Annotated in this window: 95 protein-coding genes and 5 pseudogenes (1 of these 100 running past the window's edge); 52 read left to right on the top strand and 48 right to left on the bottom strand. The window is 63.4% G+C overall.

The features are described from left to right. The 3 genes in view from G6N82_RS08005 to G6N82_RS07995 are tightly spaced (at most 57 nt apart) and all read left to right on the top strand, a layout consistent with a single transcriptional unit that may run on beyond the window. Window positions 1-692, top strand: partial view of a DUF4019 domain-containing protein gene (locus G6N82_RS08005; RefSeq protein WP_241255037.1) — the 3' portion only. Its footprint begins 58 nt before the window's first position; the window shows 692 of its 750 coding nt (coding positions 59-750); the start codon falls outside the window, past its left edge; it ends in the stop codon at window positions 690-692. A gap of 5 nt (window positions 693-697) precedes the next feature. Continuing rightward, a complete protein-coding gene (locus G6N82_RS08000; RefSeq protein WP_165195414.1) occupies window positions 698-1843 on the top strand; it encodes a serine hydrolase domain-containing protein in 1146 nt (381 codons plus the stop codon). A 57-nt stretch (window positions 1844-1900) separates the two neighbouring features. Further along, window positions 1901-2953: a TIGR00341 family protein gene (locus G6N82_RS07995; RefSeq protein WP_165195412.1), complete on the top strand. Its 1053-nt coding sequence runs from the start codon at window positions 1901-1903 to the stop codon at window positions 2951-2953. 44 nt (window positions 2954-2997) lie between these two features. Here G6N82_RS07995 and phbB read toward each other — a convergent pair whose 3' ends face one another. After that, complete coding sequence (phbB, locus tag G6N82_RS07990; protein WP_165195410.1) at window positions 2998-3720, bottom strand: acetoacetyl-CoA reductase; 723 nt, start codon at window positions 3718-3720, stop codon at window positions 2998-3000. 126 nt (window positions 3721-3846) lie between these two features. After that, window positions 3847-4599, bottom strand: coding sequence for a hypothetical protein (locus G6N82_RS07985; RefSeq protein ID WP_165195408.1), 753 nt, complete (start codon window positions 4597-4599; stop codon window positions 3847-3849). A 427-nt stretch (window positions 4600-5026) separates the two neighbouring features. Here G6N82_RS07985 and G6N82_RS07980 point away from each other — a divergent pair, with 427 nt between their 5' ends. The 4 genes and pseudogenes from G6N82_RS07980 (at window position 5027) to holA (ending at window position 9566) form a co-directional block, all read left to right on the top strand. Beyond that, window positions 5027-5479, top strand: a complete 453-nt coding sequence (locus G6N82_RS07980; RefSeq protein ID WP_165195406.1) for a DUF3576 domain-containing protein — start codon at window positions 5027-5029, stop codon at window positions 5477-5479. Between the two features lie 25 nt (window positions 5480-5504). Then, window positions 5505-8029, top strand: a pseudogene (leuS, locus tag G6N82_RS07975) (leucine--tRNA ligase). Next, entirely contained in the window at window positions 8029-8529 is a 501-nt protein-coding gene (lptE, locus tag G6N82_RS07970; protein WP_165195404.1) for an LPS assembly lipoprotein LptE, read from the top strand. Before leuS ends, lptE begins: the two are co-directional and overlap by 1 nt. Further along, window positions 8526-9566, top strand: coding sequence for a DNA polymerase III subunit delta (gene holA / locus G6N82_RS07965; RefSeq protein ID WP_165195402.1), 1041 nt, complete (start codon window positions 8526-8528; stop codon window positions 9564-9566). Before lptE ends, holA begins: the two co-directional genes overlap by 4 nt. 8 nt (window positions 9567-9574) lie before the next feature. Here holA and G6N82_RS07960 read toward each other — a convergent pair whose 3' ends face one another. Genes G6N82_RS07960 through G6N82_RS07950 form a run of 3 tightly spaced genes read right to left on the bottom strand, consistent with a single transcriptional unit; the run spans window position 9575 to window position 11443 of the window. Beyond that, window positions 9575-10132, bottom strand: coding sequence for an LptA/OstA family protein (locus G6N82_RS07960; RefSeq protein ID WP_165195400.1), 558 nt, complete (start codon window positions 10130-10132; stop codon window positions 9575-9577). Further along, window positions 10132-10797 (bottom strand): LPS export ABC transporter periplasmic protein LptC, encoded by a 666-nt coding sequence (locus G6N82_RS07955; protein ID WP_165195398.1) that lies wholly within the window; start codon window positions 10795-10797, stop codon window positions 10132-10134. Before G6N82_RS07955 ends, G6N82_RS07960 begins: the two co-directional genes overlap by 1 nt. 25 nt (window positions 10798-10822) lie before the next feature. Then, window positions 10823-11443, bottom strand: a complete 621-nt coding sequence (locus G6N82_RS07950; protein WP_165195396.1) for a ribonuclease D — start codon at window positions 11441-11443, stop codon at window positions 10823-10825. Between the two features lie 79 nt (window positions 11444-11522). On the opposite strand from G6N82_RS07950, the gene ung reads away from it, so the two are divergent. Next, window positions 11523-12203 (top strand): uracil-DNA glycosylase, encoded by a 681-nt coding sequence (gene ung / locus G6N82_RS07945; RefSeq protein WP_165195376.1) that lies wholly within the window; start codon window positions 11523-11525, stop codon window positions 12201-12203. 16 nt (window positions 12204-12219) lie between these two features. Further along, window positions 12220-13005, top strand: coding sequence for an enoyl-CoA hydratase (locus G6N82_RS07940; protein ID WP_165195374.1), 786 nt, complete (start codon window positions 12220-12222; stop codon window positions 13003-13005). A gap of 15 nt (window positions 13006-13020) precedes the next feature. On the opposite strand, the pseudogene G6N82_RS07935 reads toward G6N82_RS07940, so the two are convergent. The 3 genes and pseudogenes from G6N82_RS07935 to G6N82_RS07925 form a co-directional block, all read right to left on the bottom strand. Further along, window positions 13021-14458: pseudogene (locus G6N82_RS07935) on the bottom strand (glutamate synthase subunit beta). A gap of 20 nt (window positions 14459-14478) precedes the next feature. Continuing rightward, window positions 14479-19118 (bottom strand): annotated as a pseudogene (gene gltB, locus G6N82_RS07930) (glutamate synthase large subunit). A 214-nt stretch (window positions 19119-19332) separates the two neighbouring features. Beyond that, the gene (locus G6N82_RS07925; protein WP_165195372.1) at window positions 19333-19935 is read right to left on the bottom strand and encodes a hypothetical protein; all 603 of its coding nucleotides are present in this window, start codon (window positions 19933-19935) and stop codon (window positions 19333-19335) included. A gap of 244 nt (window positions 19936-20179) precedes the next feature. Between G6N82_RS07925 and G6N82_RS07920 the strand changes: the two genes are divergently transcribed. From G6N82_RS07920 to G6N82_RS07910, 3 genes are all read left to right on the top strand, one after another. Beyond that, window positions 20180-20629 carry a MaoC family dehydratase gene (locus tag G6N82_RS07920; protein ID WP_165195370.1) on the top strand — a complete coding sequence of 150 codons (450 nt, stop codon included), beginning with the start codon at window positions 20180-20182 and terminating at the stop codon, window positions 20627-20629. Window positions 20630-20735: 106 nt separating this feature from the next. After that, entirely contained in the window at window positions 20736-21917 is a 1182-nt protein-coding gene (locus G6N82_RS07915) for an acetyl-CoA C-acyltransferase (protein ID WP_165195368.1), read from the top strand. 236 nt (window positions 21918-22153) lie between these two features. Next, a complete protein-coding gene (locus G6N82_RS07910) occupies window positions 22154-22768 on the top strand; it encodes a DUF4126 domain-containing protein (RefSeq protein ID WP_165195366.1) in 615 nt (204 codons plus the stop codon). Here the strand turns inward: G6N82_RS07910 and phaZ are convergent. Next, window positions 22765-24001, bottom strand: a pseudogene (phaZ, locus tag G6N82_RS07905) (polyhydroxyalkanoate depolymerase). The gene G6N82_RS07910 and the pseudogene phaZ sit on opposite strands and share 4 nt — an antisense overlap. A 314-nt stretch (window positions 24002-24315) precedes the next feature. Here phaZ and G6N82_RS07900 point away from each other — a divergent pair. From G6N82_RS07900 to G6N82_RS07890, 3 genes are all read left to right on the top strand, one after another. Continuing rightward, window positions 24316-26040 (top strand): ABC transporter transmembrane domain-containing protein, encoded by a 1725-nt coding sequence (locus G6N82_RS07900; RefSeq protein WP_165198069.1) that lies wholly within the window; start codon window positions 24316-24318, stop codon window positions 26038-26040. Between the two features lie 142 nt (window positions 26041-26182). After that, on the top strand, window positions 26183-28258 hold the full coding sequence (locus tag G6N82_RS07895) for a M13 family metallopeptidase (protein WP_346773723.1): 2076 nt from the start codon (window positions 26183-26185) through the stop codon (window positions 28256-28258). Window positions 28259-28416: 158 nt separating this feature from the next. Beyond that, window positions 28417-29211 carry an undecaprenyl-diphosphate phosphatase gene (locus G6N82_RS07890; protein WP_165195364.1) on the top strand — a complete coding sequence of 265 codons (795 nt, stop codon included), beginning with the start codon at window positions 28417-28419 and terminating at the stop codon, window positions 29209-29211. Between the two features lie 357 nt (window positions 29212-29568). Here G6N82_RS07890 and phhA read toward each other — a convergent pair whose 3' ends face one another. After that, a complete protein-coding gene (gene phhA / locus G6N82_RS07885) occupies window positions 29569-30510 on the bottom strand; it encodes a phenylalanine 4-monooxygenase (protein WP_241255036.1) in 942 nt (313 codons plus the stop codon). 56 nt (window positions 30511-30566) lie between these two features. Between phhA and ppk2 the strand changes: the two genes are divergently transcribed. Continuing rightward, window positions 30567-31355: a polyphosphate kinase 2 gene (gene ppk2, locus G6N82_RS07880; RefSeq protein ID WP_165195362.1), complete on the top strand. Its 789-nt coding sequence runs from the start codon at window positions 30567-30569 to the stop codon at window positions 31353-31355. On the opposite strand, the gene G6N82_RS07875 is transcribed toward ppk2, so the two are convergent. The 5 genes from G6N82_RS07875 to G6N82_RS07855 all read right to left on the bottom strand — a co-directional run bounded on the left by G6N82_RS07875 (window position 31352) and on the right by G6N82_RS07855 (window position 36365). Beyond that, entirely contained in the window at window positions 31352-32203 is an 852-nt protein-coding gene (locus G6N82_RS07875) for a MaoC family dehydratase N-terminal domain-containing protein (protein WP_165195360.1), read from the bottom strand. The genes ppk2 and G6N82_RS07875 overlap by 4 nt on opposite strands. Before the next feature lie 2 nt (window positions 32204-32205). Beyond that, the gene (locus G6N82_RS07870; protein WP_165195358.1) at window positions 32206-33432 is read right to left on the bottom strand and encodes an acetyl-CoA C-acetyltransferase; all 1227 of its coding nucleotides are present in this window, start codon (window positions 33430-33432) and stop codon (window positions 32206-32208) included. An 83-nt stretch (window positions 33433-33515) separates the two neighbouring features. After that, the gene (locus tag G6N82_RS07865) at window positions 33516-34745 is read right to left on the bottom strand and encodes a CoA transferase (protein WP_165198065.1); all 1230 of its coding nucleotides are present in this window, start codon (window positions 34743-34745) and stop codon (window positions 33516-33518) included. Beyond that, window positions 34745-35923: an acyl-CoA dehydrogenase family protein gene (locus tag G6N82_RS07860; RefSeq protein ID WP_165195356.1), complete on the bottom strand. Its 1179-nt coding sequence runs from the start codon at window positions 35921-35923 to the stop codon at window positions 34745-34747. The genes G6N82_RS07865 and G6N82_RS07860 overlap by 1 nt, the downstream gene beginning before the upstream one ends. A 169-nt stretch (window positions 35924-36092) precedes the next feature. After that, entirely contained in the window at window positions 36093-36365 is a 273-nt protein-coding gene (locus G6N82_RS07855) for a hypothetical protein (protein ID WP_165195354.1), read from the bottom strand. A gap of 156 nt (window positions 36366-36521) precedes the next feature. On the opposite strand from G6N82_RS07855, the gene G6N82_RS07850 reads away from it, so the two are divergent. Beyond that, complete coding sequence (locus tag G6N82_RS07850; RefSeq protein WP_241255035.1) at window positions 36522-37439, top strand: SPFH domain-containing protein; 918 nt, start codon at window positions 36522-36524, stop codon at window positions 37437-37439. Window positions 37440-37461: 22 nt separating this feature from the next. Next, on the top strand, window positions 37462-37668 hold the full coding sequence (locus tag G6N82_RS07845) for a toxin-antitoxin system HicB family antitoxin (RefSeq protein WP_165195352.1): 207 nt from the start codon (window positions 37462-37464) through the stop codon (window positions 37666-37668). Between the two features lie 14 nt (window positions 37669-37682). Here G6N82_RS07845 and G6N82_RS07840 read toward each other — a convergent pair whose 3' ends face one another. From G6N82_RS07840 to xth, 3 genes are all read right to left on the bottom strand, one after another. Continuing rightward, the gene (locus G6N82_RS07840) at window positions 37683-38393 is read right to left on the bottom strand and encodes a hypothetical protein (RefSeq protein WP_165195350.1); all 711 of its coding nucleotides are present in this window, start codon (window positions 38391-38393) and stop codon (window positions 37683-37685) included. 114 nt (window positions 38394-38507) lie between these two features. Continuing rightward, complete coding sequence (gene ribA, locus G6N82_RS07835) at window positions 38508-39566, bottom strand: GTP cyclohydrolase II (RefSeq protein WP_165195348.1); 1059 nt, start codon at window positions 39564-39566, stop codon at window positions 38508-38510. A gap of 2 nt (window positions 39567-39568) precedes the next feature. After that, complete coding sequence (gene xth, locus G6N82_RS07830) at window positions 39569-40363, bottom strand: exodeoxyribonuclease III (RefSeq protein ID WP_165195346.1); 795 nt, start codon at window positions 40361-40363, stop codon at window positions 39569-39571. 102 nt (window positions 40364-40465) lie between these two features. Here xth and G6N82_RS07825 point away from each other — a divergent pair, with 102 nt between their 5' ends. Then, a complete protein-coding gene (locus tag G6N82_RS07825) occupies window positions 40466-41890 on the top strand; it encodes an alkaline phosphatase (RefSeq protein WP_165195344.1) in 1425 nt (474 codons plus the stop codon). A gap of 360 nt (window positions 41891-42250) precedes the next feature. On the opposite strand, the gene G6N82_RS07820 is transcribed toward G6N82_RS07825, so the two are convergent. The 5 genes from G6N82_RS07820 to pabB all read right to left on the bottom strand — a co-directional run bounded on the left by G6N82_RS07820 (window position 42251) and on the right by pabB (window position 46136). Continuing rightward, window positions 42251-42916: an outer membrane lipoprotein carrier protein LolA gene (locus tag G6N82_RS07820; RefSeq protein ID WP_165195342.1), complete on the bottom strand. Its 666-nt coding sequence runs from the start codon at window positions 42914-42916 to the stop codon at window positions 42251-42253. Window positions 42917-42984: 68 nt separating this feature from the next. Then, entirely contained in the window at window positions 42985-43152 is a 168-nt protein-coding gene (gene rpmG, locus G6N82_RS07815) for a 50S ribosomal protein L33 (RefSeq protein WP_054945942.1), read from the bottom strand. A gap of 118 nt (window positions 43153-43270) precedes the next feature. Further along, on the bottom strand, window positions 43271-43684 hold the full coding sequence (gene arfB / locus G6N82_RS07810; RefSeq protein WP_165195340.1) for an alternative ribosome rescue aminoacyl-tRNA hydrolase ArfB: 414 nt from the start codon (window positions 43682-43684) through the stop codon (window positions 43271-43273). Further along, window positions 43684-44331 (bottom strand): RNA pseudouridine synthase, encoded by a 648-nt coding sequence (locus tag G6N82_RS07805; RefSeq protein ID WP_165195338.1) that lies wholly within the window; start codon window positions 44329-44331, stop codon window positions 43684-43686. Before G6N82_RS07805 ends, arfB begins: the two co-directional genes overlap by 1 nt. Beyond that, complete coding sequence (pabB, locus tag G6N82_RS07800; protein ID WP_165195336.1) at window positions 44328-46136, bottom strand: aminodeoxychorismate synthase component I; 1809 nt, start codon at window positions 46134-46136, stop codon at window positions 44328-44330. Before pabB ends, G6N82_RS07805 begins: the two co-directional genes overlap by 4 nt. Before the next feature lie 110 nt (window positions 46137-46246). Here pabB and G6N82_RS07795 point away from each other — a divergent pair, with 110 nt between their 5' ends. Next, window positions 46247-47773, top strand: coding sequence for a helicase HerA-like domain-containing protein (locus G6N82_RS07795; RefSeq protein WP_165195334.1), 1527 nt, complete (start codon window positions 46247-46249; stop codon window positions 47771-47773). Here G6N82_RS07795 and G6N82_RS07790 read toward each other — a convergent pair. The 5 genes from G6N82_RS07790 to G6N82_RS07770 form a co-directional block, all read right to left on the bottom strand. Continuing rightward, window positions 47770-49179: an ATP-binding protein gene (locus tag G6N82_RS07790; RefSeq protein WP_165195332.1), complete on the bottom strand. Its 1410-nt coding sequence runs from the start codon at window positions 49177-49179 to the stop codon at window positions 47770-47772. The genes G6N82_RS07795 and G6N82_RS07790 overlap by 4 nt on opposite strands. Further along, entirely contained in the window at window positions 49179-49919 is a 741-nt protein-coding gene (locus tag G6N82_RS07785; RefSeq protein WP_165195330.1) for a response regulator, read from the bottom strand. Before G6N82_RS07785 ends, G6N82_RS07790 begins: the two co-directional genes overlap by 1 nt. Window positions 49920-49974: 55 nt before the next feature. Beyond that, a complete protein-coding gene (locus tag G6N82_RS07780; protein ID WP_165195328.1) occupies window positions 49975-50580 on the bottom strand; it encodes a hypothetical protein in 606 nt (201 codons plus the stop codon). A 205-nt stretch (window positions 50581-50785) separates the two neighbouring features. Further along, a complete protein-coding gene (locus G6N82_RS07775) occupies window positions 50786-51178 on the bottom strand; it encodes a VOC family protein (protein ID WP_165195326.1) in 393 nt (130 codons plus the stop codon). A gap of 97 nt (window positions 51179-51275) precedes the next feature. Next, complete coding sequence (locus tag G6N82_RS07770) at window positions 51276-53081, bottom strand: aminopeptidase P family protein (protein ID WP_165195324.1); 1806 nt, start codon at window positions 53079-53081, stop codon at window positions 51276-51278. Window positions 53082-53260: 179 nt separating this feature from the next. On the opposite strand from G6N82_RS07770, the pseudogene G6N82_RS07765 reads away from it, so the two are divergent. Continuing rightward, window positions 53261-55391 (top strand): annotated as a pseudogene (locus G6N82_RS07765) (S9 family peptidase). Continuing rightward, the gene (locus G6N82_RS07760) at window positions 55388-55780 is read left to right on the top strand and encodes an acyl-CoA thioesterase (protein ID WP_165195322.1); all 393 of its coding nucleotides are present in this window, start codon (window positions 55388-55390) and stop codon (window positions 55778-55780) included. The pseudogene G6N82_RS07765 and the gene G6N82_RS07760 overlap by 4 nt, the downstream one beginning before the upstream one ends. A 43-nt stretch (window positions 55781-55823) precedes the next feature. Here G6N82_RS07760 and G6N82_RS07755 read toward each other — a convergent pair whose 3' ends face one another. Then, the gene (locus G6N82_RS07755) at window positions 55824-57653 is read right to left on the bottom strand and encodes a diguanylate cyclase (protein ID WP_165195320.1); all 1830 of its coding nucleotides are present in this window, start codon (window positions 57651-57653) and stop codon (window positions 55824-55826) included. Between the two features lie 201 nt (window positions 57654-57854). On the opposite strand from G6N82_RS07755, the gene G6N82_RS07750 reads away from it, so the two are divergent. Then, window positions 57855-59231, top strand: a complete 1377-nt coding sequence (locus G6N82_RS07750; RefSeq protein WP_165195318.1) for a porin — start codon at window positions 57855-57857, stop codon at window positions 59229-59231. 123 nt (window positions 59232-59354) lie between these two features. Continuing rightward, window positions 59355-60398, top strand: coding sequence for a substrate-binding domain-containing protein (locus tag G6N82_RS07745; protein ID WP_165195316.1), 1044 nt, complete (start codon window positions 59355-59357; stop codon window positions 60396-60398). Between the two features lie 153 nt (window positions 60399-60551). Here G6N82_RS07745 and G6N82_RS07740 read toward each other — a convergent pair whose 3' ends face one another. The 3 genes from G6N82_RS07740 to G6N82_RS07730 form a co-directional block, all read right to left on the bottom strand. Then, the gene (locus G6N82_RS07740) at window positions 60552-63206 is read right to left on the bottom strand and encodes a TonB-dependent receptor (RefSeq protein ID WP_165195314.1); all 2655 of its coding nucleotides are present in this window, start codon (window positions 63204-63206) and stop codon (window positions 60552-60554) included. Between the two features lie 147 nt (window positions 63207-63353). Beyond that, complete coding sequence (locus G6N82_RS07735) at window positions 63354-65702, bottom strand: DNA translocase FtsK (protein WP_165195312.1); 2349 nt, start codon at window positions 65700-65702, stop codon at window positions 63354-63356. Between the two features lie 186 nt (window positions 65703-65888). Next, entirely contained in the window at window positions 65889-66425 is a 537-nt protein-coding gene (locus G6N82_RS07730; RefSeq protein WP_241255034.1) for a thiamine phosphate synthase, read from the bottom strand. A gap of 22 nt (window positions 66426-66447) precedes the next feature. Here G6N82_RS07730 and G6N82_RS07725 point away from each other — a divergent pair, with 22 nt between their 5' ends. Further along, window positions 66448-67119: a YggS family pyridoxal phosphate-dependent enzyme gene (locus G6N82_RS07725; RefSeq protein WP_165195310.1), complete on the top strand. Its 672-nt coding sequence runs from the start codon at window positions 66448-66450 to the stop codon at window positions 67117-67119. Window positions 67120-67199: 80 nt separating this feature from the next. Here G6N82_RS07725 and G6N82_RS07720 read toward each other — a convergent pair whose 3' ends face one another. The 3 genes from G6N82_RS07720 to G6N82_RS07710 form a co-directional block, all read right to left on the bottom strand. Beyond that, window positions 67200-69521: a TonB-dependent receptor gene (locus tag G6N82_RS07720; RefSeq protein WP_241255033.1), complete on the bottom strand. Its 2322-nt coding sequence runs from the start codon at window positions 69519-69521 to the stop codon at window positions 67200-67202. Between the two features lie 78 nt (window positions 69522-69599). After that, a complete protein-coding gene (locus tag G6N82_RS07715) occupies window positions 69600-72359 on the bottom strand; it encodes a [protein-PII] uridylyltransferase (RefSeq protein ID WP_165195308.1) in 2760 nt (919 codons plus the stop codon). A gap of 9 nt (window positions 72360-72368) precedes the next feature. Then, window positions 72369-74075, bottom strand: coding sequence for a class I adenylate-forming enzyme family protein (locus G6N82_RS07710; protein ID WP_165195306.1), 1707 nt, complete (start codon window positions 74073-74075; stop codon window positions 72369-72371). A 140-nt stretch (window positions 74076-74215) separates the two neighbouring features. Between G6N82_RS07710 and lgt the strand changes: the two genes are divergently transcribed. Next, on the top strand, window positions 74216-75169 hold the full coding sequence (lgt, locus tag G6N82_RS07705; RefSeq protein WP_165195304.1) for a prolipoprotein diacylglyceryl transferase: 954 nt from the start codon (window positions 74216-74218) through the stop codon (window positions 75167-75169). Then, a complete protein-coding gene (locus tag G6N82_RS07700) occupies window positions 75166-76224 on the top strand; it encodes an SAM-dependent methyltransferase (protein WP_241255032.1) in 1059 nt (352 codons plus the stop codon). The genes lgt and G6N82_RS07700 overlap by 4 nt, the downstream gene beginning before the upstream one ends. Here the strand turns inward: G6N82_RS07700 and G6N82_RS07695 are convergent. The 3 genes from G6N82_RS07695 to G6N82_RS07685 are packed head-to-tail and all read right to left on the bottom strand — an operon-like array spanning window position 76221 to window position 79016. Then, window positions 76221-77756: a glycine betaine ABC transporter substrate-binding protein gene (locus G6N82_RS07695; RefSeq protein ID WP_165195302.1), complete on the bottom strand. Its 1536-nt coding sequence runs from the start codon at window positions 77754-77756 to the stop codon at window positions 76221-76223. The genes G6N82_RS07700 and G6N82_RS07695 overlap by 4 nt on opposite strands. Then, complete coding sequence (locus G6N82_RS07690) at window positions 77753-78514, bottom strand: ABC transporter ATP-binding protein (protein WP_165195300.1); 762 nt, start codon at window positions 78512-78514, stop codon at window positions 77753-77755. Before G6N82_RS07690 ends, G6N82_RS07695 begins: the two co-directional genes overlap by 4 nt. 34 nt (window positions 78515-78548) lie before the next feature. After that, window positions 78549-79016 (bottom strand): hypothetical protein, encoded by a 468-nt coding sequence (locus G6N82_RS07685; RefSeq protein ID WP_165195298.1) that lies wholly within the window; start codon window positions 79014-79016, stop codon window positions 78549-78551. 160 nt (window positions 79017-79176) lie between these two features. Between G6N82_RS07685 and G6N82_RS07680 the strand changes: the two genes are divergently transcribed. From G6N82_RS07680 to G6N82_RS07640, 9 genes are all read left to right on the top strand, one after another. Further along, on the top strand, window positions 79177-80343 hold the full coding sequence (locus G6N82_RS07680; protein ID WP_165198055.1) for an isovaleryl-CoA dehydrogenase: 1167 nt from the start codon (window positions 79177-79179) through the stop codon (window positions 80341-80343). Then, window positions 80340-80759, top strand: coding sequence for a hypothetical protein (locus G6N82_RS07675; protein ID WP_165195296.1), 420 nt, complete (start codon window positions 80340-80342; stop codon window positions 80757-80759). The genes G6N82_RS07680 and G6N82_RS07675 overlap by 4 nt, the downstream gene beginning before the upstream one ends. After that, entirely contained in the window at window positions 80756-82405 is a 1650-nt protein-coding gene (locus tag G6N82_RS07670; protein ID WP_165195294.1) for a carboxyl transferase domain-containing protein, read from the top strand. The genes G6N82_RS07675 and G6N82_RS07670 overlap by 4 nt, the downstream gene beginning before the upstream one ends. 3 nt (window positions 82406-82408) lie before the next feature. Continuing rightward, window positions 82409-82798, top strand: a complete 390-nt coding sequence (locus tag G6N82_RS07665) for a hypothetical protein (RefSeq protein WP_165195292.1) — start codon at window positions 82409-82411, stop codon at window positions 82796-82798. Window positions 82799-82927: 129 nt separating this feature from the next. After that, window positions 82928-83320, top strand: a complete 393-nt coding sequence (locus G6N82_RS07660; RefSeq protein ID WP_165195290.1) for a DUF559 domain-containing protein — start codon at window positions 82928-82930, stop codon at window positions 83318-83320. Window positions 83321-83766: 446 nt separating this feature from the next. Beyond that, window positions 83767-84084 carry a hypothetical protein gene (locus G6N82_RS07655; protein WP_206520136.1) on the top strand — a complete coding sequence of 106 codons (318 nt, stop codon included), beginning with the start codon at window positions 83767-83769 and terminating at the stop codon, window positions 84082-84084. Between the two features lie 76 nt (window positions 84085-84160). After that, window positions 84161-84790, top strand: coding sequence for a 1-acyl-sn-glycerol-3-phosphate acyltransferase (locus G6N82_RS07650; RefSeq protein WP_241255031.1), 630 nt, complete (start codon window positions 84161-84163; stop codon window positions 84788-84790). Next, window positions 84783-85583, top strand: a complete 801-nt coding sequence (locus G6N82_RS07645; protein WP_165195286.1) for a DUF1295 domain-containing protein — start codon at window positions 84783-84785, stop codon at window positions 85581-85583. Before G6N82_RS07650 ends, G6N82_RS07645 begins: the two co-directional genes overlap by 8 nt. 99 nt (window positions 85584-85682) lie before the next feature. After that, entirely contained in the window at window positions 85683-86315 is a 633-nt protein-coding gene (locus G6N82_RS07640) for a hypothetical protein (RefSeq protein WP_165195284.1), read from the top strand. Between the two features lie 9 nt (window positions 86316-86324). Here the strand turns inward: G6N82_RS07640 and G6N82_RS07635 are convergent, their stop codons facing one another. The 5 genes from G6N82_RS07635 to gyrB are packed head-to-tail and all read right to left on the bottom strand — an operon-like array spanning window position 86325 to window position 92830. Next, window positions 86325-88076, bottom strand: coding sequence for a bifunctional metallophosphatase/5'-nucleotidase (locus G6N82_RS07635; protein WP_165195282.1), 1752 nt, complete (start codon window positions 88074-88076; stop codon window positions 86325-86327). A gap of 31 nt (window positions 88077-88107) precedes the next feature. Beyond that, entirely contained in the window at window positions 88108-88842 is a 735-nt protein-coding gene (locus tag G6N82_RS07630) for a M50 family metallopeptidase (protein ID WP_165195280.1), read from the bottom strand. A gap of 10 nt (window positions 88843-88852) precedes the next feature. Then, window positions 88853-89938 carry an AI-2E family transporter gene (locus tag G6N82_RS07625; RefSeq protein ID WP_165195278.1) on the bottom strand — a complete coding sequence of 362 codons (1086 nt, stop codon included), beginning with the start codon at window positions 89936-89938 and terminating at the stop codon, window positions 88853-88855. A 19-nt stretch (window positions 89939-89957) separates the two neighbouring features. Beyond that, a complete protein-coding gene (locus G6N82_RS07620) occupies window positions 89958-90347 on the bottom strand; it encodes a hypothetical protein (RefSeq protein ID WP_165195276.1) in 390 nt (129 codons plus the stop codon). Continuing rightward, window positions 90344-92830, bottom strand: a complete 2487-nt coding sequence (gyrB, locus tag G6N82_RS07615) for a DNA topoisomerase (ATP-hydrolyzing) subunit B (protein WP_165195274.1) — start codon at window positions 92828-92830, stop codon at window positions 90344-90346. Before gyrB ends, G6N82_RS07620 begins: the two co-directional genes overlap by 4 nt. A 149-nt stretch (window positions 92831-92979) precedes the next feature. Here gyrB and G6N82_RS07610 point away from each other — a divergent pair, with 149 nt between their 5' ends. Next, window positions 92980-94533, top strand: coding sequence for a class I adenylate-forming enzyme family protein (locus G6N82_RS07610; RefSeq protein WP_165195272.1), 1554 nt, complete (start codon window positions 92980-92982; stop codon window positions 94531-94533). A gap of 13 nt (window positions 94534-94546) precedes the next feature. Here G6N82_RS07610 and G6N82_RS07605 read toward each other — a convergent pair whose 3' ends face one another. The 3 genes from G6N82_RS07605 to G6N82_RS07600 form a co-directional block, all read right to left on the bottom strand. Beyond that, window positions 94547-94978 carry a hypothetical protein gene (locus tag G6N82_RS07605; protein WP_165195270.1) on the bottom strand — a complete coding sequence of 144 codons (432 nt, stop codon included), beginning with the start codon at window positions 94976-94978 and terminating at the stop codon, window positions 94547-94549. Between the two features lie 194 nt (window positions 94979-95172). Then, the gene (locus G6N82_RS14860; protein ID WP_206520134.1) at window positions 95173-95433 is read right to left on the bottom strand and encodes a hypothetical protein; all 261 of its coding nucleotides are present in this window, start codon (window positions 95431-95433) and stop codon (window positions 95173-95175) included. A 367-nt stretch (window positions 95434-95800) separates the two neighbouring features. After that, a complete protein-coding gene (locus G6N82_RS07600; protein ID WP_165195268.1) occupies window positions 95801-96103 on the bottom strand; it encodes a UrcA family protein in 303 nt (100 codons plus the stop codon). A 215-nt stretch (window positions 96104-96318) separates the two neighbouring features. On the opposite strand from G6N82_RS07600, the gene guaA reads away from it, so the two are divergent. The 5 genes from guaA (at window position 96319) to G6N82_RS07575 (ending at window position 101852) form a co-directional block, all read left to right on the top strand. Next, complete coding sequence (guaA, locus tag G6N82_RS07595; RefSeq protein WP_165195266.1) at window positions 96319-97893, top strand: glutamine-hydrolyzing GMP synthase; 1575 nt, start codon at window positions 96319-96321, stop codon at window positions 97891-97893. 9 nt (window positions 97894-97902) lie between these two features. Further along, window positions 97903-98607, top strand: a complete 705-nt coding sequence (locus G6N82_RS07590; RefSeq protein ID WP_165195264.1) for an endonuclease III — start codon at window positions 97903-97905, stop codon at window positions 98605-98607. Window positions 98608-98676: 69 nt separating this feature from the next. Further along, window positions 98677-99678, top strand: a complete 1002-nt coding sequence (locus G6N82_RS07585) for a nitronate monooxygenase family protein (protein WP_165198051.1) — start codon at window positions 98677-98679, stop codon at window positions 99676-99678. Window positions 99679-99887: 209 nt separating this feature from the next. Beyond that, window positions 99888-100256: a hypothetical protein gene (locus G6N82_RS07580; RefSeq protein ID WP_165195262.1), complete on the top strand. Its 369-nt coding sequence runs from the start codon at window positions 99888-99890 to the stop codon at window positions 100254-100256. Window positions 100257-100493: 237 nt separating this feature from the next. Then, entirely contained in the window at window positions 100494-101852 is a 1359-nt protein-coding gene (locus G6N82_RS07575) for a serine hydrolase domain-containing protein (RefSeq protein WP_165195260.1), read from the top strand. A 4-nt stretch (window positions 101853-101856) separates the two neighbouring features. Here G6N82_RS07575 and G6N82_RS07570 read toward each other — a convergent pair whose 3' ends face one another. Together G6N82_RS07570 and G6N82_RS07565 are read right to left on the bottom strand one after the other, a co-directional pair. After that, entirely contained in the window at window positions 101857-102294 is a 438-nt protein-coding gene (locus G6N82_RS07570) for a hypothetical protein (protein ID WP_165195258.1), read from the bottom strand. An 88-nt stretch (window positions 102295-102382) separates the two neighbouring features. Continuing rightward, entirely contained in the window at window positions 102383-102637 is a 255-nt protein-coding gene (locus G6N82_RS07565) for a zinc-finger domain-containing protein (protein ID WP_165195256.1), read from the bottom strand. 88 nt (window positions 102638-102725) lie between these two features. Between G6N82_RS07565 and G6N82_RS07560 the strand changes: the two genes are divergently transcribed. From G6N82_RS07560 to G6N82_RS07515, 10 genes are all read left to right on the top strand, one after another. After that, on the top strand, window positions 102726-103661 hold the full coding sequence (locus tag G6N82_RS07560; RefSeq protein WP_165195254.1) for an ABC transporter ATP-binding protein: 936 nt from the start codon (window positions 102726-102728) through the stop codon (window positions 103659-103661). Beyond that, window positions 103658-104389, top strand: coding sequence for a class I SAM-dependent methyltransferase (locus G6N82_RS07555; protein WP_165195252.1), 732 nt, complete (start codon window positions 103658-103660; stop codon window positions 104387-104389). Before G6N82_RS07560 ends, G6N82_RS07555 begins: the two co-directional genes overlap by 4 nt. 2 nt (window positions 104390-104391) lie before the next feature. Then, window positions 104392-105978: an L-aspartate oxidase gene (nadB, locus tag G6N82_RS07550; RefSeq protein WP_165195250.1), complete on the top strand. Its 1587-nt coding sequence runs from the start codon at window positions 104392-104394 to the stop codon at window positions 105976-105978. Continuing rightward, window positions 105975-106673, top strand: a complete 699-nt coding sequence (locus tag G6N82_RS07545) for a VIT family protein (RefSeq protein WP_165195248.1) — start codon at window positions 105975-105977, stop codon at window positions 106671-106673. Before nadB ends, G6N82_RS07545 begins: the two co-directional genes overlap by 4 nt. A 281-nt stretch (window positions 106674-106954) precedes the next feature. Continuing rightward, a complete protein-coding gene (locus G6N82_RS07540) occupies window positions 106955-107443 on the top strand; it encodes a hypothetical protein (protein ID WP_165195246.1) in 489 nt (162 codons plus the stop codon). A gap of 118 nt (window positions 107444-107561) precedes the next feature. Further along, a complete protein-coding gene (locus G6N82_RS07535) occupies window positions 107562-108449 on the top strand; it encodes an alpha/beta hydrolase (protein ID WP_165195244.1) in 888 nt (295 codons plus the stop codon). Between the two features lie 127 nt (window positions 108450-108576). Beyond that, window positions 108577-109479 (top strand): LysR family transcriptional regulator, encoded by a 903-nt coding sequence (locus tag G6N82_RS07530; RefSeq protein ID WP_165195242.1) that lies wholly within the window; start codon window positions 108577-108579, stop codon window positions 109477-109479. A 117-nt stretch (window positions 109480-109596) separates the two neighbouring features. Then, window positions 109597-111258 carry a serine hydrolase domain-containing protein gene (locus G6N82_RS07525; RefSeq protein WP_165195240.1) on the top strand — a complete coding sequence of 554 codons (1662 nt, stop codon included), beginning with the start codon at window positions 109597-109599 and terminating at the stop codon, window positions 111256-111258. Window positions 111259-111605: 347 nt separating this feature from the next. Then, entirely contained in the window at window positions 111606-112115 is a 510-nt protein-coding gene (locus G6N82_RS07520) for an energy transducer TonB (protein ID WP_165195238.1), read from the top strand. A gap of 592 nt (window positions 112116-112707) precedes the next feature. Continuing rightward, entirely contained in the window at window positions 112708-114783 is a 2076-nt protein-coding gene (locus tag G6N82_RS07515; RefSeq protein WP_165198049.1) for a ribonucleoside-diphosphate reductase subunit alpha, read from the top strand. Window positions 114784-115343 lie beyond the last annotated feature (560 nt).

Raw genomic sequence — 115343 nt, 5'->3', positions numbered from 1 at the left:
ACGCCAAGTCATCTGCGCGCGAACTCGGTCTGTCCGTCCACACCGTCAACGAACGGTTGCGCGATGCCCGGCGCAAGCTCGGAGTATCGAGCAGCCGCGAAGCTGCAAGGCGCCTGCTGGAGGCAGAAGCGGATGCCCCCCAATTGTTGGGGGACACACTTTTGGGGGATATAAGAGCGGCTCTGGACGGCGCAGGCAATGGGGCAACCGCTTACAACGGGTGGTGGGTGAAGCATCGCTTCGCCCTGATTGTCACAGGAGTATGTGCTATGTCTCTCTTGCTTACTGTCCTGTTGCTGCCCGCTGCGCTGATCCTGGCCGATACCGTCACGGTGAGCGGCCCCGCCACAACAGAAGAAACCAGCGATCAAGGTGCTGCGCGCGCCGCCGAAAGCTTTCTCGAGATGATCGACGAAAGCCGCTGGGTCGATAGCTATGCCGCCACCGGCGCGCAGTTTAGGCAGGCCAACACGCTTGAGGTTTGGACCAGGGTGTCGCAAAAGGTGCGCGAGCCGTTAGGCAAGAATCTGACCCGCAATCTGTTCGTCAACGAATATGTCCCTGCTCCGCCTAATGGGGTGCAGGTAGTCAAATTCGCCAGCAGCTATGCCGACGGTACCAATCAGGTGGAAACCGTGACGCTGGCATGGGAAGACGACGTCTGGAAGGTGGTCGGGGTCATGGTCGGTTAAGCGGGATGGATAAGAAAGATGCTGTGCCGCTGATGCACGCAACCTTGGCTAGTTTCTGTCTCGTGCTGGCCATTGCGCCAGCAATCGCCGAAGAACCACCGGCCAGCAAAGAGGCGCTGGAACGCTTCGATGCCTATATTCGGGGTGTCGAAGCGAGCGGCGATTTTTCCGGCGTCGTTCTGGTGGCACGGCATGGCGAGGTGGTGTTCGAGCGAGCCTACGGCGCACGTGACGAGAAACTGGGCGACCCTTTGAAGGTGGATACGCGCTTCGATCTTGCGTCGGCTGGCAAGATGTTCACGATCACCGCCACTCTGCAACAGATCGCTGCGGGCAAGATGAGCCTCGAAACGACGCTGGGTGAGGTGATGCCGGACTACTCCAATCCGGCAATGCGCCAGGCAACTGTGCGCCAACTGCTGACTCACACTGCTGGTGCGGGGGAAGCCGATGCGCTGTTCTATCCGGATTCGCTTACGTGGCAGGGGCGCGAACCGGCATTGGCTGACTTCGTCGCTCTCTACGATGATCGATCCCCGACATACACCCCTGGCAGCGATCAAGCCTATGGCAATCACGGCATGATCTTGCTGGGCCGGATGGTCGAGGTGCTGTCAGGCCAAGACTATCGTACATATGTGGAGCAGCACATTTATCTTCCGGCGGGGATGGACGCCGCACACGCCAATGAGGCCTGCAGCTTCGATAATCCTGCGCAGGCCGTAGCCTATATCACTGTCGGCGATGAGCGCATTCCCAATTGCTTCTCAGTTCTTGATAGCGGGTGGCCTGCGGGCGGACAGTCATTCAATGCGCGCGACATGTTGCGCTTTGTGAATTCTCTTCGCGAAGGGCGACTTGGCGTCCCGCGCGCCTTGTTCGAGCAGGCGATCACGCCCCAAGTCAACGGCTTTGGCTTGGGCTTCTTCGCGACCGGCTATGGCGGCGAATTCCTGTCACGCGACCTTCGATGGGGCCACGGCGGCAAGCTTTATGGGCAGTGCGTGGATATCCGCAGCTACGAAACGACAAACGAAACGGTGATCACGCTGGGCAACAATGACAGCCCTGCCTGTTTCCGCGTGGCCGATTTCCTTCATGTCGATTGGAAGGCTAGGCGATCGGATGAGAAGACAGCTTTCAGCAAGTAGCCTTGCCGCTTATCTCTGTTCATGCGATCAATTGATCTTGAACCTAGTTGGGATGCAATGTCGGCACGACTGGTCCAGATCTACCTGCCAGAGCACCGGATAGCGGAGCTAGAGGCAATCCTGGCTCGGCATAGTCGCCGTTTCTGGCGTGAAAGCGTGCCTGGCGGGCAGGAGAAATTCAGCTGCATCGTTCAGCAGCGCTATACCGAGCGTTTGCTTGAAGAGCTCGACCAGAATTTTGCCGGTGAGCCTTCCTTCTCCGCCTATGTCCAGCGGCTCGAAGCGGCGCTGCCTCCCGTCGAAGAGACCGCCGAGACCGAGCTGCGGATCGATCCAGACTTGCCCCCACCGACGAAGCTGGAACGTTTCTTCAGCCGCGACCGCCTGAGCACGGACGAACTCTATGACGATATCGAGGGCAGTCTGCATGTAACGCCGAGCTATCTGCTGACGGTCACACTCTCCGCGATCATCGCCGCGCTCGGCATGCGCGCAGGGCAGACGGCGGTGGTGATTGGCGCGATGATCATCGCCCCGCTTCTGGGTCCGACCATGGGCATGGCGCTGGCTGCGACTGTGGGCAAGCGGTCGCTGGGTCGCGAAGCCGCGATAACCCTGGCAATCGGCAGCACCTGTGCCGTGGTGGCAGGCGGCATCGTGGGACTGGCCTTGCCAATCGATCCGCTGGTGTCGGAACTACGCAGCCGTACGATCGTGAATGCGGCGGATGTCGCGCTGGCGCTTGCTTGCGGCGCAGCAGGAGTGCTGGCCTTCAGCCGCGGAGCTTCACTCGCGCTGGTGGGCGTTATGATCGCCGTGGCGCTGGTTCCGCCGCTGGCGGCAGCTGGGGTCTATACCGGGGCAGGGTTTGCAGCCGCTGGTGGCAACGCCCTATTCCTGTTTGCGGTCAATCTGGTGTGCGTCAATGTGGCCGGGATTGCCATGTTCCTGGTCCAGGGGCTGCCACCCAAGAGCTGGCGCATGACCAGTGGGATCCTCGCCCTGTGGGCCGTGATTCTTGTGTTGTTGCTGTCGATGATGGCCGGGAGGATATTTCTCGGTTTCGGCTCATGGGAGGCAGTGCTCGAATATCTGCCCGGGGGGATCTAGGGGCAACGGGTTGATGCCGCGCCGCCCCTCCCAAGAAAGATGCATCAATACATGTGCTGGCCGCCGTTGATGCTCATGGTCGAGCCGGTCATGAACCCGCCGTTTTCGCTGGTCAGGAAGGCCACGCCGCGCGCTATCTCCTCGGCATGGCCGAGTCGGCCGACCGGGATCTTCGCAACAATCTTTTCCAGCACCGGTGGTGGTACGGCGGCGACCATGTCGGTGTCGATATAGCCGGGTGCGATTGCGTTCACGGTGACGCCGAACTTCGCACCTTCCTGCGCTAGCGCCTTGGTGAACCCGTGGATGCCCGACTTGGCCGCCGCGTAATTCACCTGGCCATATTGCCCGGCCTGCCCGTTGATCGAGCCGATATTGACGATCCGGCCCCAGCCGCGCTCGCGCATGCCGGGGAAGGTCGCCTTGGCCATGTTGAAGCAACCGCCCAGGTTGATGCGCAGCACTTCGTTCCAGTCCTCGAAACTCATCTTGTGCAGCGTGCCGTCGCGGGTGATCCCGGCGTTGTTGACGACAATGTCGATCGGGCCGTGCTCTGCTTCGACCTTGGCACAGCCATCGAGGCAGGCCTGGTGATCGCCCACATCCCATTTGTAGGACGGGATACCGGTGGCCGCGGTAAAGGCCTGCGCAGCGGCGTCGTTTCCGCCATAATTGGCGATCACGATGTGACCTTGCCGCTTCAGCCGCTGGCAGATCGCCTCGCCGATCCCCCGGGTCCCGCCAGTTACGATTGCAACGCGCGCCATGATTTTTTCTCCGTATGGATTCCTGCATCACGGTTACCCGTGCCGTAGCGTCAAGGAAACGAAAAACCCCGCCGAAGCAGGGTTTTCTCATACGAATTCATGGTGGGGAGGAGCGCTACGCCCGATCTAGAAGCGGAACTGTGTCCCGACGTAAACGGCCTGGCTGTCCTGCGCCGAATCGGTGAGCGGGCCCAGTCGGTCGCGTTCCTGCGACAGCCGTACGCCTGCCGTAACGTCAAGATTGCGGGTGATGCTGTAGGCCCCGCCGACATCAACCGTTTGCGCGCTGAGCGAATCGAGCGTGTTGGGTGACCGCCCGGCGAGCTGCTCGCCCTCCAGCGCGATCCGCGGCTGGAACCGGCTCGGCTTTTCAGCTGCAGACGGACCCGATGGCTCGAAGGCAGCAAGATCAGGCATGGCGATATCGCGCACGCTGGCAGACAGGGCGATCTGTGGTTCGGGGCGCTTGAAGCTTTGATAGCCACGCGCGATACCCAGATTGTAACGCGTCACCGGCAGTGCCGCGAGACCTTCGCCGCCACCTGGTGCCATATCAAGCGCCTGACGCACGGTGATTGCGCGCGCGGTGTCATGATCGACGCGGACCGCCACCGTTACCGTGCGGTCGCGCTTGATCGCGCGGCCCGCAGGGGTAAAGCGCATGGCCGATGCGTCGCCGCGCCGGGCAACACGCTCGGCCAGCTGTGGATCGACCGAAGAGGGCGTGAAGATCGGGAATACCGACGAAGCGGAAACCGCCGTGCCATCGCCCAATGCAGCAACAGCCAGGCCGGTGGTGGGAACGCCGAATGCCAACCCGGCCGCAGCCAGCAGCAAGGGCAGCTTGCGCGCCGAACCTGCTGTGTGCCTCCGTCCCATGGCTTTTGTCCTGTTTCCTTCCCGATGGATCGAAGTCTGATCCGAAATTCTGACTGAACCCGAAATGGTTCTGGTTTACTTAAAAACAACCATACTGAACGGTCGCTGACCGGTAGGATCGGCTATCGCCGACTCGTTCCCAGCCTGTGCACCTTAGATGCGCCATCGCCGCTTGCGCAACGGTAATCGGCCTCGCCATTACGTAGCGTCGCATCACTGTTGTATTCGGCACACATGAAGCTCTCGTTACAAGCCATTTCCTAAGGTTCAGCGGGGTGGTGTGCGGGCCGCGTTCAGCGTGGATAAAGCCGCACCCCGCTCAGAAAAGCGGGAATGGGCCAGCCAAGGCCGGTTTGACGCCTTGCCGCGCGCGCTGGGCGGGTTATAGAGCCGAACACAGTATTTCCGCTTGAGGACGAGAGCAAGAATGAGCCTGACCACCTTCGCCACCCGCCGCCCCGTCCGCATCGCGCTTGCCTGCGCGGCCATGGCGACGCTTGCCGCATGCGGTGGACGTGAGCGACCCCGTGCAGACCTTGCGGCTGCGCAGGTCAACACCATCGGGGTCAATTCCTACCTGTGGCGCGCCGCGCTGGACACCGTGGCTTTCGCGCCGCTGTTGCAGGCTGACAGCGCCGGCGGGGTCATCGTGACGGACTGGTACGCCAACCCGACGAACCCCAATGAACGCGTCAAGGTGACAGTGACGATCCTCGATACCGATCTGCGTGCAGATGCGCTGCGCGTGGTGGCCAGCCGCCAGGTTGCACAAGGTGGTGGCTGGGTAGAAGCGCCGGTCCAGGCTGCGACCGTGCAGAAGCTTGAGGACATTATTTTGACGAAGGCCCGCGAACTCCGCCGCCAGACGCTCGCTTCCTGACCACTTTAGCCCTAACGGGTTGCTTATGACCGATACGCGTTTCGATCCGTCCAAGGCTGACGGCCGCTGGCAGCGTGCCTGGGAAGAGGCCGGCACCTTCCATGCCGATTCATCCAGCAACAAACCCAAGAGCTTCGTGCTGGAGATGTTCCCCTATCCTTCGGGGCGCATCCACATGGGGCATGTCCGCAACTACACCATGGGCGACGTGCTGGCGCGCTACAAGAAGATGCGCGGCTATGAAGTGCTGCACCCGATGGGGTGGGACGCGTTCGGCATGCCGGCTGAAAACGCGGCGATGGAAAAGGGCGTCCATCCCGGCGGCTGGACGCGCGAGAACATCGCCAACATGAAAGCGCAACTCAAGCGCATTGGCTTTGCGCTCGACTGGTCGCGCGAATTCGCCACTTGCGACCCCGAATATTACGGCCATGAACAGGCGCTCTTCATAGACCTCTATGAGGCGGGCCTCGTCTATCGCAAGGAAAGCGAGGTCAATTGGGACCCGGTCGACATGACCGTGCTCGCCAATGAGCAGGTGATCGACGGCAAGGGCTGGCGCAGCGGCGCAGAGGTTGAGAAGCGCAAGCTCAACCAGTGGTTCCTCAAGATAACCGATTTTAACGAGGATTTGCTACAAGGACTGGGTTCGCTTGAGGATTGGCCTGACAAGGTCCGGCTGATGCAGGAAAACTGGATCGGCAAGAGCCAGGGGCTGCGCTGCACCTTCCGCTTCGTTGACAGCGATCACGGGATCGAAGTCTTTACGACTCGCCCCGACACCATGTTCGGCGCCAGCTTCGTCGCGATCGCGGCGGACCATCCCTTCGCCCAGGCGCAGGCCGAGCACGTGCCTGCGCTTGCCGAGTTCATTGCCGAATGCAAGCGCGGTGGTACCACGGCGGCAGAGCTGGAGACCGCCGAAAAAAGGGCTTCAATACCGGCTATTCGGTCGAGCATCCGCTCGCGAAGCACTGGCATCTTCCGGTCTATGTCGCCAATTTCGTGCTGATGGATTACGGGACCGGCGCGGTGTTCGGCTGCCCGGCGCATGACCAGCGCGATCTCGATTTCGCGCGCAAATACAATCTGCCGGTGACCCGCGTCGTGGCCGATGGCGAGGAGACCGCCAGCGAATTTCGCGGCGATGTCGCTTATACCGGGCCGGGCCGGATCGTGAATTCCGAATGGATGGACGGCATGACGATCGACGAGGCGAAAGCCGCGGTGATAGCGAAGGCCGAGCATGACGGTTGGGGCCGGGGCGAAACGCAATATCGCCTGCGCGACTGGGGCGTCAGTCGCCAGCGTTACTGGGGTACGCCGATCCCCTTCATCCATTGCAGCACATGTGGCGTAGTGCCGGTGCCCAAGGACCAGCTGCCGGTGACCCTGCCCGAGGATGTCGACTTCAAGACCCCGGGCAATCCGCTACTGCGCCATCTAACCTGGAAGCACACGACCTGCCCGAAATGCGGCGCCGCTGCCGAGCGGGAGACCGACACGCTCGACACCTTCGTCGACAGTTCGTGGTATTTCCTGCGCTTTGCCAGCCAGCCGGCGGACAAGCCGTTCGATCGGGACGAAGTCGCCAAATGGCTGCCGGTCGAGCAGTATATCGGCGGGATCGAGCATGCGATCCTGCACCTGCTATACGCCCGCTTCTGGACCCGCGCGCTGCAGCACATCGGCCAGCTCGACTTTGCCGAGCCTTTCGCCTCGCTATTCACGCAAGGGATGGTGACGCATGAAACCTATTCGCGAAAGATTGACGGGCGCACCGTCTATTTCCTGCCCGAAGAGGTCGATCGGACTGGACATGGCGCGACGCTGATCGACGACGGCCAGCCGGTGGAGATCGGCCGCGTCATCAAGATGTCGAAGTCGAAGAAGAACACGGTCGACCCGGACAACATCATCGACAGTTACGGGGCGGATGCAGCGCGCTGGTTCATGCTGAGCGACAGTCCGCCCGAACGCGACCTGCCGTGGTCCGAAGCCGGGATCGAAGGCTGCTGGCGCTTCGTCCAGCGGCTGTGGCGCTTGTTCGGCGAGCATGACGCGGGCGCTGCGGGTGAGGACAAGGCCCTGTCGCGCAAGCTGCACCAAACCATCGCCGCCGTGGCCGACGACATCGAAGCGCTCAGCTTTAACAAGGCAGTTGCGCGGATTTACGAGCTCACCGCAGCGGTGGAAAAGGCGCCTTCCTCGGCGGCTCGCAGCGAAGCGATTGCGGGGCTGATGCGGCTGGTTTCGCCGATGATGCCCCATCTGGCGGAAGAGGCCTGGCAGCGCGCCGGGTTTGGCGGACTGATCGCGGAAGCGGACTGGCCGGCGCACGATCCCGCACTGCTGGTGGAAGACGAAGTCACCATCGCCATCCAGCACATGGGCAAGCTGCGTGACACGTTGACCGCGCCCAAGGGCGCGTCGAAAGAGGATCTCGAGGCGCTCGCGCTCGCCAGCGAGAAGGTGCAGCGCTCGATCGATGGCGCGCCGATCCGCAAGGTCATTGTGGTTCCGGACCGGCTGGTCAATATTGTGACCTGATGCGCGCGCTGCTTGCCATCCTCGCCCTGACGCTGCTTGCCGCCTGCGGGCTGCAGCCGATGTATGCGGGCAATGGCGGCGCGGCCGTGGCGCAGGGACTGGCGGCGGTGGAAGTGGCACCGATCCCTGGTCGCGATGGCTGGCTGGTGCGCAACGCGCTGAATGACCGGCTTCACCTGACAGGCAGCGATGCCGCGCCGCGCTATCGGCTGGAGGTGCGGCTCGACGATTCGCTGGAAGCGCTGGGCGTGCTCAATGACGACACGATCAGCCGCGAGCTCCGCATCCTGCGCGCCCGATACCAGCTGGTCGACCTTGCCAGCGGCACCATCCTGCTCGATGCCAGCGCGGGCTCGGACGCCGGGATCGACGTGGTTTCCAGCGAATATGCCACGATTGCTGCCGAGCAGACCGCGCTGGAAAACCTCGCCCGCGACGTTGCCGAGCGGATGGTGCGGCAAGTGGCGCTGACCCTGCGCGAGGCCGGCCAGGCACAATGAAGGCTACCCAGCGCGATTTTGCCTCCACCGCGCGCCGCGCAGCCGACCACTGCAGTATCTTTTTCTTCTGTGGGCCTGATGAAGCCGGTGCCGCTGCTGCAGCCCAATCGCTGGTGGCGATGCTACCCGATGCGGGCGAGCGGATCGAACTGTCAGGATCCGACCTGCGCAAGGACCCGGCGCTGCTGGGCGACGAAGCGCGGTCAGGCTCGTTGTTTGGCGACAAGCGCCACATCTATGTTCGCGCCAGTGGGGACGAGGCGCATGATGCCTTGCAGGCGCTGATCGACACGAGCGAGGCGGGCGCGGGTGAGGCGGCCCCGGTGCTGGTGGTGGCGACGTCTGCGACGGACAAGTCGCGGACCGCCAAGCTTCTCGAAAAGCGCAAGGACGCGCTGGTCGCGATGTTCTGGCCGCCCGATCTGCAGTCGGTTTCCGCATCGGTTCGCCAGATGGCCGATGCTGCAGGCCTGAGGCTGGGCGGCGATCTGGCCGAACGGATTGCCCGCGCGGCAGGCCTCGACGTGCGCCTCGCGCAGTCCGAAATCACCAAACTTGCAACCTATTGCGACGCCTCGCCGCAAGCCCCCCGGCAATTGACCGCAGAGGATCTCGAGGCGGTGGGCGCGGCAACCGATGAAGATGGCTTCATGCCGCTGGTCAATGCCGTGCTCAAAGGCGACACGGGGCGGCTTGATCGCGAGCTCAGGCGGATGCGCGAACATGGGCTCAACCCGGTCGGCGTGCTCCTCGCCGTCGAACGCCGCGCAGCGCAGCTGGCGCAGATCGCCGCACAGCTCGGCCCGCGCGGTTCGCTCGATGCGCTCGACAAGGGCGCGAAGGCGCGGCTTGGCATCTTCTTCCGCGAAGAGCGCGACATTCGCGACCAGCTGGCGTGCTGGCACCGGCGCAAGCTGGAGCGGCTCGGGCCCAGACTGATGGAGCTGCACCGCGACCTGCTGGCCAATAGCCAGGCGGCGGAATTGCTGCTGGCGCAGGGGCTGACCGAGATCGCCCGCTTCGCTTCGCGCCGCTAAAGGCAGGGTTACTGTTCGGTGTCGCCGCTCTTACGCTGCGATACGGTGAAAGTGCCGGTCACACGGCCTGTCGATCCTTCACCGGAGCTTGCCCCGCGCCCATCCACGCTGGCGCGACCTGAAGCGAGGTCGATCGTCAAGCGCCCGCCTGAGAGCCGGTCTGCGCCGCGGCGCAGCTCGACATTGCCGGCCATGGTGATCAGCCGCCGTTCAATGTCATAGACCGCCACGTCGCCGCGCGCGTTCTCGTTGCGGCGCTGCACGTTGACGCCCCCGGTGGCGGTGATCCGGGCAATCGAGAAATCGCCGGCATCGCTGTAATCGACCAGCATTCGCTGTGAGCGGACTGTCAGGTTGGCCTGCCGCACGGTGACACCACCGACCAGCAAGACGCGATCCTGCCGGTCCTCGACATCGATATCGCCTGCATCGAATTGCACCGGCGCGCTCGAATCATGGCCCGAAAACGCCTGCGCGTTAAGCTGCATTCCGCCGAGCGCCAGCAGCGTCAGGGCAAAGCCGCCAATCGCGGAGCGGGCAGCGGTGGTGAGCAACGAAGCATTCATCAGGGTTTCCTCAATTCGGTCGGGCGCATGGTAATCCTGGCATTGCCCTTCAGCGAAATGCGGCGTTCGTCCATATCTGCCACCATCCGGTCGGCCGAAAAGGTCCCGGCAGGCACCGATCCCTCGACTCCGTCGGCACCGACCATCTGACGCTCGGGCAGGCTGAACGATACTCCGCGCGCGACCATGGCATAGCCATCGGCGGCGGACAGCCGCAACGGCCCGATCACGTCCACCACTTCGCGTTCGATGTCATAGGTTCCCGCCTCGGCGCTGATCCGGGCCGGGCCGTCGCGCAGCAGGATCTGCGCTTCCAGGTCGCGCATCCGCACGATGCCCTCGGCGCTGGAGCGCTGCACCGCTTCACCGGCGGTCAACGAAAAGGGGCGCCCTTCATTGTCGGCGCCGCGATACATCGCATTGCTTACCGCCAGTCGCTCGTCGATCATCGCCACCTTGTTGCGATCGAGCAGGAAGCTGACCTCGCTGGTCGGCCCCAATGGCGTGATCAGCATCAGCGCGGCGACAACCCCCACCGCCATGGGCAGTGCCCGCGCCAGGAACCGCACGAGCTTGTCATGCGAGCCGCCGGGTGCCGCAAAATGCTGGCGCTGGCTGCGCAATGCCTTGGCTTCGCTGGTTTCGATGCGCGGGTGGATGGTCATGATGCGAGCTATAGTCCCCCGATCATCACTCGTGGCTGAATATGTCGCGATCGGGCCAGCCCGCCAGGTCAAGCCGGGCGCGGGTCGGCAGGAAATCGAAGCAGGCCTGCGCCATGTCCATCCGTCCTTCGCGCTCGAGTCGCTTGACCAGTTCGGCCTGCAACCGGTGCAGGAAACGCACGTCGCTGGCGGCATAGTCGCGCTGAGCATCACTCAGGTCGGGTCCGCCCCAGTCGCTTGATTGCTGTACTTTGGACAGGTTTTCGCCGAGCAGTTCCTCGACCAGCATCTTCAGCCCGTGGCGATCCGTATAGGTGCGCACCAGCTTGCTGGCGATCTTGGTGCAGAACACTGGCGCCGCAATTACGCCCAGATAATGCTCGATCGCCGCGAGATCGAAACGGGCATAATGGTAGAGCTTCACGCGCCCCGAATCGCCCAGCACCGCCTTCAAATTGGGCGCATCATAGCTGCTGTTCGGCCCGAACCGCACCAGGTGCTCGTCACCGCTGCCGTCGCTCAGCTGTACCACGCACAGCCGGTCGCGATGGGTGATGAGACCCATGGTTTCGGTGTCGACCGCGATCGGCGCGTTGCCTTGCAGGACGCCCGCAGGCAGGTCCTCTTCGTGAAAATGTATAGCCATCGCTTTTGCCATTAGGCCGATTGGGGAAAGAGGGAAAGGGGTGGTGGTTACGGCGTTTGCAGCGGGCTAGACACGGCGCATGACTGTCGAAGCGATCCCTGACAGCTGGCGTACCGCGCTGGAGCCCGCCCTGGCGACGCCGGAAGCGCGCAAGCTGGGCGGCTGGCTGCGCCAGGAAGAGGATCGCGGGAAGACGGTTTATCCGCCGCGCGGGCAAAGGCTGGCGGCGCTGGCGATGACGCCGCTCGACCGGGTCCGCGTGGTGATCCTGGGGCAGGACCCCTACCACGGGCCGGGGCAGGCACATGGCCTGGCCTTTTCGGTGCGCGACGGGGTGCAGCTGCCGCCCAGCCTGCGCAATATCTACCAGGAAATCGAAAGCGACATCGGCGTGCGTTCCCCGCCCAGCGGCAATCTGGAACGCTGGGCGACACAGGGCGTGCTGCTGCTGAACAATACGCTGACAGTAGAGGCCGGGCAGGCGGGCAGCCATGCCGGGCGCGGCTGGGATGCGATCACCGACGCCTGTGTTGCAGCCGTGGTAGAGCAAGGCCTGCCGACGGTGTTTATCCTGTGGGGCAGCCATGCCCAGAAAAAGGCCAGCCGGGTGCGCGGGCTGGGCGCCGGATCGCACCATCTGGTGCTGCAAAGCCCGCACCCCAGCCCGCTGTCGGCGCATCGCGGCTTCTTCGGCTCGCGCCCGTTCAGCCAGGCCAACGCCTTTCTCGAGCGCCATGGGCGCGGCAAGATCGACTGGTGAGGCAAGGAGGTATGGGATGAGCGAGGAACCGGTCCTGCTGGAGGTTGCCGATGGCATAGCCACGGTCACGCTCAACCGTCCGCAAGCGATGAACGCACTATCGAAAGCGCTGCGGGCCCGGCTGGCGCAAGTGATGCGCCAAGTGAACGAAGACGATGCGGTGCGCGCCGTGATCCTGACTGGCGCGGGTGAGCGTGCCTTTACTGCGGGGCTCGACCTCAAGGAACTGGGTAGCCAGCAAGGCGCGCTGGGCGCGGCCAATGCCAAGGGGGCCGAGGAGAACCCGGTCAAGGCGATCGAGCAATGCCGCAAGCCGGTTCTCGGGGCGATCAACGGTGTGGCGATTACGGGCGGGTTCGAAGTTGCACTGGCATGCGATGTGCTGATCGCCAGTACCAATGCACGCTTCGCCGATACCCATGCGCGCGTCGGCATCTATCCGGGCTGGGGCTTGTCGCAGAAGCTCAGTCGGATGATCGGTATCAGCCGCGCCAAGGAACTGAGCTTCACGGGCAACTTCCTCGATGCCCGCACCGCACAGGCATGGGGCCTCGTCAACCATGTGGTTGAGCCGGAAGAATTGCTTCCGCTGGCAAGAAGGATTGCCGCCGACATGGCGACGATCGATCCGGCGTTCCTAGCCAATTACAAGCGTCTCATCGACGACGGCTATGCCGCGACTTTCGCCGATGGGCTGGCGCTGGAGGCAAAACTGTCATCCGCTGCCAATGCGCAGGTCAGGCCGGAAGATGTCGAGGCTCGCCGCGCGGCGGTGCAGCAGCGTGGCCGGGGCCAGGGCTGAACCGAAGACCCGCCGTCAGCGCGGCAATTCGCTCACACCCATGAGCGCCAGGTCGACCGCGCGCGCCGCCTGGCGGCCTTCGCGGATCGCCCAGACCACCAGCGATTGCCCGCGCCGCATGTCGCCGCACGCGAACACGTTTTCGACGCTGGTGGCATAGCTGCTGGTGTCGGCGCTAACATTGCCGCGATCGGTCAGCTGAACCCCCGCCTGGTCGAGCAATCCGGCCTTTTTCGGGCCGACGAAGCCCATCGCCAGCAGGATCAGGTCAGCCTCGATCACGAAGGTGGTGCCCTCAATCTCCTGCATCTGGCCGTCTTTCCATTCGACCCGCACGCATTCGAGCCCGGTTACCTTCTCGCCATCGCCAACGACACGCTTGGTCAGCACAGCCCAGTCGCGCTCGACCCCTTCCTGGTGGCTTGACGAGGTGCGCAGCTTCAGCGGCCAGTCGGGCCAGGTCAGCGCCTTGTCTTCCTTCTCGGGCGGCTTGGGCATGATCTCGAGCTGGACCACGCTCTTGGCGCCCTGGCGGTTCGACGTGCCGACGCAGTCGCTGCCTGTGTCACCGCCGCCGATCACCACCACCTTCTTGCCGGTGGCGAGCAGGCTGCCACGCGGCGCGGCGCGCACTTCGTCATCGCCCGCATTGCGCTTGTTCTGCTGCGTCAGGAATTCCATCGCCAGGCGCACGCCCGGCATTTCTGCGCCGGGTATTGCCAGCTGGCGCGCGTCTTCCGCGCCGCCTGCCAGTACCACCGCGTCGTAATTTTCCTGCAGGCTCTTGAACGAGATATCGACGCCCACTTCCTTGGAAGTTTTGAATTCGACCCCTTCGGCCTCCATCTGCACCGCGCGGCGATTGATGAGGTGCTTTTCCATCTTGAAGTCGGGGATGCCATAGCGCAGCAGCCCGCCGATCCGGTCAGACTTCTCGAACACGGTTACCGTATGACCAGCGCGGGCCAGCTGCTGCGCACAGGCGAGCCCGGCCGGGCCTGAACCGACCACGGCCACAGACTTGCCGGTCTTCCTTTCCGGCACTTGCGGCGTGATCCAGCCTTCCTGCCAGCCGCGATCGACGATCGCGCATTCGATCGACTTGATCGTGACCGGCTGGTCGATGATGTTGAGCGTGCAGCTCGCCTCGCACGGAGCGGGGCAGATCCGGCCGGTGAATTCGGGGAAGTTGTTGGTCGAATGGAGCACGTCGAGCGCGTTTCTCCAGTCGCCTTCATAGACCAGATGGTTCCAGTCCGGGATGATGTTGTTCACCGGGCAGCCGTTATGGCAGTAGGGGATGCCGCAATTCATGCAGCGGCTCGCCTGCGCCTGCAGCGTGGCATCGTCCGGCTGGATCACGAATTCGCGATAATTGTGCACCCGCTCTTTCGGATCGAGATAGTCGCGATCCCGCCGATCGAAGTTCGAGGAAGCCTGTTTCCTTGCCCATATTCTGTGCGTCCCGTAACCTTATTCCGCCGCAACCGAAGCGGCTTCTTCACGCTCGGCCGCCAGCGCTTCCAGCGCGCGCTTGTAGTCGCGCGGCATGACTTTCACGAAGCGCGTCACTTCCTTGTCCCAATTGTCGAGGATCGCCGCCGCCTTGGCGCTGCCGGTGTGCAGCTTGTGCCGCTCGACCAGGATTCGCAGCCGTTCTGCATCATGGCGCAGCATGTCGCCCATGCCGAAATCATTGACCGAGCGTGGCCGCTGTGCGGGCCGACCGGTGCCGTCTTCCTCGTCGACTGCGCCAGTCAGCGGCACCAGGTCAACCTGCGCCGGATTGACCAGCTGTTCGAAAGCGCCATCAGGGTCATAGACATAGGCTACGCCGCCGCTCATCCCGGCCGCAAAATTGCGCCCGGTCTTGCCAAGGACCACCACCACGCCGCCAGTCATATACTCGCAGCAATGGTCGCCCGCGCCTTCGACCACCGCGATCGCGCCCGAATTGCGCACTGCGAAGCGTTCGCCTGCGACACCTTCGAAATAGGCTTCGCCCGCGATCGCGCCATAAAGCACGGTGTTGCCGACGATGATGTTGTCCGCTGGATCGCGGTCAACGCTGTCAGGCTGCTTGACGATGATCCGCCCGCCCGAAAGCCCCTTGCCGACATAGTCATTGGCATCGCCCGTCAGGTCGAGCGTAACGCCATGCGCCAGCCACGCGCCGAAGCTTTGCCCGGCCACACCGGTCAAATTGATCCGGATCGTATCCGCAGGCAGCCCCTCGTGGCCGTAAGCCTTGGCGATTTCGCCGGACAGCATTGTCCCGACGGTGCGGTTCACATTGCGAACCTCGCGCTCGAGCTGGACCGGCTTGGCCGATACGATCGCGTCCTTGCAGGCCGCGATCAGTTCATTGTCCATCGCCGCGGAGAGGCCATGTTCCTGCGTCTGCGTGTGGTGCAGCGGGGCATCAGCCGGAATGTCGACCCGTGCCAGCAGGCGCGAAAGGTCAACCCCGGCAGCCTTCCAGTGCCGCTCGACCCGCCGCATGTCGAGCTTGTCGACGCGGCCGATCATTTCCTCGACCGTGCGGAAGCCGAGCTCGGCCATGATCTGGCGCAGCTCTTCCGCGACGAAGAAGAAGTAATTGATCACGTGCTCGGGCTGGCCGGTGAAACGCGCGCGCAGCACCGGATCCTGCGTCGCCACGCCGACCGGGCAGGTGTTCAGATGGCACTTGCGCATCATGATGCAGCCGGCTGCGATCAATGGCGCGGTGGCAAAGCCGAATTCGTCCGCGCCCAGCAGGGCGCCGATCGCCACGTCACGCCCGGTGCGCAGGCCGCCATCGACCTGCACCGCGATGCGGCTACGCAGATCGTTGAGCAACAGGGTTTGCTGCGTTTCAGCCAGGCCGATTTCCCATGGGCTTCCCGCATGCGTCAACGAGGTCAGCGGTGACGCGCCCGTGCCGCCTTCATAACCGGAAATGGTGACATGGTCCGCGCGCGCCTTGGAAACGCCTGCCGCAACGGTACCCACGCCCACTTCGGAAACCAGCTTCACCGAAATGCGCGCCACCGGGTTCGTGTTCTTGAGATCGTGGATCAGCTGGGCGAGGTCTTCGATCGAATAGATGTCATGGTGCGGCGGCGGCGAAATCAGCCCCACGCCCGGGGTCGAGTGACGCACCGCGCCGATCCGCTTGTCGACCTTGTGGCCGGGCAGCTGGCCGCCTTCGCCCGGCTTTGCGCCTTGCGCCATCTTGATCTGGATATCGTCCGAATTGACGAGATATTCCGTCGTCACACCGAACCGGCCGCTGGCGACCTGCTTGATCCGGCTGCGCATCGAATCGCCATTGTCCAATGGCTTGAAGCGGAACGGCTCCTCGCCGCCCTCGCCGGTGTTCGAACGCCCGCCGATGCGGTTCATCGCGATGGCGAGCGTCGAATGCGCCTCGTGGCTGATCGAACCGAAGCTCATTGCGCCAGTGCTGAAGCGCTTGACGATTTCAGCCGCCGGCTCGACTTCCTCCAGCGGGATCGGCTGCTCGGCCTTCCTGAATTCCATCAGCCCGCGGATCGTCAGCAGCCGTTCGGACTGCTCGTTGATCGACTTGGCGAACTCGGCATAGTCCTTGGGCCTGTTGCCGCGCACGGCGTGCTGCAGGAATGCAACGTTTTCCGGCGTCCAGGCATGGTCTTCGCCGCGCAGCCGGTATTGGTAGATCCCGCCGACATCGAGCATGTTCTTGTAAAGCGGGTTGTCGCCATAGGCCTGTGCGTGGCGGCGCACGGTCTCCTCTGCCACTTCCTGCAGGCCCACGCCTTCGATGGTGGTCGCGGTGCCGGTGAAATACTGTTCGATGAAGGCGCTCGACAGGCCCACCGCATCGAAGATCTGCGCCCCGCAGTAGGACTGGTAGGTCGAAATGCCCATCTTGGACATGACCTTGAGGATGCCCTTGCCGACCGCCTTGATGTAGTTCTTCTGGATTTCGGCGGCGGAGAGTTCGGGGTGCTTCTTGGCCCGCAGGTCTTCCAGCGTTTCGAAGGCGACGTAAGGATTGATCGCTTCCGCGCCGTATCCGGCCAGCACGCAGTAATGGTGCACTTCGCGCGCTTCGCCGGTTTCGACGACGAGGCCCGTCTGCATGCGCAGGCCCTGGCGCACCAGGTGGTGGTGCACCGCGGCAGTGGCGAGCAGCGCGGGCATCGGGATCCGGTCCGGTCCCTGCGCGCGGTCAGACAGCACCAGGATGTTCTTGTCCTGCAGCACCGCTTCCGTGGCGGCCCAGCACATTTCCTTCAGCGCCATCTTGAGGCCCTTGGCCCCCTTGCTGGCACGCCAGGTGATGTCGATCGTCTCGGTGCGGAAGGCGCCGTCGAGCGCCACTTCGACCGAGCGGATCTTGGCCAGGTCCTCATTGGTCAGGATCGGTTGACTGATCTCCAGCCGCTTGTGCGTGCCGGCTTCCATGCCCAAGAGGTTCGGCCGCGGGCCGATCATCGACAGCAGGCTCATCACCAGTTCCTCGCGGATCGGATCGATCGGGGGTTGGTGACCTGTGCGAAGTTCTGCTTGAAATAATCGTAGAGCAGCCGCGAACGGTTCGACAGCACGGCAATCGGCGTGTCGGTGCCCATCGATCCGACCGGATCGTCACCGCTGACCATCATCGGTTCAAGGAAGCGGCTGATGTCTTCCTGGGTGTAGCCGAAGGCCTGCTGGCGCTGCAGCAGCGACGTCTCATGGCTGGCCACGGCACTCAGTTCGGGCTCGATATGCTCGATGTCCGACAGCTTGTACTGGGCGGATTCGAGCCACTTCGCATAGGGCTGCGCGGCGGCAAGATCGGCCTTGAGTTCTGCGTCCTCGATGATGCGGCCCTGTTCGAAATCGATCAGCAGCATCTTGCCCGGCTGCAGGCGCCATTTCCGCACGATGTCTTCTTCGGCAAAGGGCAGCACGCCGCTTTCCGAAGCGAGGCAGACGATGTCGTCCTTCGTCACGCAGAAGCGCGCGGGCCTGAGGCCGTTGCGATCAAGCGTCGCGCCGATCTGGCGCCCGTCGGTAAAGGCCACGGCAGCCGGCCCGTCCCATGGCTCCATCAGTGCGGCATGGTATTCGTAGAACGCGCGGCGGGCCGGATCCATCAGCTCGTTCTTGGCCCAGGCTTCCGGCATCAGCATCATCATCGCATGCGGCAGGCTGTATCCGCCCAGCAGCAGCAGTTCGAGCGCGTTGTCGAGACAGGCCGTGTCTGACTGGCCATGCGGCACGATCGGCCACAGCTTGTCGAGGTCCGCGCCCAAGAGTGGCGATTCCATCGTGCGGCGGCGGGCGTTCATCCAGTTCACATTGCCGCGAACCGTGTTGATCTCGCCATTATGCGCCATGAAGCGATAAGGGTGCGCCAAGCGCCAGCTGGGGAAGGTGTTGGTGCTGAAGCGCTGGTGCACCAGGCCCAGCGCGGACACGCAATCGCTATCGCGCAGATCGTCGTAGAAACTGCCCACCTGCGTAGCGAGAAGTAGCCCCTTGTAGACGATCGTACGGCTAGAGAAGCTGGGGATATAAAGGTCCGACAGTCCGGGCAGGCCGTGCTTTTCCTCCAGCGACTTGAGCGGGTTCTGGACCTGCTTGCGGATCACGATCAGCTTGCGTTCGAAGGCGTCCTGGTCAGCGCAGTTTTCGCCGCGGGCGATGATCGCCTGCTGGATCACCGGCATCAGATCGACCACGGCCTTGCCCAGGCCGTCCAGCGTCACCGGCACATCGCGCCAGCCTATCAGGTCCTGGCCTTCCTTGGCGGTGAACTTCTCGAACTGTTCGGTGACAAAGGCTCGCGCGGCTTCGTCCTGCGGCATGAAGCACATTGCCACTGCGTAATCGCCGGGTGCGGGCAAAGCCTTGCCGTGGCCTTCCGCCCACTTGCGGAACAGCGGGTCGGGAATCTGCAGCAGGATGCCGGCGCCGTCGCCCAGCAGCGGATCAGCACCCACCGCGCCGCGGTGATCGAGGTTATGCAGGATTTCGAGCGCCTGGCTGACGATCGCGTGCGACTGCACGCCTTTGATATGTGCGACAAAACCGACGCCGCAGGCGTCATGTTCGTTGCGCGGATCATACAAGCCCTGGGGCGTGGGGTATCCCATTACCAAAGTCCATCCTGTCAGATGCCGGGTTCGCGACCGCCCAAAGTGACGCTGACCGGCAATTAAGCGCAATAATGGCGGCCGCATCGCGCAGCTTTTCCATCGCTCGCAGCCCTCATGGCGACATGAAATGATTTTTGCAACCGCGAAGAGCGAAGCAATCTTTGGGCCGGTTAAGGCGCGGCTTTAGGGGAAAGTGGGCGTGCTCGACTGCCTAACCGCGATTGTTCGAAGGTAACCCATTGAACAGCATGCGCAGCTGGGCCGCAAAGACTGCCGGAGGCGCGCGATCGGTATACGTATGCGGACGAGCCGCTTCGCGCTGCTCGTAATCGGCCATGGCAACGGCCAGTCGCTCGATCAGCTGCGGCATCGCCAAATCGCCGGGCGCGTGCGCGCGAAGCATCCGGACCGCTTGGCCGTGCGTGTCCTTGACCTCGGCTTCGTGCGGGATGTTGCGGCTCTCCAAGGCATTCTCAGGCTCTGCTCCGGTGAAAAGCACATTCAGTTCCAACGGCGCAACCGTGTGCGGCCGGTTCGCGTTCCGTGGCCGTCGGGGCCGCTTGCCGGCGATGATCGAAGCCAGCGCAAGTCCGATCAATCCGCCGATGATCGCAGCACCGATCGACACCGCAGCATCGCTTGCAAGCCCCGCCGGGAGCGTGAGCCCCAGGCCTGTCGCAGCGGCCAATGCCTGCCCGGCTGGCAGCACCGCCAGTGTGCCACCCACCAGGGTGGCGAGCCAAAGCGTCACCAGCGGCACGAAAGCACGGTGGCGGCTCAGCGGCGGGCGCGACGATGGCGAGACAGCACTCATGGCCGGTTGCTTAGGTTCCATCGGTAAAACACTCGATAACGAGTCCCCGTGGCCTGCACGGAGGTGATTCGCGGTAGAGTGTGACCAGCGCCTCATCTCACGCCGTTCAGCAGCCGCGATGCCGTAGCGGCAGGTTGACGTTTACGGAAACTTCGTTGCCATTGCAGCCGCGATGCGCCATGACGTTTCGCGACACCGGGCCGGAGTCGCCCGGAACCTGCAAGTTTCACGAGGAGAGAGGCGCATGACCCCGCAAGAGATCGCAGCCAAGACCGGCGAGCATTTTGCCACCAGTGAATGGGTGGAGATGAGCCAGGATCGCATCAACCAGTTCGCCGATGCGACCGGTGACCACCAGTTCATCCATGTCAATGAAGAAGCCGCCAAGATGACGCCATTCGGCGGTACGATTGCCCATGGCTTTTTGACGCTGTCGATGATCCCGTACCTTTCGGCCAACAGCGACATGCCGCGCGTCGACGGGATCAAGATGGCGGTGAACTATGGTGGCAACAAGACCCGCTTCATCGCTCCCGTCCGTTCGGGCAAGCGCATCCGCGGCCACTGGAAGCTGGTCGAGATGGCGGAGAAGCGCCCCGGCCAATGGCAGCAGACAGTCGAGATCACCATCGAGATTGAAGGCGAGGACAAGCCCGCGCTGATCTGCGAATGGATCACGATGTATTTCGTATGATCTGAATTGATGCGCAGTCCCGGCCAGAGCCGGGGCAGCGTCCGCAAAAGCGACACCCCACAAACAGGCCGGGCAGCCGCCGGGCCGCGAAACCTAGGAATACCCCATGTCACGCGATGCAGTTATCGTTTCCACCGCCCGCACCCCGATCGGCCGCGCCTATAAGGGGGGCTTCAACGCCACCCCAGGCGCGACGCTGGGCTCTCTTTCACTGGCGCCCGCGATCGAGCGGGCCGGGATCGAAGCGGGCGAGATCGACGATGTGGTGTGGGGCGCCGTCCTGACCCAGGGCACCCAGGCCGGCAACATCGGTCGCCAGGTCGCGTTGCGCGCCGGCTGCCCGGTGACCGTGGCGGCCCAGACGATCGACCGCCAGTGCTCCTCGGGCCTGATGGCGATCGCCACTGCCGCCAAGCAAGTGATCGTCGACAACATGGATATCGTCGCCGCTGGCGGGCAGGATTCGATCAGCCTGGTGCAGACCCCGGAAATGCGGGTTGCGCCCGATCGCTCGCTGATCGCCATGCACCCGGCAGTCTACATGCCGATGCTGCAAACCGCCGAGACGGTAGCCAAGCGCTACAACATCGGCCGCGACGCGCAGGACGAATATGCGCTGCAAAGCCAGCAGCGTACCGCTGCCGGGCAGGCTGCGGGCAAGTTCGACGATGAAATCGTGCCTGTCACGACCACGATGAAGGTCCAGAACAAGGAAACCGGCGAAATTTCGGACGTCGAGGTGACCATTACCAAGGATGAGGGCAACCGCCCCGACACCACGCTGGAAGGCCTTCAGTCCTTGAAGCCGGTAATGGGCCCGGATGCCGTGATCACTGCGGGCAATGCCTCGCAGCTGTCGGATGGTTCGTCGGCTGCGATCGTGATGGAGGCCAAGCTGGCCGAGCAGAAGGGCCTCCAGCCGCTGGGCCGTTATGTCGGCATGGCAGTGGCGGGCACCGAGCCCGACGAAATGGGGATTGGCCCGGTCTTCGCCATTCCCAAGCTGCTGAAGCAGACCGGCCTCAAGATGGACGATATCGGCCTGTGGGAACTGAACGAGGCCTTTGCCGTGCAGGTGCTTTACTGCCGTGACCAGCTGGGCATCGACAACGACATCCTCAACGTCAATGGCGGCTCGATCTCGATCGGCCACCCCTATGGCATGACCGGCGCACGCTGCACCGGCCACGCGCTGATCGAAGGCAAGCGCCGCGGCGCGAAATATGTCGTCGTGACGATGTGCGTCGGCGGCGGCATGGGCGCAGCGGGGCTGTTCGAGGTTTTCTAAGCGCCCTTTCTAGGCCTACCGCTTCGCTGCTTGAGGCCAAAGGCCGATTGCCTTTCAGGTCTGAACTTATCAAACTCCCGCTCGCCGGTAACGGTTGGGCGGGAGTTTTGCGTTCCGGCGCTCAAATATGAGCGCCGCAAGGCCGACTGGCCGCCCGCAGCGACGCGACCGTGAGGTCGCATGAGCGAGGATAGCCAAGGCTGCGGACGCGGCCGCCGGCGTTTGAGGCGAAGCAAATGGGTATAATGGAAATCATCGGGATCGCGGGCAGCGTTAGCCTGCTGTCGGGCTGGCGGCTCTATCTGTGCATCTTTGCCACTGGCCTTGCCATGCGGCTGGAGGCGCTACCGGTGCCTGAACACCTCGCCAGCCTGGCAGTGCTGGCCAACCCCTGGGTGATGGGGATTGCGCTGCTCGGGGCGGTCGCCGAGTTCTTTGCCGACAAGGTGATGTGGCTCGACAGCATCTGGGACACTGTCCACACGCTGGTGCGCCCCGTGGGCGGCGCTCTGCTGGCGCTGGCGATTGTCGATCCGTCCGATCCTGCGACGCAGGTGCTCGCTTTTCTACTGGGCGGCGGGGCCAGCTTCCTGGCCCATGGCGGCAAGGCCAGTGCACGGGCGGTGGTCAACACCAGTCCCGAACCGGTCAGCAATGTGGCGGTTTCCAGCATCGAAGACGTGGCGACGGTCGGCTTGCTCTATCTCGCCTATGAATACCCGGTGGCAGCCGGCGCGATCACGCTGGCGCTGCTCGCGCTGGCCGTCTGGCTGCTGCTCTGGGCACGGCGGGTGATCAAGCGCATCTTTGTGCGCGTGCCCAAGGTCGATCGGGGTGCACCCCCGGTCTAGCGGTGGGCTTCGATAAATTCCTCGACCACCGGAGCAACTTTGTTGCGCCATTTGCTGCCGTTGAAGATGCCATAATGGCCGGCGTCCTTGGCCATGTAATAGCGCTTCTTGCTGTCTGACAGGTTGGCGGCCAGATCGAGCGCGGCCTTGGTCTGGCCCAGTCCGGAGATATCGTCCCGCTCGCCTTCGATCGCCAGCAGCGCGGTTTCAGTGATCTTGCTCAGGTCGACGATTTCGCCCTTGTGGCGGAACTCGCCATTGGGGATCGAGTGCTTCTGGAACACTTCCTCGACCGTCTGAAGGTAAAATTCCCGCAGTCATGTCGCACACCGCGCGATACTCGTCGTAGAAATCCTTGGTCGCCTGCGCACTGCTTTCATCGCCCACGGTCAGGTGCTTGAACATCTCGTAATGGCTCATCATGTGGCTGCCCAGGTTCATGCTCATGAAGCCAGCCAGCTGCAGGAAGCCGGGATAGACCCGGCGCCCTGCCCCGCGGTAGTTCATCGGTACGGTGGCGATGACCGAATGGCGGAACCATTCGATCGGGCGTTCCATCGCCAGATTGTTGACCGAGGTGGGCGAGCAGCGCGTGTCGATCGGGCCGCCCATCATGGTCAAGGTCGCGGGTGTTGCCGGATCCTTGTGCAGGTTCATCAGCGCGACCGTGGCGAACGCCGGGACCGAAGGCTGGCACACCGCCATCATGTGAGGCCGGCGCCCTTTGGTATCGACACCGATGAACTGGAGGAACTCGATCAGATAGTCGATGTAGTCGTCCAGGTCGAAGTTGCCTTCGTGAAGCGGCACAGTCTTCGCATCGGCCCAGTCGGTGATGTAGACTTCCGCACTTTCGACCATCCGCTCCACCGTACCGCGCAGCAGCGTGGCGTAGTGCCCGCTCATCGGGGCCACGATCAGCAGGCGCGGCGCGTCCTTGGCGAGGCCATCGTGGCGGAAGCGCGTGAGATCGCCGAACGGATTGTTGAGCACGGTCGATTCTTCGACTGGATAAAGCCTGCCGGCCACTTCGACCCGCTCGATCCCGAAAGCCGGCTTGCCATAAGGCGCCGTGGCATGGGCAAACACATCCAGCGCGCTCGCAGCCATCGCACCAAGGCCGGAATAGCCCCAGGGATTGGCGGGATTGGTAAGCAGTCCGGCGCCAATCGAGGCCATGGTGCTGGCGCTCGACAGCCAGGCGCGCTGCAGTTCATAGGCGTGGTAAAGCAAGGCGTTCCCCCTGTTGCGACTGTTCGCATGGCGCCTCTTGGCGGGCGCTTGGACCGCGCTTCTTGAACCCATCCTTGCCGTTGTGCAATGCACAAATCGACAGACTGGCCCGAAATGGTTTGGGACTAGGCGGATTTTGCACGTGAAATTTGCGCAACGCATGTCTACCTGTGCAGGCAATGGACGGGCAAGACGATATGGTAGAGGCGGTTCCCCGCCGGGGCGGGCTGTTCCGCCGACGTGATGATGCATCAGTCGACGTGGCAGGAGAATCAACCGAACCAGCCAAGGCGAAAACGCTTGGGCCGCTGAAGATGGTGTATTCGGCAGCCGCGAATTATCCGGGGCAGATCGCGCTGGCGCTCGCCGCGCTGCTGGTCACGGCTGCCGTGACCTCGCTGGCGATGCCCTACGCGCTCAAACTCATAGTCGACCGGGGATTCGGCGCCGATGGCGATATCGGTCGCTGGTTCCGCTATCTCCTAATGCTGGTCGGCGTGCTGGGTATCGGCACGGCTCTAAGGTTCTATTTCGTGAGCTGGATCGGCGAGCGCGTGGTTGCCGATATCAGGCAGTCGGTCCAGCGCAACCTGTTGCGCCAGGCACCTGCTTTCTATGAAGAGAACAGCCCCAAGGAGATCTCCAGCCGGATGACCAGCGACACCGCGGTCATCGAACAGGTCGTGGGAACGACCGTTTCGGTGGCGCTGCGCAATGTGATTTCGGGCTTTCTGGGTACGGCTTACCTGTTCTGGCTTGCCCCGCAGCTGGCCAGCTATCTGTTCATTGCGATTCCGGTGGTGATCATTCCGATTGCCGCTTTCGGTCGCCAGTTGCGGACAATTTCGCGGACCAGCCAGGATCGGGTCGCCGATGTCGGCGCAATGGTGACCGAAGTGCTGGGCGCGATGAAGGTCGTCCAGGCTTTCGGGCAGGAGCAGCGCGAGGGCGAGCGCTTTTCAGACGCAGCAGAGCGCACCTTCAAGGTCGCCAAGAAGCGCATCCTGATCCGCGCCTTGATGACGGCGACGCTGATAACGCTGATCTTCGGTGCCATCACGATCCTGATGTGGCGCGGCGCGATGCTGGTCGTCTCTGGTGACCTCACCGGCGGCACTATCGCGTCGTTCATTTTCGCATCGGTGGTGGTCGCCGGCGCCTTTGGTGCCTTGACCGAGGTTTACGGCGATTTGCTGCGCGGGGCGGGCGCTGCCAGCCGGCTCAACGAATTGCTCAATGCAAAGCCGAACATTGCGCCGCCTACGCGTCCCGAAAGCCTGCCGCTGCCGGCGCGGGGCAGCCTGTCGTTCCGCAACGTCACCTTCCGTTATCCCACTCGCCCGGAAACCGCCGCGCTCAAGGATTTCACGCTTGAGGTGGAGCCTGGCGAAACGGTGGCCATTGTCGGGCCTTCGGGCGCGGGCAAATCGACCATCTTCCAATTGGTCGAGCGGTTTTACGATCCCCAAGCCGGTACGATCCGGCTTGACGGGGTGCCGCTGACCAAGGCCGATCCGGCCGACATCCGCAGCCGGATTGCCTTCGTCCCGCAAGACGGGGTGCTGTTCAGCGCCAGCGCGCGCGACAATCTGCGCTATGGCCGTTGGGACGCGAGCGAGGAAGAAATCTGGGAGGCGGCCCGCGCGGCTAATGCCGAAAGCTTTTTGCGGGAACTGCCCGACGGGCTCGACACCTACCTCGGCGAGAGCGGCACCCGCCTGTCCGGCGGCCAGCAGCAGCGGGTGGCGATCGCGCGCGCCCTGCTACGCGATGCGCCAATCCTGCTCCTCGACGAAGCGACCAGCGCGCTTGATGCCGAGAGCGAGCAGCTGGTGCAGCAGGCGCTCGACCAGCTGATGCAGGGTCGCACCACGCTGGTGATCGCGCACCGTCTTGCCACAGTGCGGGCCGCCAACCGCATCGTCGTGCTGGATGACGGGCGGATAGTCGAGCAGGGCACGCATGAGCAGCTGGCCAATGCCGGCGGGCTTTATGCCCGGCTGGCCAAGCTGCAGTTTGCGGCGAGCGAAGCGGCCTGAACGTTGCGATTGCGGCTCTATTTTCGACCAACTGCATAATTTCACGACCAGTAACAACGCAGGATATTTTCCGGCGCTAAAGCATTTTGCCACGAACGGCCGGGATTGGCCGTGGTGAAATAGCTTTTTAGGGACGCATTTCATGATCAGGACTCTGCTTGCCGCAGGCGCCAGTGCGCTTGCGCTATCGATCGCTACACCGGCCTTCGCCGACGGTAATGAAAGCCAGGAAGGTAGTGCGCCCGCCGCAACGCCGGTTACCGCGCCGACCATGTCTTTCGGCGCCTGGGGTGTCGGGCTCGACATGATCGATCGCAATGTCGATCCGGGCGACAATTTCGATGCCTATGTCAACGGGTTGTGGGTAGCGACCAATGCAATTCCGGCCGATCGCCAGCGCTATGGTGCGTTCGACATGCTGCGCGAAAAATCGGTCGTGGACGTCGAGACGCTGATCCGCGACCTCGTGGCGTCCAATCCTGCACCTGGGACCACCGCTCGCCGCATCGTCGATGCTTATAACGCTTATGTCGATGTCGAAGCGATCGATGCCGCTGGCCTGGCTTCGGCCCAGCCCTATCTGGCGGAAATCTACGCTGCGCCCGATCTGGCGCGGTTGGCGCAGCTGTTCGAAACCGCAGGTTATCCCGCTCTCGTCAGTGCCGGTGTCCGGATCGATGCGCGCAATCCCAAGGAATATGCGGTGTCGATCGGCTTCGACGGCATGGGCATGCCCGATCGCGACTATTACCTCGTCGATTCGGAAAGCAATCTGAAGGCCCGCGCAGCTTACAAGACCTATCTCGCTACTCTGCTGGGCGCTGCTGGCTATGAAGACCCCGCCACGGCTGCCGAAGCGGTTTATGCGTTCGAGCGCAAGGTGGCCGAGCTGGAATGGGCCCGGCAGGTCCTGCGCATGCCGAAGCTGACCTACAACGAGCTTACCCCTGATCAACTCGCCGAGATCGCAGGCGATTTCCCGATCCAGGCTTTGCTTGAGGCCGGCCGGTTCGATGATCAGACCCGTTTCCTCGTCAGCCAGCTGCCGCCGACGGAAGACGAAATCGCGGAGCTCAAGCTCACGCCCGAACAGCTGAAGATGATCGGCGGCGGCTTGCCGGCGATGATGAAGCTGCTGACGGAAACCCCGCTGGCCACGATCAAGGCCTACATGGCGGCGCAGTTCCTCTCGAACAATGCTGCGGTGATTTCGAGCGAGCTCGATGCGGCTTCGTTCGAATTTTATGGACGCACCATCGGCGGGCAGGAAGCACAGCGCGAGCGCTGGAAGCGCGCCATTTCCGAAGTGGAAAGCCTGCTGGGTGAGCAATTGGGCGCGCTCTATGTCGAACGGTTCTTTCCGCCGGAAAGCAAGGCGCGGATGGAAACCCTCGTTTCCAACCTGAAACTATCGATGGGCCAGGCGCTGGCGGAAAACCAATGGATGACCGAGGCGACGATCGCCGAAGCCAAGGCGAAGCTGGACGGCTTCGTGCCGATGGTGGGCTATCCGGCTGAATTCGAGACGTATGACGGGCTCGAAATCGCTCAGGACAGCCCGCTCGCCAATCGCATCAGCGGCACCAAGTGGGCCATCAACGACCAGTATGCCCGCCTTGGCAAGCCGGTCGATCCGACCGAATGGGGCATGCTGCCGCAGACGGTCAACGCCTATTACTCGCCGCTGACGAACCGCATCGTGTTCCCGGCCGCCATCCTGCAGCCGCCGTTCTTCAATCCCAACGCTGATCCGGCGGTGAACTATGGCGGCATCGGTGCTGTGATCGGCCACGAGATCGGCCATGGCTATGATGACCAGGGTTCGCAGTTCGATGCCACCGGCAAGCTACGCAACTGGTGGCAGGATTCCGACCGCGAGGGCTTCGAGAAGTTCGCGGCCCGCATGTCGGAATTCATCGAAGCCTATTGCCCGGTCGAAAGCCCCGAAGGCCCTGTCTGCCTGCGCGGTCCGCAATCGATGGGTGAAACGCTGGGCGATGTGGTCGGGCTGCAGATGGCCTACCGCGCCTATCGCTTGTCGCTGAACGGCCAGGAAGCACCAGTCATCGACGGCCTCACCGGGGACCAGCGCTTCTTCCTGGGCTTCGCGCAGATCTGGCGCGGGATGGAGCGCGAGGAAAGCCTGCGCGACCGCGTGATGACCGCCAATCACCCGCCGGGCGAATTCCCGCCTCAACAACGCGGTGCGCCACCTTGATGCCTGGTACGAGGCATTCAACGTGACACCGGATGACGAGCTTTACCTTCCGCCGGAAGAACGCATCCGCATCTGGTAGGCTCGCACCGCACAGTAAACTTGCAAGGGCAGGGCAGGTCGCTTGACTTGTCCTGCCCTTCGCTCAAGAGGCGCAGGATATGACCCTCATCCAGCAGCTCATCATCGCCATCGTCCAGGGAATCACCGAATTCCTGCCGATTTCCTCGTCAGGGCATTTGATCCTGATCCCCTTCATCACCGACCTGCCGGACCAGGGGCCGCTGATCGATGTGGCCGTGCATGTGGGTTCGCTGCTGGCGATCATGATCTATTTCTGGCGCGATGTGCTGGGCCTGGCGCGTGGGGGTTTTTCCGTGGTCGGTATTGGCAAGGACCCGCTGCAGCGGCGGTTGTTCTGGTGGATCGTGATCGGCACCATTCCCGCAGTCGCGCTGGGCCTGTTCCTCAAAATGGGCGGCTATCTCGAAGGCTTTCGCACCACCGATCTCGTTGCTGCCAATCTGATCATCTATGGAATCCTGCTGGGGCTGGCCGATCATTTCGGCAAGCAGGTCAAGAAATACGAGGACATGACCCTGCGCGATGCCATCCTGGTCGGCCTGGCGCAGGCGCTGGCACTGATCCCGGGCACCAGCCGTTCGGGCGCGACCATGACCATGGCTCGGTTCCTGGGTTACCAGCGGGTAGAGGCGGCGCGCTTCTCTTTCCTGCTGGCGATCCCTGCGGTGGCGGGTGCGGGGCTGCTGGCGGTGCTCGATCTGGCCGAGGCGAGCGCGCAGATGCAATGGGACGCGCTGGTAACCGGCGTGTTCACCTTTGTCGCCGCTTTTGCGACCATGGCGTTTCTCATGAACTTCCTGAAACGCGCATCGATGATGGTGTTCGTGGTCTATCGCGTGCTGCTGGGCGCAGCGCTACTCTATTTCTTCTGACGGTCTGGTTCGGAACGATTCTGCGCCTGCGCTGTTGCTATCCGTGTATTGCAGGACTCAACGTGCTTGAGAGCATGGAACAATGGCGCTGATTTGTTTGATTTTGATTGGTGGGTTGATCGGCTGGTTGGCCGCAATCGTCACCCGCACAGAGGACGGTCCCGGCATTCGCCGCGACCTTGCCCTGGGCGTGGGTGGCGCGCTGGTGGCTGGGTTGCTGGCGAACAACGGGGTGATGCTGGGCGGCCTTAGCTGGATCGCGCTTGCAGCGGGTGTGGCTGGCGCAGCGGCCTTCCCCCGCGCTGTACGAATTCTACCAGCGCCGCCGCTCCGCCTGAAGCGGCGGAGTTTCCCGGCTCAGACCGGTTTGGCCCCGCTGCCCCTGCCGCCGCGCAGCAGGTATTCCTGCGTGCCGCGATGGAGCACGTTGTCGACATCGATCACCGCCGTATTGGCATAGGTGAAGGCCGGTGGCAGCGAGCGATAGAGCCGGTCGAAGTCGCGCTCGACCGTCTGGCGGTAGAGATCCTCGAAGCTTTCGATGACGAAATAGGTCGGCTGAAGGTCGCTGATTACGTAATCGGTGCGCATCACCCGGTCGACATTGAGCATGATGCGGTTGGGGCTTTGCGCCTCGACCGAGAACACCGCTTCGGTCGGGCCTGACAGGATCCCGGCGCCATAGGCGCGGATCATGTCCGGTGCCTCTTCGATCAGCCCGAATTCGACCGTGTACCAGTAAAGCGCACCGAGTGCCTTCAAGTGGTTGTAGCGCATCGCCTTCCATCCGGCGCGGCCATATTCCTGCATGTAGTCGGCAAACACTGGATCGGTCAGCATCGGCACATGGCCGAACACATCGTGGAACACGTCAGGTTCCTGGATGTAGTCGAAAGTCTCGCGCGTGCGGATGAAATTGCCCGCGGGGAAGCGGCGGTTGGCCAGGTGCCAGAAGAATACGTGATCGGGGATCAGCATCGGCACCGGAACCACGCTCCAGCCGGTGAGCGCGCCGAGTTCTTCGCTGAGCTTGCCGAATTCGGGCACGCCGCCGCGCCCTAGGTCGAGCTTTTCCAGCCCCTGCATGAAGGCGGTTGCGGCGCGGCCGGGCAACACCTCCATCTGGCGCGCGAACAGATCGTTCCAGATGGCGTGGTCGTCGCTGGTGTAATTGGTCTGCTCGGGCTCGAGCCAGTCATCCCCCACATGCGCGGGCTTTTTCAGCGGAGCGGTAAAGACATCCGCCGGCATTTCAGGCAGGATCGAAAAGTCCTGCTGCGGTTGTGCGATCGTGGCCATAGTTTCAATTGCAACTATATCACGCCCGAACGCGGGGCGCAAATGCGGAGGTGCGCTTGGAAAAGCTGAATCGCAAGCAATATGAGGATTTTCTGGAGCCGCTCGAGGAAGAGCTGGTGGGCATGGCTCGCTGGGCCAAGGCGACCTGCGCACGGATCGCGGTGCTGTTCGAAGGGCGCGACACTGCGGGCAAGGGCGGAGCGATCGCGGCAGTGCGCGAGCGGCTCAATCCGCGCCAGTGCCGGGTGGTGGCGCTGTCCAAGCCCTCGGAAGCCGAGGCGACGCAGTGGTACTTCCAGCGCTATGTGCAGCACCTTCCCGCAGCGGGGGAGATCGTGCTGTTCGATCGCAGCTGGTACAACCGCGCCGGGGTGGAGCGGGTGATGGGCTTTGCGAGCGAAGAGCAGGTTCAAGCTTTCCTCAAGCAGGCGCCGGTGTTCGAACAGCAACTGGTCGATGACGGGATCCTGCTGTTTAAATACTGGCTCGGCGCCGACCAGGCCGAGCAGGAAGAGCGGCTGAAAGAGCGGCTCGACGATCCGCTGAAGCGCTGGAAACTTTCGCCGATCGACCTGGCGGCGCGGGAAAAGTATCAGGCCTATACCGATGCGCGCGAGGCAATGCTCAAGGCGACGCATAGCGACTGGGCGCCATGGACACTGGTCGATTTCAACGACCAGCGGCTGGGGCGGCTGACGCTGATCCGCGACCTGCTCGACCGCTTGCCTGACACCCACGTCGAACAGCCGCCGCTCGACTTCCCCGAATTGGGCCACGCGCCGCTGGCAGAGACTTATGGAGTTTTGCAGCCGATCACGGCCTATCCCGTGCCGGACGAGGCCTAGATCGTCGCGCCGGCCTTTACGCACTGGCGACCGTCGCTGGCGAAGGTGCCCAACTCATAGCCATCGTCGGTCTTGCGCATGGCCAGGTGAAGCGGTTCGTCGGCGATCGCCGGGCTGACGGCGCGGAAGCTGAACGATTTGAGCGCATTCCCGCCCAGCTCGCGGCCGGCCATTTGCAGCAGCAGGCTGGCCATCAGCGGGCCGTGGACGACGAGGCCACGATAACGTTCGACATCCCGCGCGTAAGGCAAATCGTAATGGATCCGATGGGTGTTGAAGGTCACCGCGGAAAAGCGGAACAGCAGCCGCGGATCGGGCAAGATTTCCTGATGCGCATCCCAGGCTGATGCATCTAATTTGCCGTCGGTCGGTTCAAGCGGGCTGAGCGGCGCATCCGGCGCCACGGCATCGCGATAGACCAGCGTCTGCATCTCGCGGACTGCCTCGATGCCATCGGCAAGCGTGACATACTCGACTTCGACGAAGCCTAGCCGACCGGTCGAGCCTTCCTTCTCGGCAATCGACGCGATCCGGCTGGTTCGCTTGATCTGCTGGCCAATCTCAATCGGCCGCACGAAGGTGATATCGCTCGCCGCCCACATCCTGCGCGGCAGCGGGATTGGCGGGAAGAAGCTTTGCGGGCTGCTGTCGCGTGCTGGGTGCCCGTCTTCGCCCAGCGCGGCCTGCGGAGCTTCGGGCGTGCAAAGGCAGAGGTGAATGCCCTGCGGCATGGCGCCACCATCCGGCGGGGCTAGGTCGAAGGTCGCACACCAACGCCGAGCGAGCGCCGGATCGAGCGTATCGGCTTGGACCGCCTCGCGGCCGATCCATGCGTCCCACTCGCTCATGATCAGGCCGCGCGCTCGAAAATCGCCGCGATGCCCTGACCGCCGCCGATGCACATGGTCTCAAGGCCATAGCGCACCCCGCGCCGATGCATCTCGGCAGCCATGTCCGCCAGGATCCGCCCGCCGGTCGCACCGATCGGATGGCCCAGCGAAATGCCCGAGCCATTGACGTTGAGCATGTCCATCCGGCTGTCGTCTGCTGACCAGCCCCAGCCCTTGAGCACGGCAAGCACCTGCGGCGCGAAGGCTTCATTGAGTTCAACCAGGCCGATATCACTCCAGCCCATGCCGGTGCGCGCGAACAGCCGCTCGACCGCCGGGACCGGGCCGATCCCCATGCGGCTGGGGTCGCACCCCGCCGCTGCCCAGCCGTGGAACCACAGGGTAGGCTCAAGGGCCAGCGCCTCCAGCTTGTCCTCCGCCACGACAAGGCACGCCGCGGCCGCATCGTTCTGCTGGCTGGCATTGCCGGCGGTTACGATAGCGTCCGGATCGCGCTTGAGGTCGATTGCGCGCAGGCTACCCAGCGTCTCCATGCTCGCATCGGCGCGGTATCCCTCGTCGTGATCGAACACTACCGGGTCGCCTTTGCGCTGCGGGATCTCAACCGGGACGAGGTGTGCATCGAACTTGCGCTCTTCCCAGGCCTTCGCCGCATTCCGGTGCGAACGCACGGCATAGGCGTCGGCTTCCTCCCGGGTGATACTGTAATCCTTGGCGAGGTTTTCCGCGGTCTCGATCATGCCGGTGATCACGCCGAACCGCTCGATCGGCTGGCTCATCAGCCGCCCGCGCGACAGCCGGTCATGCAGCACCATGTCGCCCATCCGCACCCCGCCGCGCAGGTCAGTGGTGTAATGCTCGACATTGGACATGCTTTCGCAGCCGCCGGCGACAACGACATCGGCCATGCCGGTCTCGACCATCATCGCGGCAGTCGCCACCGCCTGCACACCCGAGCCGCAGCGCCGGTCAAGCTGGAAGCCCGGCACTTCGATCGGCAGGCCGGCGGCGAGCCAGCTCCAATGGCCGATGGCGGGCGCTTCGGCATTGCCATAGCCCTGGCTGAAGACGACATCGTCGACCCGCGCGGGGTCGATCCCGCTGCGCTCGATCAGGGCTTTCAGGATGACCGCACCCAGCTGTCCGGCGTTGAGCGGCGCCAGCGCGCCCCCGAATTTGCCCACCGGTGTGCGTAGCGGTGAAACGATTGCTGCTCTGCGGCTCATATTTCTCTCCGTTCGTGTCGAGCGTAGTCGAGACACGCTCGCGCCAACGGTTCTCGACTGTGCTCGAACCGAACGGCTGTTGGTTATCTGTCTTTGTCCGAAAGGGCCACAGTCCCGGCATCGACCAGCCGACCTATCTCCCCGCTCGAAAGCCCTAGCTTCTCGACCAGCACTTCTTCGCTGTGCTGGCCCAGATAGGGAGCAGGCGCGGGATCGCTGACCTGCTTCTCGGGCATATGTGCGAAACTGCGCGTCGCGGGATAGGCAAAGCCCGAGGGGTTGGCGGGCGAAGGGCCGAACAGTGGATTGTCTGCCACCAGCACGGGATCGTTGGCGGCTTCGTGCATGGTGCGATAGCGCTCGAAAGTGCAGCCCTGCTCGCCCATGCGCGCGGCCAGCGTGTCATAGTCATGCCGGTCCGCGGCTTGCTGGAACAGAGCGAACAGCCGGTGGCGATGCACGAAGCGCGGCGTGTCCCCATCGGCAAAGCGGACGCTGGTTTCGGCTTCAAGCGCGGCGATCTCGCGTTCGATGCCAAATGCAGCAACAAGGCCGCCCCACTGCTTGGGCGTCAGTGCTGCAACCATAAAGCGTCTGCCGTCACGGCTGCGGAAGTCGCGCCCGAACGCGCCCCAGATCGCATTGCCCAGCCGCTCGCGGTCGCTGCCGCGATAGAGCATTTCGGCCATTGCGCCCGAATTGGCCATGGTGCCGATGGCGACATCGCCCAGCGGCACGCGCACTTCGCTGCCTTCGCCGGTCGCATCGCGGTGGCGCAGCGCGGCCAGCAGCGCAAAGGCACAATAGGCGCCGGTGATGAAATCCCACGCGGGCAGCACCTGGTTGACCGGCGGGGCAGTTGCCGGGTCCCATTCTTCCGGCCCGCACATCAGCGGGTAGCCGCTGGCGGCGTTGACAGTGAAGTCCATCGCCTGGCGCCCGTCATGCCAGCCCATGATCCGTACGCTGACCATATCCTGCCGCCGCGCGGCCATGGCGTCATGGCTGAGGAAGCTTTTCTCAGGCAGATTGGTGATGCACTGGCCGGTCTTCGCCGCCAGTTCGACCAGCAGCTCGCGCCCCTCGCCCGACTGCAGGTCGAGCGCGACCGACTTCTTGGCGCGGTTCAGGTTTTCCCAGCTGAGCGAGCGGCCCTCGCGCGTCAGCATATAGCGGTTGTAGTCGAGCCCGCCAGCCTTGTGGTCGACGCGGATCACCTCGGCCCCCATCTGCGCGCAGTAGAGCCCGGCGGTGGGCGAGGCGACGAAACTGGAAACCTCGATGATCGAAAGGCCGCTAAGCAGCTGGTACATCAGCCGTGCACCGCATTCCATTCGCGCAGCATATGCTTGGCGATCTGCAGCTGCAGGATTTGCGTCGTCCCTTCGTAGATGCGGTAGATGCGCGCATCGCGGAAGAAGCGCTCGGCGTCGTATTCCGCCAGATAACCCGCGCCGCCATAGATCTGGACCACGCGGTCAACCACGCGGCCGCACATTTCCGAAGCGAACACCTTGAACGCGGCGGCCTTGGTGATGACGTTCTCGCCGCGATCGGCGCGGGCAGTGACATCGGCCATCATCGCTTCGGCGGCGTAGATCTCGGTCTCGCTCTCGGCCAGCATCTGCTGGATCAGCTGGAAATTGGCGATCGGCTCGCCGAAGGCCTTGCGCTCATTGGCGTAGCGCAAGGCGCTGTCGAGGGCGCGGCGGGCATAGCCGCAGCTGGCCGCGCCAACCGAAATCCGGCCATTGTCGAGGCTCATCATGGCAAAGCGGAAACCCTTGCCGGTTTCGCCGCCAAGCAGCGCTTCGCCGGGCACATGGACGTCTTCAAGGATGATGTCGGAGATATGTGCGCCCGATTGCCCCATCTTCTTGTCGGGCGATCCGGTCGAGACGCCGGGCGTGTTCATCGGTACGATGAAGGCGCTGACATGCGCGTTCTTGGGCAGCGCTTCCTTCTCGGTGCGCGCCATGATCAGCGCGACATCGGCGTGCGGCGCATTGGTGATGTAGCGCTTGGTGCCGTTGAGCACCCAGCCATTGCCGCTGGGATCGGGTTTCGCAAAAGTCTGCATCGCCGCGCTGTCAGAGCCCGAGCCAGGCTCGGTCAGGCCGAAGCAGGCGATCTCGCCCCCGGCAATGCGCGGCCACCATTCGCCCTTTTGTTCGTTGGTTGCGCCGTTCTTGATCGCCGAATTGAACATGCCGACATTGATCGAGAAGATCGAGCGGAAGGCGGGCGCGGCATAGCTCATGCAGCGGACCGTGCGGGCATATTGCGAGGTGTTGAGGCCCGCGCCGCCATATTCCTCGGGAACGGTCAGCCCGAACAGCCCCATATCCTTCATTTCCTGCAGGATGTCGTCAGGCACGCGGTCATGCTCGATCGTATCGCGCTCCGCCGGGATCAGCCGTTCGCGAACGTAACGGTCGAGCTGTTCGATGAACTGTTCGAAGGTTTCGGGATCCATTCCGGATTGCGACATGGGTGCGTTGTCCTCTCTGGCCGGTTTCGCTCATTCAAGCGACGGGGTTGGCTTGTCGCCTGCCGATAGTGGCAGTGCGCCTCTCGCGGATATGCAAAAGCGGACGAATCGCCGCTTGGCAACCCGTCCGCTTGAGTTTGCTCGCGGCCCAGGCGGGCCGATCGCTGCTTTACTGTTCGGCAGCCGCGGCCGCCGCTTCCGCCGCCGCGGCCACATCGGCTGCGGCATTGGCCGCGTCTTCCGCCGTTTGTTCGGTCACGGCAGCATCTTCAGCGTTGGCGTCGGCGTCGGCCACCGGCTCTTCGGTGACGTCTTCCAGCGCCGTGTCAGCCGGCATTTCGACAGTATCCGCTTCGGCTTCCATCGAAGCGTCGTCGGTGCCGCCGCATGCAGCGAGTGCCAGCGAGCCGGCGGCGGCGAGCAGCAGATTGGATTTTCTCATCAAATGGTCTCCTTGAGATGGCGAGATTCGAATGGCGTTGCCGAGCGATAACCCGCAGCTGGCGATCGCGCAATTCGCTTTCGCCCAGCCGATTTCGCTTGCCACCGACCCCAGATCATATAATTATGATATCATCTTTAAAAGGGGTACGAATCGATGACAGTGGAACTTAAGGGAATGAAGACGAGCCGCGAGCATGCGGCACATAGCTATAGCGGGTACATCATGCTCGGCGTGCTGGTTGTCCTGACCGCACTGGCAATCTGGTCGCTAATGTCCGGTGCGCCGCCGGAAGGTGCGGCCAAAGCGGCGAAGGTGATGTTCGTGATGCGGCTGCTCGGCTCGATCCTCGGCATTATGGTGGTGGCAGCCGGCTTCTTCATGATCCAGCCCAACCAGGCTGTCGTGATCACGTTGTTCGGCGAATATCGCGGGACCGAGCGGCGCGAGGGCCTGCGCTGGGTGTGGCCGTGGATGATCCGCAAGAAGATCTCCGCCCGCGCGCACAACGTCCATTCGGAGCGGGTAAAGATCAACGATTTGCGCGGTAACCCGATCGAGATTGCCTGCAACGTCGTGTGGCGCGTGTCCGACACGGCGCAGGCAGCCTTCGACGTCGATGATTACAAGGAGTTCACCAACATCCAGATCGAGGCCGGGCTGCGCACCGTGGGCGCGCGGCACCCCTACGACGATATGAGCGACGAGGATGAAACCACGCTGCGCGGCAGTGCCGATGTGGTCAATGCCGAGCTGTGCGCGGAATTGAACGACCGCCTGCGCGTGGCCGGGATCGTGGTGGACGAGGCAGGTCTGACGCACCTCGCCTATGCGCCCGAAATCGCCGGTGCCATGCTGCGCCGCCAGCAGGCCGATGCTGTGATTGCAGCGCGGCAGAAGGTGGTGATCGGCGCGGTTGGCATGGTCGAGGATGCGCTCAACAAGCTGGCGCATGACGGCATCGTCCAGCTCGATGACGAGCGGCGCGCCGCGATGGTGTCCAATCTGATGGTGGTTCTGTGTAGTGACCGCGAAGCGCAACCGGTCGTGAACGCCGGCACGCTCTACCAATAGGGAGCTTTGAGGCATACGCCCAATGGCCCAGCCTCCGGAAAAGAAGGCCTTTGCCCTCCGTCTCGACCCGGCAGTCCATGCCGCGGTCGAGCGGTTGGCATCGGCCGAACTGCGTTCCGCCAATGCCCAGATCGAAATGCTTCTGCGTGAGGCGCTGGAGCGGCGCGGAATCGACGTGAAAATGACTGCCAAGCCGCGTCGAGGCAGGCCGCCCCGCTCCGGGGAGTGAGCGGGGCTGGCAGGTCATTCCGTCGCCGGGCGGTAGGTCTCGTCTCCGTCCTGCGTGGTCAGGAGTGTGCCCATCCGCCGCTCGGTCGCTTCCTGACTGACGATGCTCTTGGCTGGGATGACTCCCGTGAACATGCGTTTGCCCTGCTTGTTGTCGTTGGCGACCAAGCCGGCCGTGCCATCGGCATCGACGAGAATAATGACGCCTTCTCCGTCCCAGCCATCGAGACCTATTGCGACGCGATCGAGGCCCTTGGCCTTGTCCTTGATCTGGCCGAATCCAGCGCGTTCGATCCCGTCGTCGTCATGAACTGAAAGGCCATATGCCGGACCAATGCGCCGTCCGTTGAGCGGATCAGGCACCGGTGCGCCAAGTGCGACACGATCGTGGCCCTTCTCGTCTAGAATGAGGATCCCGAACGTGTCGTTGTTAAGCCTGCTTGCGGGTGTAACGTCGCCATCGGGATACAACCAGGCAAATGCATCCTTGTGCCGAGCAGGATCTGTTCGCAGCCGTTCCGCCACTGTAGGTGCCGGCGCGCCAATCAAAATGCGGGCACGACCTTCACTGTCCTCAATGACGATACCCTTCGTTCGAATGACATCATCCTGCGGCGCCGCAAACCCGCCTGCCAGCAGAACTGTGAGCATACAAGCGAGCGCGATCACCGCCAGCTTGAGATTGCGGACCGAAGCTTGAAGTTTTTTTGTTTCTGCTGCTGTCATGGGCCGTCCCCGGATCAAGAATTACAAGACGGTCATAATGGCGAGCTGCTGAGACAGATGCGAGTGATTTGCTGTACTAATTCACAATGACACTACCGCTCGACGTTTACACGTTCACCTGAGCAAATGCCCCGATTTGTCGCGCTTGGTTGCGAGGTAGCGCGCGTTATGCGGATTGTCGGGCAGCTGATGCGGCACGCGCTCGGTAACGGTGATCCCCGCTGCTTCGAGCGCCGTGACCTTGCGCGGATTGTTGGTCATCAACCGCACCTGCCGCGCACCCAGCAGGTCCAGCATGCGGGCCGCGGTCGGAAAATCGCGCGCTTCATCTGGCAGACCGAGCCGCTGGTTTGCCTCGACCGTGTCGAAGCCCTGATCCTGCAGGCGATAGGCGCGCAACTTGTTGACGAGGCCAATGCCGCGCCCTTCCTGCCGCAGATAGAGGAGCGCGCCCCAGCCACCCTGTGCCGCTTCCTCCGCCATCGCGGCCAGTGCAGCGTCCAGCTGCGGCCCGCAATCGCATTTGAGGCTGCCCAATATATCGCCGGTAAGGCATTCGGAATGGAGCCGCACCAGCGGAACCACATCGCCGCGTTGCGCACCGATCACCAGCGCCACATGTTCGCGCATGTCGTCAGCGCTGCGGAAGGCGACGATCTCTGCGGTCTCGCAGGCCGCCACGGGCAGCCGTGCGCGGGTGGCGATGCGAAGGGCGGAACGGTCAGACCATTGCGCAAGGTCACTCGCCGACATGGCAACCGCCTCCCCCGCATCTGCCGGGTCGACCAGGAAAGCAGGCAGGATCCCGGCAATCCGTGCCAGTTCCAGCGCCGCCTCGGCGATCTCGCGCCAGTCGAGCGTCTCGGCCTTGAAGGGGCCTTTCAGCGGATTAGCGAGATCGAGCGCCGGGTCCGCCACCGCGCGCGCCTCGGTCAGCGAAAAGCGCTCCCCGCTGCGGATCAGCACCGGGGCATGCGGCACGGCTGCCTCGCGCTGGTTAGCAAGCTTGAGCGTCATCGCCCGCGCCGCCGAAATCAGCATACGATCGGAACTTGCTTCGCCGGCAATGGCGGTTTCGGCCGGCAGCAGGACGGGTCCGCCCTCGAACGCCACCGGCCAGCCATGGCGCAATGCGTCGATCGCCTGCGCCACGCGCCTAGAGGGCGACGGCATCGTCAGAGCGCGAACTCCGTGATCAGCGGCACGTGGTCGCTCGGCTTGTCCCAGTCGCGTGCGTCCTCGCGCAGCCGGTGCCCTTTCGCCTGCTGCGCCAGCTCGGGGCTCGCCCACATATGGTCGAGCCGCCGCCCGCGATCATTGGCCTTCCAGTCCTTAGCGCGGTAGCTCCACCAGCTGTAATACCGCTCTGGGTCGCGAATGAACTCGCGCCCGATATCGGTCCAGCCATGCGCATCCTTGAAGCGCTGCAGCGTGTCGATCTCGACCGGCGTATGGCTGACGACCTTCAAGAGCTGCTTGTGGTTCCAGACGTCGCTTTCGAGCGGGGCGATGTTGAAATCGCCCACAATCAGTGTCGGGCGATCGAGCTTGTCTGCCCAGTGCGTCATCCGCTCCAGGAAATCGAGTTTCTGGCCGAATTTCGGATTGATGGTGCGATCGGGTTCGTCCCCACCGGCGGGGACATAGACGTTTTCGACCACTATCCCCTGGCCCGGCCCGAGCAGCTCCACACCCACATGGCGCGCTTCGCCATTATCCTGCCAGTCATGCCGGCTCACTTCCTTAAGCGGGATGCGGCTGACGGTGGCCACCCCGTGATACCCCTTCTGGCCGTGCACCGCCTGGTGAACATAGCCGAGTTCTGCCAGCGCCTTGCCTGGAAACTGCTCCTCCTGGCACTTGATTTCTTGCAGGCAGAGCACATCGGGCGCCTCTTCCTGCAAGAAGCGTTCGACGATCGGTAGCCGCAGCCGCACCGAATTGATGTTCCAGGTAGCGATAGAAACCATGCGCAGCACTTAGGGTGCAGGGTCTTTGTGGTCCAGCCTGCATCTTTCGCTTTGCTGTCATCAAGGTAAGCGATAGCGAGGCGATCAAAGGAGTCCGCACCCATGAAGCTGAACCGGAAATCTCTCCTGCTTGCCGCGCTGCTCTCCGTGCCGCTGGCCGCCTGCAGTGCCAGCGGGACGTCGCAGACGCCAGTGGCCAGCGCTTCGTCTGCGGTGCCAGCGCCCAAGGCGAAGAAAGTGATCCTGTTCATTGGCGACGGGATGGGCATCTCCACCATCACCGCCGCGCGCATCTATGCCGGGCAAAAGCAGGGGCAGAGCGGCGAGGAATATGTCCTGCCGTTCGAAACCTTCGACAATGTCGCCCTCGTCAAGACATACAACGTCAACGCGCAGGTCCCTGACAGCGCGGGCACAGCCAGCGCGATGCATACGGGGCTGAAAACGAATATCGGGATGCTCGGGGTGGGGCCGGCAACGCCGCATGGCGATTGCGAGGCTGCACTGGCGAACCGGCTGCCGACGCTGGGCGAACAGGCGATTGAGCGCGGTCTCGCGCTGGGGATCGTCAGCACCGCGCGGATCACGCATGCGACGCCCGCAGCGGTCTATGCGCATAGCCCGGATCGCGATTGGGAGGCCTTCATCGGCACCGAGGGTCAGGCCAATAAGGGATGCAGGGATATAGCGACGCAGCTTGTCGAAAGCGAATTCGACCTCGCTCTTGGTGGCGGGCGCGCGGCTTTTTATGGCCCGGATCGAAACGGTTGGCGGCGCGACGGCGCGGTCGACCTGCCCGCTGCGTGGGTCGCTCGCACGGGGGGCACCTATGTCGAAACTGCGGCGCAACTGGCCGCCGCGCCTGCAGACAAGCCGGTGCTGGGGCTCTTTTCGCCAAGCCACATGACCTACACGGTCGACCGCAAGCCGGATTCGAGCGAGCCGACCCTGACGGAAATGACCGCGCAGGCGATTGCGCGGCTCGATAACGATCCAGACGGTTACTATCTGATGGTCGAATCCGGCCGGATCGATCATGGCCACCATGCCGGGCAAGCGGGCTATGCATTGGAGGAAGCGGTCGAATTCGCGAATGCGATCCAATATGCGATCGACCATACCGATCCTGCGGACACGCTGATCCTCGTCACCGCCGATCACAGCCATGTCTTCACCATGTCCGGCTATCCCCGGCGGGGCAACGATATCCTTGGCCTGGTGCATTCGCCCGCAGGTGGCGAAGGCGAAGCGGGCGGGGACGGGCCGTCGCTCGCCAACGACGGGAAGCCCTATACCACGCTCGGTTACGGTAATGGGCCTGGTTCGATTGCCAATTTGGCCGAACGTCCGATGCCTGAAACCGGGGTCAAGGCGCATCAGCAGGCCACGATTCCGCTCGGCAGCGAGACTCACGGCGGTGAGGATGTCGCGCTCTACGGCCATGGCCCGGGCGCCGAGCGGGTCCGCGGCGTCATCGAGCAGAACGTGATCTACGACATTATCGTGAAGGCGCTCGGCTGGAAGTAATAAATGAGACAGCCAGGTTTTGCGGCACGAAACGGTCTAGCCTAGCTAGACCGCAAGGCCGACCGGCCGCCCGCAACGGCGCGGACTTGTCCGCAAGCCGCGAGGAAATTGCAGTCGCGGACGCGAGTGCGGAAAACAGGAAATCCCAAAGAAAACCCTCGTGCCGGGGGCATTGGCACGAGGGTTCTTTTGAGCGTTCGTCACGCTTGGACAAGGCGCTTTTTGCGGAAGAGAGGCAACAGGGGGGAAACCCGTCTTCGCTCGCCTTGCAGAAAGCAATCTAGGCGCATTCGGCTTTCACGTAAATGAATGGCGCGAAGTATTTTGTCGCATTCTTACAACCGCCGAAGGCTGAAGCGTTCAACGCGGGCGACGAGATGATCCGCGCGGATCCTTGAAGGTGAAAGCACTGTCGGCCACCGCGACTCCATAGCGGTGATTCCGCAGCCGCACGGTCGTCCGTTGATTCTGCGCGTCGAGCGCAACCCAGGTGTTGAGCTCAAGCCCGCCCGGAGCGCCAGCGTCACGCACGAAGATCATCGTGATCATGCCGAACTCTGGCCGCTTGGGGTCCCGCACCTCGATGCTGATGACGTCGGGATTGCCGGTTGGCACCAGCTTGCCATAGCGGCTGATATCGCGCGAGGGATCGAGCAGCGCGCCGAGCGGCGAATTGCGGATCGGCCAGCGCTGGACCTGCTTCACTTCGTAATCGACCAAATACAGCGAGCTGCCGTTGGACACGATCAGCAGCGGCACGCTTTTTTCATATTCGAAGCGGATCTTGCCGCCCTGCTTCAGCGTCATCACACCGCTGGCGACCTGGCCCAGCCGGTCGGTCTGCGAAAAGTCCGCCCGCAGGGTCGAAATGCCGCGCAGCGCGGTGACCGCGCGGTCGAGATCAGCCGGGGCGGATTGCGCCGTGGCGGGCTGGGCGATGATCGCTACACCGGGCAGCGCACATAGCAAAGCGCCCGCCAGCGCGGTGCGCAGCGGGCGTTTGATGAGGAAATCGAGCGTATTCATGCAGCGCGCTTTAGCGGCGATGCCTTGAACTGTCACTGAACCTGGCGCCTAAAGCCGGTTCAGCAAGATCACTTGATCTTGGCTTCCTTGAACTCGACGTGCTTGCGCACGACCGGGTCATACTTGCGGAAGCTCATCTTCTCGGTGGTGTTCCGCGGGTTCTTCTTCGTGACATAGAAGAAGCCGGTGTCGGCGGTGGAGACCAGCCGGATCTTGACGGTTGCGGGCTTCGCCATGGCGTGTTCCTAAAGTCGAATGAGGGCCATTACGGCCAAAAAACAACAGGCGGCGCGCGCGGCACCGCCCTCTTCGCGGGGCGCATTTGCCGATTCACACGAAAAAGTCAAGCAAGAGTCACCAGTCGGATCGGCTGACCTTGCCCCGCTTGGCCTTGATCTCGCCGCGGACCTTCTTTTCCTTAAGCCGCTCCACCTTGCCCACACGGTTGACGCGCACCTTCTTGCGCCTGGGCGGCGGGACCAGCGCCTCGTCCAGCAGCGCGGCCAGTCGCGCCCGCGCCGCCTCGCGATTCGCTTCCTGCGTGCGGTACTCGCGTGCGGTCAGCACGATTTCGCCGTCCTTGGTCATCTTGCTGCCGGCCAGTTCCTTCAGCCGGTGAAAGGCATCGGGCGCCAGGCCCAGCTGGAACACATCGACCCGCAATTGCACGGCGGTCGCGACCTTGTTGACGTTCTGGCCGCCCGGCCCGCTCGCAGCGATGAACTTTTCCTCTGCCAGCTCAATGGCGCGGTCGGTGATGCGACCCATCAGCCAAAGCCCAGCGCCGCAAAATCTGCCGGCACGGGCGCCTGCGCGGTAATGTCTTCCTTGCCTTCGCGCTGCACGGTCAGTCCGGCGGCGTGGAGCATGGTGCGCTTGGCAGAACCCTTGCGGCCATAGACCGGGTCACCCAGCAGCGGGATGCCGATGCCGCTGGCTGCATGGACGCGGATCTGGTGCGTGCGCCCGGTTTGCGGGGAGAATTCGACCAATGCCCGCCCGCCGTGTTCTGCCACCACGCGCCAGTCGGTCAGCGAAGGCTTGCCCTTGCGCGCGGGGATCATCCGCCAGCCCTTGTCCGCGCTGCTGATCTTGGTGAGCGCCAGTTCGATCCGGCCTTCCTTGAGCTGCGGAATTCCGTCGAGGATGCCAAGATAGGTTTTGCCCACCGCGCGATCCTCGAATGCCTTGGCAAATCGCTTGAGCGACTTCGGGTTGCGCGCCAGCAGCAGGCAACCGCTGGTGTCCGTATCCAGCCGGTGCGCCGGCATCGGCGCACGCTGGAAGCCCAGCTTGAGCTGCTCGAGGTGATCCTCCAGCGAGGGACCGCCGCGGCGGGGCCGCTCGATCGACAGTCCGCCCGGCTTGTTGATCACCAGCGCCTCGCCGTCTTCGAACAGGATGTCGATTGTCATATCAGTCGCGCCTTGATGAGCCCGCGCACCGCATTGCCGAGCAGGAAGCCATCGGCCAGGTCATCGAGCGTCAACTCGGCTTCCCGCGCCTTGCCCGCCTCGACCAGCGAGCGGCGCAAGATGCCTGGCAGCAAGCCCAGCGACAGCGGCGGGGTCAGCAACAGGCCGTCGCGCTCAACGAAGATACTGGTGAAACTGCCTTCGGTCACGAACCCGTCGGGGTGAACCAGCAGCGCTTCGCCCGCCCCTTCGCTGCGCGCGGCGGCGAGGGCCTCCTCGTAGAAGCCGCGGTCGCTGGTCTTGTGGCGCAGGCGCCAGTCGCCCGGATCGACCGGCAGCGCCAAGGCGATGCATGTCAGCGGCTCGCTTGGCTTGCCGGGCGCAGGGCCCGCTTCCAGCGCCAGAGCGCCGCGGCGCGACACCAGCAGGCGCAGTTTGCTGCGCGTCTCGAGGTTAAAGCAGAGTGCCTGGATCTGGTTGCGCGCGGCGTGGCGGTCGAACGAGAAGCCCAGTTCGTGGGCCGATGCCTTGATCCGCTCCAGGTGGAGTTCAAGCAGGTCGATCCCGCTTTCCGGATCGAACAGCATGGTCTCGATGAGGTCGCAGTCGGCGGCCCGATGGTCGGGGGTGGCGCGGCGCAGGAAGCCGGCCTTGACCTCGCACTCGCGCCGTTCCGCCATCGCTTCGCTGTCGGCCACGATCGCCGAGCCGACTCCCATCACCGCCCGCCCCCGATCGTTTTCCTCGGGCGTCAGGCGCAGCGTGCGGATGGCGACATTGAACGCGGCATCGCCATTGGCATCGATCCGCCCGATCGCCCCGCAATAGGGGCCGCGTGCGTCGCGTTCGACTTCGTGAACAAGCTCCATCGCGCGGATCTTAGGCGCGCCGGTGATCGAACCGCAGGGAAAGATCGCGCGGATCAGGTCGACCGCGCCCTTGCCCGGTTGCAGCCGGGCATGGACGGTCGAGACCATCTGGTGGACGGTGGGATAGCTTTCGACCGTGAAGGGCGCTTCCACCCGCACACTGCCCGCTTCGGCGACGCGGCTCAGATCGTTGCGCATCAGGTCAACGATCATCAGGTTTTCGGCCTTGTCCTTGACCGAGTTGGCCAGTTCCTCAGCCATTGCGCGGTCTGCTGCCGGGTCGGCGCCGCGCGGGCGCGTGCCCTTCATTGGCTTCACTTTCGCGGCGTCGCCCCTGAGCGACACGAACAGCTCAGGGCTGAGGCTGAGCAGCCAGTGCGATCCGTCGAACAGCAGCCCGCCATAGCCCGCCTCGGCGGCGGGGCGCAGCGCGGCATAGAGCGCCACCGGATCGCCGCGATAGGCCCCGGCCAGTTGATAGGTCAGGTTGACCTGGTAGATGTCGCCCGCGCGGATCGCTTCCTGCAAATTCTCGAAGGCTGCCGCATAGCCACCGGTCGACAGCTGCGGCTCCATCGGCCCGAGCGAGGCCTCGCCCTCCGCGCGCGCGGCGAGCCATCCGGGCACCTCGTCCGCAGCGATTTCCTCCGCTCGGTCGAACAGGCCAAGCCACACCAGAGGGCCTGCGGCGCCAGTGCGCTTGTCAGCCAGCGGTGCCAGCCTTGGTTCCAGCGCCAAGCCTGCTTCATAGGCGATATATCCGGCCAAAGTGCCGCCCGATTCACGCCGCGCGGCGTCGGCCGCGGCGAGCACTTCTGCCACTTCCTCCGCACGCCGGGCCACGAAGATCTGGCGCGGGTTTTCGAACAGGTGCGCAGCGGCGGCGCCTTCGCGGCGCGCATCGTCAAGCAGGACAAAGGGAGCAGGCTGGCTCATCGCCCCTGCCTTAGCTTATCGCGCGCGCAAGTCGAGCACTTGACCGCGCCTGCCAGCCTGCGCCACACAGTTCGCCGCAATTCATCGCCGAAGGGACGCCAGCAATTTCAATGGGCAGCATTTTCATCGGGCTCGCCGCCAATGGCGAGAAGCAGTATCTCGACCTTTCGCGGGCCAACCGCCACGGCCTGGTCGCGGGCGCCACCGGCACCGGCAAGACGGTGACGCTACAGGGACTGGCAGAAAGCTTTTCGGCTGAAGGGGTTCCGGTGTTCGTGGCCGATGTGAAAGGCGATCTGTCGGGCATTGCCATGCCTGGCTCTCCGACCTTCAAACATGCCGACAAGCTGGAAAGCCGGGCGAAGGAACTGGGCATGTATGACTATGCCTATTCCGATAATCCCGTGGTGTTCTGGGACCTTTATGGGGAGCAGGGTCACCCGATCCGCACCACGGTTTCGGAAATGGGGCCGCTGCTGCTGTCGCGCCTGCTCGATCTGAACGAAACGCAGGAAGGTGTGCTGCAGATCGCGTTCCGCCATGCCGACGAGAACGGGTTGTTGCTGCTCGACTTTGCAGACCTCCAGGCGGTGCTGGCCTGGGCCGCGGAGAATGCGTCCGAGCTGTCCGGCAAATATGGCAATGTAGCCAAGCCAACGGTTGGAGCGATCCAGCGCCAGTTGCTGAGCTTCGAGGCGCAAGGGGCGGACCGCTTCTTTGGCGAACCGGCGCTGGAGATCGACGATTTCCTGAAAGTGGACGATCAGGGGCGCGGGATGGTCAATGTTCTCGCCGCCGACCAGCTGATGCGCAGCCCGAAGCTTTACGCCACTTTCCTGTTGTGGCTGCTGGCCGAACTGTTCGAAACGCTGCCTGAAGTGGGCGATCCGGAAAAGCCCAAGCTGGTGTTCTTCTTTGACGAGGCGCATTTGCTGTTCGACGATGCGCCCAAGGCGCTGCAGGAAAAGATCGAACAGGTCGTGCGGCTGATCCGGTCGAAGGGGGTCGGCGTCTATTTCGTCACGCAGAACCCGATCGACATTCCTGAGGAAGTGGCAGGCCAGCTGGGCAACCGTGTGCAGCACGCCCTGCGCGCCTTCACCCCGCGTGACCAGCGCGCGATCAAGGCAGCAGCCGAAACCTTCCGCATCAACCCCGATCTCGACGTGGAAACCGCGATCACGGAACTGAAAGTGGGTGAGGCGCTGGTCTCGACGCTGGACGAGGACGGCGCGCCGACGATTGTCCAGCGCACGCTGGTGAAGCCGCCGCGCTCGCGGCTGGGGCCGGTCACGCCCAAGGAGCGGGTGATCATCCAGTCGGTTAGCCCGTTTGACGGCAAGTATGACGAGCGGGTCGATCGCGAAAGCGCGATGGAAGTGCTCGCTGCAAAGGCGGCCGATGCGGCTGAAACCGCCAAGGAAGTCGAGGAAAAGGGCGAAGAGGAAGTGGCCAAGCGCAGCCGCAAGACGGCCAGCTGGTGGGAAAAGGCTGGCAAGGCGGGAATGAAAGCCGCTGCCGGATCGCTGGTGTCAATCGGCGTCGCTGCTGCGATGGGCAAGAAATCAAGTGCAGACCCGGTGCGCACCGGCGCCAATGCCTTTGTTCGCAATGTCCTCGGCAGCTTGATGCGCTAGAGCGGGAGACGAATTTCCGCGCGCAAGCCGCCTTCCGTGCGGTTCGTCAGCACGAGCTCGCCGCCGTGCTGCTCGGCAATAGCGCGGGCGAGCGTAAGCCCCAAACCGGCCCCGCCGGTGGCCCGGTTGCGGCTCGCTTCGCCGCGGGCGAAAGGCTCGAGCATGGCCGCGATCTGGTCGGGTGGAATGCCTGGGCCGTCGTCTTCGACAGCAAGAATGACTGTGCGGTTCTCGCTGGTTACCGACAAGCGTGCCGACCCGCCGTAGCGCAGTGCGTTCTCCACCAGATTGCGTAATGCCCGCTTGAGCCAAGTAAGCTGGATCTCGCGCCGCGTTCGTTCGGTCTTGCCTAGGCTGACAGGCTTCTCGAGGTCCTCGAATTCTTCGACCAGCGTGGACGCCAGTGCGGCAAGATCGACGACCTCGAATTCCACATCGTGCCGACCGACGCGGGCCAGCTCTAGGATATCGTCGAGCGTGCGCGTTATGTCCTCGATGCTTTCCGCCATGCGTTGGCGCTGCGCTTCGTCGGGCACGCTCTCGATCCGCACCCGCAAGGCGGCGAGCGGGGTCTTGAGGTCATGCCCGATCGCGCCCAGCATTACGTCTTTCTCGTCGAGCAAGGCCGCAACGCGCGCTTCCATCGCATTGTGTGCGGCGATCAGCCGCCGCGTGTCTTCCGGCCCGGATTCGCGCAGCGGCACTACCTGGTCGGGCTTGTGCGCGAAATCGCCGACGCGGGCTGTGAGTTCGGCCAGCGGGCGGGTCATGCGCCGCAGCACGATGTAGAGCAGCGCGAACAAGACCGCGAAAATCACCAGCGTTTGCAGAAAGATGCCGCCGATAACGCGCGGCCCGCGAGGGGGCAATGGTTGCCGAACCACGATCCAGCCGCTCCCGTTTGCTCGTTCGACCCCGGCAACCACTATCTGCAGCTCGCGCCAGTTCACCGGGTCAATCCGTTGCTGCAAGCGCGGGCGCGCAAGGACGACGGGGTCCTCGCTCGCCAGGCGGGTGGTGATTGCGATGCTTCGCGGCTGGAGGCCTTGTCCAGCCAGCACCTCGTGCAGTGCATCCTCATAGCGCGCCAGGCGTCGTTCACCCGGCTGCAGCGGCGACGCACTGCTGGCCTCGATACCTGGCCGATCCTGGCTGACAGGCAACGGGGGAAGTCCACGGCGTGCGCGCCGCTCATTGCGCAACTGGGCGCGCTCGGCGCGGCGCTCGGCACCGCGTTCGTCGGCGGAGACAACGCGCAGCGCGATCTGGTTGATGAGCGTCGCATCGCGGCGCTGCTCGGCCGCGCGCAGCAGCAGCACGCCGGAAATGGCCTGCCCCACCAGCAGCCCCAGCGCCAGCACCAGCATCACCTGGCCCAGCAGGCTACGGGGGAGCAGGCGCGCCATCAATCGCCCTTGGATGTCACGCGGCTTACATCGGCGGCAAGGCGATAGCCGCCGCCGCGCACGGTCAGGATCAATTGCGGATCGCGACTGTCAGCCTCGAGCTTGCGGCGCAAGCGGCTGACCTGGTTATCGACCGCGCGGTCGAACAAATGGGCTTCGCGGCCCTGCACCATGTCGAGCAGCCGGTCGCGGTCGAGCACTTCGCGCGGATAGTCGAGGAAGGCGCGCAGCATGCGAAATTCCGCAGTCGAGATCGGCACCAGCGTGCCTTCGGGGTCGGTCAGGCGGCGCTTGAGCGGATCAAGCTGCCAGCCTTCGAAGTGGTAGCGCCAGTCTTCACTGGCCTGCGCGGTCATGGGGTCGAGCGTTGCGCGGCGCAGCACGGTCCGAATGCGGGCGACCAGTTCGCGCGGCTCGAACGGTTTCACGACGTAGTCGTCCGCACCCATTTCCAGCCCCAGGATGCGGTCCATCGCTTCACCGCGCGCGGTCAGCAGGATTACCGGAATACGCTGGGTTTCAGCGAGGTGGCGGGTCAGCGAGAGCCCGTCTTCGCCCGGCATCATTATGTCGAGCAGGATCAGGTCAGGCCGCTCGCGCGCCAACGCGCTGCGCGCGAGAGCCGCGCTTTCCGCCTGCTCCACGCAAAACCCCTGGCCCGCAAGATACTCGGCCAGGGGTTCGCGCAAGGTCGGTTCGTCATCGACCAGCAGCAGCTTGATGGGTTGGTCTTGCGTCATGTCGCGCCACCTTGCCGCACAAGCCGTTGCCGCTCAATCGGAACTATCTGCAGGATCAGCCGGGCTGCTTGGCGCCGCGCCGTTCCTGCATGCGGGCACGCATCTTCTCATGCGCTGCTTGCCGTTCTTCTGCGCTGATGCCGCCCGAGCCGTCGGTATCCATAGCGGCGAAGCGCTTGGCAGCGGCGGCATCGAATTCCGCGCGGGTCACGCTCTTGTCACCATCGGTATCGGCTGCGCGCAGCATCATCATGCCGGGGCCGCGCTTACCGCCGGGTCGTGCCATATCGCCACCACGGCGTTCGCCGCTTCGATCAGCAATCTTCCCCTTGCGCTCACCTTTCTTGGCGGCGCGGGCCTCGCGCGCGGCCTTGAGCTCTGCCTCGCTCAACTCGCCATTGCCGTCGGTGTCCATCTTGGCGAAGCGTTCGGCGCGGCGCGCTTCGCGGTCGGCTTCGTTGATGACGCCATCGCCATTGGCGTCCATCCTGGCGAACATCTTGGCGGTCTGGGCATTGTGCTCAGCCAGCGAGACGACGCCATCACCGTCGGTGTCGGGATTGGGGCCGCGCTTGCCACCACCATGGTGATCGGCATGAGCGATTGTGGCGCCGCCCAGCGCAAAGGCGGCAGCGGCGAGAGTGAGGGTAAGTTTACGCATGTTTCAATTCTCCTGCGATTGTGTCAGGGGAACCGCAAAGGCTGCCCAGGCCACCAAGGGGGAGGGGACCAAACCAGCCGGAAGCAACCTTCGCGGTTCGTGCAGCCCTTCTACCCCCGCCGTGTCGCAGGATTATGCCGGCAGCGAGGAGAATTGTCGCGGATTGTATTGCGATCCTGCCAGCGTTCACCCGCGCGCAAGACTGCTACGCATCCGCCATACAGAACGCATTGAGCTTGTTGCCGTCCGGATCGCGGAAATAGCCGGCGTAGAACACCTTGCCGTTCTGATCCGGCTCGCCACGCGGGCCGGGCGCGCCTTCGTCGCTGCCGCCATGCGCCATGGCGATATCGTAAAGCCGGTGAACCTGCGCGCTGTCCTTTGCCTCGATCGCCACCATAGTGCCATTGCCGACGCTCGCTTCCTTGCCGTCGAACGGCTTGGTCGCAGCGATACCCGCGCCACCGCCCCAGGTGCCCCAGGCGATGAAACTGTCGAAATCCATCATCCGCCCCACGCCCATTTCGGCCGCGATTGCATCATAGAATTTTGCCGCGCGGGCCAGGTCATTGGTGCCTAGCGTTACATAACCGATCATCTTTGCTCTCCGATCAGGGTCGCCCCACTGACGACTCGCGAAGAAAGAACATTAAGAGAACAAATAGATCCCTACAAGCGCATATTCCTGCTGCGCGTTATAGCGGCGCGCAGTGGCGTTCGAGCCAGGCGAGGTCATCGCCCTCAAGCTGTGGGCCGAGGATCGCGAAGACCTTGGCGTGATAGCTGTTCCACCATGCGATCTCTGCCTCGGTGAGCAGGCTCTTGTCGACCAGCGTGCGATCGATCGGCACGAAGGTGAGGCATTCAAAGCCGAGAAAATTGCCTTCCGCGCCTTTAATTTCGCGCGGCTCGACCAGCACCAGGTTTTCGATCCGGATGCCGAAATGGCCCTGTTTGTAATAGCCGGGCTCGTTCGACAGGATCATGCCTGCGAACAGCTCCTGCTCGGTCCCCGCCTGTCCGCCGGACGGCTTGGCGATCCGTTGCGGCCCTTCGTGGACCGAGAGGAAACTGCCCACACCGTGGCCGGTGCCATGGGCATAATCGACGCCCGCTTCCCACAGGAATTGGCGCGCAAAGGCATCGAGCTGGCCGCCGGTGGTGCCCTGCGGGAACACGGCCCGGTCGATCTGGATGTGCCCCTTGAGCACGCGGGTGAAGCGGTCCTTCATTTCCGCACTGGGCTCGCCCGGCCCGACCCACACGGTGCGGGTGATGTCGGTGGTACCGGCCGGATATTGCCCGCCTGAATCGACCAGGTAGATGCTCGAGGGCGGGATCGGGATATTGCTGTCCTCATCCACCTTGTAATGCGGCAGCGCGGCATGCGACCCGGCGGCGGAAATGGTATCGAATGACAAGTCCTTGAGATTGCCCAGCGCCTCGCGGCACTGTTTCAGCTTGGCTGCAGCGGCCAGCTCGTCGATTTCGCCCGAAGGCGCCGTTTCCTCGATCCAGCGCAGGAAACGCGACACCGCCGCGCCGTCGCGCGCCTGTGCATCACGATGCCCCTGCTGCTCGACCGGGTTCTTGATTGCGCGCGGCAGGATGGTGGGATCGCGCTCAAAGCTGACCGTCGCCCCGCCCGCTTCCAGCGCCTGTGCGATTGCAGCCACGCCGTAATTGGGATCGACCGTTACCTTCTTGCCTTTCATCGCGCTGAGCGCGGCGGGAAATGCGCTGCGCTCGCGCACAGTCACGGCATTGCCGAGGTGCTTGGTCAGTTCGGGGGTGACCTTTTCCGGCGCGATAAACAGCTCTGCCGTCCCGTCGGCATGGGCGATGACATAGCTCAGCGCGACCGGCGTGTGGTCGACATCCGACCCGCGGATATTGAGCAGCCAAGCGACCGAATCCAAAGCTGAGATCACCGCGGCATCATGGCCCTCCGCCTTGAGCCAGTCGGCGATTTCGGCACGCTTGTCAGCGGAAGAGCGCCCGGCGAATTCGTCCGTTTGCACCATCGCTGCTGCCGGTGAGGGCTCGGGCTGGTCCTGCCACACCGCATCGATCGGATTGCCGGTAACCGGCACCAGTTCTGCCCCGATCCTGGCGGCGGCCTTGCTGACCGTCTGCACCCAGCCCCGGCTATGGAGCCACGGGTCATAACCGATCCGCGCGCCTTGAGCTGCATGGGCGGCAATCCAGCCCCCGATCGTGTCCTTGGGGACCGAGCGATATTCGAACAGCTTCCCGTCAACCTGGTCGCGCACCTGCACGGTATAGCGCCCGTCGACGAAGATCGCGGCGGCATCCTGCAGCACCACCGCGCTGCCCGCGCTGCCCCCAAAGCCGGTGAGCCAATGCAGCCGCTGGGCATAAGCGCCGACATATTCGCTCATATGCTCGTCGGAGATCGGGATGACGAAACCGTCCAGCTCGCGGCGCTTCAGTTCCTGGCGGAGCGCGTCGAGCCGCGCCTCATGGGTTTGCATCAGCATTTGATCGATCCTGCATTTCCTGTGCTTGGCGCTTGCGGCACGCACACCTTTGTCTAAATGACTTACCACATAGTCCTACCGTGCGTCGCTTTCCAGCCGCGCGGGTCGCAACATGGGATGACCGCTCTGTGATGATCAGAAAGCTTACTATTGGCACGCTCTACGCGTGCCTTGCAGCCATGCCGTTCGCTGCCAATTCCGCCTTTGCCAATGAGGGAAAAAACCAAGTGACAACCGAGGCCCCGACCTCTCCGCCTGTCGCCGAAAAGCGCGAGCACAGCTATACCCACCACGGTATCGCCGTCAGTGATCCGTATCACTGGCTGAAGGACCAGTCCTATCCCGTGGTCGATGACGAGGATGTGCTCGATTACGTCAAGGCCGAGAACGCCTGGTTCGAAGCGCGCATGGCGCCGCAGCAAAAGCTGACCGACAAGCTCTTCGAAGAGATGAAGGCGCGCATCAAGGAGGATGACAGCACCGTCCCGCAAAAGGATGGCGACTGGATTTACTGGTCCGAATTCGAGGAAGGCGCGCAATATCGCAAGCATTACCGCAAGCCTGCAGCCGGCGGCGAAGCGGTGTTGATCCTCGATGAAAACCAGCTGGCCGAAGGGCTCGACTATTTCCGCCTTGGTGCGGCCTCGATCAGCAAGAACGGACGCTACCTCGCCTATTCGACCGATACCAATGGATCGGAGCGTTATACCGCGCGGATCAAGGACCTCGAAACCGGCGAATTGCTGGCTGACGAGCTGACCAACCTGCGCGGCGGCCTGACCTGGGTCGCGAACGACACGGCGCTGGTCTATGGCCCATCGACCAAGGAATGGCGCACGCTCGAAGCCAAGCTGCACGTTATCGGTACGCCGGTTGAAAGCGACGTCACGCTCTACAAGGAAGAAGACCAGAGCTTCGGTGTCGGTGCGGGCCTTACCGCGCAGGATGACTGGCTGATTATCGCCACGGGCGACAACGAGACCAGCGAAGTGCGGCTGGTGCGCGCCGACTACCCGACCGGCGAGCAGATCCTGGTCAAGCCGCGCCAGAAGGGCGTCGAATATTCGGTCGATGTGCGCGATGGCGAAATATTCGTCTGGACCAATGACGATCACATCAACTTCCGCCTGGCCAAGGCCACGCTGGAAAACCCCGGCGAATGGAAGACGGTGATTGCTGGATCGGACGAATTCTACCTGACCGGCTTCGAGCTGTTCAAGGATTTCTACGTTACCGAAGGGCGGCTGAACGGCCTGGACCAGATCCAGATCCGGTCTTACTCCGACCCTAAGAAAGTCACGCCGATTGCTTTCCCGGAAGCGAGCTATTCCGCCGGGCTCTCGAACAATCCCGAATATGACGTCCGGAAGCTGCGGCTTGCCTATGAAAGCATGATCACGCCGGATCTCGATCTATGACTACCATCTGGCGGGCGCGAAGCTGGAACTGCTCAAGCAGCAGGAAATTCCGAGCGGTTACGATCCTTCGCTCTACACCACCGAACGGCTGGAAATCACCGCGCGCGACGGCACCAAGGTGCCGGTCAGCGTGGTGATGCGCAAGGACCGCGACAAGATGAACGGAGGGCCCGGTGGCCCGCTGCACCTCTATGCCTATGGCGCTTATGGCTATGCCGTGCCGCCCAGTTTCTCGACGACGCGGCTGAGCCTGGTCGATCGCGGTTTCGCTTATGCCATCGCGCATATTCGCGGCGGCGATGACCTTGGCCGGCGCTGGTACCTGCAAGGCAAGCTGTTCGAGCGGCGCAACACCTTCAACGATTTCGTCGCCGTGGGCCGCGGGCTGATCGATCTCGGCTATACCGCTGAAGGCAAGGTCACCGCCTCGGGCGGCTCGGCCGGGGGTGAGTTGATGGGTGCCGTCATCAACCAGGATCCCAAGCAATATGGCGCCGTGGTGGCGCATGTGCCCTTCGTCGATGTAGTCAACACCATGCTCGATGAAAGCCTGCCGCTGACTCCGGGTGAATGGCAGGAATGGGGCAATCCCATCACCGACAAGGAAGCCTTCGCCTACATGCTCAGCTACTCGCCTTACGATCAGGTCAAGGCGCAGGACTATCCGCCGCTGTTGGTGACCGCAGGCCTCAACGATCCGCGCGTGACCTATTGGGAGCCGGCCAAGTGGGTCGCCAAGCTGCGCGACACCAAGACCGACAGCAACGAGCTGCTGCTGAAGACCAACATGGGTGCGGGCCACGGCGGCAAGTCTGGCCGCTGGAACTCGCTCTATGAAACAGCGGAGGAATTCGCCTTTATCCTGTGGCAGATGGGCATGGCGAAGGAGTGATCACCCCGTACACCCGCACCTTCACGGCGTTGCCTGAGCACATTGATGAGCTCGGGCACGTCAACAACACCGTGTGGATCGGGTGGGTGCAGGAAATCGCCACCGCGCATTGGGAAGCCGCGGCACGGGCCGAAGACCTGGCGCAATACTTCTGGGTCGTGATCCGGCACGAGATCGATTACCGCGGTAACATCGCCGAAGGCGAAAGCGTGACCGGCGAAACCTGGATCGATGGCCCGGCGCAAGGCGCGAAGTCCGATCGCCGGGTCGACTTCAGGAACGCGGCAGGCAAGGTGATCGTCTCGGCGCGGACCACCTGGGCCATGCTCGACCGGGCCACCCAGCGGCTTGTCCGCGTGCGGCCCGAGGTGCTTGCCCCATTCCAGTGATCGGAGATTCAATGAGCAAGAGCCCGCTTGCTCTTCCTGCGGTTCAGCCGAGCTTGATTCCGCGCCGCTCAGCCGTTCGTCTGTCGCCTAACCGGCGCTCGCCTTTGCGGCGTTCGGGATGACCCAGCAGTTCCAGCGGAATTTCCTTTTGGCGCCGCTCGCCCTTGCGTAGCTCGATCCCGGTTCGGCGGTCGAATGCCTGCAGCTTTTCACTGACCATGCGGTTTCGCCCCTGGGCCTTGGCTTCATACAGCAGCATGTCGACCCGGCTGTAGATGTCGCTGAAATTGGCCATGGGCACGGCCTTCCGCGGGGCAACGAGCAAACCGACACTGGCGGTGACAAATTGCTCAAGCTCGGGGATTTCCTGGGCAACGCGGATCGGGATCGCGTTGCGGATCTTTTCCGCGCGCGCCGGGGCATCCTTGCCGCGCATGGCCAGCAAGAATTCTTCGCCGCCCATCCGCAAGGCCAGGCTTTCGGCATCGCTATCGAGCACGCGCGCCACCACCTTCAGCACCTCGTCGCCTACCAGGTGTCCTGCAGTGTCGTTGACCGGCTTGAAATGGTCGAGATCGACCAGCGCAAAGGCTTCGTATCCGGCTGCGTGCAGCTCCTCGAATTTCGCATCGATCGCGCGGCGGTTGTGCAGCCCGGTCAGTGGATCGCGCTCGCTCAGCTGCTCGAGGGCCTCTGCCTGCAGCAGCGCCTGGTCGCGTTCGCGCCGTAGCCTGAAGAAACGATCCGCAACGCCCAGTGCAGTGATTGCAGTCTCGCTCAAGACCCCGATGTAGAACAGCGGCAGCGCCTCAGTCGATATGCCGAGCGGCACGACATAGGTCACCGCCTGGACCGAATAGGCCATCAGCAAGGGGACCCATCCCACAATCTGGAACCGGATGGCCCGCGAACCGCGGCGATAGGCATCGGCCATCACCCAGATAAACGCCGCGAGCACTGGCAGCAGTGCGTAGGTGTGGAACTGTCCGCCAAGAGGCGCCAGAATGTCCAGCCCCAACGCATGAATGACCGACGCGATGAAACCCCAGAGGCCTGCAGCCAGAAGGACGCGGCGCAAGCGGCTATCGAGCCGATTTCCCTCGATGAACGCGTTGGTGAACAATGCAGCGACCATGATCGCCGCACCGAGACTTATGATCAGGAGCTGCCGCCAGCTGGCGATCGAGAGATCGACGAATTCGATCACCAGACCGGAACGCAGGAAAACCATCGACGCGAAGGCCAGCGACAGTGCGGCGTGCCACAACAGGAATGGGCTGCGCAGGGCGGACCAGAACGCAAGGTCGAACACCACCGGTATCAGCATCATGCCAAGCAATATTGCCAGCAAGAGCATGGTCTGAACGTGTTGTTTGGAGCGGGTAGGGTCGCTGGGGAGCAATTTGGCCTGCAGCACACTGGCGTCGTGCCGTGCGCCGGTAAAGCTGGCGACGAGCTGGCGGCTGGCCGGTGTGATTTCCGGCAGGGGCGACAGGAACAGCGGCGCACCCGGGATCAATTGCACGTCCGCCTGCGTATAACGCACGCTGCGAATGGACCCGTCGATATCGATCACCGCCAGCTCAAGGCTCTCAAACAGGCCGATACTGCTTTGCAGGTAATTCGCCTCTTGCGCGCTGGTCGAAGCGAGGTCGAAACGTGCCACCGCGATCTTGTTCGCCGACCGGCCAATGTTCTGGCCGCATTGGCTGGATTGCCCGGTTCGCAGCATTTCGCCTGTGCTGGTTGTGGCGGCGTAAGTCGCAAAGCAGGTTGGCGCCCAGCTGCGCTCGTCACTGGCAAGCAAGTTGCTGGCAGCAACAGCCAAAAGCAACGCCGCGAACGCCAGCGCAAAATAAACGACCCGTCCCATCGCCCTGCGCTAAGCCAGGATTGGTTGATATGGAGTTAAGTCTTTCTATGTGGGCCAGCTAAAAACTCATGCAATTCCGCGTCTTGCCGACTGCGGGCGGGGAAACCAACGATGTCTTACAGAGAAAATCGTCGCCTGTCTCAAAACTGTCATTTCACCGACATAGGGGCGTCGAATACCGGTAATAAGGATTACATATTCATGCTTCGCCCCATGCTTTTGTGCGCCACCGCCGGTGCATTGTGTTTCGCCCAGCCTGCAGCTGCCCAAGACAGCGCCGAACTGGCGCAGGAACTGGCCCAGATGCGCGCCACCATGGCTGCGATGGCTCAGCGGATCGATGCGCTGGAGGCCGAACTGGCCGAGGCTGACGCCAAGGCAGAGGCTGCCAGCGCCCAGGCTGCAACCGCCAACGAAACAGCCGTGGCAGCCAGTGCCGCCGCTGAAAAGGCCGCCAAGTCGCCCACCATCGCCTTCAAGGGCGCGCCGGAGATCAAGGCGGACGGCGGCTGGAGTTTTAAACCGCGCGGCCGCTTGCAATACGACACCGGCTTCGTCAATGCGCCCGATTCCACCGGTCGCGAAGATGGCTGGGGCACCAATGTCCGCCGTGCGCGGCTTGGCGTGCAGGGCGATATGCCGGGCGGCTTCGGCTACAAGTTCGAAGTCGACTTTGCCAATAGCGAGGTCGCGGTTACCGACGCGCTGATCTCCTACGAAGCTGGTGACGTCGAAATCAGCGTGGGCCAGTTCAACAACTTCCAGTCGCTGGAAGAACTGACCAGCTCGCTCCACACCAGCTTTATCGAGCGCGCGGCCTTCACCGATGCTTTCGGCTTCATCCGCCGCGTTGGCGTGGGTGTGCAATACGGCAAGGGCGACGTGCTGGTGCAGGGCGGCCTCTTCAGCGACAACATGGACCGCCTGTCGAACCAGAACTGGAGCGCGGATGGCCGCGTGGTGTTCATGCCCAAACTGGGCGATGCGCAGCTCCACCTCGGCGGCTCGCTGCACTACCGCTCATACGAAGATGGCAGCACGGTGCGCTACCGTCAGCGTCCACTGGTTGCCTTCACCGACGAGCGCTTCGTGAATACCGGCAATTTCTCGGCCGCCAGCGAGACCTCCTACGGCCTTGAAGGCGCGCTCATCTCCGGCCCGTTCCACGCCGCAGTCGAAGGCTATTGGCACCAGGTCGACCGGCCCGGCGCACTCGCCGATCCGACCTTCTTCGGTGGCTATGCCGAAGTGGGCTATTTCCTGACCAAGGGCGACACGCGCGGCTACAAGGGCGGCACGTTCGATCGCACCAAGCCGGCCAATCCGGTCGGCAAGGGCGGCATGGGCTCGCTCCAGCTTAACCTGCGCTACGACCGGCTGGATCTCAACGACGGCGGCATCATCGGCGGTACGCAGGACGGTTATTACCTGGCGCTGGCCTGGAAGCCGACCGATTACACCATGCTGCTCGCCAATTACGGCAAGCTGCAATTTTCGGATGCGGTCCATCCCGCGGCCGGCGGCGATCGCTCCTACGGGGTCGATGTCATGGGTCTGCGCGCCCAGATCGACTTCTGATGCAACGGCATCGGGAGTGTGCCGAGGCGCCCTCCCGAGCCTCTCCCGCCTGTCACATTCCTGTCACGCTTCAGTCCTAGTCGGACAGTCAATCCAACCGGGATCAATTCAAGGATAACTCACATGCGTCACTTCAAGACTACCTGCCTGATTGCGCTTTCCACCCTGGCGCTCGCCGCTTGCGGCGAAACGGGCACTTCCGGCACGCGGGATTCGATCCGCGCGGTCGGCTCCTCGACCGTATTCCCCTTCGCCAAGCAGGTTTCGGAAACCTTCGCGCGCGAAAACCCCGAATTCAAATCGCCGCTGATCGAATCCACCGGCACCGGCGGCGGGATCAAGCTGTTCTGCGCCGGCGTAGGCGCCAACACGCCTGACATCGCCAATGCCTCGCGCCGGATGAAGCCGGGCGAATTCGAAGATTGCCAGAAGAATGGCGTGACCGACATCATCGAGATGCAAGTCGGGCTGGACGGGCTGGTCTTTGCTTCGGCTGCTGGTGGCATAACCATGAACCTGACCCCGCAGCTGGTTTACGAAGCGCTGGCCGCCAGCCCCTATGGCGGCGAGCAGACCGCAAAGAACTGGTCGGATGTCGATCCTTCGCTGCCGAACGAACCGATCCTGGTCTACGGCCCGCCCTCGACCTCGGGCACGCGCGACTCGCTCAAGGAACTGATCCTCGAGAAGGGCTGCCAGAGCGATCCGGCAATGAAGGCGCTGAAGGACAGCGACGAAGACAAGTATGACCAGCTCTGCACCGAAGTGCGCTCGGACGGCGCCTATGTCGACCAGGGCGAGCAGGACAACCTGATCGTCCAGAAGCTGGCCGGAAATTCGCGCGCCGTTGGCGTGTTCGGCTATTCCTTCCTCGAAGAGAACGCCGACAAGGTCCAGGGCCTGCCGATGAACGGTTCCGCCCCGACCTATGAGAACATCGTCAGTGGCGCCTATCCGGGTGCACGCCAGATGTTCATCTATGTGAAGAAGGCACACCTGGCTGCGATCCCGGGCCTGAAGGAATTCCTGGTCAAGTGGACGGAGAGCTGGGGCCCCGACGGCATCCTGACGAAGATCGGCCTGGTCCCCTCGTCGGAAGAAGTTCGTGCCAAGTACACCCAGGCGGCAATCGAGCACACCACGATTACGGCTGATGATCTGAAGTAATCGACCTCTCCCCCGATTACAGCGAGAAGCGCCGCTCCGTCACTGCGACGGGGCGGCGTTTTTTGCGTGGAGTGGCCGACAGACTGGCCGCGCAAAAGAAAACGGCCGGGGAGTTCCCCGGCCGTTTCTGATTGCATGCGAAAGCGCTGCGGATCAGTACTTGATCCGGAGCCTCGCGTAATAGAACCCGCCGTTGATCCCGAAGGGACCGCCCGAGCGCGGATAGATCTGGCCATCGGCCAAGCTGTCAGTCAGCGCATAGATCGGGTTGGTCGTCGATGCCGCGATCCGGTCAGGATAGGTGTCGAACAGATTGTTCGCGCCAACGGTGAGCGTAAAGCTTTCCATGAAGGTATAGCTCACATCGAGGTCAGCCGTTGCCTTCGCGCCGAAGCGCTGGCCGGGATACTCCAGCTGGTTGGCCCACGAACTGAAGTAGTTCACCCGGGCATTCACCTGGAAATCGCCGATCTGCCAATTGGCCGAAGTATTGAGGCGATGCTTGGGCGGCAGGTTGGCGATGTTGAACCGCTGAGCGGCGCTGATCACCGAGGGGTCGAAGTCGGTAACCTTGCTCTTGTTGAAGGCGTAGGCCATCGTCAGGTTGAGCGGCCCACCCGCCAGATCAGTGCGATAGCTGGCGACGGCGTCGATCCCCTTGGTCGAAGTGTCGAACCCGTTGGTGAAGTAGTTCACGTCACCACCGACCCCGGCGATCGCCAGCGCCGGAAGCGCGGTGACATCGGCCGCTGTCACGGTAAAGGTCTGCGAAATACCGATGCGGTTGCGCACGTCGATGATGTAGCCATCGACCGTCAGGGTGAAGTCGTCGAACGGCTTGAGGATGAAGCCCGCGCCATAGTTGTTCGACTTTTCAGGCCTTAGCGACTCCGCTCCGTAGAATTGCGCGATTTCGCTGGATACCGGGTATGTGCCGGTCTGAACTGCGTTACCGCTGCGGAAGTTGGTCGTGACGATCTGGGTATTGTTCTGACCAGGCGAGGGGGCGTGGAAGCCTGTGCCGATGGTGGCGCGGACCGACAATGCATCGCTAAGTTCGAGCAGGGCATTCGCCTTCCAGACGAAGGCGCTGCCGAAGGTGCTGTAATCTTCATAACGACCAGCGACGCCCATCGTCAGGGCATCCGTCACGTCAGTTTCGGCCCCAACGTAGAAGCCATAACTGTTCTGATCGCTCTTGCCGGCGAAGGCCGGGCTGACACCGCCGTAACCGCTGGCTGCCGGAGATTGCGACGCGACGACCTGCTGTCCGTTGGTACCAAGCACCGGAGCGTAGACGCCCGGCGAAACGAGCGAATAGAGCGGCTGGCGGGCATAGGGGCCTGCTGCGTAGGATTGGGTATCGCCGACTGTCTTCTCATATTCCTCGCGGCGGTACTCTGCCCCGGCCGACAGCGTGATCGGGCTGGCTAGCCCGGCTTCAAGCGGATAGGTCAGGTCGAGGTTGTAGGTTTGCTCGCGCTGGATCAGGTCGCCAAAGAAGAACTCGGTCTGGCTATCCGGCCCGAACGAGGCGCTGAGCGAATCCGTCATCGAAAGCGACAGCGAGTTGCGCGCCAGCGTGGCCGACAGGTCATAGGTCAACCCTCCGCCAAACTCGCCCTTGAGCCCTGCGGTGCCATAGAGCTGCTCGACCTCGCCGATAAAGCGCGGCGTGAACCCGCCCGGATAAATGGAGCTGAACAGGAACACGTTGGTGTCCTGTACGAAGCCCCCGGCAGGGCAGGTCGCGTTGTTCGCCGGGCAAGGCGTGAGGTAGATGGTGTTGAACGAGCCGTTACGGCCATTGTTGCGCGTGGCGGGCGTGCCTGAACCGTCGTCAACCACCAGCCCTGTGGCTGACAGCGAAGGCCGATAGTTGAAGCTCTGGTTGGCCTTGCTTTCTGCGTAATTGATGGTGGCATAAAGCTGTGCCGCGTCCGAGAAGTCATACTTCGCATTGGCGAACATCTTGAAGCCGTCACCTGGCGACGAACCCCAGATCTGCGCCGGCCCCGGATAGTTCGGGATCGTGTCAACCAGTGTTGGATTGAGCGTGGCAAAATTGATGGCGGTCGGGCGGGTCGCACCGCGGCTGGTTCCGTCGTCCTCGTACCATTCGCCCGAAAGCGAAATGAAGCCGGCATCGCCAAGGTTGAAACCGGCATAACCGCCGATCTGCTTGCGGTCGCCATCGCCTTCGTAAGTCTGGCCCCACAAGCCCTGGAGTTCGAAGCCCGCATCGTCGCGGATCTGGTAGTTGATCACGCCGCCGATAGCATCGGAACCGTATTGCGCGGTCGCACCGTCGCGCAGGATTTGCAGGTTCTTGACCGAGATCGCCGGGATATTCGAGATGTCGGCACCCTGCGAGCCATAGGACAGAGCCGTGTCAGCGCCGGAATAGACCTGCACCAGCGCGGCGCGGTTGTAGCGCTTGCCGTTGATCATTACGAGGATCTGGTCAGCGCCAAGACCGCGTAGCGAAGGCGGGCGCACGAAGGTCGAAGCGTCGGAAATCGTGTTCTGCGGCACAAAGAAAGACGGCACGATGTTGCGAACCGTGTCGAGCATGTTGATCGAGGGTTGCGCACCCAGTTCGGTCGCGCCGATCACGTCGATTGGAGATGCTGAATCGGTTACTGAGCGGTCCGTCCGGCGCGTACCGATCACAACGATCGCTTCGCCTTCGCCGGATTCCGCGCCAGCCTGATCAGGATTGTTCTGAGCCACAGCCGGAGTGGCCAACGCAGAAATCGCAAACGCCGAGACGGCACAACTGGTTTGGAATGCAAGACGTAATGACATTGCGGATTTTCCTCTTGTTATCGGGCAGCCCCAGCCCTCTAAACACAATGAATTACCGCTTGGTGCCGACTTAGAGAAGAATATTACAGTTTTGAGCGCTAATCCTTGCACTTCGTGACAATGATGCAACAGTGCCGGAGACCCGGATCAGATCGGATTGCCGTCCCGATCGCGGAAGATTTCACGCCGCCCGACGTGGTTGGCGGGGCCGACCAGCCCTTCGCTCTCCATCCGTTCGATCCATTTGGCTGCTGTGTTGTAGCCAACGCCCATCTGGCGCTGGAGCCATGAACCGGATGCTTTCTGGTTCTCGAACACAATCTGGCACGCCTGGCGATATTTGCGCTCTTCGGGATTGTCCGAGGCGGTGAACTCGTCCTCGAAACTGAAGCCGCCATCTTCCGGCTCTTCGGTGACTGCATCGATATAGTCGGGCTTGCCCTGTGAGCGCCAGAAATCGGCCACGCGCTCGACTTCGTCATCGCCCACAAACGGGCCGTGGACGCGGATGAGCGCGCCCGTATTGGGCTTGTAGAGCATGTCGCCCTTGCCCAGCAGCTGCTCGGCGCCCTGCTCGCCCAGGATCGTGCGGCTGTCGATCCGGCTGGTCACCTTGAAGCTGATGCGGGTCGGCAGGTTCGCCTTGATCACGCCGGTGATGACATCGACCGAGGGGCGCTGCGTCGCCATGATCAGATGGATGCCCGCCGCGCGCGACTTCTGGCTGAGCCGCTGGATCAGGACTTCGATTTCCTTGCCGACTGTGACCATCAGGTCGGCCAGTTCGTCGACGATCAGCACGATCTGGGGCAGCGGTTCGTAATCGAGCTGTTCTTCCTCGTAGATCTCGTCACCGGTCTCGGGATCGAACCCGGCCTGCACGCGGCGGCCCAGCGGCTTGCCCTTGGCGGCGGCAGTCGAAACCTTCTCGTTAAAGGAATTGATGTTGCGCGAATTGACCGAGGACATCTGGCGATAGCGCCGCTCCATCTCTTCGACTGCCCATTTGAGCGCGCGCACCGATTTGTGCGGCTCGGTCACCACCGGTGAAAGCAGATGCGGGATATCGTCGTAGGTCTTGAGCTCCAGGACCTTCGGATCGATCAGGATCAGGCGGCATTCGGCGGGTGTGAAGCGATAGAGCAGGCTCAAGAGGATCGCGTTGAGGCCGACCGATTTACCGCTGCCGGTGGTGCCCGCCACCAGCAAATGCGGCATGGCGGCAAGGTCCGCCACGATCGGTTCGCCGGCGATATCCTTGCCCAGGATGATCGGGAGATTGCCCTTGTTCTCGGCAAAGGCGGCGCAAGCGGCCAATTCCTTGAAGCTGACCATCTGCCGTTCGGCGTTGGGCAGCTCGATCCCCATCACCGTGCGGCCGGGGATCGGGGATACGCGCGCGGAAATGGCGCTCATGTTGCGGGCGATATCTTCGGCAAGGCCGACCACGCGGCTGGCCTTGATGCCCGGGGCGGGCTCAAGCTCGTACATGGTCACCACCGGTCCGGTCCGGACCGCAGTGATTTCGCCCTTGACGTTGAAATCGTCGAGCACGTTTTCCAGCAGCCGCGCATTGCGTTCCAGCGCCATCTTGTCGAGCTTGGGCGCGTTATTCGCCGGGGCATCGGCCAACAGGTCAAGGCTGGGCAGGTCAAAGCTTGCGAACATGTCCCGCTGCTTGGCCTTGGGCATGACCGCGGGCTTGGGCGGGGCGGAAGGATCGCTGATTTCCGGCGCGCGGCGCGGGGCCGGTTCTGGCCGTGCTTCTGCCGCGGGCTTGGCCCGCCGCGCCTTGCCGCGGGCCAGTGTGGCCTGAGCGGGATCGTCGGTGATCTCGCGCGTGCTGCGTTCGGGCAGCAGGCGTCGCGCGAAGTCCGGCAGGGTCAGCAGGCTGTGCCAGTCGATCGCGAATACGCGGGTCAGCAGCGCAATCCCGCCGCCAAGGCTTGCCAGCACCAGCCCCCAGGTGACCCAACCTGCGGCATCTTCGCCGAAACGGGCCGCCACCGCAGTGATGGCACCTGCGCCAAGCAGCCCGGAAATGCCGCCCATCTGTGCGGGCAGTGTGGTCTTGGGCCCTTCGAAAACCAGCGTCAGGACGCTCGACAGCAGCACCATGGCAAGCAGCAGCATCCCCAGCGGCAGCCACCAGCGCGTGGTGTCAGGCTCATCCTCGTGCTCGACATCGCGCCACAGCTTGCGCGCGGCGATATAGAGCAGCGGCAACAGCAGCACGGCAGTAATGCCGAAAGTGCCCAGCACCTTGTCCGCAGCCCAGGCGCCGCTGGCGCCCATCCAGTTGCGGATGTCCTCACCCGAAGCCGCGGTCGATCCGCTCGGATCGGTCTGGGTATAGCTCGCCATCGCCAGCGCCAGGAACAGCATCAGCACGAACAGCGCGCCGCCTCCCGCCATCTGCGCGGCACGGCGCATCGAACGGCGAAATGCCGCGCGCCAGTCAGTCGCGCCTTTCTTGCTCATCGCACGGGTGGCCATGGCTGTTCCTCCTGCTGGAACACACCATGAATCCTTGGCGAGTCCCGGTCAAGCTGTGTGAGGCGAGCCGTGTCACGGAGCGAGTCGGATATGAAATATCCGCAAGGCCGACCGGCCGCCCGCAGCGAAGCAGCCGTCAGGTTGCGGGAGCGAGGATATCGCGCGCCCGGAGGGGCGTGCGGAGAATCAACTCAAGCCGTCGATCGCGGCCCAGTGCGGCCATTGCAGCCGGTCGGCCTTGCGCTGGTCCATCCCGCCCAGCGCGATCACCGGCATTTGTGCCTGTGCGGCGAGCATGCGGAAGCGTATCGGCCCAAGGCTGCTAGAGCCCGGATGCGAGCGGGTGGGGAAGGCGGGGGAGAGCATCACGGCATCGGCGCGGGCAAGATTAGCTTGGCCGATCTCGCGCAGGTCGTGCGCAGTGGCGATCGCGAGCAGGTCGGGACGTGTCGGATTGAGTGCGCGGGGCGCACCATAGATGCCATCGGCGCCCCATTCGCGGGCGGTCAGCGCGCTATCGGCGAGGATCGCTACATGCCCGCAGGCCCGGCACAGGTGGCGCAGCTGACGGAAGCGCGTCCAGCGCTGCGGGTCGGCCAAATGGTAGTGGCGATAGACGAAGCCCGATCCGCGCGGCAGGCGGCGCAGCGCATCGTCCAGCACGGCATCGTTGCGCGCATCGGAAAGGAGCCATAGCGCGGGAAGGGCCTGTATCTTCGTCACGCAGCCGCTATAGCGCGGCGCGATGGAAAAGGCAGATACCCCGCTTCAGGAAGTGCACGCAAAGATCGCCCGCGCCTGCAAGGCGTCGCGCCGCGAGCCGCAGGACATCGCGCTGATCGCGGTCAGCAAGACCCATCCGGCGGAAAGCATCCTGCCGCTGCTGAAGCTGGGCCATCGCGTGTTCGGCGAAAATCGTGTGCAGGAAGCGCAAGGCAAATGGCCCGCGCTGCGCGATGCTTATCCCGATGTCGAGCTGCACCTGATCGGCCAGTTGCAATCGAACAAGGCAGATGAGGCGGTGGCACTGTTCGACTGCATTCATGCGCTTGACCGGCCTGGCCTGGTAACGGCGCTGGCCAAGGCGATGGACAAGGCGCAGCGGCGGGTGCCGTGCTTTATCCAGGTCAATATCGGCAGCGAGGAGCAGAAGGGCGGCTGCGCAATTGCCGATCTGCCTGACCTGATCGCTCAGGTCCGCGCGGTGGAGATCCCGATCGCCGGGCTGATGTGCATTCCGCCAGCCGATATCGAACCCGCGCCGTTCTTCGCACTCCTGGCAAAGTTGGCGGCGGATAACGGCCTCACCGGGCTTAGCATGGGGATGAGCGGGGATTACGAGACCGCCGTGATGCTGGGCGCGACCCATGTGCGGGTTGGGACCGCGCTGTTCGGTGCGCGGCCAGCGCTCAAGTAGCGAAGCGGTAGCGCACAAGAAGCCAATGAAAAAGGGCGCCCCGAAGAGCGCCCTTTCCCTGTTTGCGATGATCGCGTGGCTCAGAAGCCGTAGGTCACTTCCACGCCGACCTGGCGACCCTTGTTGAGCGGCGAGAAAGTGCCGGCAGCGGGGCGCGGATCGAACGGACGGTTGACACCGTTCGACAGCGGTCCGCCGAACGGTACCTGCGTGTCGCCACCGGCCTGAACCTGGTCGAGCAGGTTCTTGCCATAGAGCGAGAAGCTCAGCCCATCGACCGGGGTGTTCCAGGTGATGTTGGCATCGAGATTGCTCGAATCCTGGATCCAGCCGAAATTGCTGTCCGTGTAGGCAAATTCGTCGCGATACTGGAAGTTCACACGGGTCAGGATCTCGCTCGAGCCGAGGTCCAACTCATGGATCACGCCCACGCCCCAGGTCACGTCAGGCACGCGCGGCAGCTTCAGCGCGACGTCGGCATCGTTCACCGCTCCATCGCCCGAGATGTCGAACAGGATCTTGTCATACTCGGCGTCGATAATGCCGATGTTGGCAGTGAACAGCAGGCTTGGCGAAACCCGCATGCGTGCTTCAGCCTCGACCCCCGTGATGGTGGCATCGGCTGTGTTGAGGATGAACTGCGACACGCCGGCGGTGGGCGAGCTCTGGTTCACTTCGCGCTGCATGTTGCCAACCTTGGTGATGTAAGCCGCCGCGTTGAGCGTGAAGCTGCCATCCGCAGTCTGGAACTTGCCGCCCAGCTCGTAATTGTCGACCTTCTCTTCATCGAAGTAGAAATTGCCGCCGGTGGCAGGGACAACGACCGTTTCGAAGGTCTGGGCGTTGGTGATGCGGAAGTTGTAGCCGCCCGAGCGATAGCCGCGGGTCCAGTGGGCATAGAGCTGGCCATCGGCGAACTCGTATTGCAGGCCCAGCTTGGGTGACCAGTTGCTCCAGCTCTTCTTGTCCTCGAAGCCGTTGTTCTCGATCCCGGTTGCAAAGGGAATCGGGTTCTGGCCCGTGGTCGGGCAGGTGCCCTGGACGACCGAGCATGCTGTCAGGCGCGGACGGACATAGGTGACGCCTGCATCCTTTTCCTCGCGGCTCCAGCGGATCCCGGCGATCACCGACAGCGCGTCGGTCAGCCGATACTGGGTGTTGACGAAGGCACCCAGCACCTGGTGATCCTGTTCACCGCCGCCATAGAAGGTGAGCGGAGTAACCGGCGGCAGGTCGCGCACTTCGGTATAGGCGATCGACTGGTCGAACCAGAAGCCGCCAAAGGTCAGGTCAAGCGCGTCGGTCGACACGGCATAACGCAGCTCGTTCGAGAACTGCTCCTGCTCGGTTTCCGTAGAAGAGTGGAACAGCGTCAGCGGGGTGGCGTCGATATCGCCATCGGTCATCGCCGAATAGCTGCGGTAACCGAAGATGTTGGTCAGCGTGCCGGGGCCGATATCCCACTCGGCAGTCAGCGAGCCGGTCCAGATCTCGTTATCATAGCTGCCCGGATTGTTGATCGAGAAGTCGAAGGTGTCACGGCTGAAGCGACCGCGGTTCTGCGCACTCGGGCCGTCACCTTCGCTGGTGAAATAGTCCAGCTTGCCGCGGATCATCAGGTCCCCGAAACGCCCTTCCAGCGCGCCGCGCAGGATCTTGGTTTCCGCTGCGCCATGGTTCGAACCATCGAACAGATTGGTGAAGTAACCTTCGTCCTTGTTGTAATAACCGCCCAACTTGAACAGCAGCGTGTCTTCCACGACCGGGCCCGAAATCACGCCCGATACGGTGTAGTTCGCGCCGCCGCGACCGCCATCGACGAAGGGCCCGTCAACCGCTGCGCGGAACTTGCCGCTGAAATCGGCAGTCGGGTTGCCGGTGTTGAGCAGTACCGCGCCGCCGGTGACATTGCGGCCGAACAGGACGCCTTGCGGGCCGCGCAGGATTTCCACGCTGTCGAGGTCGAACAGGTCGAACACCACGCCGCCGTTGAAGCCGAGGTAAACGCCGTCCACGAATACGCCCACGGTCGGGTCGATCGAGGGGATCGAGCTGTTGATGCCAAGGCCGCGGATCGAGAAGTTGGCGGTGCCGCGGCTGGTGCCGACCTGGTCAAGGCTGACATTGGGCGCGCTATAGGTCAGCGACTGGACATCGCGCACCTTGAGCGCTTCGAGCGATGCGGCATTGAACGCGGTAACGGCCAGCGGCACGTCTTGCACGTTTTCGGCATTCTGGGTCTTGGTGCCGGTCACGACGATGGTGTTGAACGCATCGAGCGCGCCGTCGTTTTCCTGGGCGGCGGTATCCTGGCTATCCTGCGCAAGCGCCGCTTGCGGTGCCAACGCCATACCGGCACCGAGCAAGGCAATCGTCTTGAGCGAAGCAAAAGTGAATTTCACGGGGGGGTCTCCTCTCTGAAGGGAGGCACGCCCTTAAAGATTTGATCCTGAAAAGCAACCGGTAGTGGCCGAACTGCTTCAGGCCTCTTCCAACTGCCTTTGCCGCGTGTCGCTGGCGGCATAAAGCAGGCGCTGCTCGATCTCCGCCAGCCGCTCTTGCGCGGTGATCTTGCCGCCGGTCAGGTCGGTCACATAGAAGGTATCGGCGGCGCGCTCGCCATAGGCGGTGATATGCGCCGAATTGACCACAAGGTTGCTTTCGAACAGCGCGCGGGCCAACCGGTTGAGCAGCGCCGGGCGGTCGCGTGCATTCACTTCGACCACCGTGAAGCGGTTCGATGCGTTATTGTCGAAGGTCACGCGGGGGGCGACATCGAAGGCCCCTGCGCGGCTGAGCGGTAGCGGGCGCGCGGCAAGCTTGGGCACCAGTTCGACCCGGTTGGCCAGCGCATCGGCAATCGATTTCTTGAGCCGTTCGATCTGCTGGCCTTCGCGGAACGGCTTGCCGAGCGGGTCCTGCACCAGAAAATTGTCGACCGCCCAGCCTGTGCGCGCGGTGTGGATGCGCGCATCGATAATGTTTGCCCCGGCCAGCGCGATGCCGCCGGCGATGCGATAGAACAGTCCGGGATGGTCGGACGCGATCACGCTCACCAGCGTGGCGCCGCGCTCCTCGTCGAATTCGCAATCGATCGACAAGTGCTCTTCGGTCCGCCGCGCGATATCGTATTGCACCAGGTTGCGGGCGATCACGTCTTCGTTTTCGGCGATCCAGTAGGAATCGTCGAACAGCTTGCCGACTTCATCCATCAGGTGCGCCTTGTCGCCCAAGCGCTCGCGCACAACTTCCTGCCTGGCGGCGACGCGCTGTTCGCGGCCGTGGCGCATATGGCCCAGTCGCAAGCGTTCCTGCGCTGCATCATAGAGCTCGCCCAGCAGCTGGCCCTTCCAGCTGTTCCAGGTGCCCGGGCCCACCGCGCGGATATCGACCGCGGTCAGGATCATGAGGTTGCGCAGCCGCTCGACGCTTTGCACCTGGCCAACGAAATCCTCGATCGTTTTCGGATCGGTCAGGTCGCGCTTGAAAGCGGTGGCGCTCATCAGCAGGTGTTGACGCACCAGCCAAGCGACGAGGTCGGTCTCGTTGTCGGTCAGGCCGAAGCGTGGGCACAGCTCGCGCGCCACATCCGCCCCCAGCACCGAATGGTCGCCGCCGCGCCCCTTGGCGATATCGTGCAGTAGCACCGCGACATAGAGTGCGCGGCGCGAATTGATCCGGTGGATCAGCCGGGTCGAACGCGGATGGTCACGCTCCAGCTCGCCTTTCTCGATCCGGTTCAGCAGGCCGATTGCGCGGATGGTATGCTCATCGACCGTGTAGTGGTGATACATGTCGAACTGCATCTGCGCGTTGACCCGCCCGAAGTCGGGCACGAAGCGACCGAACACACCGGCTTCGTTCATCCAGCGCAGCACCATTTCGGGATCGTTGCGCCCGGCCAGAAGATCAAGAAACAGCGCATTGGCGCGCGCGTCTTCACGGATATCGGCCTTGATCAGCGCGCTGTCGCGATCAGCCTGTCGCATGGTTTCGGGATGGATTTCCAGCGAATTGGCCTCGGCCAGCTGGAAGATCTCGATCAGCCGCACGGGATCCTTGCGGAACCAGTCATCCGATGGCGCGGCGATCTTGCCGCCGAATACGCGATAACCCTTGAGCAGGCGCGGCTTCTGGCTCCACCCGGCGAAAAAGCCGGTGCGCGCGCGCTTGCTGGTGAATTCGTCGTCCAAGTGCGACAGGAACACGCCGGTCAGGCTGCCGACCCGCTTCGCCTGCAGGAAATAGAACTGCATGAAGCGCTCGACCGCGCTCTTGCCGGGGCGATCAGCGAAATTCATGCGCGCGGCGACTTCGCGCTGCAGGTCGAACGTCAACCGGTCTTCCGCGCGCCCGGTGATGATGTGCATGTGGCACCGCACCGCCAGCAGGAAGCCTTCGGCGCGGCGAAAGCTGCGGTATTCGGCGCGGGTAAACAGGCCGACATCGACCAGTTCAGAGGCGCTGCGCACGCGGTGGATATACTTGCCGATCCAGTAGAGCGTCTGGAGGTCGCGCAAGCCCCCCTTGCCTTCCTTGATATTGGGTTCGACCACATAGCGGCTGTCTCCCATCCGCTTGTGCCGGGTGTTGCGCTCTTCCAGCTTCTGAGTCAGGAACTGGCGTTCGCTGCCCTTGGCGACTTCGGCCCAGAAGCGGCGGCTGGTTTCATCGTAGAGCGCGCGGTCACCCCAGATAAAGCGCCCTTCGAGCAGCGCAGTGCGAATGGTCAGGTCTTCGCGCGCCATCCGCATGGTGTCGTCTATCGTGCGGCTGGAGTGGCCGACCTTCAGGCCCATGTCCCACAGGTAATAGAGCATAGCCTCGATCACCTGCTCGCACCACGGTGCGCGGCGGGTGGGGGTGATGAAGGCGATATCGACGTCCGAATGCGGCGCCATTTCGGCCCGCCCGTATCCGCCGACCGCCAGGATCGCGAGCCGTTCGGCGCTGCTGCGATTGGCGACCGGATAGATGTCTGCGGTGACATGGTCATGCACCACGCGCAGAAGCTGGTCGATCAGGAAAGCCTGCGCCCCGGCGCATTCATGCCCGGCGGAAGGCTTGTCCTGCAGTCGCTGTGCAATTTCCGCCCGGCCCGCTTCCAGCGCCTCACGCAGCAGTTTGACGATATCCCCGCGCGCCTTGTCGCCCTTGTCCGCTGCCAGCTTGGCGATGGCTTCGGCAAGGTTGCGGCGATCGATAATCGCTCGCTGGTCATGGACGCGCGGGGAATTCAAGCTGTGACCTCAGCTAGCCACCAGATCGCTGGCAAACATCGTGCGCACGGTGCGCTTGTCGATCTTCTGCGTGCCAAGCCGTGGCAGCGCCGTGTCCGAGATCCAGATATGCTCGGGCAGCGGCACCTTGAACGGGGCGATGCGGGTGAGGAGAAAAGCGCGCAGTTCTTCCCCGGTCAACGGCGTCGCACCCTTCTTGAGGTAATAGACTGCCGCCGGGACCTCGCCCATCCGCTCGTCCGGGATGCCGAACACCGAACATTCGGCCACCGCATCATGGCCATAGATCGCTTCTTCCACTTCGATGCAGGAGATATTCTCCCCGCCGCGGATGATGATGTCCTTCTTGCGGTCGACAATGAACAGATAGCCGTCTTCGTCGAGATAGCCGAGGTCACCGGTGCGGAAATAGCCATCCTTGGTAAAGGCGGCGGCGGTCGCTTCCGGGTTGTCCCAATAGCCGCGGAAATTCGCGACGGAGCGGATACACACCTCGTCGATCTCGCCCTGGGCGCGCGGATTGCCGTCATTGTCGAGGATCGCCAGGTCGACCAGCGGCACGCTGGCCTTGCCGGTCGAACCCGGCTTGGCGAGGTAGTTCTCGTTGAAATTGCCACAGCCGACTGCATTGGTCTCCGTCAGGCCGTAACCCAGCAGCGGAAAGCCGCCAGGGAAGGCTTCCTTGATCTTGGTGACGTGATCGACCGGGCGCGGCGCCCCGCCTGCGGCAAAGCTCTTGCAGCTCGATACATCGAACTGGTCGCGCTCGGGATGGGTGGCGATTTCATAGCTCATCAGCGGGACGCCAACGAAATAGGTCACTTTTTCCGCTTCCATCAGCCGCAACGCTTCGCGCGCATCCCATTTCGGCATCATCACCAGCTTGCGGGCGATGGCGAAGCTCTGCAGGAACAGCGGCACCTCGCCGGTGACGTGAAACAGCGGCACTGCGATCAGCGCGCAGGGCTGTGCGCTCACGTCCTCGCCGCGGGATTCGAGCAAAATCTTTGCCATCGCGCTTTGCGAGACATAGTTGAAAATGCCGTTCACCACGCCGCGATGGTCGGACCAGGCGCCTTTCGACTGCCCGGTTGAACCCGAAGTGTAGAGGATGGTGGCGATATCGTCCGGCCCCAACTGGCCCAGCATCGCCATGGCGGTGTCGCCGTCACCCCATACGTTGGCGAGGCCTTGAGCGGGTAGGCAATCATGTTCGATCAGGACGATCTTGGCAGCGTGCTCGGTGCCTTCGAGCCGCCGGGCGCGCCCGGCATCGGCGAGGACCAGCTTGCAGTCGGTCAGGCGGATGCCATAGGCCAACTCGTCACCGCTCCAGAAACCGTTGAGCAGCGTGGCGCAGCCACCCGCCATCACGATCCCCATATAGGCGATGATCCAGCTCGTGGAATTGCGCGCCGCGATCCCCACGCGGTCGCCTTTTGTCACTCCGTGATGCTGTGCCAGCCCGGCGGCAACATGAGTCGCGGCAGTCCAGCAATCGCTGAAGGTCAGCCGCACATCGCCATCGACCAGGAAGGTCAGGTCCTTATGCTCGTTGCAGAAATGCGCGAAATAGTGCGCCAGGCTTGGCGGGGCATTCTTGAACACGGGCATGGTGATGCCGTCGCGTTCGAAGGGTACGGTCTCGAACGGCTGGCCTTCCTTGGTCAGTTCGCCGATGATGTGCTCAAGCGCATTGTCCAGCTCTGTGGGCATGCGAATTTCTCTCCTTGTCGTCCCGAGTTGTTCTCGAGGCCGCGTCCTGCAGCCCGTTAGCGGAAGTCCCTTCCGCGAACAGGCTTTCCCCCAATCCCCGGCTGTGCCAAAAGCCGCCCCGAACGGTGTGCCGGAGCGGCATGCCCACCTATATAGAGGTTCGCTTCGTGCTGTCACTACTCGCCGCCTCAGGGGTTCTCGCAACCAGCGCATCGGACCCGATTTTCTGGAAAGACCTGGGCCTGGTCGAAGGGATCGACCTCGGGTTCTTCACCCTGCGGTTCTATTCGCTGGCCTATCTCGGCGGAGTCCTGTTCGCCTATTGGCATGTCACGAAGATGATCAAGCAGCCGGGCGCGCCGATGGCGCAGCGGCATGTCGATGACCTCTTCTTCTATTGCACGATGGGCGTGATCTTCGGCGGGCGGCTGGGCTATGCCGCTTTCTACCGCCCCGAACTGTTCACCAGCTTTTCCGGCGATGGCCTGGTGACCTGGGAATTGCTGCGCCTGTGGGACGGCGGGATGAGCTTCCACGGCGGCTTGCTGGGCGTGCTGTTTGCCATGCTGTGGGTCAGCTGGCGGGGCAAGCTCTCGTTCCTGCGGGTGGCAGATTATGTTTCGGTCTCCGTGCCGATGGGCATGTTCCTGGGCCGGCTCGCCAATTTCATCAATGGTGAGCTTTGGGGCCGGGCAACCGATGTGCCCTGGGGGATGGTGTTCTGCGACCTGCCCAGCGCGGCCGGCGAATGCGCCAGCACCTTCACAGTGCGCCATCCCAGCCAGCTTTACCAGGCCGGGCTGGAGGGCTTGGCCATGTTCGTGATCATGATGCTTTTGTTCTGGAAAACCAGCGCGCGCTACCGCCCAGGCCTGCTGGTCGGCGTTTTCACGCTAGGGATGGGTGCGGCGCGCTTTGTTAACGAATTTTTCCGCGAACCCGATGCACACCTTGCCTATCGCGTCGCTGAAACCGGATTAAGTCAGGGGCAATGGCTCACAATACCGCTGATTCTGCTTGGATTGATTGTAACGCTCTTCGCGCTAAGCCGTCCCCCGGTGGGGACCGGCCAGGCCAAGCCCGCGCAGGCATGAATGACAATGCGCGCGGCGACCTGGCGGAGACATTCCGGCGGCTGATCCGCGAAAACGGGCCGATCAGCCTCGCCCAATACATGGGTGACAGCAACGCACGCTATTACACCAGCCGCAACCCGCTGGGCGACACCGGCGATTTCATCACCGCGCCTGAAGTAAGCCAGGTGTTCGGCGAACTGATCGGGTTGTGGCTGGCCGATATCTGGGTGCGGGCTGGGCGACCTGATAACGTCCACTATGTCGAACTGGGACCGGGCCGCGGCACGCTGGCGGTCGATGCACTGCGCGCAGCCGGGCGCTACGGCCTCACCCCGCAGGTGCATTTTGTCGAAGGCTCAGACGCCTTGCGCCAGATCCAGCGCGGCACGATGCGCGGCGTGATCCACCACGCCGATGTCACCACCTTGCCTCAGGATGGCCCGCTGCTCATCGTCGCCAATGAATTCTTCGATGCCCTGCCGGTGCGGCAATTGCTGCGCGCGGCAGAAGGCTGGCGCGAACGGATGGTGGGGCTGGATGGTGACCGGCTGGTGTTCGTTTATGGTGACAAGCCGATGGATGCGGCGGTCCCGCAAAGCTGGCGCCATGCCAGCCAGGGCACGGTAATCGAAACCAGCCCGGCGTCGGCCGCGGTCATGAGCGAACTGGCGGATCGGCTGGCGGCGCAGGGCGGGGCCGCGCTGGTGATCGATTACGGCCCGCGCGAGAGTCGCTCCGGATCGACCTTGCAAGCGATCAAGGCGCACCAGAAGGTCGATATATTCTCCGCGCCGGGAGACATGGATCTGACCGCGCATGTCGATTTCGAAACGCTCGCCAAGGTTGCGCAGCGGCAGGGCGTGCAAGTGCTCGGCCTGCAGATGCAGGGCGCCTGGCTGACTGCGCTGGGGATCGACATGCGGATGGAAGCGCTACAGCGGCGCTCGCCGGGCGAGGCCGAGAAGCTCAAGCGCCAGCATGCGCGGCTGGTCGCCGAAGACCAGATGGGGCTGCTGTTCAAGGTGATGGGCCTTACGGGCAAGGGCTGGCCCACCGATGCCCCCGGATTCTAAAGCCCCGCCCTTTCGCTGAGCAGCCGCGCGGCTTCATTGGGCGTCAGCTTGTTCTCGTCGCGGTCGACCGCGTAATTTGCTTCGCGCATGGCTTCGACCGTGATTGCGCCGATCAGTGGCTGCAGCGTGGCGATGAGGCCCGCATCGCCTTTTCGCGCCGGACTGACGAGCAACACTGCATCGTAATTGGGAAAGGCGCCGCGCGGGTCCGCCAGCACGCGCAGCCGGTCCGCCGCGATCCGCCCGTCTGACGTGTAGGCGCTGATCACGTCGGCGTCGCCCGATTGCAGCGCATTGTACATGAAGGTGGGGGAGAAATTGCGCTGCCCGGCAAAGCGCAAGCCATAGGCGTCGCGCACCGCCACCCATTCCGGTCGCTCGAAAAATTCAGGGTCGCCGCCAACCGTCAGTTGCGGCGCGACGCGGGCCAGGCCAGCCAGGTCTGCGACACCCAGCGCCTGTGCGCGGTCCTGCCGCATGGCGAAGGCATAGGCGTTTTCGAACCCCAGCCGCCCGAGCACGCGGATGCCGCTGGTGTCTGCTTCCCATTGCTCGATCTCTGCCAGCATTGCGTCGCGCGGCGGGTTGTCGCTCCGCTTCATCTGGTTGGTCCAGATCGTGCCGGTGTAATCGACCAGCAGGTCGATATCGCCGCTCGCCACTGCTCCGTGCGCCACTGCCGACCCCAGCCCGTCGCGATATTCCACGCCGTATCCCGCATCCTCCAGCCGCTGCCCGATCAGCCGCGCGAGCACATATTGCTCGGAAAAGCCCTTGGCACCGATCACGATCCGGTCACGCTCGCCGCCACCCGACTGGAAGGTCAGCGCGACCAGCACTCCGCCCGCCACGGCCAATAACGCACTGCCCCATTGCCAGCGTCTGCGCGCGGCGAGGCCGGTTTCGATCCACCACAACAGCCAGTCGGCCACCAGCGCCAGCCCGGCAGAGGCAAGACACCCGGCCAGCACCAGCGCCCAGTTCTGCGTCTGCAGTCCGGCGAAGATCGGATCGCCCAGGCTCGGCTGGCCGATCGTGGTGGCCAGCGTTGCTGCGCCGATCGTCCACACCGCCGCGGTGCGAATGCCCGCCATGACGTAGGGCGCTGACAAGGGCGCTTCGACCAGCGTGAGCTTTTGCCAGCGGGTCATCCCGACGCCATCGGCCGCCTCCAGCACGCCGGGATCGAGATTGGCCTGCGCGGTCACCGCATTGCGCAGGATCGGTAGTAGCGCATAGAGCGCCAGCGCCAGCAGCGCAGGGAGGAAGCCCAGCGTGGGCAGCCCCTCGCCGAACACAACTCTCAGGCTCAAAAGGATCGGAAAGAACAGCGCCAGCAGCGCCAAAGCGGGCACGGTCTGCACCAGGCTGGCAAAGCCAAGCGCTGCACGCGCAACCGGGGGCGAGCGGCTGGCCCACACCGCCAGCGGCAGTGCGACCACTATGCCCAGCGCAATCGCCGAGGCCGAGAGCAGCACATGCGCGGCGAGTTGCGGCCCCAGCCCCAGCAATTGGTCCCACAGGCCGTTCATGCCCGGCCGCCTTCGCGTTCCATCGCGGCGAGCCGTTCCGCCTGCGCGCGCGGCACCGCGACCAGCGCTTGCGCCTCAGCGCCGCCAGCACCACCGATCAGCGCCGCCGGCGTTTCATCGGCCACGATCCGGCCGGCTTCCATCACCAGCACCCGGTCAGCCAGCAACAGCGCTTCGGCCATGTCATGCGTGACCATCACCGTTGTCAGCCCCAGCCGGTCATGCAGCGCCCGCACCCGCTCGCCCAATGCATCGCGGGTGATCGGGTCGAGCGCGCCGAACGGCTCGTCCATCGCCAGCACCTGCGGATTGTTGGCCAGCGCCCTGGCCACGCCCACCCGCTGGCGTTGCCCGCCCGACAGTTCATCAGGCATGCGGCTGGCCATCGCGGGATCGAGCTCGACCAGTTCCAGCAATTCGGCAATGCGCTGCGGGGGCAGCTTTTCGCCATGCAGGCGCGGGCCGATCGCGATGTTTTCCGCCACGGTCATGTGCGGGAACAGGCCGATGCCTTGGAACACATAGCCGATCCGGCGGCGTAAGGCTGCAGGCTTCAGCGTGGTCACGTCTTCCCCGTCCAGCAGCACCCGCCCGCTGCTCGGCTCTACCAGCGTGTTGAGCATCTTGAGCAGGGTCGATTTGCCGGAACCCGACGCACCAACCAGCGCGACAAAGCTGCCTTGCGCAATGGCAAGGTCGACGCCGCCCACTGCCACGACCGCGCCATAATGCCTGGCTGCGTTCTCGAAGGCGATCATCGGCTTGGCTGGGGAATCTGCCGGTGGGATCGCGTCAGCCTTCCGCCTCGGCAACTGGCGCAAGATAGGTCACCTGCTGCAACAGCACTTCGCGCCCCTTGTCATCGGTGACGCGCATGGTGCCGTCCTTCTTGTGCTTGCCGAGCGTCCAGCAAGCGCCGGTACGGCCTTCATCGCTCGGCTCGAAGCACAGCCGCCCGTCGGCCAGCCGTTCCCACGCACCATCCGCCCAGGGATCGCCATTCTTGGTGTCGCGATAGGCGCCTTCGGCATCGAAGAAGGTGGTGTAGATCGCGCCGTCTTCGCCGGTCACCCGCCAGGCGGTGTTGACCAGCGCCAGTTCTTCGGGCGTTGGTGTCGCTTCGGGGCTGTCCGTCGCCTCTGCGGCGTCCGCCTCCGCAGTCGCTTCGGCTGCGGGCGTGCTTTCTTCAGCGGGCTGGTCTGCCGGCGGATTGCACCCGGCCAGCACCAGCACACAGGCAAGCAGCGGAATATTGCGCATCGAAAAGCCTCCGGTCGATCAGCCAAATATACCCTAGGCGGTGGAACGCGCGCGGCCAAGGGCCATTGCCGATCTCGCGCTATCGGCAGTGATTTCAGCTGCAACCGGTTTGCGTGATGCGCGCGCGCTGGTATGGGCGAGGCGAGGAGAAGAACAGCCCATGCGCGCCACCCCCGATTTCGATTTCCAGCTCGGCGAGGCCGCCGACATGATCCGCGACACAGTCGCGCGCTTCGCCGACGAGCAGATCGCGCCGCTTGCCGAAAAGGTTGACCGCGAGGACTGGTTCCCGCGCGAGCTGTGGGAGCCGATGGGCGAACTGGGCCTGCACGGGATCACGGTGGAAGAGGAATGGGGCGGGCTCGGCCTCGGCTATCTCGAACATGTGATCGCGGTCGAGGAAGTCTCGCGGGCCAGCGCCTCGGTGGGCCTTAGCTACGGCGCGCATTCGAACCTCTGCCTCAACCAGATCCGCCGCTGGGGGAATGACGAGCAGAAGGCGAAATATCTCCCCAAGCTGATCTCCGGCGAACGCGTCGGCAGCCTCGCCATGTCGGAAGCGGGCGCAGGGTCGGACGTCGTCTCGATGAAATTGAAGGCCGAGGAAGTTGCGGGCGGATACGTGCTCAACGGCACCAAGTTCTGGATCACCAACGCGCCCGAGGCCGATACGCTGGTGGTCTATGCCAAGACCGATGGTCACGCCGGATCGCGCGGGATCACCGCCTTCCTGATCGAGAAGGACGACGAGGGGTTTTCGATCGGTCAGAAGATCGAGAAGGTGGGGATGCGCGGCAGCCCCACGGCAGAGCTGGTGTTCGACGATTGCCACATTCCCGAGGACCGCGTGATGGGCCCGGTCAATGGCGGCGTGGGCGTGTTGATGAGCGGGCTGGATTATGAGCGGGTGGTGCTCGCGGGGCTACAGCTCGGCATCATGCAGGCCTGCCTCGACACGGTGATCCCCTACCTGCGTGAGAGAAAGCAGTTCGGGAAGCCGATTGGCTCGTTCCAGCTGATGCAGGCCAAGGTTGCCGACATGTATGTCGCGCTGCAATCGGCGCGTGCCTATACCTATGCGGTGGCGAAGGCGTGTGACGCGGGTCAGACGACGCGGTTCGATGCGGCAGGCACGATCCTGCTGGCGAGCGAGAATGCGTTCAAGGTAGCTGCCGAAAGCGTCCAGGCGCTGGGCGGCGCGGGCTATACGCTCGACTGGCCGGTCGAGCGCTACATGCGCGATGCCAAGCTGCTGGATATCGGTGCAGGGACAAACGAGATCCGCCGGATGCTGATCGGACGTGAGCTGATTGGGGCAGCGGGGTGATCGCTCAGGGCAAGGTCCTGCTGCTCTCGTGCCCCGACTGCGGGGCGAGTCACCCGCATTTCGAGTTCTGTGGCGATACCGACATGGCGACAGACGGACTGGCAAGCGCAGGCGATCGCGACGGTCGGCGCCTCGCGCTCTTTCACGCGAGAGACGCCGAGGTGGAGCAGGCCGAAGACTTGCGCTCGGCAAGGCTGGCCGAGGTGATCCAGCGCGCTCCATCAGCGGTCGGCATGGACTTCCAGACCTTCCGCAAACGCTACCGACCGCCCGAACTGACATACCGTTGCCCCTGGTGCGATACGGCTCAGATGGCTGTATCGCGGGAGATGACAGCAGCCGAATTCGTCGATGCCGGAGGACGGATCGACTGCATCGGCGATATTGAATTGCGTGAAGGACAAACCTTTTCATGACCGCCCCCACCCTTTCGACAAAACTCGACCGCGAGAGCCCCGAGGCCAAGGCCCGTTTCGCGCATAACCATGCCCTCGCGCAGGAACTCCGCGCCCGGGTGGCCGAGGCCGCGCTGGGCGGGCCGGAGAAGCATCGCGAGCGGCATGTGTCGCGCGGGAAGCTGCTCCCCCGCGAACGCGTCGAGCGGCTGCTCGATCCCGGCTCGCCCTTCCTCGAAATCGGCCAGCTGGCGGCCAACGGGATGTACGAGGGCGACGTCAACGGCGCCTCGATCATCTGCGGGGTGGGGCGCGTGTCGGGGCGGCAGTGCATGATCGTGTGCAATGACGCGACCGTGAAGGGCGGCACCTACTACCCGATGACGGTCAAGAAGCACCTGCGCGCGCAGGAGATTGCGCAGGAAAACCGCCTGCCGTGCATCTACCTCGTCGATTCTGGCGGGGCGAACTTGCCGCACCAGGCCGAGGTCTTCCCCGACCGTGACCATTTCGGGCGGATCTTCTTCAACCAGGCGAACATGTCGGCGCTCGGTATCCCGCAGGTCGCCTGCGTGATGGGCAGCTGCACCGCAGGCGGAGCCTACGTCCCCGCCATGTCGGACGAGACCGTGATTGTGCGCGAACAGGGCACGATCTTTCTCGCGGGACCGCCCTTGGTGAAGGCCGCGACGGGCGAGGAAATCAGCGCCGAGGACCTCGGCGGTGGCGACTTGCATGCGCGCAAGTCAGGCGTGGTCGATCACCTCGCCGAAAATGACGAACACGCGCTTACCATCGTGCGCGACATCGTCAGCCACCTCAATTCTCCGTTCGGTTCGAGCGCAGTCGAGAACCGGGGGCTGGGCAGTGTCTCGACTACGCTCGACACGAACGGCTTGCGTGATCCAAGACCGCCGAAATACGATGCCGAGGATCTCTACGCGCTGATCCCCGAGGACGTGCGCGCGCCCTATGACGTCAAAGAAGTAATCGCGCGGCTGGTCGACGGCAGCGAATTTCACGAGTTCAAGCAGCACTTCGGCTCGACGCTCGTGTGCGGTTTCGCGCATATCTGGGGGATGCCGGTGGCGATCCTCACCAACAACGGTGTGCTGTTTTCCGAGAGTGCGCAGAAGGGTGCACATTTCATCGAACTCGCCTGCCAGCGCCGCATCCCGTTGCTGTTCCTGCAGAACATCAGCGGCTTCATGGTCGGCGGGAAGTACGAGGCAGAGGGCATCGCCAAGCATGGCGCGAAGCTCGTCACCGCGGTCGCGACCGCCACCGTTCCCAAGGTTACCGTCGTGATCGGCGGCAGTTTCGGCGCGGGCAATTACGGCATGTGCGGGCGGGCTTATTCTCCGCGCTTTCTGTTCACCTGGCCCAATGCCCGCATTTCCGTGATGGGCGGCGAGCAGGCGGCCAGTGTGCTCGCCACCGTCCACCGCGACGCCGAGAGCTGGACGCCCGAACAGGCCGAGGCCTTCAAGGCGCCGATCCGGCAGAAATACGAAGACGAAGGCAACCCCTACTACGCCACCGCGCGGTTGTGGGATGACGGGGTGATCGATCCCGTGCAGACGCGCGATGTTTTGGGACTGGCATTCGCCGCTTGCCTCGAAGCACCTATCCCCGAACGGCCCGCCTTCGGCGTGTTCCGGATGTGAGCAGTGGGCTACGAACTTCATATCCACCGCCGCAAGGATTTCTGGGAAAGCGGGAGCGATATCTCGCTGGCGGAATGGCAGGATCTGTGCGCAGCTGACCCGAGCCTGACGATTGTCGGTGAGATTGTCGGGACCACCGCTGAGGGCATGTCGCTGGCCTATGCCAACGAAGGCCTGGCGATCTGGGCCAGGCCCGCTGGGTTTCTGGCGCGGTTGCTGAACCGCCCGCCGGGCGAGGTGCCGTTTGACTTTCGCGACGGCGCAATCATCGTGAAGTCCCCTGACAACGCGATCATCAAGAAGATGGCAGAGATTGCCGCCCTGCTGGATGCGCGCGTTCAGGGTGACGATGGCGAATTCTATCTCGCTGACGGGACCCTTTTCTACGAGTGACAGGGTCAGCCATCGAGGTGGGCACTCGCCCGCTTCATGAACGATTTGTGACAGCGGCGACGAATCCTTGTCCGCGCCTGTGCTGCATGCAAACCCACAGCCGCTAACAGCGACTCGGATGGAATAGACGTGCCGACAGTGGGCAATGCGATCGACGAGGATGCGCGCAACGCGCAGCTTGATTCCTATCTCGGCGAAGCGCTGTTGTGGCGCGAATTGCGTGGCCGGCCCGCAGGGCTGATGTTCAACCGCCAGCGCGCCACCGGCAAATATCGCCACGATTTCTACTGCCCCGATGCACGGCTCGCGATCGAGCTTGAAGGCTCGGCCACCGATAGCGAGCGCGAAGCCTGGCTCGAACGCGCCGGGATCGCCACGATGCGCGTTTCTGCCGCCCAGCTGCTGGATGGCGCGACTGCTGCAGTCAGCGACATCGTGGAGCGTGCGCGGGGCCGCTTGCCTGCGCATCATCCAAGGGCCGGGATCGGCCACGAAGATGTCGTTCCGGGGGCAACTGCGTAGCCAAACGAAACGTACTGCTACATCGCCAGACGCGACATCCCTTACGAAAACCGACTAGTGTTGTTTTCGGAAGGAGGCGGGAACCTTGAATTCTCATCCCCGAGTCTTGGGTCGCACCATCGGGTTCCTCTGCACGATCGCAGCGTCGCAGGCCTCCGCCTCGCCCCCCTTCTCCGGAGGCACCTCCTTCCAAACCGGCTCCGGCTGCGTCCAGTCAAGCTACTCCTTCCTGGGCGCAGCCGGAGAACTCCGCGGTTGAAACCCCTCCTCCTTCGTCGTCCGCCGGACAAGGGGCGGCTGGAAACGGTCGCGCGATCATTCGTCCGACAACGCCCGTTCCCCTGTCCGAACAGCCATATGATCCAGAGGGCGATCTGGAACTGGCAGTCCGCACTCTCAACAATTTTCTTTCTCACCCGAGCCCATATTTCCGCGGCGCGGTCGGCTTGCATGATGACGTTGTGGTCACGTTTATCAAGCGCAATGGCACTCCTGCGCGTCTCGCCGGTGCCGAAGCTGGTAAATTCCTAACCGCAATGTTCGATCCTGATCGCGTAACCGTTCGTTTCGCTGCGCCGATGGTGCGGGTGGAGGGTCGATATGGCATCGTCACTCGCAAATTGGCCGTTCGTGAGGGCAAATCGAGGGAAGAATGTCTGGTGCTCCATGCCGACGCATGGAAGACAAGCCGCGGTTGGCGTTTCCTTTCGGTAAATCTGGCCGTGATGGGCAATGGCTACAAGTGCGAGTTCGAGGAAGGATAAGCCGCGCACGGCATTGCCGAAACCCTCTCGCATTCCGCTACGTAACTGCTAGGCATTTGCGACAGGGGAGAGAGAATTGTCATCGCCAGAAACGAAACGAAAGCGGTCGCTGCTGTCGCGCCTGGTGCGCCGCATCATCATGGTGCTCTATCGCTGGAAGGGCTGGACGATCGACGGGCACCTGCCCGACCTGCCCAAATTCGTAATCGCGGGCGCGCCGCACACATCGAACTGGGATTTCGTGTTCTTCATCGGCGCCACCGCCGAAGAAGGGGTTGAGCCCAATTTCATGGGCAAGCACACGCTGTTCCAGGGGATCATGCGCAATTTCATGTTCGACATGGGCGGGATCCCGATCGACCGGACCAAGCGCGCCAACTATGTCGAACAGGTCGCTGCAGAATTCGCGCGGCGCGATCATCTGGCACTGGTGATCGCAGCCGAGGGAACCCGCAGCACCGACGGCAGCTGGAAATCGGGCTTTTACAATATCGCCCGCGCGGCCAATGTGCCGGTGGTGCCGGCCTGGGTTTGCAACGAGCGCAACATTCTTGGGTTCGGCCCGCCGATCTGGCCCACCGGCGATTATGGACAGGACCTGCTGAAGATCGCGCAGTTCATGCGCTCGAAACTGCCTGACTATGCGCGCTACACGGTGCTCGAAGCGCAGGCGCTGAAACTGATCGAGGAGAACGGCCATGCTTGATGCCCTGCTGGTGAATGCCGCGATCCTGCTCGCGCTGGTGGTGGCGCAATGGCTGGTATCGGTGAAGATCGACGATGTCTCCTTCATCGATGCCTTCTGGGGCGCAGGCATGGGGATCATGGCGATCGCCAGCTATTTCCAGCTGGCCGAGCCGGGTGCGCTGGCCTTCCTGCTCATGGCGATGACCTGCGCCTGGGGCTTTCGCCTCGGCATCTATCTGATCCGCCGGTGGAGCCGCGAAGGCGAGGACAAGCGCTACAAGATGATCCTCAAGAAAGACCGCGAAAAGGGCAATTTCGCGGTCGCTGCGCTTACCAAGGTGTGGCTGATGCAGGCGGTGCTGCTGTTTCTGGTTTCCAGCCCGGCGCAGGTCGGGATCCTCGCTTCGAGCGATCCTGCGCCGATCACGCCGCTCGCCTGGGTCGGGGTGGCGATCTATCTCGTCGGTATCTTCTTCGAATGGGTGGGCGACTGGCAGCTTGCTCGGTTCAAGGCCGATCCAGCGAGCCATGGCAAGGTGCTCGACACCGGCCTGTGGCGCTATACTCGCCATCCAAATTACTTCGGCGACTTTGCCGCCTGGTGGGGGATCTGGCTGGTCTGCGCCTCGGCCGGCTGGGACTATGCGCTCTATACTGTGGCCGGGCCGCTGTTCCTCAGCTTCACGCTCACCAAGTGGTCGGGCGTAGCCTTGCTGGAAAAGGGCATGGACCGCACCAAGGGTGACAAATACGCCGAATACAAGCGGCGGACCTCTGCCTTCATCCCCTTGCCGCCCAAATCGCCCGGCTGACCGCACCGGTTTCGCTGCGCTGCAAAATATTTCGCATTTGCGGGTTTAAGCGGCGCGTCCAAGGCATTAGATTGATCGGCGTCAATCAAGGATCAGGCGATGATGGCTCCCGAATTGCAGCAGACAGAGCGGCGCCGTGCCGCGCTGCTGGCATATGAGTTGTTCGAACAGCGGGGCGAGGAAGTGCGCCTGACCGATCTGATCGCTACAGGCCGCATGCCGCGGCGCAGGCTGGAAGAACTGTTCGAGGACGATGACGATCTGTTCGAGGCCACGGTGGAGCTGTGGTTCGAGCCACATGTCGCGATCATGGAAGAAGTCGTCGCGGCCGATTTGCCGCCCAATCGCAAGATGTATGAATTCTTCGTCCGGCGCTTTCGCGTCAACCGGTCGCGCTATAGGTCCGATCCGGCCGCCTTCGCGATGATGTGCGAGGCGGGGGCGGCCCGCTTCGAACGGGTGCGCAGTTTCGTCGACCTGGCCGACCACTATCTGTGCGAAGTCATTGCCCAGGCGCAGGCGGACGGCTTCTTTCCGGGGCTGGAGATCGACCAGGCGCTGTCGCTAATCAACCAGATGGTGACCAATTACACGCTGCCCGAGGCGCTGACCTATATCGACGAGCGGCTGAGCGAGGAGAAGCTTGCCCGCATCATCGACACCATCTTCGTCGGCCTGTCGGGCGAGGACGGTGGCGCGCGCGGGATCAACACGATCCGCATCGCCACCTGATCTCCTCCATTATTGCGGCGGTGTCACCTCGGTGATGCGGTCGATCGGCGGCAATTCGCGAATTTCCGCGGCAGCCAGCCATGCCTCGAAGGCATCGAGATCGAGCGGGCCGATCACGCTGTCCGTGCCAGTTTCGAACAGGGTGAAGCTGTCGCCCCCGGCGGCAAGGAAGCTGTTCATGGTCACGCGATAGGTGGTGACAGGATCGATCGGCTGGCCCATGAAGGTGGCGGAAACCACCCGGGCGCCTTCGGGTCGGCTCAGGTCATAGCTGAGCGCAAAACCCTCCGATACGCTGAAGGTCTGGAGGAAACCCTGGCTGTCGAACTGCTGTTCGAGCAGCGCCAGCAGCTGCGCGCCGGTGAAGCTGCGGGTGACCAGCTGGTTGGCGAAGGGCTGCACCGAGAAAATGTCGCCATAGGTGATGGTGCCGTCTTGCGCGGGGTCGATCCCGTTACGTACGCCCGAATTGTTCATCAGCGCGATCTGCGCGCCTGCGTCGCGGGTCGCGAACAGCTGTGCATCAGCAATCGCATTGCCAAGGCTGGTTTCTTCCGTGGCAGGAAGCGGCGGGCCGTGCGCGTCGCCGCTGATCCGCCCGACCGGGCGCGTCGCCGCGGTCTGCGCCGCTTGGACATAGCGCGCGACATAGGCGGCCACCTCGGCATCCGGCGCGTATTGCGGCAGGCTGGCCACCGTTTCGCTGGGCGTGCCGTCTGGAGCGACACGGCTGCTTTGCACTACGCGGTTGTCCGCGCGCATGACCCGTGCATCCCGGGTTACGGGATCGATTGCCAGGTCGATTTCGGTGAGCAGCGATCCGCCATAGCCCGCGCTGACCACGGTGAAGCGTCGGCTCGGGTCGATGTCGGTGAAGTCGCAGACATAGGAGCGATGGGTGTGGCCGGAGATGACCAGGTCGACCCGCGGATCGACCTCGCGCAGGATGCCGAGCAATGGGCCATAGACCCCGCCGCAGCTTTTGTCGTTATAGCCTACTTCGGTGTAGAGCCCTTCGTGGATGGCGACGATGATCGCTTCGACGCCCTTGGCGGTGAGCGCTGCGACCGCGCGGTTGATCGCCATTGCCTCGGCTTCGAAGGTCAGGCCGGCAACGCCGCCTGGCGTCACCAGTGTCGGCGTGTCCTTCAGCGTCAGTCCGATCACGCCGACTTCGAACTTGCCTGCGCCCTCGCCGAACGAGCGGACGCTGTAAGCCGGGAACAGAGTGCTGCCATCGGGCATGATCACATTGGCGGCGAGGAACTGGAAATCCGCGCCCTGGTAAGGGCTTTCGACCGCGCATGGCTGGCGCACGGTGAACTGCTCGCACCCACCTTCCTGCATCCGCTTGAGCTCTTCCCAGCCGCGATCGAATTCGTGATTGCCGACCGCGTTGAAATCCAGCCCGATGCGGTTCATCGCGCCGATCGCGGGTTCATCGAGAAAATAGCTGGAGGCGAGCGGACTGGCCCCGATCAGGTCGCCCGCCGCGATCACCAGCGAATGCTCGGCCCCGGCGCGGGCCTGCTCGACCGCGCTCGCCAGATAGGCTGCACCGCCGACGGTAATCTGCCTTTCGGTGCCGTCATCTTCGATCACGCGGATCGGGCGCGGCAGCGGCTCCAGATTGCCATGGAAGTCGTTAAGCCCGATCACCCGCAAGACCTGCGGTTGCAGCGGCGTGGCGGGCGAAGGCGGCGGGGTTGCGGCGCAGGCTGACAGCAGCAGTGCGGCGAACAGCGGGAAAAGGCGACTCATGGGCCCCACATGGCGCGCGCGTGCGGCAAACTCAAGACAGTCTGGGGGCGGCTCGTTGGCGCAGTGCGTAACGCAGGCTGCCGCCGATCATCAGCGCGGCGCATGCTGTCAGCAGCATCGCCCAGACCCAATGCGGCAACAGCAGGTTGGCGGCGATCGCGCCGGTGTCTGACAGGATCAGCTGGCCGTCGATCACGGCGCTCTCCATGAACAGGTAATCCCAGCTCAGGAACATGCTCAGGCCCGCCAGCATGCCGAGAAACTGCAAGGCAAAGCGGACCAGCCCGTCACCGCCGCGCCATGCCAGCAAACCCACCGCGGCTACGATCAGCGGCAGCACGATCCAGCCGGTCAGTGTGCGGACCCAGATCAGGGTCGACAGTGCAATAATGGCGGCGAGCATGATCAGCGCCGGGCGCCACAGTTTGCGCCGGGCGCTGGCCAGGATCAGCGCCGAACCGATGAAACTGGGCCCCAGCGGGCCGCCCGCGGCGACAAGCGCGCGCGCGATCGCCGGCGCATCGGCAGGCGTGCGGCTTTCCGCCAGGCCCGACCCGTTGGCGAAGATCAGCAACCGGTCGAAATCGTAACCGAGCGCCAATGCCGCCAGACCATGGCCCATCTCATGGAACCAGGTACCGAGGATCATGAAGGGATAGATCAGGTAATTGCCGAAGGGCAGGTGCGGCGCGAACACCACCAGCACCGCTGCGAGGAAAAGTCGGCCGACCTGCTCGGCCTGCGATCCGGGGGCAACGCGCCGCATCGCTGCCCGGCTACTCTTCGGATTCTGCCAGTTTGTGGTGCAGCAGATATTCCTGCGCGATCGACCAGCTGGCGAGGAACAGGCCTGCCAGCAGCGGCCCCAGCACCACCCCGGCCAGGCCCATGGTGGCAATCCCGCCGAGTGTTGTGACCAGGATGATCCAGTCGGGAATGCCGGTGTCACGGCCGACCAGGATCGGGCGCAGCACATTGTCGGCCATGCCGATCACGGCGACGCCGGAAATGATCACGAAGACCCCCTCCCACACGGACCCGGTGGCGAGCAGGTATGCTGCCATCGGCACCCAGACGATGCCCGTGCCGACCGCCGGCAGCAGCGAGAAGATCGCCATCAGCAGCCCCAGCAGCAACGCAGCGGGTACGCCCACGATCCAGAAGGTAATCGCACCGAGCGCACCCTGGACGATGCCGACCACCACCGAACCCTTGATCGTGGCGCGCACGATCGCAATGAACCGCTCTGCCAGCCGCTTGGCGATGGCATATTCGAGCGGCAGTCCGCGCAGGATCGCCTGGCTGATCGGCCTGCCATCGCGGAGCAGGAAATAGGTGACATAAAGCCCCATCAGGAAAGACAGGACGAAGCTGAACAGCCCGCCGCCGATCGCAACCGCCTGTTGCGCGATCATCCCGGCGCTTTCGGCCAGAAGTTCCTGCGCGCGCTTCTGCACGTCGCCGAAATTGGCGAGTCCCATCTCCTCCAGCGGCTCGCGCAGCTGCGCCGGCAGCACGCCGAATATTTGCGTGAACCACGCCGCCACGTCGAGATCGCCTTCCTGGAACGCGATCACAACTCCGGCCGCCTGGTCGACAATCAGGCTGCCGATGAACAGTCCCGGCAGCAATACGGCAAAGGTGATGAAAAGCAGGCTGGCGATCGCGGCCTTGTTGGGGCCGTTGTTGGTTCGCTTGAGGAACCACTGATAGAGCGGCTGGAACATGATCGCAGCCAGCGCCGCCCACAGCACCGGCGATGCAAACGGCCAGACCACGAACACGACACCCGCAGTCAGCAGCGCGAGCAGCACGACAAAGCCCAAATGCTCGTATCCGTCGCGCTCGGTCTGCTCAGTCATCGGCTACTCCCGTGAGTCTCTAAAGCGCGGCATAAGCGATTGCCGCGGCGGCTGGAAGAGCCGCAAGCGCTGCCATGCGAAAGCCCCAGCGCGGAATTCGCTCGGCCCACCAGCGCGCATATTGGGCATGCCAGTGGCGCGGCGCCAGCATGATCGCGATCGATGTTACCAGCAGGAACCAGCCGCCGATCGTGAACAGCAGGGGCGCCTTGGACTCGGCTGCTCTCACTACAAAGGCAATTCCGACAACGGCACGGGGAATATGCTCGCCAAACTGTATTGCCGCGGTGCTGCCCATGCTGGCCAGGCCGCGCCGGGCCGTTTCAGGCACGACCAGGGCGATCAGGCTGACGCAGACAAGCCATCCGGCTGCAATCAGGATGCAGCCCTGGGCAAGTAGCTGGATCACACGTCGAGGTTCGCGACGTTGAGCGCATTGTCCTGGATGAATTCGCGGCGCGGCTCGACGACATCGCCCATCAGGCGGGTAAAGATCTCGTCGGTCACATCGGCATCCTCGACCTTGACCTGCAGCAACGCGCGATTTTCCGGATCGAGCGTGGTCTCCCACAGCTGCTCGGCGTTCATCTCGCCCAGCCCCTTGTAGCGCTGCACCGACAGCCCCTTGCGCCCGGCCGCGAGCACCGCTTCGAGCAATTCGGTGGGCCGCATGATGCCGCCATCTCCGGTGGCGGGCGGCAGGTCGTCAGCCTCGACATCGTCGTCCGGCACAGCCTCCGGCTCGGCGCCACTCTTCACCAGTCGCGCGGGGCGGGCATAGGTTTCGGCATGGCTGCCGGCGAGGGCGTGCAGCTTATGCGCTTCGGCACTGACCAGGAACTTGGCTTCGATCTCGTGGACGTCGGTGACCCCGCGCCACAGCCGTTCGAACCGGACCACGCCATCATCGCCGATCCGGGCAGACCATTTCGCTTCGTGATCGCCCAGCTCCATGCGCTGGGCCGCAAACTGCAGCGCCTGCGCGCGGGTGGCGGGATCGAGTGAAGGATCGAGCGCGCCGGAAAGCGCCATCTGCTCGATGATCGCGCTGTCGTATTTGCGCGGCACAAAGGCGAGCAGGTTCTTCAGCCGCAGCGCATGATCGACCAGAGCGCGCAGATCGTCGCCCGAACGCGCGCCGGTAACGCTTTCCAGCACGCGGCCCTGCAGCCCGGCATCGACCAGGTAACGGTCCAGCGCGGCCTGGTCTTTCAGATAGACCTCGCTGCGCCCCTTGGCGACCTTGTAGAGCGGCGGCTGGGCGATGAAGAGATGCCCCGCCTTGACGATCTCCGGCATCTGCCGGTGGAAGAATGTCAGCAGCAGCGTGCGGATATGCGCGCCGTCGACGTCGGCGTCGGTCATGATCACGATCTTGTGATAGCGCAGCTTTTCCAGGTTGAACTCGTCGCGCAGGCCTGTGCCCATCGCCTGGATAAGCGTGCCGACTTCCTTCGAGCTGATGATCCGGTCAAACCGGGCGCGCTCGACGTTCAGGATCTTGCCCTTCAGCGGCAGGATCGCCTGCGTCTTGCGGTCACGCCCCTGCTTGGCCGATCCGCCTGCCGAATCGCCCTCGACCAGGAAGAGTTCGGACTTGGCGGGATCGCGTTCCTGGCAATCGGCCAGCTTGCCCGGCAGGCTGGCGACGCTCATCGCCCCCTTGCGGCTCATCTCGCGGGCCCGGCGCGCCGCTTCGCGGGCGGCGGCGGCGTCGATGATCTTCTGGATGATCGCCTTGGCGTCAGCCGGGTTTTCCTCCAGCCACTCGCTCATCTTTTCGCCCATTAGGCTTTCCAGCGGCTGGCGGACTTCGGAAGAGACCAGCTTGTCCTTGGTCTGCGAACCGAATTTGGGATCGGGCAGCTTGACGCTGACGATCGCGGTCAGGCCTTCGCGCATGTCTTCACCCGACAGGCTGACCTTTTCCTTTTTCATCAGCCCTGACGCGGTGGCGTAATTGTTGAGCGTACGCGTCAGCGCCGCACGGAAGGCGGCGAGGTGCGTGCCGCCATCGCGCTGCGGGATGTTGTTGGTGAAGCACAGGACGTTTTCGTAATAGCTGTCATTCCATTGCAGCGCCACGTCGATGCCGATGCCTTCCTTCTCGGCCGAAACCGAAATCGGCGCAGCGATCAAAGGCTGCTTGTTGCGATCGAGCCAGCTGACGAATGCCCCGATCCCGCCTTCGTAGAACAGGTCATGCTCAAGTGGTTCTTCGTGGCGTTTGTCGCGCAGCAGGATGCGCACGCCCGAATTGAGGAAGGCGAGCTCGCGATAGCGATGCTCAAGCTTGTCGAAATCGAACTCGGTCACGTTCTTGAAGGTGTCGTGGCTGGCCTTGAAGGTGACGCGCGTGCCCTTCTTGAACCCGTTCGGGTCCGAATTGCCTTCGACTTTCGGCGCGTCGCCCTTGACCACCAGCGGCGCGACCGCGTCACCATGCTCGAAGCGCATCCAGTGCTCCTTGCCGTCGCGCCAGATCGTCAGCTCCAGCCATTCGCTGAGCGCGTTGACCACCGACACGCCCACGCCGTGGAGACCGCCCGAGACCTTGTAGGCGTTGTCGTCGCTGGTGTTCTCGAACTTGCCGCCGGCATGCAGCTGGGTCATGATGACCTCGGCCGCCGACACGCCTTCTTCCTTGTGCATATCGACCGGGATGCCGCGGCCGTTGTCTTCCACGCTGACGCTGCCGTCCGGGTTGAGTTCGATCAGCACCAGGTCGCAATGGCCCGCCAATGCCTCGTCGATGGCATTGTCCGAAACCTCGAACACCATGTGGTGTAGGCCGCTGCCGTCATCGGTGTCGCCGATATACATGCCGGGGCGCTTGCGCACCGCATCGAGGCCTTTCAGGACCTTGATCGAATCTGCGCCATATTCGCCCATCTGGACGGTTTTTTCAGGGGGTGTTCTCAGAGTTTTCCGACATGCCCATCATATAGGCGCGGCAGGGGCGAATCCCAAGCTTTCAGGCCAGTTTGCGGGCGGTTTTCCACCGCTCGACTTGGGCATCCCGCCCGCTTATCAACGCGCGCATGAATCACGCAGATGCACGGGCGCTGCTGAGTGCCGAATTCGGGGACTTTTCTGCCGTTCTCAAGGCCTGGGCGCTGGCGCAGCCTGACGTCCCTGCCCTGTGCGATGGGGAGCGCGAGCTGACCTGGGCACAGCTTGACGAGAATGTGGAGCGGATCGCGGCGCAGCTGGTCGCAACGGGCCTTGAAAGCGGGCAGGCGGTGGCGATCCTGGGCACAAGCTGCATCAACTACGCGCTGGTGTTCCTCGCTGCGGTGCGCGCAGGCGGGGTGGCAGCGCCGCTCACCACCAGCGCTTCGAAGGAACAGCTGATCGGCATGGCGCGAGACAGCGGCGCGCGGCACCTGTTCATCGATGCTGCGAAACGCGAAGAGCTGGGGCCGGATTTCCTGCCCGAGCTGGGCCATGTGGCGCTGGAGGATCTGGCGGGCTGGATGGCCCCGTCCGGCACCCGTGCACCGGCGTTCGAACCGGCACCGAAAGATCCGTTCAACATCATCTATTCCAGCGGCACTACCGGCATTCCCAAGGGCATCGTCCATTCGCACCAGATGCGCTGGCGCCAGTTCGCGCCCACCGCGGCAAGCTATCTCGGCGCAGGAATTCCGGTGCGCTCGCTCGCCTCGACGCCGCTCTATTCGAACACGACCATGGTCGCCTTCCTGCCGGTGCTGCTGGCGGGCGGGACAGTGAATATCATGGGCAAGTTCAACACGTTGGAATGGCTCGAGCGGGCGCAGGCGCATGGCGTGACCGTGACGATGCTGGTGCCGGTGCAATACCAGCGGCTGATGGCAGAGCCGCGCTTCGACCAGTTCGACCTGTCGGCGCTCAAGCTCAAATACTGCACGAGCGCGCCCTTCTCCGCCGAGCTAAAGGCAGAGGTGTTGCGGCGCATGCCGGGCGGGCTGATCGAGATCTATTCGATGACCGAAGGAGGGGTGGTGTGCCTGCTGCCGTGCCACGATTTCCCGGGCAAGCTGCACACCGTCGGCCGGCCCGCGCCGGGCAGCGAACTGAAAGTGCTGGACGATGATGACCGGCCGGTGCCGCCGGGTACGCCGGGCAACCTGATCGGCCGCAGCCAGACGATGATGAGCGGATACAAGAACCAGCCGGAAAAGACTCGCGAGGGTTACTGGACCGATCCCGAAACGGGCGACGTGTGGCAACGCATGGGCGATATCGGGCGGGTCGATGAAGACGGTTTCGTCGAACTGGTCGGCCGCGCAAAGGACATGATCATCTCTGGCGGGTTCAACATCTTCCCGAGTGACCTCGAGGCCGAGCTCGACAAGGAGCCGGACGTGCTCGAAGCGGCGGTTGTGGGCGTGCCGTCACAGCGCTGGGGCGAGACGCCCGTGGGCTTCGTGCGGTTGGGCGATGGTGCACGCGATCCGGATACGATCCGCGACGCCGTCAATGCCCGCCTGGGCAAGACCCAGCGGCTCGCGGCGCTCTATCCGATCGAGGAAATGCCGCGCAGCCACATCGGCAAGCTGCTCAAGACCGAGTTGCGCGAACTGGTTGCCCGGTCAGGCGAGCAATTCTGACCGTAATCGTGCGCTATTCGCTCGCGTCATCGATGGCATCGTAGGCGATCAGCGCGCCGATCCCCAGGGCAAGCACGACCCCGCCGGCAATCAGCACGACATCGCTCACGCCGTGCTTGCGCTCCATAGTCTGCAATTCGCGCCCATTGAGCATCAGGCGCGGGCTGTCATTCAGCGTCAGCCCGATCCGGCGTTCTTGCCAGCGCTGCTGCTCGGCGTGATCGATGATCGCAAATTCGCTCGACGGGGTGCCCTGCCGCAGCATCAACTCGACCCGCGGAGCGGTGCGCGCTGCACTGCGGGCATGGCCCAGCGGCAATGTAAAAGCGACCTGCGCTTGCGCTTCGCTGCGGGTTTCGGCCCAGTGGACCGGCTGGCTTTGCGCCTGAGCCGTTTGCGCCAGAGTGAGTGCCAGTAATCCGGTAAAGGCGACCTTGGTGTTCATCCCGCTTCTTTCCTTGCATGCGATATCGCGCTGCAAGAGATCACGCGGCGGCCAGGTGCAAGCCTGCAGATGTAGCAGTGCAACGGCGCTTGTTTCCCGGAAAATGAATTGCGATGAGACGCGGCCGCCGTCCGTAGGAGGGGGGAGATCAAGACGGGCGGCCGCGCCTCTGCGGCCTGAGGCCAGGGCAAGCCTCAGACGATTACGGCGTTGAACATCAGTCCGCTCAGGCTGATCGCGGCGATCAGCGAGAAGAGCTTTTCTGCGATATTCTGCATGATGTTTTCCTTTCTTGTGTTCTTGGCCGTCATGGCGGCGTCACCGGCTGGTTCGCGGGCCTCGCGCCAATGGTTACAGCGCGAACTGATCCCGGCCTTGCCGGCCGCACCGCAATGCGCGGCGGCATTTGCGAGAGAGGCGTGGCCACCGGGTTTGGGGGGACTGGTGGCGACCACGCCTCGCTCGCTGCGCTGGTTGCCTTTTGCCGATCCGGCCCTGCGCCCTGGCAGGCTTCAGCGGATCCGGACGCGCCCGGGAGGGGAGAGGGGCGCTGGCAACCGGGCTGGCCAATTGCCGGGTTGGGAGGGGAGAGATCCCGGCAAGGCCTTGGCATCGCGGCCTGGAAGGGGGGAGAGAAAGCCCTGCCTTGCTGCGATGCACAAGAAATAATGTTTCGTTCTTTTAAACACAAATGAGAAAACGCTCAAATGTGTTGCGTGAAATGCAACTAAGTCGCGCCTTGCTGCGGACATGAGAAACCGGCCCCCGCTCTGCTGAACGAGGGCCGGCCGGGAGGAAGCTTTGAAAGCTTGTGCGAGAGGCTTAGTCGGCGCCCATCGCAGTGCGGGGTGCGTCGTTCCGCTCGACCTGTGCCAGTGCGGCGCGCTTGGTGGCGGCGACGCAGTTCCAGTCGGTCTTGGCCGGGGCGCGACCCAACGGATCGGCCACTTCGCACGCCTTTACAGCCATGCGGTGCACACGCTGATCGAGCGCGGCGCGGCCTTCAGCGGTAGTGAGGTTGAGATCGCCATAGGCGACGCGCACCTCAACGGTGTCGGTGTTGGCAGTGGCCGGAACGGCGACCAGTGCGAGTGCCGCTGCGGCAGAAGCAAGAACGAGACGCATGTAAAACTCCTGATGGAATGCCCTGGTAGAATGTTCGACCGGGCGCGCGAAGGCCCGGGTTGCAAACAAAAACTCATGGTGCAGTGCAGCGTTCCCGATGCTGCAGTTGCGAAGATTGCTACAGGCATTGCCAAAACTGCAATCGGGCCTTGCCAGTCGTGCAAAGGGCGCGGCGAATGCTGGACAGCTTGGCCGCGCATCCTTAACGGGCCGACATGGACCAGCAGCACATTCCCGACTCCATCCTCATCGTCGATTTCGGCAGCCAGGTGACCCAGCTGATCGCGCGCCGCGTGCGCGAAGCCGGGGTCTATTCCGAAATCGCCCCTTTCTCGCAGGCAGAGGCCGCTTTCCACCGCCTGAAGCCCAAGGGCATTATCCTGTCGGGTTCGCCCGCCGGAGTGCCGGAGGAAGGATCACCGCGCGCGCCCGAACTGCTGTTCGAAGCGGGCGTGCCGATCCTTGGCATCTGCTATGGCCAGCAGGTGATGAGCCACCAGCTCGGCGGTGAAGTTCGCCCCGGGCACGAAACCGGTGAAGGCGGCGAATTCGGCCGCGCGTTCCTGACCGTGACCAAGGATTGCGCGCTGTTCGAAGGGCTGTGGAGCGTCGGCGAGCGCCACCAGGTGTGGATGAGCCATGGCGACAAGGTCACCCGCTTCGCGCCCGGCTTCGAAATCGTCGCCATTTCCGATGGCGCGCCCTTCGCGGTGATTGCCGACGAGCGCCGCAAATTCTACGGTACGCAGTTCCACCCCGAGGTCGTCCACACGCCCGATGGCGGCAAGCTGCTCGCCAATTTCGTGCACAAGGTGTGCGGCCTGCCGGGCGACTGGACCATGGCCGCATACCGCGAGACCAAGATCCGCGAGATCCGCGAACAGGTGGGTAGCGGCAAGGTTATCTGCGGCCTGTCGGGCGGGGTCGACAGCTCGGTCGCGGCGATCCTGATCCACGAAGCGATCGGCGACCAGCTGACCTGCGTGTTCGTCGATCATGGCCTGCTGCGTCTCAACGAGCGCGAGCAGGTCGAAACCATGTTCCGCGACCACTACAATATCCCGCTGGTGGTGGTCGATGCCGAGGAACAGTTCATGAGCGGCCTCGCCAGCGTCACCGACCCCGAAGCCAAGCGCAAGTTCATCGGCAAGACCTTCATCGACGTGTTCGAGGCTGAGGCGAAGAAGATCGGCGGCGCCGATTTCCTGGCGCAGGGCACGCTCTATCCTGACGTGATCGAAAGCGTGTCCTTCACCGGCGGGCCAAGCGTTACGATCAAGAGCCACCACAATGTCGGCGGCCTGCCCGAGCGGATGAACATGAAGCTGGTCGAGCCTTTGCGCGAACTGTTCAAAGACGAGGTCCGCGCGCTGGGCCGCGAGTTGGGCCTGCCCGAGCAATTCGTGGGCCGCCATCCCTTCCCCGGACCAGGCCTGGCGATCCGCATTCCCGGCGAAGTCACGAAAGAGCGCTGCGATATCCTGCGCAAGGCTGACGCGATCTACCTCGACGAAATTCGCAAGGCCGGGCTCTATGACGCGATCTGGCAGGCGTTTGCCGTGCTGCTGCCGGTCCGCACCGTCGGCGTGATGGGCGATTACCGCACCTATGACAGCGTGTGCGGCTTGCGCGCGGTGACCAGCACCGATGGCATGACCGCCGACGTCTACCCGTTCGACCCGCATTTCCTGACCGGCTGCGCGACGCGCATCGTCAACGAAGTGCAGGGGATCAACCGCGTGGTTTATGACTACACCAGCAAGCCGCCGGGGACGATCGAGTGGGAGTGACGCCGAGGCGTGCAACTTCCACTCGGCACTGATCCTCGTACGGACACCCTCCGTCGGCTGCACACCGCGCTGATCGGGCGGTTCGGGCGGATCATCCGCCCGCCGGACAAGCGCCGCTCGCCCGAATGGGTGCTGGTCCACGGCGTGATCGGCGCGCAGACCAAGACCGCCGCCAGCAATGCCTCGACCGACGGCCTGCTCGCCGAATACGGATCGTGGGAAGCGGTTGCGGCGACTCCCGCCCAAGAGCTCGAAGCGCGGCTTCAGCGGCAGACCTTCCCGAGCGTCGCGGCACAGCGGCTCAAGGACTGCCTCAATGCCATCATCGCCGAACGCGGCGCGGTCGACCTTCGGCATCTCTCCAACCTTGAGACAGCACAGGCGATGGCATGGCTCGAACAGCTTCCCGGCGTCGCGCGCAAGAACAGTGCGGGGGTAATGAACGCCAGCACCTTCAACCGCAAGGCAATGGTGATCGACGGCCATCACCGCCGGGTCATGCAGCGCATGGGGATCGTGCCTGCCAAGGCCGATACGGCGAAAACCTATGACGCGCTGATGCCGATCGTGCCGCCCGAATGGTCAGCCGAAGACATGGACGAACACCACTTGCTGCTGAAGAAACTGGGGCAGACCTATTGCCGCCCGCGCAAGCCCGAATGCCACGGATGCCCGGCGCGCAGCGATTGCGACACCGGCACGCGACCGATCTAACGCTACGGCTTCGCGGCCTGCCAAAAGCGCACTTGCCACGCGCCCGAATCTCCGCTTGTTTCCCGGCCAATCACGCGTTCCACGGGAGAGACAAACATGAAAACCGCCATCACCGAAATGTTCGGCATCCAGCACCCGATTATCCAGGGCGGGATGCATTTCGTCGGCTTTGCGGAAATGGCGGCGGCGGTGTCCAATGCGGGCGGCCTCGGCATCATTACCGGCCTGACGCAAGGCACGCCGGAAAAACTCGCCAATGAAATCGCGCGCTGCAAGGACATGACCGACAAGCCCTTCGGCGTGAACCTGACCTTCCTGCCCACGGTCAATGCGCCCGACTATCCCGGGCTGGTGCGGGTCATCATCGAAGGCGGGGTGAAGGTGGTGGAAACCGCCGGCAACAACCCGGTGCAGGTGCTGCCCTACTTCAAGGACGCAGGCGTCAAGGTGATCCACAAATGCACCAGCGTGCGCCACGCGCTCAAGGCGCAGTCGATCGGCTGTGATGCTGTCAGCGTCGACGGCTTCGAATGCGGCGGGCATCCGGGCGAAGACGACGTGCCCAATTTCATCCTGCTGCCGCGCGCGGCGGACGAACTGGAGATCCCCTTCGTTTCATCCGGCGGAATGGCTGACGGGCGCAGCCTTGTCGCTTCGCTGGCGATGGGCGCGCAAGGCATGAACATGGGCACCCGCTTCATCGCCACCAAGGAAGCGCCGGTGCACGAAAACGTGAAGAAGGCGATTGTCGCTGCATCCGAACTCGACACGCGGCTGGTCATGCGCCCGCTGCGCAATACCGAGCGCGTCATGACCAACGACGCGGTCGAGGAATTGCTGCGGATCGAAAAGGAAAAGGGTGCCGACCTCAAGTTCGAGGACATCATCGAACAGGTCGCCGGCGTCTATCCACGGATCATGATGGAAGGCGACATGGATGCCGGCGCATGGAGCTGCGGCATGGTCGCGGGCCTGATCAACGACATCCCCACCTGCAAGGAACTGATCGACCGGATCATGCAGGAAGCCGAGGATATCCTTGCGCGGATGAATGTGATGGCGAAGGCCTGATGACGGCCCATCAATGCTGACAAACGCTTACGCAGTCCTACGAATTTACCAGTAGTTTGTGGCCCTGTAAGTCGGGAAACTGGGCGCTCAGTTTCAGGCTTGCCGCTAAGAGCCGAGCCAATCGCAGCCAGGCTGTAGCGCCGTCTGTTTTTTCGATTGCCGGGTTCCGGTGCAGCCATGACTGTGCCGGTATCCGGAAAGGACGGGACATGGTCGTGCTACTCTTCCTCGGTTGCCTGGTGATGGCCGCCGTCTGCCTGGTGCTGGCTACGCACCACGACGCAGGCCACCTATTGGGCGATCTGTCCGCAAAGACGTGGCAGCCTCACGCGATCGAAGTGGTGCAAATCGACCTGCCGAGGGCTATCGGTGAGCAAGCATCGCATGCGGCAATGCCGCAGCATAGCCCGATGATTGGCCGCATATATGCTGTGCGAAGGGACGCCGTGGAGCAACCCTTGCCGGAAACCCCGGCACGCGCCTTCGATACCCGCAGATGGGATCGCGATGCGCCGATTTCTGACACTGTGCTGGAGCGTTATCACCAGTTCGCGACGGAATTGCCGACATTGCGTTGAGCCGTTGGCCGGCGCGAGAAACGCGAGCTTTCGTTTCGTCGATCAAGAGTCTCGGTCCGTCGATTCGCTTACGTCTACAACCGTAGTCACGCTTAAGCGCCGGAAATGACTTGTCTTACACCCGCTGTCCGGAAGCCCTTTGATCTCCGCCACATTGCCGCGCTGATCGCGTTCGGTTTGGCGGTACCTACCCAGGCGTCAAACGAGCCGCCTGCCGACCCAATGCAGCAAGGCGACATGGCACTCCCGGGCGAGCAGGTCGCGATCGAGACCCGCCTGCTTCGGGCAGCCGAGTTTGCGGGCGAGGATGATCCGGCTTTCACAATCGCACAGCGCATGGCGAGCCAGGGCGTCTCTGCCGTTGCCGTGGCGGTGATGCGCGGCGGGGAAACGCATTGGCAGGGCTTCTATGGCGCCGATAGCGGCGGCCCGGATACGCTGTTCCAGGCCGCATCGATGTCAAAGGCCGTCGCATCGGTCGGGATCGCGGCGCTGGCGCGCGAGCGCGGCTTCAGCCTTGATGCTGATATCATGCCTGCGCTTGCCGGATTGCTCGATCCGCGCGCCGTAAATCCTGGCGGTGTGAAGGTGACATTGCGCGGCTTGCTGTCACACACCAATGGCGCCAGTGTTTCCGGTTTTCCCGGCTATGCCGAAGGCGAGACAGTGCCGACAACGCTGGGCGTGGTGCTGGGCGCGGGCGGGTCCAACACTGGCCCGGTGATCATCGATCCGGCGCAAATCGGCACGTTCAACTATTCAGGCGGCGGCTATACGCTGGCGCAATTGTGGGCGGAAACGGTGAGCGGCGAAAGCTTCGCTGCGCTGATGGATCGCTTGGTGCTTCGCCCGATCGGCATGGCGCACAGCAGCTTTGCGCTGCAGCCGCCCGCTGCCGATGTCGCGCGCGCGCAGGACGGCTTTGACGGGCCGGTGCCTGGCGGGTGGAACAGCTATCCCGAATCCGCGGCGGCTGGCCTGTGGACCACGCCCGCCGACTATGGCCGCTTTGCTCATGCCCTGATGCGGGCCGCGAAGGGCGATGGCTCCGCCGGGATCGATCCGGCGGTTGCGGCGGAAGTCCTGCGCGTGGTTGAGGACGACTATGGCCTGGGCGTGTCGGTGGTCGACGTTGGCGGCAAGGGCGAACTGCGCTTCTCCCACAGCGGCGGCAACCGCGGCTATCGCACGCAGTTCAACGCCTATCCGGCGCGCGACGAAGCGATCGTGGTGCTGACCAATGCGCCGGGCGGCTGGACTGTGCTGGGCGACATCATGCGCACGGCGATGCGCGCCTATGGCTGGCCGCATGAGCCACGCGAGGTCAAGACCCGCTTCGCGCTTTCAGGCGATGCATTGGCCCGGCTCGCCGGCGATTACGTCGAGCAAGGCAAGGCCGAGGTTGCGGTGAGCTTCAGCGTTGACGGGGCTGACCTGATCGGTCGCACGCCCAATGGCTATACTTTTCGCATGGTCCCGGTCGGGCCGGAACGCTTCGTCGATCCCGATGAGGGCGGGGAAATCACGATCCGCCGCGAAGAAGGCCGGACCGTGATGGATTCCTATGGCTCGATCTTCGTGAAGAGCGACGAGTAATCGGTCAGCCGTCGCCGTCCTTCGGTTCTTTGACCTTGGTATAGGGCACGAAGTCGTCAAGGAAGATCACGCCTGAGAACATGTGGCTGAACCGGTCGACCGTGGTGACATTGTCGAGCCGGCACAATTGCGAGCCTCCGAACCGCTTGATCACCAGGATCTCGTCATCGTCGATGTCTTCGGGATGCTTGGTGCGATTGACGTAGATCGTGTCGCCGCGGCCATAGACCAGCGCGGTTTCGTCAATGATGCGCAGGTTCTGGTTGCCGAAGGTATTGATGCAGCGGACCGGCTCACCGGCCACGCGGCCTTCAAGCAGCTTGGCCAGTTCCTGCTCGCCTTCGGTTTGTTCCTGTTGCGGCTCATCCGCCGCAGCCAGCGGCGGGGCAATCAAGCCCAGTCCGGCGGTGGCGATCAGGGCGGGGCGCAAAATACGGATCATGGCACGACTCCTTGCAAAGCGGGTTTCGTGCTTGGACTATATCACAAATTGCTGAACCGGCGATGAGCCGCGACAGCACGCGCGCCGATTATTGCGGGCTGGCGCCTTCGGAAATGTCGGGCAGGCTGGCGTGGTCGGCCCCGTCGGCCGGGCCGCCCTTGAGCACGAAGCGCCGGTCGCAATAGCCGCAATCGACATAGCCATGTTCGTCGATCTGCAGCCACACGCGCGGATGGCCCAGCGCGGCCGGGCGATAATTCGCACCGCCACGGATGCCGCTGGCACCGTCGCAGCTGACACGGGCGGTTTCGACAGTGATCACTTCGGGTGGGGCTATGCTCATGGCACCTGCCGATAATCGGAACGCGCCGGATTCGCAACGGGTCAGCACCCCTTTGCAGACAGCGCAGAAAGGCTTAGTGCGCTGGGCCATGACCACACCGCCCGCCATTTCGATCCACGATCTTCGCAAGACCTATGCCGGGATCAAGGGCGCGCCGGGCAAGGAGGCGCTCAAAGGCGTCAGTTTCGATGTGCCCGAAGGCGAGATCTTCGGCCTTCTGGGCCCCAATGGCGCGGGCAAGTCCACCCTGATCAATATCCTTGCCGGGATGGTCACAAAGACCGGCGGCAGCGCGGAGATCTGGGGGTTCGACATCGACCAGGACCGGCGCAACGCCAGCGCATCGATCGGGATCGTGCCGCAGGAAATCGTGTTTGATCCGTTCTTCACCCCGTTCGAAGTGCTGGAAAACCAGGGCGGGTTCTATGGCATCGCCAAGCATTTGCGCCGCAGCGAGGCACTGCTCGAAGCGGTGCGGCTGTCTGACAAGCGCAATGCCTATGCCCGCACGCTGTCGGGCGGGATGAAGCGGCGGCTGATGGTGGCCAAGGCGATGGTCCATGCGCCGCCGATCCTGGTGCTGGATGAGCCGACCGCCGGCGTCGACGTGGAACTGCGCAAGCAGCTGTGGGAACTTGTCACGCGGCTCAATGACGATGGCGTCACCATCGTGCTGACCACCCATTACCTCGAGGAAGCCGAGCAATTGTGTGACCAGATCGCGATCATCAACCACGGCGAGCTGATCGCGAAAAAGCCGACCCGCGAACTGATCGAGATGGCGCGCGAGAAGATCGTGCGCGTCACGGTCGACAAGGAGCTAGCCGGGCCGATCGTCGAGCCCGGCTTCCACAAGGCCGAGCTGGTCGAGCCGCGCGTGCTGGAGATCACCTATAACCGCGACCAGGCGAGCGCGGGGCAGGTGCTGGCCAAGGTGCAGGAGCATGGTTACATCATCGAAGACGTGACCACACGCGAGCCCGACCTGGAGGATGTGTTCGTACAGCTGACGAGCGCGGGGTGAGTGCGCTCTACGATACGATCGGGGTCGATTATGCCAATCTGCGCCGCCCCGATCTGCGCATCGCTGCGCAGCTTCACGCCGCGCTGGGCGATGCGCAGAGCGTGCTCAATGTCGGTGCGGGCGCGGGCTCTTATGAGCCGATCGATCGCGACGTAACCGCGCTTGAACCCTCGGCGGAAATGATCGCGCAGCGCCCGTCCGGCAGCGCACCGGCGGTGCAGGGCAGCGCTGAAGACCTGCCTTTTGCTGACAAATCGTTCGATGCGGCCATGGCGGTCCTTACAATCCATCACTGGTCCGACCAGGCAAAGGGATTGGCCGAGATGCGCCGGGTCGCGCGCGGTCCGGTCGTGTTGCTGACCTTCGATCCGGCATTCCGGGGCGCATGGCAGATGGAATACTGGCCGCAGCTTGTCACGCTTGACGAGGACCAGATGCCCCCGCTGGATTTCTATGAACGCCATCTAGGCCCGGTCGATATCGAAACCGTGCCGGTCCCGCACGATTGCAGCGACGGGTTTCTCTATGCCTATTGGCGCCGGCCCGAAGCCTATCTCGATCCGCGTATCCGCAAGGGCAGCTCGTCGTTCTGGAAGCTGGTCGGCGTTGAGGCCGGGCTTGAACAGCTCGCAGCCGATTTACGTAGCGGGGATTGGGCGCGCGAGAACGCCGCACTGCTGGATGCCGAAGTGCGTGACATGGGCTATCGGCTGGTGATAGCGCGCTAGCCATGACGCAAGCGACCCACGACGTCCTTATCATCGGTTCGGGTGCAGCCGGGCTCACCGCCGCGCTGGCGCTGGCGGAAACGAAACGCGTGCTGGTGCTGGCCAAGGGCGACCTGCGTTCGGGCAGTACCGCCTGGGCGCAGGGCGGGATCGCCGCAGTGCTCGATGCCGGCGACACGTTCGAGAACCATATCCGTGACACCATGGTGGCGGGCGCCGGGCTCAACCGGCGCGAGACGGTGGAATTCGTGATCGAGAACGCGCCGCAATCGATCGAGCGGCTGATCGAACTGGGCGTGCCGTTCAATCGCGATGGCCCCGATCTCCACCTCACCCGCGAGGGCGGGCATTCGCACCGCCGCATTGTCCACGTCGCCGATGCGACCGGCTGGGCGGTGCAGGCCGCGCTACTCAAGGCGGCCGAGGAAAATCCCAACATCACGCTGCTGCCCGGCCGTGCCTGCATCGACCTCATCACCGGGCGGCACGGCGAACGGTTCTCCGGCAACGGGCATGTGTGGGGCGCCTATGCGCTCAACGAGGCGACCGGGCAGGTCGAAAAGCATGTGGCGCGCGCCACGATCCTCGCCAGCGGCGGGGCCGGGCGCGTCTACCAGTTCTCCACCGCGCCGCGCGGCGCCACGGGCGACGGGATCGCCATGGCTTGGCGCGCCGGGTGCCGCGTCTCCAACATGGAGATGATGCAGTTCCACCCGACCTGCCTCTACAACCTTGACGTCAAGAACTTCCTGATCACCGAGGCGGTGCGGGGCGAAGGCGGGCGGCTTTTCAACCCGGTCACCGGCGAGCGCTATATGGAGCGGTATGACCCGGAGCGGATGGAGCTGGCTCCGCGCGATATCGTGGCCCGCGCCAATGACGACCAGATCAAGCGCTATGGCCTCGATTACGTCCATCTCGACATCAGCCACCAGCCGCCCGAATTCGTGCGCGAACATTTTCCGACGATCCATGAGAAGCTGCTGGGACTGGGGATCGACATGACCAAGGGGCCGATCCCGGTCGTTCCGGCGCAGCATTATACCTGCGGCGGGGTGCTGATCGGGCTCGACGCGCGGACCGACCTGCCCGGGCTGTGGGCCGCGGGCGAATGCACCGAAAGCGGGCTGCATGGTGCCAACCGCCTGGCTTCCAACAGCCTGCTCGAATGTTTCGTGTTCGGCGAAGCGGCGGCGAAGGACATCCTCGACTGCTGGGACGATCTGGCTTCGCCCCCGGCAATCAAGGACTGGGACGAAAGCCGCGTCACCGATCCCGACGAGGAAGTGGTGATCAAGCAGAACTGGACCGAGATCCGCCGCTTCATGTGGAACTATGTCGGGATCGTGCGCACCACCAAACGGCTCGAGCGCGCGGCGCACCGGATCAAGCTGCTGACCGAGGAAGTGGACGACTATTACGGGCACTTCCGAGTCACCACTGACCTGATCGAACTGCGGAACCTGCTGCAATCGGCCGAGCTGATCGTGAAGAGCGCGCTCGCACGCAAGGAAAGCCGCGGACTGCATTATACGCTCGATTACCCCGAGACATTGCCGGTGGCGCGCGATACGGTGCTGGTGCCATGAGCCGCCTGCATTCCGAACAGCACAATATCACCCGCATCGGCTGGCTGCGGGCGGCAGTGCTGGGCGCGAATGATGGCATCGTCTCGACCGCCAGCCTGGTAGTGGGCGTGGCCGCAGCGGCGGCGGACAAGCCGGTAATCCTGCTCGCCGGATCGGCCGGGCTAGCGGCGGGCGCGCTGTCGATGGCGGCGGGCGAATATGTCTCGGTCAGCTCGCAATCGGACACGGAAAAAGCTGACCTCGCCCGCGAACGCAAGGAGCTGGCTGACCAGCCCGAGTTCGAACATGAAGAGCTCGCCGCGATCTATCGCGAGCGCGGGCTCGATGGCGAGCTGGCCGATGAAGTGGCGCGCCAGTTGATGGCGCATGACGCGCTGGGTGCGCATGCGCGCGACGAGCTGGCGATTTCCGAACTGACCACGGCCCGCCCGCTGGTGGCGGCGCTGGCTTCCGCTGCGACCTTTGCCGTGGGCGCCGCGCTGCCGCTGGTCACGGTCATCCTCGTACCGCGCGAAACGCTGGTTATAGCGGTGGTTGCTGCCTCGCTGGTGTTCCTCGCCCTGCTCGGCGGGCTGGGCGCGCGCGCCGGCGGGGCACCGATGCTCAGGCCCGTGTTGCGGGTGGTGTTCTGGGGCGCGGCGGCCATGGCGGTTACCGCGGGGGTGGGCGCGTTATTCGGAACCGCGGTGGCCTAACGAACCGTCCTGCACAGGCTTCGCCGCTCGTCGGACAAGATTGCCCGCTCGTGGGAAGTGACACGTGATCGGCAGAATGGAAACGCCGCCTGCCGATCCGTGATTGCCGCGAAGGTGCACAAGGGCAAGATATGGGTCAGGAAGCGCGGGCACGACCCCCCGATTACCCCCATATCCCGCGCTTCCGGATCGGCCGTTGATACTGCGGTTAGGCGTTGGGACTGGGCTCGCCCCCCATGGTTAAACCGGTCGGTCATCCCCCAAATGGAAAGGATGATCCGATGCAAACTCTCTTCAAAATCTCGCTTCCGGCGGCGCTGGCTTTTGCCGCCGTTTCCCCTGCTCTCGCCGATGATGCGCCGATCTACGTCGTCTCGCAATCGGCGTTCGAACAGTGGCAGGACGACGTATCGTCGGACCTTGACCGAAACCTTCGGAATGCCTCGTACAGGCAAGACGGACGGATCGAATCCGGCATCGTCCAGATTCGTTTCCGCCTGGACGAGAACGGCAGGCCGACCGACCTTTCGACCTACAGCAATTCGACCGGCACAGCCGCAAGATCGATCGCATACCGCGCCGTGCGCATGCTGCGCGATCTCAACCAGGCACCCGTGAGCGGCGTTCGCGACGCCGAGTTCCTGGCCAATGTCATCTTTGCCCGCGACGAGCTTGACCATGCCCGGCTGGCGGCCAAGCTCGAACAGTCGGAGCAAGCCCGGCTCGCTTCGAACGGGGCGGAGCAGAGGCTGGTAGTGCTGGGCGGCTGATCGCGTTGCAGGCCTTGCCCACCCGGCTTGCAGAGGTGGTGCAACTTCGCCAAGGATGCAGGCATCCGCGCCGCAGCAAATCGCGGCGCGGAACTGCATTGCACGGGTTGCGAGAAGTATGGCCGAAGCCGAAGCGAATGGAATAACTCTTCATTACGACACACATGGCGATCCGTCCGATCCACCGATGCTGCTGGTGATGGGCCTGGGCGCGCAGATGACGCTTTGGCCGATCGATCTGGTCAAGGCGCTGGCGGGCCATGGCTTCCATGTGATCCGCTATGACAATCGCGACATCGGCCTGAGCCAGAAGATGGAAGGGGCGAAGGCCCCCGGCATCCTCAGGATGGTCATTTTCGACCGGCTTGGGCTGCCCCTGCGTTCGCCCTATTCGCTGGCGGACATGGCGCGCGACGGGATCGGTTTGCTCGATGCGCTGAGGATCGAGCGCGCGCATGTGGTCGGCGCGTCGATGGGCGGCATGATTGCGCAGCACATGGCGATGTCGCATCCCGCAAAGGTGGCGTCGCTGACCTCGATCTTCTCGAGCACCGGGCATCGCTCGCTGGCGCGGTCGCGCGCGCACGCGGTCAGGGCGCTCACCCGGCGGCCCAGGTCGATGGAGGAAGATGCGCTTGTTGCGCACGGCATGAATATCGCGCGTGCGATCGGCAGCCCGGCATACCGTGCTGACGAGGAGGAGTTGCGCCGGCGCGTGACTGAAAACGTGCGGCGCAGTGTCTATCCGGCAGGCTTCGTGCGCCAGCTTGCGGCGATCCTTGCCGATGGTTCGCGCCGCGAGCGGCTCGCATCGGTAACTGCGCCCACTCTGGTGCTGCATGGCGAGGATGACCCGCTGGTGCCGGTCGATCACGGTCACGACACCGCGCGGCATGTGTCCGGGGCGAAACTCAAGACCTATCCCGGCTGGGGCCATGATTTGCCGGTCGAAATGGTCGAGACCTTGGCGCGTGACATTGCGGAGCATGCCAGGGCCGCGGCCTGACAGGCGCCCGTCAGCGCGCTCAGGCAGCGAAAATTCCGTTAGGATTTGATTAGGTTATACTCCCGATATGCATAAATCGCATGATTATCGTGCTTTTTATGCATATTTTGGATAAATAGCCGCCGTAATGGACTTTCTTGCCGCCTGCCGGGTTTTCGTCCGTCTTGCCGAACGCGGCAGCTTCAGCGCGGTCGCGCGCGAAGAAAAGCAAAGCCAGCCGACCATCAGCCGCCGTCTATCGGAGCTGGAAGAGCACCTTGGTGCACGGTTGATCGCGCGGACAACGCGCTCGTTCTCGCTGACCGACGAAGGCCGCGCTTTCCTCGCCAAGGCCCGCGAAGTGCTGCGCTCGCTGGAAGAGGCCGAGCAATCGGTCGGCGCCCGCGCCGAGGCGCTGAGCGGGCGGCTGCGACTGTTTGCCCCGGTTTCGCTAGGCCGCTTCGTGCTGGTGCCGCGCGTCAGTCGCTTCATGGAAAAGCATGACGAGATCGATGTCGACCTCGTACTGTCGGACGATCCGCGCGGACTGGGCGAAGCCGGAGCTGATCTGGCACTGGCAATCGGCATGCCGCGCCGCCGGACGGATCAGGCGCACAAGCTGGGCGATGTGCCGATGGTGGTGTGCGGCGCGCCGGACCTGATCAGCCGGGCAGGCACGCCACGAACGGTCGACGGCCTGGCAGACTTGCCGGCAATTGCCTTTATCGGGCCGGACATGACTCACGAGAGCTGGCGGCTGGAGCGCGGCGCGGAAATCCGCGAGGTCATGCCCAATGCCCGGCTCCGCACCGACAGTTCCGAAGCGGCGCTTGCCGCGCTGATCGAGGGGGTCGGGATCGGGCTGGTGCCGCTATGGCTGGTGCGGGACGCGATCGAACGCAGCCAGCTGTGGCGGCTGCTGCCACAGTGGACGGGAGGCGTGCTGCCGATCCACGCGGTCTATCCCGATGGCCGGCCACCCAATGCCCGCACCCGCGCCTTCATCGAACACTTCACCAGATCGCTGAAAGGCGACAGACTGTTCGTTTAGCAATGCTTTGGGAACTAGTGCAAAATTGGCCTTGCGTAACGGGCGGGGCACCCTCTAGTAGTGGCATATTGTAGTAATACACTAAGCCGGAGAATTGCCTTGTTAAAACGGATTCGCGTGGCCGCGCTGCTGGCATCAATCGCACTGCTGCCCAGCCAGGCCCTGGCTGTTCCCGACGGCTTTGCCGAACAGGTCGAAGCCCTGCTGGAAGAAAGCGTTCCCGCCGATGGACCAGGCGTATCGGTGATCGTCACGGAACATGCGCAGAATGTTTTCGTCGGCGCACGGGGCATGGCGAATATCGAGCAGGGCGCGCCCATCACGCCTGAAACACAGTTCCGGCTCGGATCGATTACCAAGCAGTTTGCCGCTGCGGTGATCTTGCAGCTGGCGCAGGAGGGGTCGCTCTCGCTCGATGACCCGTTGTCGAAGTTCCTGCCGGAATATCCCGAGCCGGGGGCCAACGTGACCATCCGGCAACTGCTCAATCACACCTCGGGCATCGCCTCCTATACCTCGATCCCCGGTTTCATGAATGAAGCCAACATGAGCCGCCACTGGACCACTGCGGAACTGACCGCGGTGTTTAAGGATCGGCCATTGGATTTCACCCCCGGCGAGCAATATCTCTACAACAACAGCGGTTACATACTGGTAGGTGCGGTGATCGAAGCGGTTACCGGGAAGCCTTGGTATGAAGCAGTGGAAGCGCGGATTTCGAAGCCGCTCGGCCTGGCGACTTTGCGCAGCTTTGCCGACGAAGCGGCTGTGCGCGAGATGGCAACCGGCTATACCACCGGCGATGATGGTGTGGCAGAGCTTGCGGTCCCGATCGATGCCAGCGTGCCAGGCGCTGCCGGCGCTTTGCGCGGCAATGTGATCGATCTGGCTGCCTGGGCCAATGCCCTGCATGGCGGCAAGGTATTGGGTGCTGACATGTACGGCGAGATGACTCGCCGTGGCACGCTCGCCAATGGCGAGACGATCAATTACGCACTGGGGCTTGATAACAGCGAATTTCGCGGTCGGCCCAGTATCGGCCATGGCGGCGGGATCAATGGATTCAACACCGCCAGCGTTTACCTGCCGGATCACGATGTCTTTGTTGCGGTCTTCAACAACACGGATTCACCCGAAGTGTCAGCCAATACGCTGATGGCAAAGGTTGCGGCCTTAGCCATCGGTGAGCCGTTCGAAGCCCTTGCCAAGGTCCCGCTCGATATGGATGCGGTTGCGCCTCTGCTTGGGGAATATCGCATCAGTGATAACGAAGGACGCAAGTTCTATGAGCGCGATGGCAAGCTTTATACTATGCGCACTGGCGGAGGCGAGCGGGAAGTCTTTCCGGCTGGTGGGGACAGGTTCTTTTATGGCCCGTCCAGCCTGACCTGGTTTGCCATCAGCCGCGGGGCTGACGACGTGCTCCAGATGGCGATGTACCAGGACGGCGCGAGCGAGGCGGAAATTTCGCACTGGGCCGGGCCGGTCTCAACCGCACCGGCCGTGGTGATCGAGCCGGAACTGCTGGCCAGCTATGTCGGCACATACACCAGCGAAATCGGCACACTGCTGCTTGCGGTAAGCGCCAGCGGCGAATTGACCGCCAAACTCAATTCGCAGCCCTCGCTGACGCTGGTTCCGCAAAGCGAGACCTTGTTTGCCGTGCAAGGCGTCGATGCCACCGTTTCGCTGACCGTGGTGGATGGCAAGGTGACCGGCGCAGTGATCGGCCAGGGCGGACAGGAAATGGCTCTGGAGCGATCCGATACAGGCGACTGATCGGGCCGGACGTCCTTCCCGCACAGGCCATGGCGCAATCGGCGATGTGCGCCTTTTGCGAGTCGCGATGGATTCTTGCCCGGACAGGCAATCCGGACCGCTTGCATTGTTAGTTAATGAGGCTGTGCGGTCGCGGCAGTCAGCCGAGTTGTACGGAGGCGACAAGAATTTGACGACCATTTGACAGTCCATCTGATCGGCGTATCTTCCCCCTCAGGACGACGCGTGTGCCCGCAGGCATTCGGCGCTCCGATCGACCAATGACCGTAATCGCGGAACCTAGGTGGTCGCACTATGTGCGGTACTCTCTGCGGCCGATCATCTTTTTCGAACGAAAGGATGATCCCATGAACAGAACATTCGTTAGTGGCGTTGCCCTGGCCCTTGCCGGAGCACTCTTTCCCGCCCCGCTTGTCTCGCAAGACATCACTGTGAAGCCGGGTGCCAGCAGCACCGAAAGCTTCGTGGCTGAAGTATCCCAAGAACTTGATCAGGAACTTGGACGGATCGCACTGCCCGCCCACTATTTCCGTGGCGGGCTTGCCCAGGTCCGTTTCCAGGTCGACGAACAGGGCCAGGCCGAAAATGTCACTCTTTATCACAGGTCGGGTGACCGCATTGTCGACCGGGCCGCGCTAACCGCAGTGGCCCGGCTCGACTCGATCGGTGCACTGCCAGCGGGATACCCGGACGATCAGGTGATCCAGGCGAACATCATCGTGGCCCAAAGCGAAGGTCAGTTGGGCAAGTTGAAGCGCCAGCTGGCGCAACGCGAAGCAGCGCGCATTGCAGAAGCGGCCCATTCGCAGAGCGCGCCGGTGCTGGCTTTGACCATCGCCGCGAATTCCCCTTCCTGAACCCCCGGAAGGCGGAATGCTTTGGCGTTGATGCGGCCCAATCTGCGGGTGGGTGCGCGTCAGCGCCAAAGTGCGTTCCCGGCAAGGGTGGCCGAAACGGATCTCGAAAATTGCGCGGCTCGATTCGATTGATTCACAAGCCGCATCCCGCCTTTTTGCCCGCAAAAATTTTTTCGCAGATTCATTTTTGGGCTTGCGCATGCCGCGACCCAAGGATTTCCCGCGCGTCGCTGCGTTGCAGTAACCTAATACACCCTGCCGCCAGCCCCGTCCGTTACGGTAAATCGACATTTACCCTCTTGCGCGCGAGTCCGCTGTGATTCAGTATCTAGTGGTTCCAGGCGCGGGGGCACCTACTAGACCTAGTCATTCCCGTCGCAGATCCCATATCTGCGAATGAGGTAATGAGTCGGTTTTTTCCCGGGAAATCCGCGCCTGACTGTGGGCAAACAGGGGAAAAGTAATTCCCCGCTGGGCCTGCGAAATTGCTAGGTGGGAGTGATCCCGCCGATTCGAACACAAGCGGAACATCGCCCATCAGGGGCGTGCGCCGCGATGAGGGTAAAACGGGCGAACCAAAGCGGGGCAAATGATGGATTTCAGGACTGGCGACGAGGCGGCAATGGGTTTGGATCAAGGCGTGGACGCAAGCGTCGAAACGGAAACCAGGCCGACAGCGGCGAAGGAAACGCCAACCGGCAACAAGGGCGGCAACAAAGGCAAGGCCAAGGCAATGGCAATGGAAGCAGAAGACAAGGGTTCGGATGCACTGGTCGCGGCAAAGGCTGGCGAAGCCATGGCCGAAGCCCTGAGTCAGGCGGCGCAGGCTGCCGCCGCTCCCAAGGATGACAGCAAGAAGGTCAATGACCGCCGCTTCACGATCGTCACTGACGAGGCGCGCGACGCGAACCTGACCGAATTCGGCAAGGAAACGCTGACCGACCGCTATCTGCTGCCGGGTGAAAACTACCAGGACCTGTTCGCGCGCGTGGCCGATGCCTATGCCGACGATCAGGAGCATGCCCAGCGCCTCTATGATTATATCTCGAACCTTTGGTTCATGCCGGCAACGCCGGTGCTGTCGAACGGCGGCACCAATCGCGGCCTGCCGATCAGCTGCTATCTGAACTCGGTTTCGGACAGCCTGGACGGGATCGTCGGCACCTGGAACGAGAACGTCTGGCTCGCATCGAAGGGCGGCGGGATCGGCACCTATTGGGGCAATGTCCGCGGGATCGGCGAGCCGGTTGGCCTCAACGGCAAGACCAGCGGCATCATCCCCTTCGTGCGCGTGATGGATTCGCTCACGCTGGCGATCAGCCAAGGCTCGCTGCGGCGCGGCTCGGCCGCCTGCTACATCGACATTTCGCACCCTGAGATCGAGGAGTTCCTCGAGATCCGCAAGCCGTCGGGGGATTTCAACCGCAAGGCGCTGAACCTGCATCACGGCGTGCTGGTGACCGATGCATTCATGGAAGCGGTGCGCAATGGCAGCGAGTTCGAGCTCACGAGCCCGCGCGACGGCAGCGTGCGCGGCAAGGTCGATGCGCGCAGCCTGTTCCAGAAGCTGGTCGAAACCCGGCTGGCCACGGGCGAGCCCTATATCGTCTTCTCCGACACGGTGAACCGGATGATGCCCAAGCATCACCGCGACCTGGGGCTCAAGGTTTCGACTTCGAACCTGTGCTCGGAAATCACCCTGCCGACCGGCGTTGACCATCTCGGCAATGATCGCACCGCAGTGTGCTGCCTCTCCTCGCTCAACCTTGAGAAGTGGGAAGAGTGGGCAGGTGACAAGCGCTTCATCGAGGATGTGATGCGCTTCCTCGACAATGTGCTGCAGGATTATATCGACCGCGCGCCTGACGAAATGGCCCGCGCGAAATATTCCGCCAGCCGCGAGCGTTCGGTCGGCCTTGGCGTCATGGGTTTCCACTCCTTCCTGCAGATGAAGCAGATCGGCTTTGAAAGCCCGATGGCCAAGGTGTGGAACCTGAAGATGTTCAAGCACATCCAGGCCAAGGCCTCGGAAGCCTCGATGCTGCTGGCGCAGGAACGCGGCGCCTGCCCCGATGCGGAAGAGATGGGCGTGATGGAACGCTTCAGCTGCAAGATGGCGATCGCGCCGACCGCGTCGATCAGCATCATCTGCGGCGGCACCAGCGCCTGCATCGAGCCGATCCCGGCCAATATCTACACCCACAAGACGCTGTCGGGCAGCTTCATCGTCAAGAACCCGTATCTGGAAAAACTCCTGCGCGAAAAGAGCAAGGATTCAACCCAGGTGTGGAACTCGATCCTGGAGAAGGGCGGCTCGGTCCAGCACCTGGATTTCCTGAGCGCGGAGGAAAAGGCCGTGTTCAAGACCAGCTTCGAGATCGACCAGCGCTGGCTGCTCGAATTTGCCGCCGACCGTGCGCCCTATATCGACCAGGCGCAGAGCCTGAACCTGTTCATCCCGGCCGATGTCGACAAGTGGGACCTGATGATGCTGCACTTCCAGGCGTGGGAGAAGGGCATCAAGTCGCTCTATTACCTGCGCTCGAAGTCGGTGCAGCGCGCCGGTTTCGCTGGCGGGGTGGAAGCGGACAACACCGCCGATGCGCCCAAGATTGAGCTGAGCGCGGGCGACCAGACCGATTACGAGGAATGCCTCGCCTGCCAGTGAGAAAGGGAAGTTAATCGAGTTTCCGGAAGACATAGCCGGAAAAAGCTGAGGCCCGGACCAGTTGGAGCTGGACCGGGCCTCTGACCTACCAACCCGAGGGATGGCTGTCGTTGCAAAGCCACAATGTGTGAACAGTGTGGTTCAGTCAATCCCTCACGTTAGATGAGAGATTGCACAATGAATTTGACGTGGATGAAATGCGTGGGCGGCAGTTGGTGCTCACTAAATAGGGTCAACCTCAGCCAAATCGCCACTGCTGGTGTCTATGTAATCTGGCATGGAGGAAATCCGAGCGAAGTCGTACGTGTCGGGCAAGGACTGGTTGCCGATCGGTTGCAAGCTCATAGATCTGATGCAGCGATCCAAGCTTATGCTTCGAAATCACTATACGTGACTTGGGCTTCGGTGGACCAAGTATATCGAGATGGCGTCGAAAGATATCTGGCGGATACTTGGCGGCCTTTGGTCGGAGAGGCGTTTCCAAACGTCCCACCGATTGCAGTAAATTCTCCTTGGTAAAATTTGCCAAATAAGTTCCATTATCTAACCAAAACCCCGGT

The sequence above is a fragment of the Altererythrobacter sp. BO-6 genome, from assembly GCF_011047315.1.
In the GTDB taxonomy this organism is placed as follows: Bacteria; Pseudomonadota; Alphaproteobacteria; order Sphingomonadales; family Sphingomonadaceae; genus Erythrobacter.
The sequence above is the reverse complement of the archived record's forward strand: the minus strand, read 5'-3'. Positions and strand labels throughout refer to the sequence as shown.

Coding starts and splice junctions, on each gene's coding strand:
- G6N82_RS07740 (WP_165195314.1), bottom strand. CDS start 63,206: ATGTCATTACGTCTTGCATTCCAAACCAGTTGTGCCGTCTCGGCGTTT.
- G6N82_RS07925 (WP_165195372.1), bottom strand. CDS start 19,935: ATGAGTGCTGTCTCGCCATCGTCGCGCCCGCCGCTGAGCCGCCACCGT.
- G6N82_RS07980 (WP_165195406.1), top strand. CDS start 5,027: ATGAGCCTGACCACCTTCGCCACCCGCCGCCCCGTCCGCATCGCGCTT.
- G6N82_RS07865 (WP_165198065.1), bottom strand. CDS start 34,745: ATGTACCAGCTGCTTAGCGGCCTTTCGATCATCGAGGTTTCCAGTTTC.
- xth (WP_165195346.1), bottom strand. CDS start 40,363: ATGGTTTCTATCGCTACCTGGAACATCAATTCGGTGCGGCTGCGGCTA.
- G6N82_RS07700 (WP_241255032.1), top strand. CDS start 75,166: ATGAATGACAATGCGCGCGGCGACCTGGCGGAGACATTCCGGCGGCTG.
- G6N82_RS07535 (WP_165195244.1), top strand. CDS start 107,562: ATGGCCGAAGCCGAAGCGAATGGAATAACTCTTCATTACGACACACAT.
- G6N82_RS07545 (WP_165195248.1), top strand. CDS start 105,975: ATGAGCCGCCTGCATTCCGAACAGCACAATATCACCCGCATCGGCTGG.
- G6N82_RS07625 (WP_165195278.1), bottom strand. CDS start 89,938: ATGACTGAGCAGACCGAGCGCGACGGATACGAGCATTTGGGCTTTGTC.
- G6N82_RS07725 (WP_165195310.1), top strand. CDS start 66,448: ATGGAAAAGGCAGATACCCCGCTTCAGGAAGTGCACGCAAAGATCGCC.
- G6N82_RS07520 (WP_165195238.1), top strand. CDS start 111,606: ATGAACAGAACATTCGTTAGTGGCGTTGCCCTGGCCCTTGCCGGAGCA.
- G6N82_RS07640 (WP_165195284.1), top strand. CDS start 85,683: ATGATGGCTCCCGAATTGCAGCAGACAGAGCGGCGCCGTGCCGCGCTG.
- G6N82_RS07960 (WP_165195400.1), bottom strand. CDS start 10,132: ATGAATGCTTCGTTGCTCACCACCGCTGCCCGCTCCGCGATTGGCGGC.
- G6N82_RS07670 (WP_165195294.1), top strand. CDS start 80,756: ATGACCGCCCCCACCCTTTCGACAAAACTCGACCGCGAGAGCCCCGAG.
- G6N82_RS07840 (WP_165195350.1), bottom strand. CDS start 38,393: ATGACAGCAGCAGAAACAAAAAAACTTCAAGCTTCGGTCCGCAATCTC.
- lptE (WP_165195404.1), top strand. CDS start 8,029: ATGCGCGCGCTGCTTGCCATCCTCGCCCTGACGCTGCTTGCCGCCTGC.
- G6N82_RS07900 (WP_165198069.1), top strand. CDS start 24,316: ATGGTGTATTCGGCAGCCGCGAATTATCCGGGGCAGATCGCGCTGGCG.
- G6N82_RS07955 (WP_165195398.1), bottom strand. CDS start 10,797: ATGACCATCCACCCGCGCATCGAAACCAGCGAAGCCAAGGCATTGCGC.
- G6N82_RS07680 (WP_165198055.1), top strand. CDS start 79,177: ATGCGCGCCACCCCCGATTTCGATTTCCAGCTCGGCGAGGCCGCCGAC.
- holA (WP_165195402.1), top strand. CDS start 8,526: ATGAAGGCTACCCAGCGCGATTTTGCCTCCACCGCGCGCCGCGCAGCC.
- phbB (WP_165195410.1), bottom strand. CDS start 3,720: ATGGCGCGCGTTGCAATCGTAACTGGCGGGACCCGGGGGATCGGCGAG.
- G6N82_RS07565 (WP_165195256.1), bottom strand. CDS start 102,637: ATGAGCATAGCCCCACCCGAAGTGATCACTGTCGAAACCGCCCGTGTC.
- G6N82_RS07845 (WP_165195352.1), top strand. CDS start 37,462: ATGGCCCAGCCTCCGGAAAAGAAGGCCTTTGCCCTCCGTCTCGACCCG.
- G6N82_RS07755 (WP_165195320.1), bottom strand. CDS start 57,653: ATGGGACGGGTCGTTTATTTTGCGCTGGCGTTCGCGGCGTTGCTTTTG.
- gyrB (WP_165195274.1), bottom strand. CDS start 92,830: ATGGGCGAATATGGCGCAGATTCGATCAAGGTCCTGAAAGGCCTCGAT.
- G6N82_RS07850 (WP_241255035.1), top strand. CDS start 36,522: ATGACAGTGGAACTTAAGGGAATGAAGACGAGCCGCGAGCATGCGGCA.
- G6N82_RS07515 (WP_165198049.1), top strand. CDS start 112,708: ATGGATTTCAGGACTGGCGACGAGGCGGCAATGGGTTTGGATCAAGGC.
- G6N82_RS07630 (WP_165195280.1), bottom strand. CDS start 88,842: ATGCGGCGCGTTGCCCCCGGATCGCAGGCCGAGCAGGTCGGCCGACTT.
- rpmG (WP_054945942.1), bottom strand. CDS start 43,152: ATGGCGAAGCCCGCAACCGTCAAGATCCGGCTGGTCTCCACCGCCGAC.
- nadB (WP_165195250.1), top strand. CDS start 104,392: ATGACGCAAGCGACCCACGACGTCCTTATCATCGGTTCGGGTGCAGCC.
- G6N82_RS07875 (WP_165195360.1), bottom strand. CDS start 32,203: ATGAGCGAGTGGGACGCATGGATCGGCCGCGAGGCGGTCCAAGCCGAT.
- G6N82_RS07775 (WP_165195326.1), bottom strand. CDS start 51,178: ATGATCGGTTATGTAACGCTAGGCACCAATGACCTGGCCCGCGCGGCA.
- G6N82_RS07995 (WP_165195412.1), top strand. CDS start 1,901: ATGTCGGCACGACTGGTCCAGATCTACCTGCCAGAGCACCGGATAGCG.
- ribA (WP_165195348.1), bottom strand. CDS start 39,566: ATGCCGTCGCCCTCTAGGCGCGTGGCGCAGGCGATCGACGCATTGCGC.
- G6N82_RS07985 (WP_165195408.1), bottom strand. CDS start 4,599: ATGGGACGGAGGCACACAGCAGGTTCGGCGCGCAAGCTGCCCTTGCTG.
- G6N82_RS07870 (WP_165195358.1), bottom strand. CDS start 33,432: ATGAGCCGCAGAGCAGCAATCGTTTCACCGCTACGCACACCGGTGGGC.
- G6N82_RS07855 (WP_165195354.1), bottom strand. CDS start 36,365: ATGAGAAAATCCAATCTGCTGCTCGCCGCCGCCGGCTCGCTGGCACTC.
- G6N82_RS07920 (WP_165195370.1), top strand. CDS start 20,180: ATGACCCCGCAAGAGATCGCAGCCAAGACCGGCGAGCATTTTGCCACC.
- G6N82_RS07820 (WP_165195342.1), bottom strand. CDS start 42,916: ATGAATACGCTCGATTTCCTCATCAAACGCCCGCTGCGCACCGCGCTG.
- G6N82_RS07860 (WP_165195356.1), bottom strand. CDS start 35,923: ATGTCGCAATCCGGAATGGATCCCGAAACCTTCGAACAGTTCATCGAA.
- G6N82_RS07710 (WP_165195306.1), bottom strand. CDS start 74,075: ATGCCCACAGAGCTGGACAATGCGCTTGAGCACATCATCGGCGAACTG.
- G6N82_RS07560 (WP_165195254.1), top strand. CDS start 102,726: ATGACCACACCGCCCGCCATTTCGATCCACGATCTTCGCAAGACCTAT.
- G6N82_RS07635 (WP_165195282.1), bottom strand. CDS start 88,076: ATGAGTCGCCTTTTCCCGCTGTTCGCCGCACTGCTGCTGTCAGCCTGC.
- ung (WP_165195376.1), top strand. CDS start 11,523: ATGACTGTCGAAGCGATCCCTGACAGCTGGCGTACCGCGCTGGAGCCC.
- G6N82_RS07685 (WP_165195298.1), bottom strand. CDS start 79,016: ATGCGCAATATTCCGCTGCTTGCCTGTGTGCTGGTGCTGGCCGGGTGC.
- G6N82_RS07910 (WP_165195366.1), top strand. CDS start 22,154: ATGGGTATAATGGAAATCATCGGGATCGCGGGCAGCGTTAGCCTGCTG.
- G6N82_RS07950 (WP_165195396.1), bottom strand. CDS start 11,443: ATGGCTATACATTTTCACGAAGAGGACCTGCCTGCGGGCGTCCTGCAA.
- G6N82_RS07745 (WP_165195316.1), top strand. CDS start 59,355: ATGCGTCACTTCAAGACTACCTGCCTGATTGCGCTTTCCACCCTGGCG.
- G6N82_RS07570 (WP_165195258.1), bottom strand. CDS start 102,294: ATGATCCGTATTTTGCGCCCCGCCCTGATCGCCACCGCCGGACTGGGC.
- G6N82_RS07795 (WP_165195334.1), top strand. CDS start 46,247: ATGGGCAGCATTTTCATCGGGCTCGCCGCCAATGGCGAGAAGCAGTAT.
- G6N82_RS07890 (WP_165195364.1), top strand. CDS start 28,417: ATGACCCTCATCCAGCAGCTCATCATCGCCATCGTCCAGGGAATCACC.
- G6N82_RS07540 (WP_165195246.1), top strand. CDS start 106,955: ATGCAAACTCTCTTCAAAATCTCGCTTCCGGCGGCGCTGGCTTTTGCC.
- G6N82_RS07575 (WP_165195260.1), top strand. CDS start 100,494: ATGGCACTCCCGGGCGAGCAGGTCGCGATCGAGACCCGCCTGCTTCGG.
- pabB (WP_165195336.1), bottom strand. CDS start 46,136: ATGAGCCAGCCTGCTCCCTTTGTCCTGCTTGACGATGCGCGCCGCGAA.
- G6N82_RS07940 (WP_165195374.1), top strand. CDS start 12,220: ATGAGCGAGGAACCGGTCCTGCTGGAGGTTGCCGATGGCATAGCCACG.
- G6N82_RS07915 (WP_165195368.1), top strand. CDS start 20,736: ATGTCACGCGATGCAGTTATCGTTTCCACCGCCCGCACCCCGATCGGC.
- G6N82_RS07695 (WP_165195302.1), bottom strand. CDS start 77,756: ATGAACGGCCTGTGGGACCAATTGCTGGGGCTGGGGCCGCAACTCGCC.
- guaA (WP_165195266.1), top strand. CDS start 96,319: ATGGACCAGCAGCACATTCCCGACTCCATCCTCATCGTCGATTTCGGC.
- G6N82_RS07690 (WP_165195300.1), bottom strand. CDS start 78,514: ATGATCGCCTTCGAGAACGCAGCCAGGCATTATGGCGCGGTCGTGGCA.
- lgt (WP_165195304.1), top strand. CDS start 74,216: ATGCCCACCTATATAGAGGTTCGCTTCGTGCTGTCACTACTCGCCGCC.
- G6N82_RS07600 (WP_165195268.1), bottom strand. CDS start 96,103: ATGCGTCTCGTTCTTGCTTCTGCCGCAGCGGCACTCGCACTGGTCGCC.
- G6N82_RS07645 (WP_165195286.1), top strand. CDS start 84,783: ATGCTTGATGCCCTGCTGGTGAATGCCGCGATCCTGCTCGCGCTGGTG.
- G6N82_RS07780 (WP_165195328.1), bottom strand. CDS start 50,580: ATGCGTAAACTTACCCTCACTCTCGCCGCTGCCGCCTTTGCGCTGGGC.
- G6N82_RS07580 (WP_165195262.1), top strand. CDS start 99,888: ATGGTCGTGCTACTCTTCCTCGGTTGCCTGGTGATGGCCGCCGTCTGC.
- G6N82_RS07735 (WP_165195312.1), bottom strand. CDS start 65,702: ATGGCCACCCGTGCGATGAGCAAGAAAGGCGCGACTGACTGGCGCGCG.
- G6N82_RS07805 (WP_165195338.1), bottom strand. CDS start 44,331: ATGACAATCGACATCCTGTTCGAAGACGGCGAGGCGCTGGTGATCAAC.
- arfB (WP_165195340.1), bottom strand. CDS start 43,684: ATGGGTCGCATCACCGACCGCGCCATTGAGCTGGCAGAGGAAAAGTTC.
- G6N82_RS07770 (WP_165195324.1), bottom strand. CDS start 53,081: ATGCTGATGCAAACCCATGAGGCGCGGCTCGACGCGCTCCGCCAGGAA.
- G6N82_RS07530 (WP_165195242.1), top strand. CDS start 108,577: ATGGACTTTCTTGCCGCCTGCCGGGTTTTCGTCCGTCTTGCCGAACGC.
- G6N82_RS07610 (WP_165195272.1), top strand. CDS start 92,980: ATGAATCACGCAGATGCACGGGCGCTGCTGAGTGCCGAATTCGGGGAC.
- G6N82_RS07605 (WP_165195270.1), bottom strand. CDS start 94,978: ATGAACACCAAGGTCGCCTTTACCGGATTACTGGCACTCACTCTGGCG.
- G6N82_RS08000 (WP_165195414.1), top strand. CDS start 698: ATGGATAAGAAAGATGCTGTGCCGCTGATGCACGCAACCTTGGCTAGT.
- phhA (WP_241255036.1), bottom strand. CDS start 30,510: ATGGCCACGATCGCACAACCGCAGCAGGACTTTTCGATCCTGCCTGAA.
- G6N82_RS07750 (WP_165195318.1), top strand. CDS start 57,855: ATGCTTCGCCCCATGCTTTTGTGCGCCACCGCCGGTGCATTGTGTTTC.
- G6N82_RS07825 (WP_165195344.1), top strand. CDS start 40,466: ATGAAGCTGAACCGGAAATCTCTCCTGCTTGCCGCGCTGCTCTCCGTG.
- G6N82_RS07785 (WP_165195330.1), bottom strand. CDS start 49,919: ATGACGCAAGACCAACCCATCAAGCTGCTGCTGGTCGATGACGAACCG.
- G6N82_RS07895 (WP_346773723.1), top strand. CDS start 26,183: ATGATCAGGACTCTGCTTGCCGCAGGCGCCAGTGCGCTTGCGCTATCG.
- G6N82_RS07790 (WP_165195332.1), bottom strand. CDS start 49,179: ATGGCGCGCCTGCTCCCCCGTAGCCTGCTGGGCCAGGTGATGCTGGTG.